The organism is Acinetobacter sp. ABJ_C4_1 (assembly GCF_044538495.1).
Lineage (GTDB): Bacteria > Pseudomonadota > Gammaproteobacteria > Pseudomonadales > Moraxellaceae > Acinetobacter > Acinetobacter nosocomialis_A.
This window is the reverse complement of the sequence record NZ_JBIUCQ010000001.1, coordinates 230,686-346,028: the sequence shown is the minus strand read 5'-3', so window position 1 is coordinate 346,028 and position 115,343 is coordinate 230,686. Positions and strand designations below refer to the sequence as shown.

Below are 115,343 nucleotides of genomic sequence, written 5' to 3'. Positions count from 1 at the left end.
AACATATTTGCAGCACATGCTCCTGCAACAGCCCGAACCGCTTTAGGTGAACCTATCTTTTGGGCTATATCAGAATAACTTGCCGTCTGCCCCGCAGGAATTTCTTTCAAGGCCTGCCATACTCTTTGTTGAAATGCAGTCCCTTGAATATCTAGTGGTAAATCTAATCCAATTTGTGGCGCTTCAATAAACCCAACAATATGCGCAATCAGTTGCTCAAACTCATCATCGCACCCAATCAAATCAGCTTCTGGAAATTTATCTTGTAAATCATTTAAAAGCTTTTCAGGGTCATCGCCTAGCAAAATTGCACAAATTCCTTTCTGACTTTGAGCAACTAAAATATCTCCTAAAGAGCACGCTCCTATGGCGAAAAAAATACGTACACCCTTACCACCAGATTTCCATTCTTTCGCGGTCATACCTAATAGCGAATTTGAATTTTCATAGAACTGACTATTTGAATTAAAGCCTGCATTAAATATTGCATCAGTCACACTGATATTTTCGTCTAAGTTTTCTCTTAACTTTTTACTTTTATGCGCATCGGCATAGCCTTTAGGTGTTAGGCCAGTAATTTGCTTAAAAACTCGATGAAAATGATATGCGCTCATTCCTACATGATCTGCCACATCGGATAGAGATAAGTTTTCTTCATGTAGTTCGATGTATCTACAAGCTTTCTCGATTTTTTCTACAAGCTTTGGATCGTGTGCATTCGAGAGTCTATTTTGTATTTTTTGGCTTGCTCGATAACCATTTTTTTCTGCTTGCGCGGCACTTTCAAAGAACACTACATTTTCTTTTTTAGGTAGCCTTTTTGTACTTGATGGCAGACAGTACATACCTGAGGTTTTCACACCATAAACAAAATATGTATCAGCTTCTGCATTACGATCTACAATTGCTTGCCATCTATCTTCGTCTGTTATCCACTGATTTTTCATTTTGCTCACCTCAATTGCAATTTAATCTTTGATGACTCATTTTCGCAACTTTGTTGATAAGCAAAACTCTTGGTATTGCTATTTTAATCTTTTCAACGCAAAAACATTCCAATGCAACTTTACTCCCAGCACACCCAATAAAATTAAACCTGCACCTAAAATTTGAGTACTAGTCAGCACATGATCAAAGAAGAAATAATCAATCACTATGGTCGATATAGGATAAATAAAAGATAAGATCGCAATGTTATTTAAAGGTATTTTCTTAAATGCCGAGTACATTAAATAGTAAAGAAATGCCGTATGTAAAACTCCAAGCCCGAGTACAAAGAGCCATTGTTGACCTATTGGTAGGTTTGCAAAAACTGATATAAATGGAGCCATAACAATAGCCCCACTTAAGGTCTGTATAAGCACAATTAATAACGGCGGTGTGTTAGTTAGTTTTTTAGTAATGAGAACAGATATTGAATACAGTGTTGTAGCAACTAAAACCAGCCCCAAACCGACTAACTGATTAGAGTTCACCGAGGCACTGCCCAAACCTATAATTACGATGAGTCCAATAAAAGCGACTATAGTCCATAGCACATCATTTTTATTTAGCTTTTCATGAAAGACTAAAGCCCCTAAAAATAAAATCACAAACGGGTTTACGTGATAAACAATCGTGGCTAAAGAAATAGAGGTTTTAGGGAAAGCAGCAAACAGCAGAACCCAGTTAAAAATAATAAGTAAGCCCGAAGTCACCATTAAAAATAGTTCTTTTTTGCCAAAGTATACTTTCTTAAAGTGGCCATAGAATAAACAGATGGGTATTAAGCATAGTGCTGATATAAGGCAGCGAAAGAATACGATGTTTATTGGTGATTGACCTGATTTAATCACAAATAGGCCAATACTCCCTGAAAGCAGCATAGCTACAACCATTTCAAGTGTGCCGACTTTTCTTTTTAACTTGTGATCGTCCACAACTTTCTCCAATACCTTTATATCGTTAATTAATTGACTTATTTATATTTATCTAGTCGGCCAGAGTTTCTTAAAATATACCTTTGAATCTCAATAGAAATAAAACCCAGTCTATTTGAATAAACTAGGTTTTTAATAACTTAAGCCCAAAAGTCTAATTTCTTGTAAAACATAGAATTGAGCGTTGTTACTAATGTTCATACACTCTTATTTTTCTAAACCAATTTGCTTCATGAATGCTTGGTTATCCCAAAATAAATATTCCTCATCCATCGTGCCATTCTTCCAATGGCCTACCGTCACCATTTTAAATTTAAATGCTTTACCCGTAGGTGGAATAGTTTTGCCATTACCAATTGGCATAGGGCGGCTAAAATTACCTTCTATCTCACCAATAACACTCGTCCACTCTCCAGAAGCAATGCGTATAGGGTGTGTTTTGATTTTGGTATTAGGGGCAAAAACGAACATTTTTTTTAGTTCAACGATATGATCTGGAATTCCAACCGTCGTACTTCCATCTGGGTAATGCACGCGAATATTAGCAGCATGGCTTTCTTTCAAACGATCCCATTTTTGATTGCTATAAACGTCAAAATCTAAGGTATCAAATTTAATGAGATGTTCCTTACCAATACGTTCTGCTTCTCTATATTGAGCTAGCTCTTTTGCATCTTTTTTTGACAATACCGAATCTGCTTGACTGGCAGTAGTACCCAATGTCATGACTAGGCCTAAAGCGATATGTGTAAATACACCTAATTTTTTCATCATATATTTTCCTGGCAACAATTTGAGTGGGTTTGTAGTTAAACAATTTTCACACTCTTTTAATTATCAATTTATTATTTACAAGCTTTACCAAACCTACTTATTAATGAATGGATAGCTTTTTAGAGTATGCTTGGGATGATTTATGCAGTCAAATACATAAAAACTTGTATGCCAGCTAAAGAGTGAAATAAAAAAATAATTTAATGTTTAAAAGCTTTTATCAAATAATTCAATTACATGATTGCTTTTTATTTAAGCTCATTTTTTAGATTAAAATAAACCCATTATGAACTTAAAGTAAAAAAACCACTAAAAATAAAGCCTTCCATTCTATTTTATTCAATATATTTTAAGTATTAATTAAAAATCAAATATCTAACCATTTTACAAATGTACTGTAAAAAGGATATATGAGGTTATACCCTTTTCAATCTGACAGGAGCTATGAATGATGTCTAAGTATATGTACTAAATGCTTATAATCCTTGCTACAAGCTTCTTCTATAACTTTATTAATGTCACTTTTAGACCAATTCTGTTTGGACGCAGCAAAAATAAAGACTGCTAATAAAACAAACTGATGTTCTCCAAAGCGAAAATAAACATTATTAACCTTTTTCGATGGTTTAAATAAATTCATAGCGGTGTTACATACATCATTCAAGGTTAATAAAATCAAATAATTTAATTATTTATTATATAGTTAATGCAAAATTCAGTATAAAACATATTATCTATGATATTTTTTAATTAAAATTTAGGCACTCTTATATTTATATTTATAAATCAATAATTTAATTACAATTAATTAGATAAACTTTATAAGAGTGAATTTTATTTAATATTTTTAATATATCAACAAAGTTAATTAATTCTCTATTTAATACTTAGTTTCAATGTCTTGAGTAAAATATGGACATGAGTTGGTAAACAGATCAGCTTTGTTGTCATAGCCTGATGAAGAAAAATTGCCCATCTATACATTTTCAAAAACTGATAATTCAGGGATGCATATAAAAATGGTTGTACAACGAATGATGCTAAGTACTCTAAATTTTGATCAATCTTATTAAATTAAACATTACATTTTTATAAATTAGATCATAATTCAACATATGCCATTAAATACATACAGTTCTGTCTTCCTTTTTGTTTAAATTTCATCCATTGCGACTAGTCTAACCGCCCTTCTATAAACTAAAATAACAAACCTAACACTTCCACAAATTGCAATAAACCCTTATGAATGCACAAGTAAAATTAAAAAAACCATCAAAACGAGAAATCATTCTAAGCACTGCAACTCAGCTCTTTATTCAGGAAAGTTATATCGCTGTCGGTATCGACCGTATTATTGCTGAATCGGATATCGCCAAAGCGACTTTTTATAAACATTTTCCATCTAAAGAAGAACTGGTGGTGGCTTGCTTAAAGCAGTTAAAACTCGATATTCAGACTGCTGTAGAAGAGCATATCTCGACACAATCAGTTCCTTTAGAAAAATTAGAACAACTGTATATGTGGTATATCAATTGGGTAAATCAAAATGGTGCCAGAGGGTGTCCATTTCATAAAGCACGTATGGATGTAGGAAGCTTATACCCATCTATTCAAGTTGTGCTAGATGAGTATCGAAATTGGTTATTTGACACCACTACTTCTATTGTTAAGGAATTAGAAATAAAGGACCCTATAACGCTAACTCACCTATTTCTCTCTCTTCTAGATGGCTTAATCAACGGTTCGGTTTGCGAAGACAATCCGATTGAACCAGAGAAAACATGGAATTATATCAATACATTAATTGAGCTAGAGACCATCTAAATCAGACACGATATTCTCTAATCTATTGAATTTATGTCATAGTTTAATCTTAGAGATATAAAATTTAAGCTATTTAGCTCTTTGATATGAAAATCAACTTTGATGTTAAATTCGTTTCTGGTTTAGTTGGATCCTTAAATATTCAAGTGATACCTTTGGATCTAGATAGAAATAAAGATTGTATAGACTCTATAGTTATTGATGAAATTGCTTTTTCACTCGTTGAAAATGTATTTAACCGAGATAAAGAAAAGTTTTTTCATTGGGGAGCTACTTTTATTAGCTCTGAAAAAATTGGAGAAATTATAAAAGATTTATATATGCTTCATTCATTTATAAATCAGTTAGATAAATACGATACAACCTTAAAACTCATTTTCGAAGAAGAAACAGAATGGTTTGCAAACCACTTCAATTTTTTCAAACCACAAGCACTTAACATGATCATAAAAATTACAAAATTTCTTGAGAAAGTCGAAAACGAATATGACGGCATTACCGTATTAGGCGTTTAGCAACCCAAGCCCAATAACTCGGGTTGCTCTGAGTTTTTTAGGCAACTCTCACCAAAAAGTAATCTAACAATTTAGTTTGCTCTTCAATTCTGTCTGAAGTTAAAAGGCCTAAAATTGCCCCATCTATCATAAATACCAAAATCTCTGCTTCTGCATAAGAAACCATTTTTTTAGTTTCGACCATAAGGCAGAACACTTCATTTTTTAGCCAACGCCTATAGCGTACAGCATTTTGGTAAGCGTGAGGATAAAGCGATTTAGTTTCAAAAATCGCTTTAAACAGTAGGTAATAAGCGCTATTTAAGTCGGCATGTAAAAGATAAATTTTTCTAAGTTTATCAGTCATAGTGGAATATTGTGTTGTTTCTAGCACTTCTCTTACTTTTTCCATGAGCGTGTCTTTTTGAAGTAAGAGGCATATTTCAATGAGGCCTGCTTTTGAGCGAAAGTAGTTGTACAGTGTGGCTTTCGGAACGTTGGACTCTTTGGCAATCAGGTCTACACCTGCGGTATGAAAGCCATAGGTTGTAAATAGACGTATAGCCGTTCGAATAACCTGTAATTTCTTGGAAGACGTTTCTAAATAATGTGGCATAGTTTTACCGATTAAAATAATTTTTTGTTGTATATAAAAGAGATAGAAATGCCGTCACTCTTAAATTGAGTGCAAAATACTGGCATGCAAAAGCTGCACAATAATGGTGTGCTCGCCTATCTCGGGTTTATTGTTGCTATGATTTTTAGTCGTAACGATTCTTAAGGCGTAGAAAACCTAGAGTCGATTAAACCGTTTTATAGACTTTTTAAGCGGTATGAGCAGAGAGAATTTGGCGAAAGCCAATAAAGAAGAATTAGTACGCATGTGCGAACTCCTTTGGGTAATAAAGAAGCTTCACCACATTACTGTCAAATAATGGTGGCGAAACGAGAGAAGGTTGACAGACTGATACCCAAAAGATCAGCACACCCGAAGGTGTCCCCCTCCCGTTCCGCCGCAGAGGGGGCACGCAGGGATGCCCACAAAAAAGAAAGTCTTTTTCGTGTGCTTTGGGTATCCGACCTGTCAAAGTCGACTGGCAATGTGGCCAGCAGGCAAAGAATAGTGCTCAACCCTATTACAGTCAAGCATACAAAATGACATTTGTTTTAAAATAGAGCATTAAAAAGTAAAGATAAATAATTAAAATTTATTGTTAAATTGGGGTTTATAAATCTCTTATATAAAGCTCAGTATATATACTTAGTAATAGTTTATTATTTGCTTTAGCTTGAGTCTGAATAATATATTTTGATAACAATTTAATTGATTTGTATAAGGATTATGATGAATTTAGATGATATAAAAATTTCCACTCAAAGGCTGAACTTAAAGCCATTTACAGCAAATGATGCAGATGAAACGTATAACTGTATTACCCCTACACTTACACGCTATTTGGCTTGGGACCCTCAAGCAAGGCATGAATTCGATCAAACTTGGAGTAAATGGCTAAAGAACTTTGCTCTTGGCACTGAAATTATTTTTGTTATTAGAGAGGTATCTTCTCAAGTATTTATAGGTCTTGTTGGTCTACATCGTATGCAAACCAGTAACCCAGAGTTAGGCATATGGATACGCGAAGACTATCACCATCATAGCTATGGTAGAGAAGCTGTAACAGCTGTAGCAAACTGGGCAATTGACTTTGTTAAGCCGGAATTATTTGTTTATCCCGTTGCCGAAGATAACTACCCAAGTCGAAAAATTGCTGAATCTTTAGGGGGCAAAGTAGTTTCAAAGTTTACTGGTCCCAAATACGAAGTTGTAACCTATGAGATTCCTATCAATTACTAAACCCATAGAATAGAAATGGCTGTAAAAATCTGAATACTTTTTAGAAGAAAACTTGCTTAAACAAAAAAGCCAATTCTTTCGAATTAGCTTAATTACAACAGACCAGCTTTACTTGAAAATTGCTTCTTGGTTTTATTGTTCGCAACAATCTTCATCTTTTCTTGTTATAGGCCTAACTTAACTTTTCATTGTGACATTTCGGTTAAAAAAACAGCTTACACTTATATAAAAACAAACTTGATACACAAAATAGTAGTTTTAGCCAACTGGATCACAATTTAAGCAACTTGTATATTTTAAATACATATTCCACTAAACATTTAAGTCTATTATGCTTGAGTTATCTAAGTGTTAAGTATGTATGATGGAACAGCAAACTTTATTACAAGAACTGAACTCTCTCATTGAATACTATTCAAAAAGAACCGATTGCCCACCTACTCGATTACGCATCGGCTATAGAGCGTATGCAAAGCTCATGCAATGCCCGCCTTTTGCAGATGAAGTAATAAACTCGGCGCTAGATCCAAATAAACGAAAATATAAAAAGATAAAGATTAAAATTACCAAAGATGATGATCAATTAGAGCTTGAGTAGTTATATGTTGTGAATATCTCAAATTAGTTTGTATTGACCTTAAAAATTTCTTTTTATAATTTCTATTTCTTCAGCTGCAATATTAGTTAACTGTATTGATGATAGTTCGTTATTAGAGTTAAAACCAAAATATAATTCTTCATTTTTAAAGTAATGTTTTGATTTTTCAATATTTAAAAAATTTAATGCTAAATAATTTAAACCTACAACTAATTGTAGTTCATAATTAAAATCATCTTTAAATATACTTGAATAATCTTCAGATATTATATTCCAACCTGAGACATCAAATTTAGGTAAGAAATTTTCCACAAGAAATGGAATTTCAAAGTTACTGTTGTTTTTCAAAATGTTATTATAATTTATTGATGTAAGAGTAATATTAATTACTTCGCCTGTGTTACTTAAACCTAGTTCAAATAAACAAGTTTTTCCATTTCCACATCGCCAGTATATGTCAGCTAATCTATTTTCAGAGAACTCAATAGAAAAAGGAATGTATGAATCTATGCTAGTCAACACATGTTTAGGCTGTTGCTTATCAGACATAACTAACATACTTGGTCCTTATTGATATAAAGTTAAATCTTGAATTAATTTTTTGATTGTAGACTATTTTCCAGGTCAAAAAGCCCATGAACTGAGCTTTTATCTTCTATATAAATCAGCTTTTAAAACTCGACTTGTACCGTAACCGTATCTTGATAGGTTCCCGCTGTTACTGTGTCTGCATTTTCATCGACAATTTTTGTGGTAAACACATAGCTCTGCTGCGTCACTCCGTTATGTACACCGGGGTTAAGGGTCGCATTTAAACTCGACCAACGCTCGTTACCACTACCCCATCGGTCATTCGATGAATTTTTGAAAATATCGTATTTTAAATATGTATTTCCCGTTTGCGACTTCATAGCACGCTGGTTGCCATTTTGCGGGGAAAGCCCATTATTTAAACTCACATAATATGGCGTATTTACAGAGCAACGTATTCCCATAGACGACTGCACAGGCTCAAGCTTAGAAGCAAAAGCGGCCGTACCAAAGTTTACGTCTTGCGTTAAAATTCGGCAGTCCGGAAGTACGGTAATAGAGAGCGAACCAAGCGAGTCGGCTCCACTTCCCCAGTTAAAGCCAATTCCTAATGCCCCACGTCTAAACCCTGGGCTTTCAAAGAAGACCCCGATTCCCACAATCGCAACTGCGGGTACAGAATAAAACCATTTTACTTTTAATGGTGAGTCAGCTTGATACACACCCGGTGATACACTTTGCCCAGCGGGAAGGCGGATATAGAAAGGCAAGTTGCCATCTGGCCCACTAAAAAGATTGACCAGCGTAAAGCTACTCATGTCCTTTTCTTGGCCTAAACTAATGATTTCATTGTTACTGTCTAAAATAACAGCATTGAGTTTTTCACCAGTTTGAGCATTGGTAAATGAATTCGACATTTGCTCAACCCGATATTTTAAATAGGTCATGTTCGCCAAAGCCAAGCTAAAACCCGTACACGACAAACCCGAATTAAACTGTGAAGAGTTTTCACCGTTTTCCGTTAAATAGATAGATGGAACCGAAATAGAAGATGAACCCGAAGCACTCACACTACATGCAGCATGAGCTAAATTTCCAGCCAGCATCAGTCCAGAAAATATGCCTAAATGGCGAAGTAATTTTTTTGTTTTTATATTCATGGTAAAGATACCTCATGACACGTAACAGGCTTAACCACCACAATCTGTTGCTTGGCTTGTTCTACATCTACAGAAAAATCTGCCTTACATACGCTCTGATCTGAACGTTGAACAGTCACGGTATTGTTCGGTTTTAAGTTTTCTAAATAGACAATGCCATCCATTCCCACATAAGACGACTCTTGGTCAGCTCTATGCACCACAGAGCCAACAGGCATAGGTTTGCCGTCTGCTTGAGTTAAATAAACGTTGGCAGTAATAGACTGATGAACTGGGAACTTAATCACAACACCCGAGCCGCGTTTAGCAGCAATACGTTGTTCAACTTGCGTGATGGTGAAGTTTGAAGGTAAATCGATTGGGTCGACGCTGTATTTACCCGAATAGTAAGGCGTCACCGATGGCACAAAAATATGTCCTTTTTTATTACTGCGGCCAATTAAACTGTTTTCGTATCTGACCAGAACATCCGGTACTTGGTTTGTATCGATCAATGCAAAAGAATCGCCTAAACGGTTTGAAGTAAATACCTCACCCGCCATATAAATAAGTGAACCTGATAGACCAAACCAATAGTTATAGTCATGGTTTCCAGACATACCAAAGTCAGTATTGATATAACCGTTGCGGTAATTGATGCGTGCCTGATTTAAATCTTCACTATTTTCATTATAGCGTCGGGTTAAATCGACACCGAAACCACCTTCAGATGGTACAGAACGGTTGAAATTAACATAACCCGTATCGCCCTGTTTATTAAATGCATAACCCGAGTTCACAGTCGCGTTGCGCTGGAACAGTGGTATCGAAAGCTGAAATGCAGCACTCCACTCTTTTTCGATAAAGTCACGGTTGGCACTGAGTGAAACGGTCACACCATTCATATAAGTCGGTAAAACAGGTGCCCATGACAAGTTTAAAAAGCGATTTTTAAAGTCATTTGCTTTGGTATTGATATAACCCACACCAAAGGTGCCTGAGTTTTTAGTCGCAAAGTACGTATTGGCCGTTAAGCTTTTATTACTATTGACCGAAATTAAATTGCTATATTGCAGCCGTGAAAGATCGGTATATTCATCATCACGCTGGTTATGGTTAATGCTAAAACCAAAGCGATTACGGTTATAGCTATACCCGACCGTATATTGCTTACCCTCTAAGTCTTTGGTGCGATCTTCAGACATAGACTTATCGGCCTTACTTTGGCTAAAAGAAGCACTCAGCACACCTAAGTTTGCAAGTTTGAGTACAGACCCAGCACCAAATAACTGTAAGTCTGAGGAAAGCTCAGTACGACCTTCTACAGTCAGCCAGTCATTTACCCCATAACGGGCGTCGGCTGCACTTGCAAACTTCCCATAAGAGAAATTTTTAAGTCCGTAGTCTTCACGGATTTTCCCTAAGGATAATGAATAGTCAAATAGGCCGGGCTTTAGCAAAGTATTAGAAATATAAAATGGGACCGATGTTGTGACTTGACGCCCGACTGCATCGGTCGTGACCACAACGGCTTCCCCTTTACCATTAACAAAGGGAACATTATTTAAAATAAACGGTCCAGACTGTACTTCTGTTGAGCTGGTCTTTTGCCCATTAATAATTAAATCGACTGTACTTGGTAAAGCGGCTTGCCCAATAAACTGTGGTAAGGGATAAGTAATTAAATCTGGTCGGGTTGAATAGTTTCTTTGTACCTGAAAACCACCCAGACGGACAGAACTTCCCCAAGTCGTTTTGCTACCGGTAATAATGTCACCCAGTACAAAAGACGTAGCATTCTTTTGGTTATCAAATTGCCAAGACGTGTCATAACGACGGTAGCCGTCATTGTCTAAAGACTCGGCATTACCTTCATTTTTATATTGGTTTTTGACATAGACACCAGAGTTTTTAATGACCCCTAACGGAGAGAACAGACGCTGCTCTGTAAATAAACTACTGGTTGATCCACCCTGATGCGGCCTATAAGTATAAAAATCATAGTTATTGAGCAGCCCTATGCCAGACTGAGCAACGACAGGTTTATACCATGAGTCTTTACCTAAAACTTGGGTCGGCATCCAAGCGGGTGGAAAGTTAAGCTTAAAATATTGGTTTGATGATTGATATTCATAGCTTACATCTTTCAGCTTATCTAAAGATATCCAGTCACTCGCATCACCACTAAACCCTAAAGTTAAGATATCTTGATTGGTTAAAGCATCGTGATTGTTTGTCAGTAGCTCCTGAGGAATTTGAATTTCTAACTCATCAATCAGCTTGTTTTTTTGTATGAAGTACTCATCATTTTTAACAATAACAGGTACAACCTGCTGCACTGAATATTGGTTTACAACCAAGTCTAGGTACAGCTTAAACAGTTGATTAATTTCGTTAATATCTTTTGGTGGTGGAGGCAAATCGCCAGCAAAAGCAATATTTGGAATATTTAAGCATCCACCCGACAACAAAATTAGCAAAATACTTTTGCATAAATTATTATGCCGAAGGATCATGTTGGATCCTCCATTTTGCTAATTTCGATCAACTCTTGTTTTATGCCAGAACTATCAACACCATAAATTTTAGAAGTTTTTAATAACTCATTTGCGGTCGATTTATCGATAGCAAACTTCACGGTGCTATTCGATAAAACATAGCCAAAAGCAGCTTTCCCTAAAGAAATATCATGGCCAGTTTTTGAAGTTTTAAGTGCTGAAAGGCGAGCAAATTTCTGTCCATTATTTTTTAAATATAGCTCAGACTGGCCTTGGCCATTGTTGCGGACTGACCATTGTAAAACCGGTTTGGCTAAAGGATTTTTTGCATTCGCTTTTTGGCTCTCTTCAGTTAAGCCACTGCCTATACCTTTTCCATAGGCAAACAACGGAATGGAGTAACGCATTTGGAAACTCACTTTAGAGGCGTCTTGCTCGTTTCCATCAGACAGGCGAATCGGTAACTCATCTACAATCAAACGATATGACTGTTCTTTGCCGTCTGGCAAATTGGCACTTTTGGTTAAACGAAGCATATGCTTCTCACCTGCTTTAATTTTGGCTACAGGTGGACTAGGTATAATTTCTGATTGCTCGCTATAGTTATCTTTTAAGCCTTCTTGATTCCATTTAAACACCCGAATTTGTACCATCGCGTCGGTTTTGCCAGTATTTTGGAGCCAAACCGCAGTTGCTTTTTCATTGGCTTCAATTTTTGGATAAATAGGCCAAATTAAAAAAGTTGCTTGTGCCATCACAGGTGTAACAAGTGATAATGTACTTGCAAATAAAAAAGATTTTAAAATGCCATTTTTAATAAATGCAGAATTGTTCATACAAATCACCATGTAATCATTATTGAAACAGTATCTTTATAAATTCCGGCCGTATGTGGTTCATTATTATTTTCTAAATCAACGACACCATATATTTCAAAATTTGCCAGACGGTTTGTAGGTGTTGTGGCAGGCAATAAATATTTATTACCAACAATATATTCAGTAGATAAACTGCTAGAGGTATATAATTTATAAGGTAAATAATTCGAAGATGAACCATTTTTCATACGTCTTACATTATTCTGTAGATTTTCACCACCATCTATGGAAATACTAACAGGCAAACTTTCCGTACAGCGGATATTCCAAGATTCTTTGCTATTTATAATATTGAAAATGACTTTATCTTTTGATAAAGCTGAATACTGACCAAAATCCATTTTTTGTTCTATATTATCTATTGAGCATCCATTTTCAATTTTAGCTTGAACTTTAAAACTAGAATTTAATTGAGGATCTACCGCATATACAAATGGACTTACAGATAGCAATAATATTGCTTTAAAATAAAAATATTTCATTTTCTTAAAACTCAATTGTAATTGGTACTATATCTGTATACTCACCCTTAGATATACGTCCACCATCGTGTATGGCTTGACCAAAAATATCGATATTCTTTTTAGTATTCATATCATTAAGAATAAAAGCATCGTTCGCTCTAATCACTTGTTTATTTAAACCATAGAGCAAGTTATAAGCAACAAAATCTCTACCATTACTTAATGCATGATAATAATTTTGTGAAAATGAAGTAGGAACTTTACTATCATTATTTCCAGAACCAAATATTATTTTTACAGTGGAAATACCAGCACACTGTATTTGTAAACCAGAGTTTCCATTATTTACCAAACTTGCATCGATCACCCCGTTAAAACCAGTCGAGGTTTCACCAAAATCAACAGTTCCGAAATTTAAATTTGTCGCATTATTTTCAACAACTTTATTATTAATAGAACAAGAAGGTAATAATTCAATTTGACTTGTTAATTTAGCTCCAATCCCACCCGCATTTAATGAAGAAATTAAAAAATAAGAAATTATAAATATAGAACCGCGATTGAATATCATCTTCCCTCCATTTAAAACAGGTTCACTCACTTTTAAGTAAACCTGCCACTCAATTAATTATTTCTTTTTATATTTAGAAATTTACAGTAACTAATAGAGTATCTTTATAATCACCTTGAGCTTTTGCTGTGCCAGTGTTTGGAGCGATTGCACCGAAAATTGGTACCGCTGTAGCTTGGCCACTCACTGTAGTGAACTGTTGTGGCTGGTTTACAACATAAAGGTTTGTACGAGCAGCATCGCGGTAAACGTTATATGCAACTACATCAGCAGAAGCAGTATTTTTTAAAGTGCGGTCTGTACGTTCACCACCATCAATTGCAACTGTAAAATCAACAGGATCCGTTCCGTCACAAGTCACAGAAATATTACCGCCTGTTGCTGCTGAAGCGACTTCAGCTGTTAATACGTTGTTCCAAGTACCGGAAGTTTTACCAAAATCTAAAGTACCAAACTTGTTCATATTCCCTTCAGTTTGACTACCACCTACAGTACAGCCTGTTGAGATATTTAATTTAACGTCAACCTGTCCAGTAACAGCCGCTTGAGTATTTACCGCATAACCAGCAACTATTAATGCTGCAAGAAGTGATTTCTGAATGTTTTTCATATTCATAACCTACATATATAATGATTAGTTTTGTAGAACAAAATGAATCAAACGTGATAAATAAAATATGTCCAATTTGTTTTATATATAAAACAAACTAGCTTTTACTATTGTGTGATTCTCTTCACAATTTAATAACAATTATTTAACTTGTATACACACATTACAAAAAGACTATGTTTACTTATTTAAATTTCTTTTTTTAATAGTCAAAAAAACACCTAACTAAATACCTACCCCTACTTTAAAAAAAAGACTAAAAAATAGAGAAAATAAATATCATCCATCAATTAAAAATTAGTCAATATTTATTCAAATACAATAATTTATAGATTTAACAAAATCAGAAGAAACTCATTATTATTTAAATAGGTAATACGACCTATTTTAACTATTACTTAAGAAACAAAAATAAGTCATTTGACCTATTTTTTAATTTTAGATTGGGTCGCCTGACCTAAATTAAAAAACTATAGGTCAAATGACCTAAATTTAGTTTAATAGAATTTAAATATTTTATTTATATTTTTCTAATTTCATGGTTTAAAATGCCTTTTTTTAAATAGTACTTACAGGCTGGATAATGATCAAAATTGATACCTTTGATACTATACAAATAAAGAAGTCCTTTACCACACTAAAAGGACAAGAAAGAATAAAGCAAATCTTAAGAAATGCTGAAATAGTTTTCCTTACGAAAGGTTATTCTGGTTTTAGTATGCGAGGAGTTGCAGCTCAATCAAATATTAGTTTAAGCACCTTACAGCATTATTTCAAAAATAAAGATATTTTATTAAAAGCGTTACTTAATAAATTAATTTGCGATTACATACAGCGAATTGAAATTTTAATCAACTTAAATGCAAATGAGCCACCTTTGCATCGGTTTATGAATATTATTACCAATATAATATATGAAATTGAACAACCGGTCATTACGCATACATTTAAAGAGGTGTTTTCTATTTCAGACCACTTACCCTATGTATATGATTCTTTGTCAATCATACAAAAGTATAATTTTGAACTTATATATAAAATCATCCTTCCTATTCATAATGAAATTTCATCAGAAGAATATAAAGAAAGAGCCATAATTATAATTACACAACTCAACGGTTATTTAGTTCAACATTCAAACAAAAATACAGATGAATGTTATAAAGAATTCCTAAGAAATATACTTTTAAAAAATATATCAAGATTAGTCAGTGAACCATAAGATTAAAAACATAGGAGCACTTCTCCTATGTTTTTAATATAAAATTAAAATAGACTTTTTCTATCCTATCCCTACATTACTGTTAAAAAATAACCATAAAAAATGATTACAAAATAAGCTCATCTTATTTTCTGTTGAAGAATAAATTAAATCAAAACATAATAGTCGCACTAATGAAAATTGAAATTTTGAACTTTTAGAGAATCTTAATAAACAATGCTAAATCATTAAAATTTATAAACTTTATTCTTGCTTTCTTATGGATTTATCAAGGACTCGTTCCTAAACTAATTTTTATTAACTCTGATGAAATATTTGTATGGCAAACCATCGGACTTTCTTTTGAGTATGCAAAACTTGCAGGGCGTGCGAGCGGTATAGCTGAAATTATTTTTGGTTTATTGTTTCTTTTTTCTACTCATAAATATATTCACTATTTAAGTATTTTAGGTTTATTCGGCTTACTGCTCTTAATTGGTGTTTTAAAACCATCTACACTTATCTCGCCTTATAACCCTATCGTAATGAATATTTCGATGATAAGTTTATCAATTATCTATTTGCTTTTATTAAAAGAGCAAACAACTCATTTTCATAAAGCTGCTCAATAGCATTAAGTTTTTAAAAAATTTATAGAGATTTCAATGAGTTTATCTAGTCGTGAAGTTGGCTGTGTAGTTATCACTGGAAGCACAAAAGGTATTGGTTTAGCACTCGCCCACGCTTTTTTAGATCTGGGATGTTCAGTTGTGATTGCTGGACGGAACACGGAGCATCTTCACCATGCTCTTTCTCATTTAGAAACTCATTTCAATAAAGAAAAATTTATAGGTCTATGCTGTGATGTGACACAAATTGCGGATGTACAAGCCTTATGGGATGGAGCAATTCAACATTTTGGACAAGTCAATGTGTGGATTAATAACGCAGGCAGCTGCCACCCAACGAAAGAGTTTATTAACCTTCAGCCAGATGAATTAAATGCAGCCATTTCGACGAATATTTTGGGCACAATGCTTGGTTCGCAAGTGGCTCTAAAAGGCATGCTTAAACAGGGGCATGGTCAAATTTTTAATATGGAAGGTTGGGGAAGCAACGGCGAATGGAGTGCTGGAATGACTCCTTACGCAACCACCAAACGAGCGGTTAGTTATTTTAGTAAAGCGCTTTATAAAGAGACTAAGTCGACCTCTATTTTAACTGGCACTCTTAGCCCTGGTATGGTGGCAACCGACTTGTTAGTTTCATCTTGGACCAATGGCAACATACAAAACTGGAAAAAGATGAAGCGCTTATTTTTCTTTGTAATTGACCCACCAGAAGTTGTTTGTGCGTATTTAGCAAAGCAAATTATGCAAAACACAAAAACCAACCGACGTATTGCATGGATCACACCGTGGAAGCTTTTTCTTAGATTTTTGCAACCTTATTACTGGCGCAGAAACCCAGTTAAAGGCACAGCATTAGAGCATCTCTAGGTTGGTTTAATATGATTAACAATCTAATTTCACTAAAGTAAGGCGGTTTGATTGATAGGCACCCGTATCAATATAAAAGCAGTTATTTCGCTTAACCATAGTTTCAACAACAGTATGGCCTAAATAAACTTCATCAATATTTTGAACGGTGCCGTAATCTTTACTATTTTTTATTCGGGACCTGCCCCACAGAACATCGGCATAAGTTAAAAATGTATGGGTTACGTCCGAATTTTTCGCTTCAACGCGAGCTTTCAGGGCATTCCAATCATCGAGTTGAATATCGCCATGAACAATGCCAATCTTTTTTCGGCGTGTATGCAGCTCAAGCATTATGGGGAGCTTTTTTAACTTCGCAACAATTTGGTTTCTTGCAGTATTCTCTAGTGCATAGAACCATTCACCGCCATATTTTTCATGAATTTTACGGAAGAAGGAATTATAGTTACCTTGAATACATAGTTCTTCATGGTTACCTCGAACCATCGTAAACCACTTATTTTCTATAAGCTCAAGGCATTGGTAACTCTGCGGCCCTTTATCGACTATATCACCGACACTAATTAATAAATCTTGCTCAAAATTAAAGTTAACTTTTGCAAGTTCTTTCATTAAAAGTGAATAACAACCATGTATATCACCCACTACATATATATTTTGATATTTTAAATCAGCATTTTGAATGACCATGCACATCTCATTCATGGTTTAAACTTTATTTTCACCATGTTGAGCAAAAGCTTTAATTTCACTTCGAATCAGAATATGTCGAGATGGAAAATAAAACCGATAAGCCAACTCATAAGTTTCAAATAAAGCTAGGTGAGATTGATGAGTTGCCCAATAGTAAGCAGTCATACCCTTCTCTTTCCTAAGACTTAAATAGTAAGGAACATCAAAGTTATTCGAAACAATCATAAAACTCATCGTATTTGGTCTATCTATTTAGTTCTTTTGGGTAGGGTCAGCTTTGATTACATCTAACGCGCGTAATATTGGAGCCAACATAGATTCAGCAATTTTCATGGCTTCTGTCTCAGATTTATTGGAAATGGCTTGAACGAGTTCGCTATGTATTTGCTGATTTGGATCAGGTAAGTTTTTATTGGTGACTAACTCTAAAGTGTATTGATAGCTTGAGTTTAAGAAATACTCATAGGTTGCTTGCAAGGCTTTATTATGAGTTGCCTTAGCAATTGCTAAATGCAGTTTTTTATCACTTAACATGAAGTTCGCAACATCTTCTTCATTTGTTCTAGCTCTATTTTCTAAGCACTCCATAACTTCACGCATGTCTTCAGGCGTACTGTGTCGAGCAGCCAATTTCGCAATCTCAATTTCTAATAAACATCTCACTTCTAGGTGTTCATATAAATCAGAATGATGAATGGAATTAATCACAATCGAAAAATCATTTTTTGTTCGTACAAAGGTACCCAGCCCCTGTTTGACCTCTAAAACACCTAAATATTCTAAAATTTTAATTGCTTCACGAATGGTGTTTCGGCCCACACCTAAACCTTGCACAAGCTCAGGTTCAGTTGGAATTTTCTCGTCTACTTTCCACATGTCATTTTTAATATTCTGACGTACAACATGAATCACTTCGTCTACGAGAGATCTTTTTTGAATTTGCTCAATCATTGAAATTGGTACTAGCAAGCTAAAACATACGGTGATACTATCATCCTATGTTTAATTGTTCAAATTCTCTTTCATGCATTTTTAAAGGTTGAGCTCATGGAATTAAGTCAGACAATTTCAAATCTTATTTTTGAAATCCAAAAGCTTACTCAGGCCGTCGAGAAGATTTCTAAAGGCCAAGAAATTTCGGTAGATGTACTAGATGAGGCGATTGCCTTTAGATGGGAAAGAGAAAATAACAAAGGTTCGCTCATTGCTATACGCAAGCCTCAGCTCATTTCGTTTAATCATCTATGCAATATCGACAACCAACTGACCAAAGTGAAGTTAAACACCGAAGCTTTTGCAAAAGGGTTATTGGCAAATAATGTACTCATGACTGGCTCACGTGGTACAGGTAAGTCATCTATTGTAAAAGCCTGTTTAAATGAATATCACCACTTGGGCCTTCGAGTGATTGAGCTTGAGAAAAAGTACTTAGAAGATTTACCAAAAATCATTAACTTGCTGCAAGATCGTGAAGAGCGTTTTATCATCTTTTGTGATGATTTGGCGTTTGAAGCTGGTGACACAAGTTATGCGACTTTAAAAACAGTGTTAGACGGTTCATTAGCCACTAGCTCAGACAACACTCTTATTTATGCAACATCAAATCGAAAGCATATGGTGGCCGAATACAATAAAGATAATACCGAGTTAAATGTAGGCGAAAACGGCGAGTTACGCCCAGGTGACAGCATTGAACAAAAAATTTCTTTAGCAGACAGATTTGGTCTACAAATTAATTTTTATGGTTTTAGCCAGCAAGAATATTTAAAAACAGTTCAATACTGGCTAAATGAATATGAATGGCAACAGCGCGAAAGCTGGGAAACAATCCAGTTAAAAGCTATTCAATATGCGACTCAACAAGGTAATCGTTCAGGAAGAATTGCCAATCAATTTGCCAAAATGATTGTAGGTCAAGAAATGCTGAGCGCAGCAGATTTAACCGTCTAAACTTTTCTGTCCATGAAATCATTCAGTAGAAGTTCTTCTAAAAAAGCTTCTACTGAACTTCATACATATCAAGAATCGTTATCTGAATTCTCTTCTTTATTTAAAATCCGCCCTTCCCGTTTTGGTCGAATCAATGGTGCTGTTGGTCGTGGATGCGTATGTGTATATTGCATCCCTACTCCTGCATTGACATCGTCCGCCGCAATTTCAGTTTCAAAACGCTCATTATCCAAATCACGAATTTCCTCGGTAATTCTTTCTACTTCGTCTTCATCTACACCCAGTTCTTGCAAAATCACGCCGCCAAACTTAATTGCAGATTCAAATGTTTCACGAATCATAAAGTCCACTTTTTGTTTGACTAAATGTAGTGAATGCTCACGGTCGTATGAACGGACTAATAATTTTGCTAAAGGAAATTCGTGAGTCACAAGTTCTACGATTCGATTGGTCGTTTCCTTGCTATCTACACACACCACAATCGCCTGTGCTGTTGCAGCACCGGAAGCATGCAGAATATCTAGACGGCAACCATCGCCATAATAAATTTTAAAACCAAATTTTTCTGCGTTTCGAATCATGTCGGTATTATTATCAATAATGGTGACATCGACACCTCTTGCTAATAATAATTGACTGGTGACCTGCCCAAACCGCCCGAAACCAATCATTAACACACTACCGCTTAAGCCCTCGGCAATATTAATATTTTCTAATGAAACCTTTGTTTTCGCTTGAGTAAAGCGTTTAAAAATAATACCGACAATTGGGGTCAACACCATTGAAAGCACAACAATCGCGGTTAAGTTAGATTTAACCGTACTATCAATAACTTGTGCACTTAATGCGGCAGAGAAAAGTACAAAAGCAAATTCTCCACCTTGAGCCATAAGTAAAGCGCGATCCAATGCTTCAGTATGAGAGCTTTTCGTTACTCGGGCGACTATATAAATCATGAGCGCTTTGGCAAGCATTAGCGCAATTACGCCACTTACAATCAGTTGCCAGTTTTGCGCAACCACTGATAAGTCCAGTGACATACCCACGCCAAGGAAAAAGAGACCCAGCAAGATTCCACGGAACGGTTCAATATCGGCTTCAATTTGATGTCTAAAGGTCGATTCAGATAAAAGCACACCCGCCAAGAAAGCACCCATCGCCATGGTCAAACCGCTGACTTGCATCAGTAACGCAGCACCTAATACAACCAGTAGAGCGGCAGCAGTCATAACTTCTCGGGCTTTAGCGGCAGCCAAAAGCCTAAATAATGGGTTCAGTAACCAATACCCTGCCGCAATCAGACCTGCAATTGCGAGTAAACCAATTCCTATATTTTCTAGACGTACCGCTGTGCTTTCGACCACATGATTTGGTGCCATAAAAGCGACAATAGCCAGCAAAGGCACAATCAATAAATCTTCAAAAAGTAAGATGGCTACAATTTTTTGCCCACGAGGTTGAGTTAAGTCACCGCGATCGCCCAATAACTGCATCACAATGGCAGTCGAGGTTAATACAAACCCTGCCGCACCAATAAAAGCGACTTGCCACGTAAAACCAAACAACAACCCGACGCCAGTCAAAGCCAGCGCACAAATGATAATTTGTAGCGTACCAAGGCCGAAAATTTCGCGCCTAAGACTCCATAAATGTGATGGCTGCATTTCCAAACCAATCACAAATAGGTACATCACAATTCCTAATTCGGCAATATGCAAAATTGCGGTGGAATCCTGAAAAAAGGCGAAACCGAATGGGCCAATAACCAGACCCGCAATTAAATAACCTAATACTGAACCTAAACCAATACGTTTAAAAATAGGGACTGCAATAACAGCCGCTGCCAATAAAACTACGGGGGCAACCAAGCTAATTGAATGTGCTTCTGAGCTCATACATTTCTCATTTTATTTATCTGCAATTCATTCTATGTGAAAGCATGTTTAAGGGCGATTATTAGTTTTGAGAAAAAGTGTCTTAAAAACAAAATCGCTTAAATCACCCAAAATTGAAAATTAAGCCTATACGAATGAAAAATATCTATTCATTTTAATATTCATAAACAAGCACCCATAAAAAAAAGCCCTGACGGGCTTTTTTTATTTTATTAAACAATGAACTTCAACATGAGCTGAATCACTGTCGCATTAATTAAATCGACGAAGAATGCACCACAAAGTGGAACAATTAAAAAGGCCTTATGCGATGGCCCATACATGTTGGTAATGGCTTGCATATTTGCAACGGCGGTTGGTGTTGCACCCATACCAAAACCACAGTGGCCTGCTGCTAACACTGCCGCATCGTAGTTTTTGCCCATAATGCGGAATGTCACAAATGCTGCATATAAAGCCATCGTAATGGTTTGAGCACCTAAAATCACTACAAGCGGACCAGCTAGGTCGGCAAGTTGCCAAAGTTTTAACGAAAGCAATGCCATAGCTAAATAAAGTGACAAAGATGCATTACCAAACACATCAATCGCACGGTCAAAAATATCAATTTTCAACACGCTTTCTAAAATATTTCTTAAGATTACACCGCCACCAAGTGCCCAAACAAAGGTTGGTAACTCAAACCAAGTTCCCTTACTAAAGCCCGTCATAAATTCAGCAAATGCTAAACACGCTGCAAACATCCCCAGCGTGGTAATTGCATTATCGGCTGTAATTAAACGAACTTGATGCGGGTTTTCAAACGGCGCAAGATCATCTGAATTTTGTTCAACATGCGTATCACGATGTTGGATTTCAGCATTAGTTTTAGGTTGAGCAAGGCTATAACGGTTAATGAGTAATTTGGCTAACGGGCCACCAATCACACCACCAATAATCAAGCCAAAGGTCGCACTCGCCATCCCTAATGCTAAAGCACCTTGAATGCCATGCTGACTTTCTAAGATTTCACCCCATGCACCTGCTGTACCATGACCACCCGTTAAAGTGATTGAACCTGCAATCAAACCAATCAGTGGGTCTAAACCCAATAAAGTCGCAAGGCTCATACCAACAGCATTTTGCACAACAATAAATGAGGCCACACAAATTAAGAAGATGACTAAAGCAGTACCACCTTCTTTAAGCTTCATAAAATTGGCACTTAAACCAATTGAAGCAAAGAACACGAGCATAAAGCTGGTTTGTAATTCGCTACTAAAAACAATGCTGTACCCCCACAAAGTGTGGACAAGTAAAGAAACTACAGCAGCAACCAAACCACCCGCTACAGGTTCAGGGATATTATAACGTTTTAAAAAATCAATCCGATTGACAAGAAAGCGGCCCAACAATAAAACAATGACCGCCGAAATTAGCGTATAAAAACCATTAAATACAAATTCCATATATATTACATAGACTACTTTCTGATTACATTCCTAATCGATTGTAAAATAATTATATTTTATTTTTGAATATTTAAAAAAAACACAAACAAACTTTACAAAATCCCTCTTTATTTAAGAATACCTAAATAAATCAAACTATTATTTTGAGTATTTAGTAAAAAATTATGATGTACTCTCTCTTAAATTTCGATATTGTTTCGGAGTCTGATTGGTCCAACGTTTAAATGCCCGCGTAAAATGTGTGACTTCGGAATAACCCAGTTTCTCAGAAATATAAGAAATACTATATTCATGATGATTCAATAATTTCTTCGCATATCTTTCTCTAACTTGGTCTACTAAAACCTGAAAAGTAACCCCTTCTTTTGCTAACTGGCGTTGTAATGTTCTTTCAGTTAAGTGCAACTTGTCGGCAACATCTTTCATTTTAAAGAAGCCTTCGACTTCATCAAAAAGTAACTCACGGACTAAAGCCGTAAGTGGGTGTTTTTCACCACGTTTAGCAGCTAACTTGTTTAAATCATGTTTACACTGTTCACGAGCTAAACGAGCGGCTAATGGGTCAGCCATAATTAATGGCAGAGCCAAGAAAGTTTCAGAAAAAACCAAACGGTTGAATGGCTGATTAAATTGAATTTCACATGGCAATAATTCTTGAACTTGTTCCAAGAAAGCGGGTTCTGGGTAATTTAGTTCGGCTTTTATTTCTAATTTTTGTCCCGTAATAGCATTCGACATTTGAGCAAAGCCCACCATTAAAAATGTCATCCCGACAATACCCATTTTAAAGTTTGTCATGGGTTGATCTAAATATAAAAAAGCTAAATCGTTTTCTATTTCAAGACGTGGTTTTAAAGCTGGACAACGTAGTCCAATGAACTGTTCCATGACATTTAAAGCTTCACCCAAATTTTGTGAAACCATTGCAGCAAGACCAACCGAACCATGACAAGACACGGTCATTTGCAAGCCAAGATAGATACCTAATGCAGGCTCATTGGTCAGTTCGACTGCTCTATTCAGTAGATCATTAAAGATATTGAAATCTAAATACCAAAAGGGTTCCAACAGTTGCTCAACAGAAACTCCGCTTCCTTCCAAGAGTTCTTCGGGAGATACATTTAGCTTTTGGACGACATCAGCCATAAGGCTGACATAGGTTCCAGGTAAAGACGGATTCACAATACGCTCTCTTTATTTTTCTCGATAAAATGTCGTGAAATGGTCAAAACTGTCATTTCAAGAACTATGACACATATTTCAGATTCGGCATAGTACCTCTTACTAAGTTGCCGCATTTTTATCCACTTTGTACAGGATAAAAATCTAATAAAGATTGGTGAAATATGAAAGCTCTGGTTACTGGTGGTGCTGGTTTTATTGGTTCCCACATTGTACGTACTTTACTCAATGAAAATTACGAAGTACGTGTACTGCATTTGCCTCAAGAAAAATTAACCAATTTAGAAGGGTTAGATGTTGAGTTAATTGCAGGCGACATTACCGACCCAGCAAAAATGGATGAAGCAGTCGCAGGTTGTGATTTGGTTTTTCATACTGCCGCAATTTATGCCTTATGGCTTCCGAAGCCTGAGCTTATGCGCAAAGTCAATGTTGAAGGAACACGAACCGTACTCAATGCTGCAAAAAAGGCTGGTGTTAAACGTGTTGTTTATACCAGTACAGGCGCATGTTTTGCAGGTCAACCCAAAGGCATTCAGGCCACCGAAACAAGTCCATTTGCTTTAGGCGCGACTGGAGATGCATACGTTTTAACAAAATTTGAAGCACATCAGGTTGCCTTACAGTTTGCCGCGGGCGGCTTAGATATTGTGATTGTCTGCCCGACAGGTCCAATTGGCCCTCAAGATATTGCCCCAACCCCAACAGGAAAACTTTTACTCACCATCGCTACCATGCCTGCCCTTGCTGTACCGGGTGCAATTAACAATATGGTTGATGTACGCGATGTAGCAAAAGGCCATGTCTTGGCTGCGCAAAAAGGTAGAAGTGGTGAAACCTATATTTTAGGTAATCGAGATCTTGACGGCGTAGCGATGGCAAAAACAGTTCATCAGCTCTTAGGCATCTGGCGCCCAGTAATGACCATTCCAAGTGTAGTTGAAGGCGTCTCATCTCAACTTGCGGGCCATGCAGCTTTGTGGGTAACAGAACATATTACTCATAAAGCTCCCCTTGTGACGCCTTCAGCAGCCAAAATCGGTCAGCTCGGCACCTCATTTAATTGTACAAAAGCCATTCAAGAGCTTGGACTTCCTCAAACGCCCGTTGAAATTGCAGTACGTGATGCATTGCAGTGGTTTGCAGCCAATGGTTACGTCAAATCTCGTAGCTTGATCAAAAAAATTGAGTCAATTTCGATCTGATTTAAGTAGGCAGGATTCTACTATGAGCACATTTATTGATCATCATATTGTTGCACGGAAAGTACAGTTTGATTTTTCTCAAACGCCTCGTCATTGGGTTCCAAACGATGTGTTAACGACACATGTACTGAACAGCATGCATGTTCTTTTACCTGCTGTTGAACACTGGTTTTGTCGCCTTGCAAACAAAACGTTGCCCTATGTTGAAGATAAAAACCTGAAAGCAGATATCCGTGGTTTTATTGCCCAAGAAGCGGCCCATGCCAATGCACATAAAGGTGCAGAGATTTATTTTCAGACTCACGGCATAGATCCCACACCCTTTAAAGATTTTTTAAACTGGTTCTTTAAAGATGGCTTTATGGGCGACACGCCGTTTGGAATTTATGGTCCTTTTAAGCGTTATCCAAAACAGTGGCTCGCTTTTCGTATGGGCATTATTGCAGGGCTTGAACACTATTTCTGTTTCTTTGGTACATGGGCTTTAGATGCAGAAGGCCTAGAAGGTGCGGATCCAGCCATGCTAGATATTGTGCGCTGGCATGGTGCCGAAGAAGTTGAGCATCGCACAGTTGGCTATGATGCTTATCGAGCTTTAGCTGGAGACGGCGTTAAAGGCTATTTAGGCAGACAGCTCAGCATGGGGTTTGCTTTTGCTGCAATGGTTGGTTTCTGGCTCGGTTCAACGGTCTATCTTTGTCATCTCGATGGAACCAAAGAAGCCCAAAAAATTGCTAAAAAAAATCCATTGGCTTTAGTTTGGCTATTTCAAAAAACTGCAAAGAAAAAGAAAAGCTTACCTGATCTCGGCATGATTTTGACTGCTTTAAAAGGATGGAGCAAATTGAGCTATCACCCTGAACATGATGGTGATGTTGAAAAAGCTTTAGCTTATTTAGCTCAGTCCCCAGCAGCTCAATTAGCCGCAGAGGCCTACGCCAAAGCGCTTTCTTCAAAATTGAAAAGCTGAGCAGTGCCATGATTCAAGTCGAGCAATTAACCTTAAGCCGTGATGGACTCACGTTGCATGGGACTCTATATGGTGAAGCTGATGTCCCTTTGGTAGTACTTATACATGGTTTTCCCGACACGCCACATAGCTGGGACCACGTATACCCTTTACTCGTAAAAGCAGGCTATCAAGTTTTTGTCCCTTGGTTGCGTGGTTACACCCAAGATTCTGTAAATCGGCAGGCACATTACGGTCTCGTCTCTGCTCTTGCAGATTTAGCAGCTTGGTTAGAACTTTTAAAAGCGAAAGGACGCTTAAAAAATAAAGCTCACTTCGTTGGACATGACTGGGGAGCTGCGATTGCAATGAGCTTTGCAAATGGGCAATCCGAAGCTTTGCATAGCATGAGTTTGTTGGCCGTTCCTCCTATTCCAAATCTTAAGGATATTTTTAAAGCCATACCTAATTTCCCACGTCAGCTCTACATGTCTTCTTATATGTTGCTCATGCAATCAAGATTTGCTGAACAGGTGCTATCTCGTAATAACGCAAGTTTTGTAGAAAAAATTTGGCGCAAATGGTCGCCTACATGGAAATTTACTGAGTCGGATTTTTCACCTACTCGCGCGGCTTTTCAAAATCCAGATATTGCTTGGGCGGCGACCCGCTATTACCACAACTTATTTGCAGTTTTAAATTCTGACAATCTCAGAGCAAATCGGCATTTATTAAGTCCAGTCACCACACCCACACTGGCTTTAGCGGGTTTAGACGATGGCTGTATGAATATACGGCTACATCAAGCTTTAGCCCAGACACATTATTTCCCACAAGGAATTGAGAGTGTCTACGTTCCCGGCTGCGGTCATTTTTTACAAGCTGAACAACCCAACACTATCGCTCAGTACTTAATTCAACATTTTCAAAAGACTGGACATCCCATTTAAGGCTGTACGCAACTCTATCAGCCAAGTCATTTATATTTTATTTCAGGATTTTTCTATGAATAAATTAGTCAAACCCTCTACTCCGACTCAACTTGTAGATGTACTTATTATCGGAGCTGGTCCCTCAGGTTTAAGTACTTGCATCAAGTTAAAAGAGCAAGGAATTAAAAACGTTGTCATTTTAGATATGGCTAGCCGTATTGGTGGCACATGGGCTTTAAATGATTACCCAGGCCTATTTTGTGACGTACCGAGTGAAATGTACTCTCTAGGCTATGCTCCAAATCCAAACTGGTCGCGAACCTATGCGCCTCAAGCCGAAATTCGACAATATTTAGAAGATGTGGCTTATAAGTTTGAGATTGTGAATCAGATTAAACTTAACACCGAAGTCACTCATGCCGAATGGAATAATGATCTAAATCGCTGGCTCGTTAGCACACGTGATGGTAAAAAATATAGTGCAAAAATCTTTGTACCTGCGACAGGTTTTATTGGTGAAGCAAAAATGCCGAGCTTCCCGGGTCAAGAAAAGTTTAAAGGCACTATGTTTCACTCAGGTAAGTGGAATCATGAGCATGATTTAACAGGTGAAAAAGTAGCTGTGATCGGTAGCGGCGCTTCAGCTATTCAGTTTTTACCAGCCATTCAGCCTAAAGTTGGTCATCTTTATAGTTTCCAACGTACGCCTTCATGGGTTTTACCAAAACCGGACTTTGCCGTTCCAAATATTGTAAAAGTTACCTTTAAAAAAGCGCCAATTTTAGAAAAAATTATTCGTGAAAGTGCGCTGTGGAGCCTAGAACCTTCACTTCCAATTTTCATGAATGAAAACATCATGAGAAAACTACATGCTCTAGGAAAGTTAAATATCTTTTTGGGTGTTAAAGACCCAGAAATGCGTAAGGCATTAACACCTACACATACCTTAGGTTGTAAGCGTCCAATGTTTTCTAATAACTGGTATAGCGCTTTAGCCAAACCGAATGTGACTGTCCTCTTTCAGGGCTTATCTCATATCACTGAAAATGGTGTAGTTGGTGAAGACGGCAAAGAAATTAAAGTAGATACCATTATTTTTGGTACTGGCTATGCGGTTGCAGAACCTGCGATTTATAAAATTATTAAAGGTGCAGACGGGCGCAGTTTAAGCGAGGTATGGCAGCGTCAACCGCGTGCATATATGGGGATGTCAATTCATGGTTTCCCTAACATGTTTATGATGCTAGGTCCAAACTCTCAAAACACCGTGGGTTCAGTGATGTGGACCGCTGAACAGCAATCCGTTTATATCGCAAAAATGGTGAAGTTAATACAGCAGCAACGTCTGGACCGTATTGAAGTCAAAGCAGATGTTCAAAAACGTTTTAATGACCGTATAGATAAACGATTGGCTAAAATGCCGGTCAGACCCGATGTTTGTAAAAGCTATTATCTAGATGATGCGGGTCGTAACCATATTATTTGGCCCGAGTTTGGTTTTGTGATTAAACATAAACTGCATCACGTCAATTTGAAAGACTACGATGCCACAACCAAAGTAATTAAAGTGGTCGCTTAATAAAATCATTCAATCTAAGTAAAAAAGATCAAGATACCGAAGTATCTTGATCTTTTAATAAGTACGAATTAAAAACCAAATAATGAAGCAAGCCAGTTAAAGAAACTAAAAACAACATTATCGGTAGTTTTAGGTTCAGTTGTCGGCTGTGAAGTTGTTGGAGGATTTGTCACTGGCGATTGAGTTGTTGGCTCTACTGACGGCGGTGTAGTTGGTGGTGTTACTGCTCCAGTTTGGTTTCCGGCAGCTGACCATTTCACCAATACATCATTGATTTGATGAGTATACTGACAGATTACGGCGCCATATTTGTCAGTACCCGCAATACCGTTATTAATACCAATTAAAGTATTATCATCCGACAGCCAAGGCCCACCTGAGTCCCCTGCATTCATAGAAGCGGTTGCCTTATAGTAAATCCCTCGTGCTAACGGTGAAGAGCCTACATCTCGAATATTGACATACGAAGTGCCATATAAATTTGCAGGTAAGGCCGCACCCGTACTACTACGACCTAAGTAAGCCGTTACATCACCGCGCCCAATATTTTGCCTTGCCTCAGTTTGACTACATGCGGCTGGAATTTTGGCTACAGTTGCACCGCTATTATTATCAATAGGATGAGATAGGCGTATTAAAGCGATATCTACATCGGGAATCTCAACCCAGCCTTCATCTTTCTTAAAAGATGCTGCTTGAACTTGAGATAAAAAGCTCGCCCCATATTTCACAGCCCCACCAAGTGTATAGCCTTGATTCGCACTATCACCCCAAACTGCCGCCGTACAATGTGCCGCTGTTAAAACTACATCATTGCGAATTAATACTCCTCCACAAGTATTACCTGATGTCTGTGAGAAAAAAAGGAAAGGTTTGGTGACGGTAAATTCTAGTTTTACAAAAGAACTTGAGTTATCTGCTGCCATGACTGAAGAACTGTATATAACTAATGCTAGAGCATTAATTAGTCCCCCAATATTCTTTTTATACATGTTTGTCTCCTTCAAATCTTTAGAAGTATTTAGGGTGTTATGACTGTTTTTTGATAAATATTTTCACGATACTGCGATGATTTATCAGCCAGAGATTAACTACTTAACTTCTTGAGGAGAACTTCATTTCACGACATAACTGACCATTTCACGACAATATAAAATCATTTTAATTTCTATTTATTTTTCATAAAGTTAATCTATAAAAAATAATCAAAATTTAAGTTTTTACTGCTTTTAATTTAGTTATCGATAACCTAACAGGTCTTTATCGAGTTGATTAAACTGCTCTTCTAAAAAATCCAGCAACCTTTTGATGGCAGGTAATAACCCTTTTCTAGAAGCATAAGCCGCATGGACAATACCGCTGGTAGGTTTCCATTCAGGTAAAACCACAATCAGTTCTTTACGCAAAATATATTCGTGAGCCATCATAATCGGTAAAGGAGCAATACCTAAGCCATGAATAACAGCCTGTAATACCCCGGTCATGTCATTCACAATTAAATCAGGGTCATGCTGGAAATGAGTTGTTCCATGCTCCTGATGATGAAGAACCCACACGCTTTGTTGTTCTGCATTACCAAGCCCAATAGTTCTAAACTGATGCAATTCATCTAAAGTTTGAGGTATTGGCTGCTTAGATAAAACCCGAGGGTGCGCGACTAAACACTGATCACTGGTCACAAATTTTTTCATGACCAAACCACTATCTTTGAGTGGCGGATAGCGAACACGAAAAGCAATATCAATTCCTTCATTTAAAACATCAACATTTCGGTTGGTCACATCAATATAGATTTTTATTTTTGGGAATTGCAGCATAAATTTGGTCAGAAACTCGCCCATGTGATGGTGCAATAACGCAGGTGGACAAGACAACCGAATCGTTCCACGCGGCTCTGACTGGTTTAAATCAATAAATTCTTGGGCATTTTCAGCATCAATCAAAATCGCGTGACAATATTGATAATATTGTTGGCCGAGTTCAGTCACACTAAATTGCCTCGTAGAACGATGCAATAAACGTACACCGAGTCTTTCTTCTAAAAGTGCAACTCTTCGGCTGAGTTTAGATTTTGGAATATCGAGCGCTCTAGCGGCAGCAGAATAACCACCATATTCAACAATTTTTGCAAAGTAATATAGATCGTTTAAATCCTGCATTTCCTACCTCTTATTGTTCAAATAATAGAACACTAAAATCAAATTTCGGCAGCTTCTAGGCTCATATTTTCGTTATATCTTAATTAAACAAGAAGTGAATAACTATACAAAAACAGCTATCCCCCTGTTTTATTTAGTCATCCTTCCGACTTTAAATTTATCGAAATAAAGTGGAGCATAAAATGAGTACACCAGCAAATTTTAACGGTCAAGCACCGGTTATCGACCCAAATAATGTCGCAATGTTACTAATCGATCATCAAAGTGGCTTATTTCAAACTGTAAAAGATCTTACTGTTCCTGAGTTACGTGCAAATGTGGTTACTCTGGCTAAAGTTGCAACGCTATGTAATGTGCCAGTGATTACCACTGCTTCTGTTCCTCAAGGTCCAAATGGTCCTTTAATTCCAGAAATTCACCAGTTTGCTCCTCATGCACAATATGTTGCCCGTAAAGGTCAAATTAATGCTTGGGATAACCCTGACTTTGTTGAAGCGGTCAAAGCAACAGGTAAAAAACAACTCATTATTGCCGGTACTATTACCAGCGTATGTATGGCTTTCCCAAGTATCAGCGCAGTTGCTGAAGGTTTCCAAGTCTTTGCAGTCATTGACGCATCTGGAACATATTCAAAAATGGCTCAAGAAATTACATTAGCTCGAGTTGTGCAAGCTGGCGTGGTGCCAATTGATACAGCGGGTGTTTGTTCGGAGCTACAAAAAACATGGCATCGTAGTGATGCAGCAGACTTTGCAGCAGCTTATAGTGCAATTTTCCCACCGTACCAATTGCTCATCGAAAGCTATCAAAAAGCGCAAGATGTTGTTAAAAACAATGAAATGCTAGATTCTGAAAGAACCTAATTCATCAGTTTTTCAGCTTAAATGTCCAATCTCTTACGATTGGACATTTAAAATAAATCTATTAAAACCCAAGCTGTGTTTTAGTGCGCTCTTCCAAAGCTTTTGAATCGTGTTGTTCTGGATGAAAATCTAATTTGTAATAGTCCAAATAATCTTTCCATAAAGTACTTAAAAAACCATTCCTTCCAAGAATTAATGCATTAAATTCTTTTAAGTGGAGTAACTTCCATGCGGAAAAGTGAGTTATGCCCAAATACACCGTACCCGCTGCCATTATTCCTGCCATATATAAAGTCACAAATGGCATCACAAGAAGCCGAATGAAATTGCCCCCAGAGACATCTTGATATAAATCGAAGGCCACACTTTTATGTTCGCTTTCTTCTACCGCATGCCATAACCAGATATTTTTTAAAGTTTCATTACTCGATAAACGCTCCTGCAAATCGGAACGTCTCATAATCTGCCGTGCAATAATGGCCGTAAAATGTTCAGCAGCCGAAGTAATTGCTAATTGCTGGGTTGGTGTAAAATATTTTTTCAGCCTAGCCATTAACCATTCCACATTGGCTGAAACAGGCTCGGTATCAAGTCCAGATGACTGTATAAGTTGGTTCAGATGTTCATGTTCTTTGGCATGCATCGCCTCTTGTCCAATAAAGGCTGCAATATCTTTTTGAAGTCTTTCTGTTTTAGCCTGATTTTGTAAGTTTCTTACGCTATGTACAAAAAATCGCTCACCCGCAGGAAACATAGCAGACAAGGTTGCCAGCCAGTACTCTCCCCAAGGGTTATCCTTAAATAAAGTAGCTTGAGACTGATTAAAATTAAAACTCATATGGCGCACAGGAAAGTGAGCACCTCGATCAAAGACTTTAGCTAGAATTCCCATTTTTTATTCCTTCATTCTTTCATTGAATACAATTCAATGGATTTATTTTTCTGAGATTTAATCAGTGATCTGACAGTTCATAGAAGTTTGTTTCTATTAAAAAAGATGCTTAAGCCATCTCACCTAAGCATCTTTTTTAAGTTAGTTAGCCACTTGTACTTCCTTCATTTAGACAAGGATCTGATGGTTGTCCCATAGAGTATTTAAAGTAGTGTTGACATTATTTAAGGTTAAAAATGAGGTACTGTTATAAGCAGTTCCTGCACCATCTCGGTCAATACTTAAAATACTGTTATTTCCATTGAGGTCTAATGAGAGATAAGAAAAAATAGAGTTTACAGTACTGCCATTAGCGTAATTGATGAGCAGTTCACTAATATCAATTTTGTCGGCTTCACTGTCGGTTAAGGTATTGCCTACTTTAAAGTCTTTCCAAACGTCAGCTCCGTTACCACCCGTTACATCGTTTGTATTTAATAGTTTATATAAAGCAGTGTCAGAGCCTAAACCACCAATCAAGGTATCGTTATCTTTTCCACCATTTAAAATGTCATTACCCGCACCACCATTTAAAACGTCATTATTGGTGCCACCGCTTAAGACATTATTGCCACTGTTCCCAACAATGGTATTACCATTTCCATTACCCGTTCCATCAATGTTGTCTGTCCCCAACAGATTCAAATTATTAAGTGCATTGCCGCTATCTAACGCATAACTCACAGTTGAGTTAACGGTCTCAAATCCTTCGTTAATCTTCTCGATAATGATGTCGCTAACATTATCAACATAATAGATGTCATCACCCAAACCTCCAATCAACGTATCTGCTCCGCTTCCACCATCTAAAGTGTCATTGCCAGCCCCACCATCTAAGGTGTCGTTTCCGGCTCCACCATTCAATGTGTCATTTCCGACATATCCATTTAAAATGTTATTACCTGCATTACCAGTGAGTATGTTATTCAGCGCATTTCCGTTGCCATTTAAATTATCCGCGCCATTTAAAGTGAGGTTTTCTAGGTTATCTCCTAAGGTATAATTTATATCCGAGATTACTTTATCGTTACCCTCAGCAACATTTTCTACAATGCTATCGCCTACATTATTTACATAATAAGTATCGTCACCCGTCCCACCAATCAGGCTATCCGCTCCTTTTCCACCATCAAGGATGTCATTTCCGGCACCGCCCAATAGCACATCGTCTCCCCAATTTCCTTTTAAAGTGTCGTTACCAGCACCACCTTCAAGTCGGTTAGATAAATTGTTCCCAACTAAAATATCATCGTAAGCACCACCAATTGCATTTTCAATCTGGGTTCCAAGGTTGATGCTTAGTTGGTTTGCACTCGATATATGAGAAGATTTTTCACCAATATAGCTCCAACCACCCTGATTAAGATCAATGGTTGCGGCTTGTGCAGCATTGCTCGCATTGATTGTGTCAACGCCTGCACCATCCCATACCAATACGCCTTTAGTGCCATCAAAGGTATAAGTATCATTACCTGCACGGGTTGAACTATTAACCCCGTATATCGCTTGCAAAGCTGCAATATCAAACGGTGCAAAAGATCCGTCATATGACATACCAGTACGGTCATATGACATCACTGACCATGCCCGTGTGTCTTCTTCTTTTGAGAAACTATCAATGGTGGAACCTTCAAAGGTATGACGTAAACCCAAAGCATGTCCCAACTCATGCGGATAGCTTGCAGTCACCCAAGTGCCCGCTGGGTCAAACCAAAAACCTGGTCCAAAAGCCACATCTGAACCAACAAAAGCTCCGCTTGGATACTGTGCATAAGCCGTGGCAGCAGTGCTATTACGGTAGGCAGCAATGGTATTAAGCTGTGATGCATTGTCCGTTAATGTAAAAGTTAAAGCTGAAAAGTCAGAAGCTTTTTGGTAGACCTGAGTCATAAAGTCCTGTTGAGCTTTACTAAAAGGACTCCACCATGAAGGTGCTTGACCACTTGCATCTAGTAGGTAATCAGGTGCAGTAGAAGGGAAAATATACTTAAAGTCCGCATTACTATTTGTTGTGGCAACGAGCGCCCGCACCCAGTAATTCACTCCAACTGTTGTGTCTAGTTGAGCACGATCAATCGTAACGCCATCGGCAAATTGAATACTAAAGTTTTTATTATTGTTAGCGAGATAGCCAGTTAGCTTAACAACATCACTATCGCTGTATTGAATATTTAAAGTGGTTTTATCAAAACTGTATTGGACATCGGTAGATTTAACGTCCGTAAACACAATCGTGTTGTTACCCGAATAGTCTCCATTAATTGTGTCTATTCCATCGCCTAAAGAAAAACGATAAGTATCGTCACCTTCGCGCCCATTTAACGTGTCATTACCTTTGCCTCCAGTAATCACATCATTTGGAAGAGTCCCTAAAAAGTTATCGGCGTTATCTGTCCCAGTCCAAGTTGCAGTTTTTCCTGTTAGAAACTGCTGATAGGTTTGGACCACACCATCTGAAAGAATGTAGTTATTAATGTAAGCTTTTAAAGTGATGCTATCCGTTGCTGAATAATTAATAACTAACTCATTATTAGCATTAGTTGTGAATGTAATGTCTTTTGAAGAAACATCAGTAATTTGGATGGTGTTTTTACCCGAATAATCGTTAATGGTATCGTTACCATCACCTTTACTAAATTGATAAGTATCGTCGCCACTTCCTGAAGCTAACCAATCATTTCCAGTTCCACCGACAGTTAAATCATTACCGGTTCCGCCATATAACTTATCATCGCCAGCCCCACCATATAACGTATCGTTCCCAGCATTACCATTTAAGGTGTCATTACCTTCAAGTCCATTAATAATGTCATTCGATGCAAAGCCATTAATCGTTTCATTGCCTTTGGTGCCAGTGAGTGTAATGGTTTTATTTGTGAGTAATTGATCGAGTGTCGTAGTCGTACCGTCAGAGAATTTAAAGTTACTTACATTCCCTTCAATTAATACGGCGTCATTGTCTGAGTATTTGACCTGTAAATTGCTTCCATTTCCTTGTATAGAAATATCGGCCAAATTGCTCGCCATGAACTGGATGGTGTTATTTCCACTATAGTCCGTGACCTTGTCTATACCATCCCCTTTACTGAATTGATAAATATCGTCTCCTACTCCACCAAAGAGACGGTCATTCCCAGCACCACTACTGATTTGATCAGCTGAGTTTGTACCAACAATCCACTCACTATTTGCCGTAGAAATATTTAAACCATTTCCAGCACTGGTAAATAAAACCTGCTTTTCTACCCCGTCACTAAAAATCATACGGGCTTTAGCAAGAGAGTTAAAATTTAGTGAATAATAAGTTCCTGAATAATTAGTGACGTATAAAACACTATTTATGTATTCAATTTGCCTAATATCATTTGAAGTAAAATTATCGAACTTTAGCCATAAACCATTTTGATCATTGCCATAAGTTACCATTGAGGTTTCCTTATTTTTGTTATTGATAGAGGAAATACTATTTAATTTCACTTAATAGAAGAACCTCTTTTGGCGACAAAAATTACCATTTAGCGACATATTTTTTATTTTTTTTAAATTTACTTAAAATAAAATTTAGATCTATTTTTTAAAAGTTTTATATTTTTAATATTAAATAACTATTTTATTAAATTAAGATAATTAGTTCGCAAACATGTTTATAAAAAATTCCTTTTGGTATTTTTAAAGCGAAATCCTGTCTTTTAAGTCACTGAACTCACCTTTTATTCCATTTAATATCCGCAAAAGACCAGCTCGTTATTTGCTCTGGGCAACATCTTTATAGGTTTTATATTCAATGAGTTTATTGCTTAAAGTTCGACAGAATGTTCCTCAAGTGAAGTCGATTAAAACATCTCTTAAAAAGCATGCTGGTCAGAAATTACCTCACATGCTGACCAATGCATCAGATCTGTTTTTTAGAGGTCCTCAAATTGCCTTGTCCGGAAAAACACCTTTTGATGTGATTTACAAGCATGAGATTATGAGCTTACGTCACTATAGAAATGAGACTGAAGCTCCTATACATAAACACCGCGTACCGTTAGTGATTGTTCCGCCATTGGCAGTGAACATGCTCATTTACGATTTATTCCCTACACGCAGCCTTATACGTTACTTTTTAGCTCAAGGTTTTGATGTCTATTTAATAGACTGGGGCGTGCCAACCCGACATCAGGCAAAATACAATTTTGGCACTTATATAAAAGTCTTTATGCCTGAAATGTTAAAACAGGTTCGTATACATAGTGGACAACAACAGCTCTCTTTACATGGCTGGAGTTTAGGTGGTGCTCTTTCACTCTGCTATACCGCGTTATTTAAAGATAAAGATATTAAAAATCTGATTATTCTTGCTTCACCTATCGACACCCATAAAGCGGGTTATATGGGTAAACTCTATGGCAGTCTGACTAAACCTGCACAGTGGGTTCGTAAGCATACCCCTTTCCGGATTCGCCAACATGTACCAAGTGAAGTGTTTCATATTCATGGCTGGCAAAACACGCTTGGCTTTAAGCTAACTGACCCGATTGGAAATTTAAAAACCTATTGGCAGCTTTTAAAAAATCTTGATAACCGAGAATTTATTGTTGACCACGCCACCTCTAGTTCATTTATAGACAATATGCTGGCGTATCCGGGTGGCGTTATGCGTGACATTATTTTACGGTTCTGGATTGATAATGAGCTATCAACAGGTGTCGTTAAGTTTGGCGAACTTACAGCTCATCTAAAAGATATTGATTGTTCAGTGTTAGCCGTGGGTGGCGATACCGACATTATTGTGACCGCCGACGCAGTGAAACCGCTTATGGATTTAATTAGTAGCCAAGATAAAACTTTTAAAGTGGTTCCAGGCGGCCATATGGGTGTTGTTTCTGGTAGCCAAGCTCCAAGTTCTGTTTGGCCTGAAATGAGTGATTGGCTGTCTACACGTTCAGATTAAATCTAGTCAAAAAAGTAAGCCAGCGCAGTCATCTCTACGCTGGTTAAAAATTCAAATTTTAACTCATTCTTCTATATCATTTTATTGATTGATAACATGTTCACTTGCTTATCACAATTTACAAGTTAGATTTAAAAAAAATATTACTCTCCTTCACTTATTTAATATATTTAATCCCTAAAAATATAAATTTTATTTATTAAAAAATATTTTCATAAAACAATTATTTATCAAACGTTAAAAAATTTTAAATCCAAACAACTCCTGACAAATAATTAATTTAACTTTTTAAAATTAACTTTCTAAAGCCGATGTTACTTTTTGTTATTTATGTAAAGCTCATCTCAACAATATTTTTAACTAACTAACTGTAATATAACAGTTTTAAATAAATTAATTTTGTAAAATTAGATTATTTTTTATACAAATGTAGGCAATCTCTCACAACCATGTAAGCCAAAGCTTACAACACAAATGATTGTTTTTCCTATAATTAATTTCAGTACATATAAGCAATCTTTACTATTAAATAGAAAGCTGAATATTAATAAAGAGATCTGGAGAAAATGATAAAGTCATCTTTATTAATATAAAAACTCTTAATAATAGAAAAAGAATCTCAAAAAATTAATATGTACTATCTTTCCTCTGGAAACAGAGGAAAGATACCTTTTAAAATATTCAGATAGGATATAGAAAATGTTTATCGCAAAAAATATATTTGTATATTTACTATCAATGTTAGCGTTGTGCTTACTAATTATTTTCTTTAATTATGTAGGAATGAACGAGACGCTTAATCTCTTAATTTCTTCGGCACTCTTCGGAATGTTTATTACGTGGTACTACAAAGGTAGTGGACTGTGTATAGCCCTTTTTAGTTTTTTTTACTGGGCAATGTTTGTGATTAGTCAAAGTTTAGAAGTGATATGGATGCTTTCGGTTTCAATGATTGTATATTTAGTCATGACTAAAATTGTACCTAAACTCAAGCACATCCATATCGGTATAGCTTCAAATAGCTAGAATGGGTTTACTCCCCGATTCACCATTCCAACTTTCTTAACCGTATTAATTTTAGTTTGCTCTGCAATTAATAGTTCATTTAAGAAAAATTTGAGATTTTGTTGATTCAGCAAAATCGGGTTAAAGGTATTCTCTCCCATGCCAAGAAAGAAAGCCTCAATATTTGTATTGCGTTGCACATATTTCATTGACCAACGTTGAAAAGAGTTTTCTTCAATGGAATATGTGCACAACCATTTAATATTGTAGTGCCTTTGATCTTTTTGAATCTTCTCAAATAGCTTTTCAACAATCTCTTTTTCGCCTTCTAAACATTGAAAAAATGCATTATCGGCATAATACAGCACCCCACATATCTCGTTTAAATCGTTGAAGTCACGAGCTTCAGTCAGGATATCACGCAAATCTTGTAGCAAATCTTCATTATTTTCATTTCGTTGGCTGGCATAACACAGTCGAACGTTCATAAGACTTCCGTGAAATCTAAAATTTCATAATTAATGGAATTTTCAACTTAACACACCTTTATTAGAAATACTTTATATTTCATTATTATAAAAAAATCGCAATCTTGCTGATTTCCATAAAAAAACCCGAAACTAATTCGGGCCTTTGCATTTTAAATTGTATTATTTAACACGTTCAATTTGTAAAACTTCAATATCGGTCGGTTTCATACGATGAGTATCAACCTCACCTACAATGCGAACTTTATCGCCTACTTTTAATTCCCAACCCTTTGCTAAATCATCATCTACCTCAATGATGATTGAGCCAGTTTTATCTTTAAACTCATAATGGTCACCAGCGATATGTTTAACAATCGTACCTGTTAGAGTGACACCAGTTTCATCAGCCAAAGTTTTTGCTTTTGAAACAGTGACTACATTTTTTGTAGCTTGATTCAGTATCGCCGGATCAGTTCTCGCAAATGCTGCACTACTACCTAATAAAACGAAGCTAGTAATCGTGGTGATTAGTATTTTGTTCATTAAAATTTCTCCTCTTCTTTTATTCATAGTTATCTAAACAATTTCTTGAAACTGTGAGTTTTAGCTTTTGTGATTTTTTGTGTAATCGTGTCAGATGTACCATATTCTTGTTGGGGAGTATTTTTACATTGACTCATTTTTTTAATCGTTATAATGAAAAAAAACCACATCGGGTGATGTGGCAAAAAGGTATAACTCAATGAATACTGAAACAAATGTATACCAGAGGATATAAGTTTAGAATATAAATCAATTATTAAAATAAACTTAAGAAAATAATATTAATTAAAGATTTTCTAAAAATTTTGATAAACCTTCGGGTGCTCTTCCTTCTAGTCGACTACTGGTGGTTACTCGAACTAAATTGCTCCATGTAATATTGCAGCACTGCCTGATCAATTTCTCAATCAGTGAAACATCTTCATGACAAGGAACCGGCTCAAAACCACCAACTTGCATATAAGCGGCAGCACTAAAGCTTAAATTTGCCCCATGAATATGATGATGATCCATACAGTCTTGATAATGTGACAAATACTTTTTTTGTTTCATAACCGATAAACGGCTCAGGTCATCTAAAGTCACAATACCGCAAATTGCATCGGTAGGTTGATGCAAAATTTGGCAACGTAACCAGTCTGGGCTAACCACACTATCGGCATCGGTACAGGCAAGCCAAGTTGCTCCATTTTGAATAAGTTGGCGAATACCTAAGTCCCGTGCCTTTCCGACACAAGCATAATTGCATTCAATCCAGCTTACTCCGTAGCGCTGTACAATTGAGCGCGACTGGTCTGTACAGCTATCAAGCACGACCATGACCTCGACTTGTTCATCTGGTACTTTCTTTATCGCATCCTGAATTGACTGCAAACAGGCTGGCAAATGTTGCTCTTCATTATGCGCTGGAATTACAACACCTATTTTCATCGTAATTGTTCCCGCTGAGCTGTTGATGAAGGATTAACCGTCCAAACATCGACCATAAAGTCCGGATCGTTCAGACTTAAATAGTGATGAAATGGAAAATATTGCTGAAAGCTTTGGTGGACTTGCTGGGCATTCAATTCAAAATCTTGAATATCATGTCGCCAATGGCAACATAAAATTTCGCCTTCGGAGTTTAGTGCATGCTTTAATTTTTTAATGAACTCACCTAACTCATCGAATGTGAGGTAATACGCCACTTCACTAATTACAATCAGGTCAAATTTTTGTTCATACAATTCTTCAGGTATTTTTCTATTTTCAACAGTTACATGCTCAAATGATTGTAATCGCTGAGTCGCCAAATGAACGGCATGCTCAGACACATCTATACATAAAAGATGAGCCGCACGCTTTGCCAAATGAACACTTAAATGCCCATTTGAACAGCCAATTTCTAAAACATTTTGATAGTGTGGTCGTGTTAATAATGCAAGGCAGATTTGTCTTTTACGGGCTTCGTACCAGTGATAATCATAGCCCCATGGATCATTATTACTACGATACAACTCCTCAAAATACATACGAGAATGAGTCACTCAGATATACCTCATAAGGCATTAAAAGACGGCTAATTGCACTTGAAGACAAAACTGCGGAATTTCCTGTGCTTTCATCGGCTTCAAGTTGTGTTTTAAATTGCATAACCGCCTGATGTTTTTTAATTAATTGGTTTTCAGTTAAGGCATAAGCTTTTGCTTTGGACCAATTAATACGTGGGTCTAAAGGCTCTGCCCAATGCCATGCCCAAATCAATACATGTAGACAGAGTAACTGATGAGCTTTTGCAAAGGCCTGTACCGTTTTTCCAACGGCTTCGTGGTCAGGATGGCCATCAAGTGCATAGCTACAAATTAAAATATCTTCAGGCTGAACGATTCTGCTGAGCGCTTGAGTCAACTGATGAGTCTGTAAATGAATCTGACCATCCGTTAGATTTAAAGCAATTCGTTCAGAAAAATCTGACACACCAAGACTGTCTAAAGCAGCTAAAGTTTCTTGTGGCCGTAAATCGTTTAATTCATCTGGGCTGTATTTTGTTGAGTGCGGGTGGCTTTGTGTTCCATTACTAACTGCCACAATAACAAGGTGACAATTTTCTTTGACTAGCTGCTGCATTAAACCGCCACAACCCAGCACTTCGTCATCGGGATGCGGAGCGACAATCACCACTCTTTTAGATTGAAATAACTGTAAATTCAGCCCGTCTAAAGGATGATTTTTAAATGCCTCTAGCCACCTGAACTTCGGTGTCCCTTCACCTGAAATCACACGGTCTTCGACCAAGGGATGCGTTAAAGTTCCCATAAGCTTTTCTCCGGCAAACAGAGCTCTGCAATAGACTCATAGTCAAAAGCTGCATGGCTCTGTCGAATAAAGACAGGCAAATCAGCAATGAGCTGTGAAAATGTAGCTTCTTCACAATAAGGCCGTGCACCTAAAGCTTTGCCAACGAGTTGAATAACACTCTGGCAGCATTGTTCTGTTTGGGCACGTAATATACGGATTTCACGCTCATGGCTGAGCATAGGTTCGTCATCTATAAGCTTGGCAACATATTGAAAATACTGCTTAGTTACAGAGAGCTGTTGAGCTAACTCTCCCAAATACATTTTTTTAAATGCATTTGGATGGGTTTGGCAGCTTTTCTGTAAAAAACTGACTAAGCGTACCGCCGCACCATACCAACAGGCCCCGACACCGGCTGCACCATGCCAAAATCCTGGACGTTCCAAATAGCGATTTGGCTGACCTATAGCAGTAACGGGAGTATTGTCAAAATATACTTGGGCTGTTTGGGTTCCTTGCATGCCCACTGCTTGCCAGTGACGTAGGTCAACTTGAACCGAAGGATGAGCCAATTCAACAATACAAAGCTGTGCTTGGCCTTGTTTGTCCTTATAGCTCATTAAGGCTTTTTGAATAAACTCAGCACCTGAGCACCAAGTTTTTATACCACTACACTGATTGTTCTCTACTTGTACGGGTACTGGTCCACCCTCTGCTGCCCATACGGCCCAAGTCTGATCGTCTATTTCATCTTGATAACCAAGTTCATTTAAAATACTTAAGGCATCACAATGTGATTCAAATAATTTAGCTAGACTTAAATCATACCCTGCCACTTGAGCAAACATTTGCCACCGCTGATAGGTTTGACCTGAAGCTGGATAGGGTAAATTTTTAGCTAATCTTACCAATTCGCGAAGCAAATCTTGGCGTAGCTGACTTTTGTTTTCAGGCTGAGCATGCTCGAATTCACTCAACATACTCAAGACTGTCATATTTATAGATATTTTAATATTCATTACAAATAATTATTCAAAAGTATTCACTTAAACATATCGAAATAATTCTGTTTAATTAAAGATATAAAATGTAATGAAAAGATATTTTCTATAACTTTATTAAATGAATATTTCTTTTTATTTCATTGTTATCTAAATATATCGCTTAAGTGAAATTATAAAATAATCATGTAAGGTTTATTAAAAAACAAAGATTTCTGCTGTTTTATCCAGTAATTTAGTTTCTACCGTTTTTCTATTTCCAAAGAAGAGGTCCAAAATGAGTACTTTAAATATTAATGATATTAAAAAACATGCAGACGTTATTGCTTCTTGTGGTACTAAAGTAGGGACTGTCGATCATCTAGAAGGTGAAAATCAGTTGAAACTCACTCGTGATGAAAATGATCAACATCACCTTATTCCTACTTCTTGGATTGGGGAGGTAAAAGATGATCAAGTCATTTTAAATAAAAACTCAAAAGAAGTTCAAGAAAACTGGCAAGCCATTTAAACTTCTTTGCACAGTGATTTTCTAACTGTGCAGCTTATTTAAAAATATAAACAACAATTAAAATAAAACAATTAGAATTAAAAAAGTAAAAAGCTCCTTTTCATTAAGGAGCTTTTTATTTATAGCATTAAATTTTTTATTTAATATTTTTATAAGTTACTCTGATTTATCGCAACCGAACGGGTTGCTTTACGCTTTCGGGTCACAAATAATCCGCAACCCACCACAGCTAAAGTCACACCTAATGATAAAGTGGTTTCATAACTATACGCTGGTGAGAAAAACATATAAGCCAATACACTTAAAATAATGATAATCACAAACCAAGTGAGCCACGGAAATAACCACATTTTAAATGGAATTTCCGCTCCAGCTGCCTCGAGCTTATGTCTTAAACGCAATTGTGAAAACGCAATAACCAAGTACACGAGTAAAGCAATGGAACCTGTACTTGAGAGCAATAAGCTAAAAACTTTTCCCGGAAATACATAGTTAATGACACAGCACACTAAACCAATAAAAGTTGAGGAAAACACCGCAATTGCCGGTACACCTGCATAATTCACTTTAGTCACTGCCTGTGGTGCTTCATGACGTGTTCCTAAGCGAAATAACATACGAGAAGACGTATAAATTGCCGCATTCATACAGCTCGCTACGGCGATAAACACGACCGTATCAATAATAAGTTTAGTGCCCGGTACGTTTAAGCTCATTAAAACATATTGGAATGTCCCGTACTTTTGTAAGTCCGGTGAACGCCAATCGACAAGTGAAACGGCAATAAACATTGAGACCACAAAGAAAAGAATAATACGGTACAACACAAGGTTCGTTGCACGTCTAATTTTCTGTTTAGGGTTAGATGACTCGGCTGCGGCAATCGAGACAATTTCCACCCCAAAGAATGAAAATGCCGTGATTAAAATGGCAGATAAAATGCCTCCCATACCGTGCGGCATAAAACCTGCGTTATTGTATAAATTGGCAACTCCACTGACATTTTTAGCTAAAGGCCAAACACCTGAAATTGCCAAAATACCAATAATGATAAACCCAATAATGGCGACTACTTTGACTAAAGAAAACCAGAACTCAAACTCACCAAAACTTTTGGTACTAAAAAAGTTGGCTAAGCTTAAGAACACAATAAAGCAAAATGCGTAAATAGAAACTGAAACGCTCGGAAACCACGAATGTAAAATTTCTGCGCCAGCAATGGCTTCTACCGGAATCGCAAGTACCCAAAACCACCAATACAACCAACCAATGGTAAAGCCTGCCCACGGGCCAATTGCTTTACGTGCATAGGTAGAAAATGAACCTGTGTCCGGCTCTAAAACGGCCATTTCACCTAACATGCGCATCACCAGAAATACCATAATGCTGGTAATCAGGTATGCAAGAATCACTGCCGGGCCTGCTTTGGCAATTGCAGAAGATGAACCGACAAATAAACCTGCGCCAATAACACCGCCAATACTAATCATTGTGATATGGCGATTTGAGAGTCCTTCGCCTAATTTTTTTGTTGTATCATTATTCATATTTCATTCCTTAAAAATATATCCATAAAAACAATCTATTACATGTCAAAATCCTACAGTCATGAAAAAAGGGAAAACTGCTGTTTTCCCTGATAGTAATAATTAATTTAAAGTCGGCATTGAGAACTGTTTTGCTTCACGGACTTGAGCAGATGGCCAGCGCTGTGTAATGGTTTTACGGCGTGTGTAGAAACGGACACCATCTGGACCATACGCATGTAAATCACCAAACAATGAACGTTTCCAGCCACCAAAGCTATGGTAAGCCACAGGTACCGGTAAAGGCACATTAATACCGACCATACCGACTTGAATGTGACTGCTAAAATAGCGAGCTGCCTCACCGTCACGGGTATAGATACAAGTACCGTTACCATATTCATGGTCATTAATGAGCTGCATCGCTTCTTGCATACTATTCACACGCATAACTTGCAACACAGGACCAAAAATCTCTTGGTGGTAACTAGTCATGTTTGGTGTGACTTGATCAATTAAAGTTGGCCCAACAAAGAAACCTTTTTCATAGCCTGCCGGTTTTGCATCACGGCCATCTACCACAATTTTTGCGCCTTGCTGCTCTGCACTTTGGATATAGGCTTGTACTTTGTCTTTATGTGCTTGGGTAATAAGCGGCCCAAAGTCGTTGCTTGCATCTGCATAGTTGCCGAACTTCAATTTTTTCATTTCTTGAGTGAGCTTATCAATCACAACATCGGCAACTTCATCTCCAATAGCAACCGCAACCGAAAGTGCCATACAACGTTCGCCCGAAGAGCCAAAAGCTGCGCCTAACAATGAAGTCACCACGTTATCAATATCGGCATCCGGCATAATAATAGCGTGGTTTTTTGCACCGCCTAATGCTTGGCATCGTTTACCTGTTGAAGTCGCTGTACGATAAATATATTCAGCAATTGGTGTTGAACCCACAAAACTGACTGCCTGAATACGAGGATGGTGCAATAAGGCATCTACCGCTTCTTTATCACCATTCACCACGTTAAACACGCCGTCGGGTAAACCCGCTTGTTTTAATAGTTCTGCAAGGTATAAAACCACAGAAGGCGCTTTTTCAGAAGGCTTTAAAATAAAGCAGTTACCGCAGACTAATGCCATTGGGAACATCCATAAAGCCACCATGGCAGGGAAGTTAAATGGAGTAATGCCAGCCACAACACCTAGCGGTTGGAACTCGCTCCATGAGTCGATATCTGGACCGACATTTTTTGAAAACTCCCCTTTTAAAAGCTCTGGTGCACCGCAAGCATATTCAACATTTTCAATACCACGTTGCAATTCGCCTTGAGCATCATGAGAAATTTTACCGTGCTCTTGCCCAATCAAAGCGCAAATCTTTTCGGCATTTTGTTCTAATAATTGTTTGAACTTAAACATAACACGCGCACGTTTAATAACTGGTGTATCTCGCCATGCAGGAAATGCTTGCTCGGCCGCCTGAACTGCTTCATTTACCGTTTGAGCATCTGCAATTTCGACTTCTTTACTAATTTCACCCGTCGCAGGATTGTAAACTGGCTGTTTTCTTGCCGTTTTAGATACAATTCTTCCTTGAATGAAATGCCCTAGCACTTTTTTGGCTTGTTCACTATGCGTACTATTTTCAGTTGAAACTTCTTCATAGCTAAAATCTTCTAGGCCATTTGTCATTGTTGTTACTCCTTACTACAATTAATTTTCAGATCAAACTATATTTTTCATTGGGTTTCTAAAGAGCATCTATTACCGTTATAGATGCCCATGAAATGTATCTAAGCCTTACTTCACTTGATAAAGCGCATCACCCACAGCATTCAATAAACGGTCAATATCTGCTTCTGTACTGTTAAACATTGGACCGAACTGAAGCGTGTCGCCTCCAAAGCGAACATAGAAACCTTCTTTCCAAAGTTTCATACCAAGTTCAAAGCCTCGGATGGTGGCATCGCCATCACGCGGAGCTAACTGCAAAGCACCAATCAAACCACAGTTGCGAATATCTAAAATGTGCGGTGCGCCTTTTAAGCCATGTAGCATTTTTTCAAAACTTGGTGCCAACGCCGCCGATTGAGCTAACAGGTTTTTCTTTTCTAAAACTTCAAGCGCAGCTAAAGCAGCCGCACAAGCAACCGGATGTGCCGAATAGGTATAGCCGTGAGTAAATTCAATGGCGTGTTCAGGTAAGTCCTGCTGCATAAAGGCAGAATAAATTTCATGGCTTGCCACCACACCACCTAAAGGAATGGCACCGTTGGTGACTTGTTTAGCAAAGTTCAAAATATCCGGTGTTACACCAAAATATTCGGCCCCCGTCCAAGTTCCTAGGCGACCAAAACCTGTAATCACCTCATCAAAAATTAACAAGATGTCATGCTGATCACAGATCTCTCTTAAACGTTGTAAATAGCCCGTTGGCGGCACAATACAACCCGCCGAACCAGAAATAGGTTCAACAATGACAGCTGCAATATTTGAAGCGTCGTGTAGTTCAATTAACTTAAGCATTTCATTAGCAAGTTCTACCCCACCTGTTTCTGCACAGCCTTTGGTAAAAGTTAAATTTGGCTGCAAGGTATGCGGTAAATGGTCTACATCCATAAGTTGACCAAACATTTTACGGTTGCCGCCAATCCCGCCTAAACTTGTCCCCGCAACGTTTACCCCATGGTAGCCACGAGCACGACCAATTAATTTGGTTTTGCTTGGTTTACCTTTAATACGCCAATACGCACGTGCCATTTTTATAGACGTATCTGCCGACTCCGAACCTGAGTTGGTAAAGAAAACGTGTTGTAGTTTTTCAGGCATATGCTGAACAATTTTATCTGCCAGCTTAAAAGACAATGGATGACCAAATTGAAAAGCTGGTGAGTAGTCGAGCTGACCTAATTGAGCACTCACCGCTTGTTGAATTTCGGGTAAGGTATGCCCTGCACCACACGTCCATAAGCCTGAAAGTGAGTCATAAATTTCACGGCCCGAATCATCAATTAGGTATGACCCTTTTGCGCCCACAATCATGCGCGGGTCTTTAGCAAAGTTTCGATTTGCAGAGAAAGGCATCCAGTGTGCCTGATAGTTTATGTGCATATTATTATTAGGTTGAACCGCATCCAAAGTATGCTCTGAGTCGCTAAATTTATCCGTATCAAACATAACCATTCCTGTTTATTTTCAAATTATGGTTTGAGTGTACATAGCGAGATAAGTTTGATAAATTCAAATTATCTTGAGTTTAGATTTAAAAAAACAAAACTAAATGAAACCTAAAAAATTAAATCAAGTCACTGATTTTGATATAAAACTTCTCAAAATATTTAAAACAGTTTGTGATTGTCACAGCTTCACATCTGCTGAAAGTATTCTAGGTATTAGCCGCTCTGCAATTAGTTTGCATATGAGTGATTTAGAAAATCGTTTGGGTATTCGACTATGTCAGCGAGGCCGTGCCGGATTTGCCCTCACCGATGAAGGACGGGAAATTTTAGAATATATTGAAGTACTCACAGCAGCCATTGAAGACTTCCGCTCTAAAGTCAATCAAATGCATAACCGCCTTAAGGGTGAGTTTAATATCGGCATTATTAACAACCTTGTGACTATGCCTAGAGGCTATATCACCAACACCTTGACTCAACTTGCCGAAGAACATGCCGAAGTTATTATTAATATTAGTATGAGCACCCTTTCAGATATTGAGTGCCGTGTGCTCGATAACCGTTTGCATGCAGGCGTTATTCCCCTTGTGACGCCTTTGTCTGGTTTAGACTATTTCGACTTATATAGTGAAAGTTCATTTTTATACTGCGGCAAAAATCATCCTTTATTTAACCAATGTAGTAGCATCAATTTAAATGAATTAAAAAAGTGGCAAGCCATTCTTCCTAATTATGCCATTACCTCGGAAGCAGCAAAGTTACATCAGCTTTTAGACTGTAAAGCGACGGCAAGTGACCGCGAAGGGATTGCCTTTCTGATTTTAACTGGCAAATTTTTAGGTTTTTTACCTGACCACTATGCAAAAAAATGGGTTGAAGATGGTATGATGCAACCTGTTTTAAAAGATAAAATGCACTACAGTACCCCGATATGCTTAATTACGCATAAGGGTAAAAATCACAATAATATTTTAAAAACATTTGTAGATATGCTTGAAAAAATAATCAGCAGTGATTAAAAATATTTAATAGATAGACATAAAAAATAGATAAATTCATAAAAATGAGCTTTTTTTATTTAACACAACTTGATAAAACTTATTAATCTTAAATTTAAGCCTTTCTTCATTAATATAAAAATACCGCTCAGAATAGAATTATTAATTATAAACATGTATTATGCGCGCCTAAACTTACTTTACTTAAAATTAAATAATAGTTTTCATTAACTTCAGAGGAAAATAATGAATAAAACAATTACAGTTTTATTAGGAACAATATTAGTGAGTTCTCTTTTAACTGCTTGTGGCGGAAGTGATGATAATGTTTCCTCATCTGGTGAAACAAAAAATAAGGATGAATCATTTCAGATGAGCACTAGTATAGGTTCTGTTGCGACAGGAATTAATGCAGTAGCTTCTAATGGTAACATTAAAATTGGAAATGGTACTAATCTTGGTAACAACTCAAACTCTCTACCTACGGATATAAATGTTATTAGTACACCACCGACTACTACTGTAGATCGCTCTAAAGATGATGCCGTGGTTATCAATGGTAGCATCTCTCACAAAGGTATTGATACGAGCGCAAATAGTGACAGTGTAGATACTGAATTTCTCGATGCAATCATTACTACAAACTGCTCTACCCCAGACAATGGAAAAACTTATCTTGTTACAGAAACTGGTTGTGTAATTAAAACTCTAACAAGTACCCAAACTGGGATATGTACTTCTTCAACCACTATGAAACTATTATCTGGTACAAACCTTTCAAAGAAATATCTTATTAATAACGGCAGCAGTTTTAACTCTAGTAACAATCTAAGCATCAATAATATTAGTTATAAGTGTATTTAAATGATGTCTTCTAAAGTAATTGTATTTGGTCTCGTCTGTTTTGGGCTAGGCTATGGTGTTGCTTTAATAAATATAGATGATAAGTCAGCACACTTATCATCTGTTTCGTCCGATAAACGCGTAATAGCTGATTTAAATACAACATCAAAAAATATAGTATCACAACAATTATTAGATTTTTCTTCTTCAAAAAATCATGTTATCCCTACTGAAAATATTGCACATATTCGGTCTTTTTTAAATGCTTTACCTGAAAAAGAATTAGATTATTACTTATCCAAAGCATTCCCTTTAAATGACTTAACTAAAATTCAAGACAAAAAAAAGTTCTCAGAACGCTTGCTCGAAGAACTATCAACAAGTTCAAAAAATTATGAGAATAACTTACCGGGCGAGATTGTGGTTTCTAGGAACTTGGCAAATAACACTCAGCCTGAAAATATGAATCAAATCTATAAAAATCAAAAAATTACTGCTCATTATGATACTTTTGGAAAAGTTACACAAACCAATCAAGTATTTGTAAAATGGACCAATCAAAATACTGGTGAAGTATTATTATTTTCACCTCAAAAAATTAATGAAAATAGTAATCAGAATTGGGTAAGTTATGCACCTTCTGAAGGATGGAAACCAGGTACATATGCAATAGAATATTATGAAATGAATGATCAATTGACCCCAATTGCTCAAACAAGCTATACAATCAATCAAGTGTTGAAGTGACATCAAAAGATGTCCACTTCACTATAAAATTATATTTAATCAATATATTACAATAAAAACTTAGATAAAAAAACTTCCCTTAATGCTGATCTGATTGTATCTATTTAAGTCTAAAACATCATAAATAATAAGCACTGTAATCGCCTATCTGTTTTCTTAATTTATTTTTAAGTCCATATAATTTTAGTTTTAGATAAAAAACAAACACTCAATTTATTTAAATCAATTTAATATTTAACAAATATAAATTAACAGTCTGTTTTTAATCAATAAAAAATATATAATCACCCCGCAAAGTAAACATAAATACTTAAGGTTTATTCATGAAAAAAATTTCAACTTTAGCAGTTTCTATTTCATTTATTATGTTAACGGGGTGCGGTGGAGGCAGTTCAAGCTCTAATAATACTGAAAATGTATCATCACAAGCTCAGGAACAATCTACTCAAAATGTATCATCGCAAGCTCAAGGGCAATCTACTCAGAATGTAAATAGTCTAAAGTGTGATAGAGGTATTCTCTTAAACTCTTCGCTTTCAACCAATACAATTTTTGATGAAACACTCTATTCTCTTACTTTTAGATCTAAGGAAATTTCTTCAGGAGATCTTCCAACTTCAATTCCACAACTTTATGCATATGAAATTAAAAGAAATGATCAAATGTTATATGCTTATCCAAAAGCACTTTACAATATAACTGCTGATGAAATTGAAACTACTTTAGCTGCAGATATTGTACAAAGTTACGACCTTAACTCTTTCGGTCTTTTCACTAAAAAGACATATCAAAAGCAAAATAATGGTTGGCCTTTAGGTTATGTCGTTGCATCCCAAGGCTCACAAATTACAACTGCTCGATTTAATGATAGTTGTAATTTAAATTCAGATAATGTGAGTTACGACTACGAAAAAATAGATGTTTCAGGTAAAAAAATATCTGACATATTCCCATCAAATATTTTAACAAGTCGACCAAAAAATATAGACTACTTATATATGAGTGATCTATTAACTCTAACCCTTAAAAATAATCAAACTGCTTTTACGAGCTTATTGAATAGTAATGAAACCTTCCCAAGTGGTTCTTTTGTTTATGTACCAAAGTCTGTAATTTATAACAATACAGAGTTTTATTTCTCTGACAACAATAGCACTAATTTCAAAACCGTAGCTGAATGGCAACAAACCCTTTATCCAAAAGCTAAATATAAATTTGATACCGTTGCTGGCTATAATGTGACTTACTCTGTAGACAGTGCAGGAAACCAAATTTATTCTGGCGGAAAAGACCCTGCTATTGAAATGAATGGCAAAATTTATGACGGCGAATGGCAAGTTAAAGGTAATGTTGTTTCTGAAACATACGGTGAATCAGCAACTATGTGGACCACTAACTATGAAACAAAAGGAAAATTTGCTTTATTCAATAAAGCGAGTTATGACTTTCTTGCTACCCAAATCCAAACTTACTATAAGTAAAATTTAAAACTTGTATATCCCAAAGTACCTTGCCAATGTACTTTGGGATATCTATCTAAACCAGTCCAACCTTTAATAAAAAATAATCTAGCGCCTTATCTGTTTCACCTATACTGCTGTTATCCACAAGTGGGATAATTGCACCCTCAATCACATATAAAAAGAGTCTGGCCTCATTAAATGATGCATCCGCTTTTAATGTTCTAAGTACGCTATAGATTTCATTGGTCAGCCATGTTCTGTACCTTACCGCGGTTTGATAGGCGTTTGGATAGCTATTTTTAGTTTCAAAAACAGCCTTAAATAATAAGTAATATGGCCCTTCTATATCGCTATGTAAAAAATAAAGTTTCTTGAGTTTATCTATTGCGGCTGTGTCATGGTCATACTCCACCAGTTCGGTCACTTGGTCTTGAAGTCGCTCTTTTTGCACGATTAAACAAATATCAATAAAACGTTGCTTAGAGTGAAAATAGTTATAAAACGTCATTTTTGTGACTTCGGTTTCCCTCACAATCTTGTCGACACCAACAGTGTGAAACCCACCGTGATGGAACAGATGAATCCCTTTTTTTACAACTTCAAAAGCACGTGTTGGGAGCGTTAAATTTGGCATAGTTTTACCGTTATAAAATAAATTTTTGTTGTATATAAAAGAGATATAAAAATCTGTGCCCTTTCTGGGAGAAAAAAAGGCACAGCAAAACCCATAAAGACTGTGCTTGGCACATCTCGAGTTTTATAGTTGCTAAGTTTTTGGTCGTGATGATTTAAAGCTTGATAAACCTAATGGCGATCAAACTCGTTAACAAACTAAGTTGTGTTGTTATAGCTTTTGGCAAAGGCTGCCAAGAAATAGTGAATGTGCAAAGCCAACTCCTTTTTATTGGGAGTTCTGCCAGACATTAAAATTATGGTGTATGTAGTACCTAATCAGAATAGATGAGAAAAATAAGCCTCGTACTCTCAGTTGGCTTGAGGCTTGGTAAATTCATTTCAATAGCACCCGTTTAAAGATGCTATATCAAATAATTAATGGTTCTTTTTAGAGAATTTATGACCTTTAGGAAGTGGAGCATCACATGGTTGATCCGTCTTTACATCGACCATTTTCACTGGCCCATCATTGTAGACCGTTACTTTACAGCCTTTTACAACATATTCCTGTTCAATACCACCGTACCTTTCATCATCAGAAACGGGAGCTACAGAAGTTACACCATAACAAGCTCCATCAGCACCACATTCAACCTCTACTCCACTAACATCAGCTCCACCCGCTTCTGCCACTTCTGCTCCAGCAGCTTCCATTGCATCAACCTCTTCAACCTGTGTCTTTGCTGCATATGTATTTGAAAGACTCATCATCAGAAAAACTGCAAGAAAGAACTTACTACTGCGTTTTATTGAATTCATGTTTTATCCATAGCTTTAATATTCATCAGGATCTGTATCCCACAAATTAGGATTTGGTTCCGCATATATAGAGTTCTCAATAACTTTACACCAGCCTATACCATTTAAAAACATACTTAAATCTAAAATCTTGAAATGATCTTTATCAATTCTTTCTAATGTAATTAAACTACGTTTATAGTACATATATTCACCTCCAGAGCCAGCAGGCACTCTTTTATTTAATTCGCTCCATGACCATTCTAAAACTTGTCCAGATATATGAGGAACAGTCTCAAAAAAATCAATATTAAATATACTATTTATCCTCACCAAACACGGAATATTTTCACACTCCAACATCATTTCAGAATGTAAATTATTTGGAAGTTTAAGATCTAAAATAAGCATTTATTTGTAATTCCGCAGAATAATACTTTCACATGTAAAGAATTTATTAAAATCTTCTATTGGACTTAGGTCATAAATCTTTCAACCAATCTGGCTCTTCTACTTTAGGTATAGCTGCATATTCTCTATGATCTATTATTTGTACCCAACCAATTCCTCTAGCAAACATTTCCAAAGTTTCTATTAAATAAATATTCTCTCGAATATGTATAAGAGTAATAAGGCCATATTTATGATGCAAATATTCTCCACCCACTGCTGCAGGTACTCGTTTATCAATATCTTCTAATTTCCAGTTTATAACTTGACCTGTTACTGGTGGAATAGTTTCTAAGAAATCAATATAAAATTTGTCTGAAATCCGACATAAACATGGAACACGTTTAGTTTCTAGCATCATCTCTGTGTATAAATTATTTTCAAACTTAACTTGAACTTCTAACACTATTTCTAATTCCTAAGTATTACTATTTCGCCAGTGAATGCCTTTTTAAAGCTTTCTATCGGAATATAACATGATCTATTGTATGGCTCCTGTATTGCTAATACAGTTACTAAAACCGATACTAGGTTTAGCTTCAAATAGTGAATACTTTTTATATCACTATAGTTTTGATACGCTTGTATACAGCCATCTGCTTCAAAATAAATTAAAAAAATATGTACTTAACGTAAAAAAAAACATTGCCCATGAGACATTTCTTAATGATTTCGGCCCATAAATGCCCATTATCACTAAAATAATTGGTTGTACGAAACTTTAGGATCTTTTATTTCTATTTCTCTCTGTTTAAATGCAATTAGCTCATTACCGTGTTCCCCAGAAATTCCATAAAACAATATATCGTTATTACTATGGTATATGCCGTATATATAAATAGTGTCACCATTCCACTCTTCACTTAAAGATATACCTAACACAGTTAACTCCTTTATTAAGCACCTAACAATGAACCAAAAATTTTCATGTCAAATTTTTAGTTTCACTATAAGACTACTCTTAAGTTAATAAAATCACTAAAATATAAAAAACTCTAATGCCCTTATATCTATGAACGAAAAAGCAATTAGCCAATATTTAAGTTTTATTCTAAGACACAAACCAGAAGAAATTGATCTAACATTAGATCGTGAAGGTTGGGCAAATATTGAAGACTTAATTTCCAAGTCACAACCAGTCAAAGATGTAACTTTAGACGAAGAAATTATTAAAAATATTGTGAGCAATAGTGATAAAAAGCGCTTCCAAATTTCTGACGATGGAAAATATATTCGTGCTGTACAAGGTCATTCAACCACAAGTGTCGATATCACACTTAAGACGCTCATACCTCCAACTTATCTTTATCATGGTACAGCTCAAAGATTTATAGACTCAATAAAAGAGCAAGGTTTAATCTCTAAAGATCGTCAATATGTACATCTAACAGAAAATAAAGAGACTGCTCAATCCGTGGGAGCACGTTATGGCAAACCTGAGATTTTAATTATTCATGCTTTAGAAATGCATAAGAATGGATTCGAATTTTTCCAAGCTGAAAATGGAGTCTGGTTGGTTAAACATGTACCAGTAGAATTTATTGTTTTTCAGTAGAATGAAAATTATGCTTTCACTCAGAGGTGGAAGCATTTTTTCAATAATTAAAAAAATTAAAATACAATAAGATAAATTATTTCAATCATATTAATAATATAATTAGATTCCGCTAATGCCGAACTTTAACCATTCATCAAAATTCTTTTTCTCATAGTAATTTTCTCTATTTCATAAGTCATATACAAGAACTTTAGGAGAACCACTATTAACTGTTGCATCAAAACAAACTGCCCAGTCACCATCTATACCTTCTATAAATCAACTACTTTTAACGACAATTGGTGAGCTTTTTTTTGAATCTCTAATTCGGATAGTTATGTAATGCAATTTTCAAAGTAAGAGAATCTAATTAAAATTATGCTAGAATATTTATCATATATATTTATTTAACTTCAAAATGACTATACCCAATAACCAAATTAGGGCTTACTATACTGATAAAACTATCCGTATATATCAAGCATACTCGGATATAATCGCTGACTCTGCTTTAGAACATGGTACTTTCGTTTCACCGCCGTTCAAAATTGATAGAATGACTTGGATAAAACCTTCTTTTTTATGGATGATGTACCGCTCAGGTTGGGCTCAAAAAGATGCTAATCAAAAAAGAATATTAGCTATTGATATTAAGAGAGAAGGTTTCGAATGGGCTTTGATGAATGGCTGTTTAAGTCATAAACCTGAACATTTAAATAATGAAGAATGGAAAATTCACAAGAGTAAATATCCTGTTAGAATTCAATGGGATCCTGAAAAAGATATATTTTCACAACCATTATCCTACAGAGCCATTCAAATAGGATTAAGTGAGGAAGCTGTTTTAAAATATATAAATGAATGGATTATTACCATTAACGATATTACTAATGATGTACTCACTATTAAACATTTAATAGATAAGGGCGATGTAGAAAACGCAAAAAAAATGCTTCCTATTGAAAAAATTTATCCTTATTCTTTTAATTAAACTTTATATCGGATAAATTAAAAACAATCTTTGAACTAATAAACACCCCAATCTTATTATAAAACTGGGGTGTTTAAAGAATATTTTAAAAATCAATTAAAACCACTAAAAATACCGTATACAACTTTACCATTTTTAATTTCATTTTCAAATTCTGATTGACTTAACATCTCACTTGATAGAGATTTATATTGCTCTTGAATATGCGATTGCCAACTAGTAACAGGCATTTCATAGATAGGAGATTCAATTTTATCCAAATATATTCCATCATTCGTAAACTGATTCAAAATTTTATTTACAGCTTCTTCATAGGAAGAAGCATTAATATAACAATTTACGAATGCTTTAGTCATCGTTGAAGGCATAATTGACTCAACCACAGCATGAACTTTGCATAATATTATAAAAACTTTCATTATTTACGTACTTTACAACTTTAAAAGAAATAAGGTTAGCATTTAAATATATTATATATATTTATTTTATTTAATTATATAGATGAAATTTAATAAATCACAAAATCCTCAGGTTCTGAGTTTAAATCAAGCAATCTTTTTGATTCCTTTAAATAGATATCCAATATTTCCTGTGAAACGAACACTCTTAATTTTGATTCATAATTATAATTCACGATATTGCTAGATAGAATATATAAAAATATATAAATCTCATTATTAGAAACGTCCTCTCCTTTGCTTACTATTTCAATTCTCAGTGAATCACTATTAATTAACTGATGTAAAAATTCAGTTAAACAATCTGAAAAACCATCTGGACTTGCACCAAAATAAGATGTATTTTCAGGTAAAATAGTATTTATATAACGGTATTGATTATATATTTCCTTACCAAAATAGGAATAAATTTCATAAATATTTTTTAGTGTGCTATCAACTTTCAAAACTAACTCATTACTACATTCATATTCTTCAGTACCCAAAAGGCTATATAATTTTATCCTACTCAATTTCCACTCCACTTTAAAAAATTTTATTATGCTAATAGTTTATCTAACCTGTATATAGGCTATATATTCAGTATGATGAACCGATTCAATTTACAAACTCAGCTAGATAAATTTATTGAAGTATCGCGTAATAATACATCCAATAAATCATAAACCTCATCTTTAGATAACTCAAATTCTTCGCCCATATCCATTGCGACTAAAATCATAATTTTTCAGATGCAAAAGTTGATAATTGCAAAGTATATTTACTATAAATTTCCATAGCCTTAACAGATATTTGTACTGGATCATAATTCTGAAATACAAAATCTTTCAATTTAGATAGTTCTCTCTTTAAATCGTTACTCAATTTATGTAAATCCCTTTTTTAGCTGAAAATCAAAAAAGAAATGCAAACTTTCATTTCTAAGAATTTGCATAAGTACTTGTCCAAATTGTGAACCAATGACATTTATCTAAAAAACACTAGTAAAATATTTAAATTACTAAAATGCAGAACATCCTAAAGCTTGCAACGTAGAGCTTACTGTTCCTTTCGGTAAAACAACTTCAGAATAGCTTTTTTCATAATCAAAAGTATAAAATAATCTTTCACTTTCTTTATTAAAACCTAGAACCATACCAAAGCCGAATTGAAATAGTTCGCCAGTATCTAACCACACTAGATCCTTACTATCAATTGAAGAAAAATCTATTTTTTCAATTGGTATATCACCTATATCACCATCAAGCGCTTTAATATCTTCAATATCACTGATTAAAACATGAAAAAGAGAGTTTAATGTAATATTTATTCCTTTTGCTGGATAACACGTATCATTTATCCAAAAATTAAACACTCCAAGATTTAAATCATTTTTTAATGGATAAACAACATCCCACTGTATAAAAAATCATCACTATATTTAACTATCATTTTAATTTGCAACCTATTATTCACAACTTTCCAATTTAATATTCAGTAGAGATTTGAGAACCCATGTATACCTTCTAATTAAAAGTTGCATGCTCAATTTTACAAACTATCTTTTCTAGTTCATTTTTCTTAATAAAGCACTCATTTATTTCATACTGTTTTAAATCTTTTAGAGAGAAATATGTATTAGCTATTTTATAAGAAATTAACCTTACCTCACCTTTATATCCAATACAAAATAAATCATATCTATCCTCCCCAAACAAACTACTTTCTAGATTAGCGCTATAAATAAATTCATTATAATCATAATAAATCCACTCTTTATCCATATACTCAGCTTCATTCTCTGCTATAAAATTCAAATATCGAATTGATAGCATTTCTTTAAAACACTTCTTTACGTCCATAAAGAAGTATTTTTCGGAATCAATGACATTACAAAGAGCTCCCAACTTTACTGACTCTTTTTGCGTATATAACATTTGAGTAGTCTCCGAACTATATTTATTCCCTTTTATATAAAACCCACAAAAACAATCATAATCTCGCATGCTTTCAATATATAAAATCGGCTCAATAAATAAAGCAAAGGTATCCTTATTTCCAAAAATCATTATTTCTCATCTTATTTCAGTTATTTATACAAGTAATTTATAGTTAATAAATACTTGTACACTTCTCATAGGCTAAGCCCCTATCCGAGACTCAGATAGATGCTTAACTTAAGCTGCTTACAGTAATTCCAGCAATCCAACCTGCACTTTCATTTTACTTTCTTCAATATGGTTCTGTTCAGCTGCTTTAATTTTGATAACTAGCAAATATTTTATAATTTTTATTAGTATCAGGCAGTATAAAATAATTGCATATCTTTCTCCTTTATAGATAAAGTTGTTATTGTTTCGCCTTTATCATTACAAAATTCTACTTCATATACAGCTACTGGTTCTTCTTGTAAAATTTCTACTATAGTACCTAAATCACCGGCTTTTAACTTTTCTTCAGGTATATCCCGCTTGAGTTTAATCACATCACCAATATTAAACATTTGTATTTCTTCTAATTCCTATAAATCATAGTATTGATAAATTAACTTTATTAATTTTTATATTATTCTTATATAATTTCATAAAAATCCTATCTAAAAATTGAGTTGGTAGCTCTACACCTGTAAATCTTAACTTGATTACATCACTTACAATAGCTCAGGCAACTTTTTATTCGTACATCTATATTAATGAAACCGGAGTTATACTGTTTTGGGAGTCATTTGTTTTAGACGTGAAATTACAACCGTATTCAGAAGATGATTCTTTTATCTCTAAATATGGCATATACTATCCATATAATTTCCAAAAATTCATTCCATTAATAATCCAATATTGATATCTATCTGGAATTAATGACCAAAATTGACTGGATGCCTTTCCTTTCCAATTGTCTGGCAATTGATTTTCAAACTCACGTTGCCAATCTGTATGGAAAAATAAATTCCTATCAAGATTTAAGTAAAATTTCGGTAATTTAGATTCCATTATAGCCCATAATTCATTTTTTATATCTCCCTCCCCAGACATAAGATAGTCTTCCACATAAATATATAATTTTTCCAAATCATCCATATTAGTTTTATATTTAAAAAAATTCTTCATCCAATCAAGCGTTTTAATATTCATTTCAGGCAAGTTTGACAAATATAGTGGTAAAGTTTCATTATTTAAAATTGATGCTCCCCCTCTAAATTCCTTTAAAGCAAAAGTGTAGCTATTTTCATCAAGTATACCTTTTTCTAAATATGAATCATAAAATGGTTTTATATCTATAACAAAGTTTTCTTTATCATCAACAATGAAATAATGCTTTCCTTGTGAAACAATAATAGCTATTTCACAACTACCTTCAAATATAGAATTTAATAAAAATTCATATTGATTATTATTTTCGATATTCATTTTCAAACTCCTTCTGCGTTAACACTCTTGCTTTAGAAGAACTTTCTTCTAATAATCTATCCCATACTTTAGGTAACTCTAAATTAATACTTGGTTGACCTTTAGATTCATCCACAATCTTTGGTGCATTAGGATTACGACTAATGCCTGGTATAGGTTTTTGCGGAATAGCTTCTGAAAGGATTTTTTGATGTAGAGCTTTATCTATCTCAAATACAACAACTTTCCCATCTGGACGTTTTTCTGAAAGATAGTATAAAGCATGTGATGGACCATTTGTACTAACACATAATTGACCAGAGCATCCAGAGTTAATTGAAATCGTTTGGTCAGAATTTACAGTGATTCTATTCAGACTACTTTTCGTTCCGACTCCTCCGCCTTCAACCCTAAAATATGTTTGAGTTTCAATTTTCTTAACAATATCTTTACCATATTGCTTTTCAATCGCAACCAATACCTCATCAGTTAATCGAGTAACCCCAGAAACAGATTTAGTAAATCCTAATCCCAATACAGAGGCTTTAGCTAACTGTCTTTCATTTGGTGTAATTTCCTCACCTGTCAAAGGATCATATTTTGCCCCCGCAACTGCGGCAAGTTGACGAAGCGTCATATCATTAATGGCATTTAAGGCTTTATCACTCAGGCTCTTTTCAGGTATTGGAATCATACAGCTTTGTCCTTTTGGACAACTCAACTTAGCTTGAGCTGCTTTTTCCTTTTTATTCTCAGCTAATTTCTTTTCGACTCCCTGAGTAATGATCGAAAATTCATTATTCTCAACAGCATTCTGCCCAATCACACCTGCCAACTGCGAGTTCGATGCCGAATCCCCTACTGTTCCACCAACAACAGCCCCAATCGCTGCCGTTAAGTCTCGAATACTCGATTTAACATTTTCTGGTAATAAGTTTGCATCGAACTTACCTGTATCAGGATTAATCGCTGTTTTGCCATCGTTGTATTGATTTGCGAAGTAATCTGCTGCCGCTTCACTTGCAACTGCTGCACTACCACCCGCTGCCGGATTACCTCCATTTAAGTAAGCTAGCGTTGCACCCAATATCGCATGACTTGCTAATTGTGCTGCCTTGTTCTTGTCCTCTCCATGTCCAAACTTCTCACCAATCTGCTGTGCTGCATAAGGTGCTAAGGCATTAGCAACAACTTGTAAATCTGTTTGTCCACCAAGGGCCCCCGTAATTGCTGTAGTTACCGCATTTAAAGCACGGCTCATGTCTCCGCCCATACCCCATTGCTGGGTTACTGCTTTTTCATTGGCAAGGGCTGCATCATAGACACCATATTGCGCTAAGTATTGATCCTTCTCTGTCGCAGACATTTTTTTAATTTCTGCCTGTTCTTCTGGACTTAATTGACTGGCAATCTGCTTTCCAATCGCTTCTTTTTCCGCTGCTGCATTCTTGATCTGGTCTTGGGCATAAGTACGAGAAGCAGCTGCAATTGTTGACGTCGCATCAGCTACTGTCTTTTGCTTATCTAAAATAGTTTGTAAGTTCGGTAAGGTCTCAACTACCCTGTTGGCTGTTGAAGCATCACTATGAATACCCAATTGCTCAACCGTAGTCGACTTACCACCTATCGTAATATTACCTGCACTTAAAGTGGCATAAGTGGTACTGCTGTCTTTATCAGACTCATGTTGCGGTAAGCTTGGGCTAAAGCTAGTTGCATTACGCCAGTTATCATTGTTAGTTGGTGTCGATGACTTACTATCTCCACTTGATTTACCTTTACCTAAACTTGTGCCTCCAGATAAGCTGACTGTCGTCGCATCGTACTGGCTTTGGTTTTCGATATTGCTAAAAGTTAAACGATTCGCAGTCAAATCATTATTGTCTTTAGATGCTGTCGAAACAATTGCGCCACCTTTTAAGTCAACACTATCTGCTTTCACATGGTATCCACCATCTCCGGCAAATAAACCAGACTGTTGATTAACGCTATTAGAATTACCGGAAGCCTGACTACTACTAAAGTTACCAGATGCCTGCCATGCTGTACCAAACGAAGCTTGGACGCGTCCTCCTACTCCCATTTGGTTACTGCTTTGCTCAACAGTGTCTTGCAAACTTTCAACTTTAAGCTGACCATCTACATTTGCATCAATACGGTTAGCATTCGCTTGTGCTCCTCGTAAAGTGGTGTCTCCTTTACTGGTTAAGCTAATATTCTTTGCATCCAACGTCGTATTATTTTGAGTGATGTTGTTTAAATGGTTGCTACTTTTACCATAGCCAGCCTCTCCATAGATGTAGACACCTGTTTGAGCTCCAACAGAAACGCCATAACCTACGCTTAATCCTGCATTGCTATTTGTGCCATCTGCTTTGTTTTGGCTTTGTCCAGATTCCAATACAATATTTTTTGCTGAATCGAGATTGATCTTATCTTCCGCTTTCACCTGTGTATTTTGGAAATGAATATCGCCATTGGTACTGGTTAAGTTGACATTACCACCAGCTTTCAGGTTGTTTTGTTGCGAAGTGGCATAGCTGCTAGCTTGCTGATTTTCACTGGTGCTAAAGCCAATACCTGCCTCTGCTTTAAATAATGCGCCACCTTTTACATCACTATAGCTTTGATAACCCTGAGCACCTGCTGCAACAGCTTGTAGCGCCTGTGTACGATCATCTGCTTTGCTATGCGCTGTACTATCCACTGCATTAATTAAGTCCAAAATCGGTGAACTGACTTTAGCAAATATGCCAATTTTTAAGTCATCTGCTGCACTAGATGAACTACCTCGCGTATGATCTTCTAAAACATTGATTTGTTGCGCTGTGATGTTTAAGTCTTTTTTCGCAACAATATCTGCGACTTGTTGTGTATATTGATTCCCCGCCTGTATGTTGACGTTACCCGTTAGGCTTCCGACCTGACTGCGTTGTTGTTCAATATCATTGCTATTACTTTGGCTATTGCCATTCATATAACCAAAGAATTTTTCAGTATCTGAAATCTGTGCACTACCAATGCCTTTGTTTGAACTCTGCTCACTTTGGCTTTGGCTGTTTTGTGTAGACTTGATATTGATGTCTCGAGCAGCATTGAGATTTACATCTTCCTGCGAGGCAATCGAACTACCCAAGATATTAATATCACCTTGTTCAGTTTGTAAGGTGGTTTTTCCGCCAACTGAAAGTTGTGTGCCTGTAACTTTATCTATAGTTGCGTTACCTTGATTCTTATTGTTATATACACCACCAGGTGCAGCCCAATCTCGGTTGTCTATGCTAAAGCCACTTTGCTTACTTTGTGCATTTTGTTCCTGATGGTTTTGTGCAAAGCCAAGATTTATATTTTCTTTGGCATATAATAATGCATCACCTTCCGCAGAAAGCTGTGCGCCTTGGCTATTGATGTTACCTTCTGTCGCAATAATATTTAAATTGCCTTTGGCTGTGGCTTGTGTAACAACGGCTTGGCGGCTAGAGGTATTCTTTGTTTGTTCTGTTTTGTGGCTTCCTCCAGAAATCACGATTGGGGTTTGTGCTGCCATGAGCCCTTTATCAATGCCATTGGCTTGCGACATGATTTTCCCGACAGCACTGTTAGAGTATTGGTTATCACCCATGCTCTTGTCATATGCAGATTTTGCCGCGTATGCTGGTGAATAAGTCACACCAACAGAAATACCCGATTGTTTGCTATGAACTTCTGAATGTTGCTCATCAGTTGTATAAGCTGTATTTAGATTAACATTTGCCCCTTTCAGATTAATGTCTTTACCTGCATCCAAAATAGCTGCTTCTGTCGTTAAATCCTTACCAGCACTAATCGTTGTATCACCCGTTTGACTACGGATCACACTTTGAGTCAGCGTGGTAGATTTTCCATCCTCTTTTGTGTTTACGTTCGATTTTGCATAACCTACACTTGCCACGCCATCAGAAAGGCTTGCAGAAAAACCAGAGTTTTTAACAACACTATTAGTTTGACTGTTGTATTGGTTCTGAGCTCCCTCAATATTTGCATTGTCTTTGGCTTGAATCTGCATCAACTCACCAGAAACAATATTACTGCCACGGACATTGATATTTCCTGCATCTAATAGCACTTTTTTGCCTTCAACAATGCTACCGACCGCAATATCTGAACTACGATGACTAAAGTCACTGGTCGTAGAGCTGCTCAGTTTACCTTTCTTACTAAAGCTTGACTGATCTTGTTGATCAAGTTTATTTCTGCCTTCTTCAATCTGTAGCTGCTCTTTAGCCTGTAACGCAGTTAGGCCTTCTGAACTACTGATTTGTGAACCATGAATTTGAATATTATTGCCTTGTAAGCTTAAATCACCTTGGCTCTTAATCTGGCTGCCAACTTCAACTTGTCGTGTATCTAAATGATAAGCTTTTGAGCTACCCACCACATTGTTAGTCACTTCCGTATTCAGGCTACCGACTTTAAGGTCACCGCCAGTACGAATAATACTTCGTCCACCGCTGTTATTCTGGATATTTGCAGCCAATATGCGAGTATCACCACCCACGTTCATCACCAAGGTTGGCTGATCGCTCAACGCTTGCTGTTGTGCTGAACCGACATAAAGACCAGCAATACGATCTATTCCTGTCCAGCTATAGTTACTTTGGCCTAATGCATTTTGGCTGCTCTGTGTGGTTGACTGAATATTCAGGTTACCTTTTACCTGCAAATTCATGGCTTGATCGGCCTGAATCATACCGCCAATATTATTTAAATCTTTTTCAGTACCAAGGCTAACTACACCACCACGGATGTTTCCAGCAAGGTTGTTTAAATTTTGGCTATTAATTTGAACAACTTGTCGTCCAGCAATTGTTCCCGCATTGGTCAAATCTTTACTTAAATTGAGCTGAATACTATCGGCACTAATTAAAGTTCCATCGCCTTTTAAGTCACCTACACGCGCTTTAACATAAACTTGCGGGACTAAAGCTTTGGTTTTTGTACCATCTGGTAGGGTAGTTTCTTTTTCTACTAACCAAACAATATCGCTGCTTAATTGCGCCATTTGTTCAGGAGTGAGTGCAATACCAGGGCGTAAGTTGTACTGTTTTGCATAGCTCAGCCCATTGTTCATGAGCGCTTTATATTGCTCCTCATCAGAACCATATCCTTGTAAGAAACGGTAACCGGTCAGTTGAGCAACTTGGTCCTGTACCATACGTTGTTCATAGTAACCATCACCCAATCTTTTTTGTTGAAGCGCTGGATCAAGTCCCAATGCATTCAGCATATAATCTGAAGATAACCAGTTGCGATAATTACTAAACGCTGGATCTGTTTCAACAAGATAGTTAGCACGGCTGTCTGGATTTTTACTATACAACGCATTATTTGGGACTTTAACGTTAGCGTTGTTGGTACGAATCTCGAAACCACTACCATCAATCTGTGTTGTTTGTCCCTGAACAGATGTCGCCTTAGTATCAGTGTTTTGAATTTGATCGACTGCGCTACTACTCATAGCTTTATGATCGGTAGTGTTTGCCCCAACTACGCCTTTAAGCTGTGCCTGACCTGTTTTAATTTCATTTGATTGAATACGATCTGTTTGAGCTGTAGTTTGTTGAACAGTTTCTGTTTGATTAACCTGTGTATTTTGCTGACCAATAATATTGGAGTCATGGTTTTGACTAAGTGCCTGTTCAGTCAAATTGCCTTTATTAATTTGCTGGGTTTGGTCTTGCACTTTAACAGGGGTCGCACTGGTTGGATTTTCATAGATAAATAAATCCACCCCTTTGGTAACATCTGCTGGGTTATAAGCTTGTTCTGCAGAAGCCCAAACTCTATCGTGCCCCTTGCCACCATAACTGCCATAACTCGGCGTTACCGTTCCTTCTTCATGTGTAATTTTAGGACCTTTAGCATCGACATTGTGAATTGCGTTTGCATCTCCGATCAGCTTTTGACCCACCATAATTTGGCTTTTGTCATTATTAATTGTGCCTGTGAAACTTAAATTACCCCCTGCACTGATCACAGCAGGTGCTGACTCATCAGCTACAGTCGTTGTCGTAGTTTGGGTACTTTTCACATTTTCATAATGGTCAGTACTATACAGTTGTCCGTTATAAACAACATAGCCTTTAAACATGTTGCCGGCTGAGCTATCGTCATAGTTATTTACAATGAAGAAATAACCATCAGGACGACTTAAATAATCCTGCATCGTTGCGTTGTCATAGGAAGTCACAAGCTGTTGTGCAGGCTTTAATTTAGTAAATAAATCTGGATTCTGGCTATAGATTTCCTGAGTAATTAAGGACTGAGGACCAGGGTTATACCATCCGGCACGCGAATCTGAAATATACATATTCCAGTAATCCAGTTGCTCTGTGGTCTGCTGTTGTTTGGTTGTAAAAAAGACATTCTGGTTATTAACAATATCAGCATTCAAGTCGATATTGCCATTCGCATTAATTACAGAACTTCGGTTATTGACTTGCTGAGCAGTTCCTTGAGCATGCCACTGTGAGTCAAGCGAACCTCCTATACGCAAGTCTCCCATGGCAATAATTTGCGAACCACTTTGATGATTTAGATTATTTTCCAGATTATTTAAAACCTGTACGCCCAGATCCAGATCACCTCTTGAGGCAATGACTGGCGCTAAACCCTTGAGGCTTTGGTTATTTAAAGTATTCGCCTGAATTGCAATATGGTCACCATAAATACGTCCGGCAATATTATTGAGTTGGCCTGCCTTAACATATGTATTTGAACCATTAATGAGTCCATAATTATTGAGCACGCCTACAGCTTCAAGTTGAGTTTGCTGGCTTTCCAAACTGCCATCTACAGCATTTTCAATTGTATTTGCTGAAATAGATAACTGTCCGTTGCTTTTGATTGCACCATGATTGGTAACTTTTCCCTTAGAGCTAAGGTTTAAATTTCCCTGTGCCTGCAACTGACCTTGAGCATCTTGTACATAATCATCATTGAGCTGAAGATTTAACTGTCCCTGACTTAAGACCTTACCGTCGCCTGTTAAACCTTTGGCCAGAATATTTAAACCTGCAGTTGATGAGCCTTCTTCTCCTGCAATAATAGTCCCTTGCTGATTGTTTACGATTAGACGGTTATTATCTTGCTGACCTTGTATCGTCAATTGATCAAGACTACTAATTAAGCCTTTGGTGTTATTTAAATTATCTAAAATATTTAAATTAAGTTGCTGCTCAGCAGAAATACGCCCAGCACTATTATTTAAAGTACTAGCAGCTATTTCTATTTGCCCTGCCTGAATACCCTGGTTCTGGTCATTGTTTGAATTATCAATATATTGACTAACAATTTTGACTTGCTTTGCAGCACTAATGAGGCCCTGCTGACTATTATCGAGTTGGCTTCCGCTCATTAGGCCTGTATTTAGACTAATGTTCTGATTAGCACTGATTTTGCCTTTCTGATTATTAATCGTACCTGCTTGTCCAACACTATCAATCAGTAAGTCTTGTCCACTGGCTAACAAGCCCGCATTACTGTTATTCACCTTAGGCGCTTGAATGGTTAATCCATTGCCAGCAATGACCTGACCTTGTTCATTATTTAATTCTGATGTTTGTAAAACGACTTGCCCTAAAGATTGAATACCTTGGGCCAACTCTGGCAAGGTAGCATTTAGATAGATTTTTCTGTTATCAATCAGTTGCACGGCGTTTATACCAAGATCACCCTGTGAAGTGATTAAACCTTGCTGATTGTTCAGACCATTGGTACTAATCTGTAATGTATTACCGCTATTAATCTGCCCATTTTGGTTATTCAGGTTCTGCTGGTGAGTATCAATCTGAATTTTGCTTTGATCACCTTTAGTACTACTAATCAAACCTTGTAGGCTATTATCAAGCCCCTGTACATCGAGGTTAATCGCTTGATTCGCCTGAATCTTACCACTCTGATTATTGAGTGCTTGCTGAGTCGTCTGGATATTTACGCCCGCATCTACCGACCCAATTTGACCCGCTTGGTTATTCAAGGCAGCACTTTGAATCACTAATTGTTGCTGTGCTGCAATTAATCCCGCTTGGTTACTTAAGGTGTTTTGGCTATTAAGCTGAGCATTTTTTGCAGCAAGAATTTGTCCCTGATCATTCAAAATGTCTTGTGCATTTACATTGAGATCACCACTAGAACGAATATTTCCAGACTGGTTATCGAGTCGTGATGTCGTGTTGAGATTAAGACCTGCTGCGCCTGCGGTCACAATACTACCCGCATTGTTTTTTAACGCATCAGCCTGAATTTCAAGATTATGATTTGTCTGAATCTTGCCATTACTATTATTTAGAAGGTTTTTAACAATTAATTGGTTAACAATATTGTCTTGTGTTCCAACCTCAACAATTTGACCCGCTTGATTGCTAAGCTGCTGTGTATTGATGTTAAAGCCATTAAAGCTAAGTAGCGTTCCAGCGTCATTGTTTAACTCAGAACTATTCGTTTGCAAACTACCAGCAGTTTTGATATTGCCCTGATTATTATTGAGCGTATTAGCTATAGCGAGTATAAGTTGGCTGTCTGCTGTACCAGATTGGATAAGACCATTCTGGTTATTTAAATTATTAGCATTTATTTGTAGTTTTTGGCCTAGACTGTCAATTTGCCCATTTTGATTGCTTAAATCACCCGTCAACAAAATTTGAGTATCATCTAAACCTGTTTGCTGGATATGTCCTGACTGGTTATTTAAATCTTTTGCATTAATCTGAACTTTATTCGCCTTTAAATTGGCTTGTTGGGTATCTAGCGTATCTGGAGTAACGATATTAAGTTGCTGAGCTGCCTGAATCGTACTTTGTTGAGCACTCAATTGACCAGATTTACTGTTGAGCGAAATATTTTTTGCTTGAACAAGGCTTTGGTTTAAGACATGACTCGCTGCCTGACTATTTAAATCACCGCCCGCGATGAGTTGCCCCTGCGCATTTATAGCGCCTGTAGCATCAATGTTAAGATTACCCTGATTTGCTAATGAACCATCTGATGTTAAACCAGCAATAATACTCCCTGCAGAAGTCTGGGTCAGTGTAGCCGTCTGTATATTTAAATTATTTTGAGCAGCTAACTGTCCAGCATTTTTAAGATTTTGAGCGACTTTCAGTTGCTGATTTTGACCAGCATAAATCAGACCACTATTGTCCAATAGCCCAGTCTGAACATCTATATTTTGTGCTGCCTGAATAATACCAGCTGGCTTAGCTTGCTCGACACGACCATTAATCAACTGATTATTAATATTGAGTGATACATCACCAGTTTTAGCAGCAATCACCCCTGAACTATTATCTAAGTTTGATGCAGATAACTTGATATCCTTAGCTTGTATCTGCCCAGACTGGTTATTAATTAACTGATCTGTTTTAAGCTCAAGCGCATTAGAACTAATTATATTTCCTTGTTGGTTGCTTATTCCTTTTCCAGTTTTCAATGAAAGTTGGCCTTCACTCACAATGTTACCCAGATCATTCTGAATATCGTTTTGGCTGACAATATTTAACTGTACTGGTTGTGAGGTTGCTTCATTTTGAGTGACTAAGATATTCCCACTTTGGTTACTAAGCGAACCTGTTTGAATGTCTAAGCTATGGTTACTTTGTAATACACTTCCTTGATGTTGGTAGTCACCATTTACACGAATTGAACTTTGACCATTTACCGCACTAAACAACATTTCACCATTACGGTCAGTAAATTGGTTGGCTTGAATATTGGCTTGAGTAGCAGACACTTTTGATTGGTCTAATAGTGCTTGATCGGTCGTAAGTTTAAGTGCGCCATTAGTTCTCAATTCAGCCTTTTGCGCATGGATATTTTGTATATCCATATTTAAGCCAGCTTGGCCCGAATGCAGGATCACACCAGAGTCACTATTGAGTCCCTGTGCTTGAATATTTAACTGATTTGCATTTGTGAGAATACGGCCTTGCTGGTTATTAATAATTCCCTGAACTGTTAAATTCAGGTCATCTGTCGCAGTGTGCTGAATCAAACCTTGTTGGTTATTAATATCTTTCCCAATGCTCAGATTCAATTTTTTAGCAAGAATCTGTCCGCTTTGATTAATTAAACTTTGTTGATTTTGTACTGCATTTAATTGAATAGAGTCAGTCTGTAACACACCAGACTGATTATTTATGTCTCCACTACGAGCTGTAATATTTATATTTTGAGCTGCTGCAGTTCCTTGCGATAAATCTACATTTGCCCCATCTAAATCAATATTACGGCTTGCCAGTAGTTTTCCGTGATGCTCAAGTGCCTGCTCTGTTTTAATATTTAAATCCGCTTGAACATTTTGATCTTGCTCACCTTGAGCATTGATACCGACCGCAATAACACTTTTTTCATCACCAACAAGACGCTGACTCGTTAAATCAATATTACCGTAGGCAGAAAGAACACCTCCTTGCTGTGTCATAACACCTGTATTATTGATTTTTAACTGTTGATCAGCACGAATATAGCCCTGATTGGTGAGTTGCTGGCTGTCAATTTGCAGGTTTTCATGACTAGATAACGTACCGTTGACTGCATTATTTAAAGATCCAGTTTGAATTTTTAAACTTTGATCAGCATAAATCGTTCCAGATCCGTTATTTAAAGCCTGATCTTTGTTTTGAATCGTAATATTTTTTGCAGAAATTTCACCTTGGTCGTTATCTAGACCAAAAAGCGAACTATCCAAGTTATTATTAGTGACTATTTTTCCTTTCTGGTTATTCAAATGACCTGAAAGATTAAGTTTTAATAATTGTTCAGCCTCCAGATCACCCCCACTGTTGTTTAGGCCCAATCCCTGTAGATAAAGTTCAGACGAACTCGCGATCTGCCCCGCTTGATTTAAAATGTTTCCGCTAGAGATCATACTAATATTATTCAAGGCATTAATTTTACCGCCTTGATTATCAATCGACTGGCTATTTACATCTAAAGAAGTGAGTGATTGCAGTAATCCTTGCTGGTTACTAAAACTTGAGGTTTGGATATCAGCACTTTTAACTGTGAGCTCACCTTGGTTGTTATTAAAGCTATTCCCTTTAATATGAATAGCACCCAAATTCAGTTGACCGCCTTGGTTATCTAGACCATTTTGGCTATCTAAATCTACACCACCATTGGCAATGATCGCCCCTTGGTCATTATTTAGTTGTTCCTTAACATGGATATAACCTTGGTCATAAGTTTTTGGGGTCGTATCTATTGGAGTGGCAACTTCTAAACTTCCGCCATCTTTGGATGGATCAGTTGGAACTGTCGGAACACTACCACCTGTCGATCCACCCGTACCGCCACCTGTCGTATTCTTGGCAATTCCGATTTTACCACCAAGGTTTGTCATTGAACCCGACTTTAAATCAAGTCCTTGCAAACCTGTTTGTTCGATAGAACCACTATTTTTTAGACTACCCGTATTAATAACAACACGCGCCGCATTCAATGTGCGACTATTATTTAAACTATTTTGTTGATTAAGTTGTAACTCATCTGCACTACTGATTAAACCAGAGTTATCTAGACTTTGACTCTCAATAGAAATTTGTGAAGTTGCGCTACTGACATTACCCGTATTTTGAATATTTTGAGCTTTCAGCTGTACCTGATCTTTATTCGCGATCAAGTTACCATTATTGACCAAATCACCATTTGCATTTAGCGTAAGCGTACTTTGAGTACTATTTATCGTACCTGCGTTACGTACACCTAGTCCTTGCTCTGTTCCCACCAAAAAGATTTTTCCGGCATACATCCCACCCAGTTGGCCTACATCTAAAGCAAAGTTTGGCGGAGGTGTGGTTGTAGGTCCTGTTGTTGCCGTGATTTGAGGAGCTACTTGATCTTTGACTTGAATATCATTTTGTCCAAGTACCGTATTAAGCTCATTTGCATATAAGCCTGCATTCACTTTTAAAGCACGCGCATAAATATCTGTATAGGGAGTTAAACTTCCATTTAAACCTTTACCTTCAATCGTGACTTGTCCCTCGCGGACGCGGAATGATTCAAGATAACCTTGGTTCATCACTGCTTGACCCGTGGTTAAAGTAAAACGGTCTGCGTTAATCACACCACAGCCATCACAGATCAAACCAGATGGATTCGCAATAACAACTTGTGCTTGTTTCCCAGCAACCTCAATATAGCCTTTGAGTTGACTTGGATTATTACTATTCACTTCATTCAAAATAACTTTGGCTTCGCCTTTTGCGAGCCATGGGTTACCTTGTACCCAGCCCCCTAATTGGGTTTGGGTGTTATTACGTGAGTTATTTAAAATGGCGCCTTCTTGCCCCACATCAAACTGAGTATAGGTATTACGTGACACACCACCTGCGCTCGGTGTTTGAATATTGACCTGAGTCGTGCCATTTGCGCTATTTAAAATAGTTGGTTGCTGCGATGTAGGCGCACCTTTATCAGCAATAATCTGAGTTTCAGCCACACTGCTCATTGGTAAGCTAATTACCAATGCTCCCAAACAACCAATTACAGCAAAATTAAGTAGATTTAGTTTTTTATAATGAATAGGTAGAACCGAATCTATAGTCGAATCTGTTCCCACTTGTCCCTGACTTTGCCCTGCTTGCTTGGTTTTACTTTTTACAATTTCGGCAACAGCAATAAACATCCCACGAGCATGGCTAAAAATAATACGATAACGATTCTTATTCACTTTAAAGTCTCACTAAATTTTTTATGTAATCAAATAAATATGTAATTGGGAGAGGATGGATTAGTAAGTCCAGTTCACACTAAATCCAGTCGTGTAATCATCCGTTTCAAAGTGATCTGGCTTTTTCAACGGTGCTCCGACAAAAGCGTCATAATTCAAACGTAAGGGAGCAATTTGACCACGCAACCCGATAACTGCACCTAATAAACTCGTGCCTGGTAAAGGATTCGGATAATGTGCAGTTTTTCCACCAACCTCTCCGTAATCAATACCTGCATACCAAGAGTGTGGCTTATTCATAATTGAGCCACTCAGTTCATTGCGAACTAAAAAACCATTATCTGCCAATAACGTTTGCTCACCATCAAAACCTCTTACGGTATAACGGTTTCCAATTGAAAATCTGTCTTGAGGAGTTAAAGGTTGATTGCTGTGCTGAGTACGCCATTCAGCTAAATATTGCAGATTTTGCTGACCCACTTTGAAAGGTACTTGTAAACTGGCATTGGCTTGTAGAATCCCGACATGCGTATAAGCTTCACCAAAGTCTTCTTCTGGTGCCCTCATTGCATTCAACCAACCTGTACCACGTTTATAAGTCACATTACCGCTTAAAGTGGCATTAGAAAAATATTCGGTATGATCAAGAGTTGCTTTCCAGCCTGCAGTCTTACGGCGCTGTACCTCAACTTCTACATCATTAATATAATTTTGTGATTCACGATACCATCCCCCAAAACCTATGGCTGTTTTACGGTGTGCATCTCGATAAATTACCCGAGATAAATCTGCATTAATGAGTTCACTTTTACCGCTATATTGATAAGTTTCACTACTTCCAGCGACTGTTTGCAGATAGTTAGAACGACTATAACTAGTTGAAAATAACCAATAATCAAATGGAATGGTATAGCTTGCATAAAAACCATCTGTGCCATGTTTACCAGAGTTTCCACCACCTAAATCATGGTTATAGCTGATATAAAACAGATCATTTAAAGTCAGCACATCATCAAGTGATAAAGTTGCTGTGCCTTGATATTTTCCAGTCGCCTCACTCCCCGAATCATCAATCCCTATATGCAAGCGATAAGGTTTAGCCTGTTGCCAAGCCAAAACTACATCACTATAGCCTGGTTCTTTTTTTTGTTCTGCTGGTTGGATCTTAAAATCAGCCTCAACCGTTGGTACTCGTTTAAAGTTTTCTAAACCTTGCTCCATATCACGAATATTTAACAGCTCACCCGACTTCATCGGTAAAGCATTCCATAAATGTGCACGTTTAGAAGTACCATCAGCGAACTTAATCTGATCCACTCGTCCTGGAATAACACGAACACGCACCGTACCAGATGCAATATTTTGCTGAGGAAGCAAAACACGTGTGGTCACATAACCATTTGCTATAATTTTATTTTGTACAAGATCAAGCGCTTGGTTTAGTCCATTTACCCCTAAACATCTTCCAATAATATTGTTCTTGCCAGTAGTAATCACATTAAAATCTGATATGAATTGATGGGCTTCTTCACCTTCTAAAAGTATTTTCTTAATTTCAAAACAAGGGGTTTCACTGTTAGAACGTAAATATTGTAATTGCTGAGCTGAAATCTTATTTTGTTCTTGCCCTAGATTGACGTTTACATCTGGTTGAATTTGTTTTTCTAAAGCACTATCACGTTGCTGTTGTCGGATAGTTTGGTCAGCCTGAATTCTCTGACGAATAGGATCATCCGAGTCCGCAGCAAAACTTAGGCCCCCCGTTAGTGATAAGCAGATGAATAAGACACTTTTATTAAATTTGTTATAGTTCAACATATAAAATTAAACCGTGATTAATATCAACTTAATTTTATTTTAACAAAACCTTAACAAAGTGGAAGCATTTTTATACAGATTTGTCTGTATGTAAAATAAATCTTATATTTTTTAAATACTATTTTATAAAATGCCAAATTAAAAACAGAAATTATCTTTAAAAATCAAAAACAAATAAAAAAGCTCCCGTAACAGGAGCTTTTTTGAATCTTGGCAGAGGATCAAGGATTCGAACCTTGACGAACGGTTTTGGAGACCGTCATGCTACCATTACACCAATCCTCTATATGTACAATTAAACCCTTTAGATTTAATCATAAAAAAAGCAAGATCATCGTCTTGCTTCTTTCAATGGTGGGGGCGAAGAGACTCGAACTCTTACACCTTGCGGCGCTGGAACCTAAATCCAGTGCGTCTACCAATTTCGCCACGCCCCCATCTGGGACATTTATTTAAAATAAATGTGGCAGAGGATCAAGGATTCGAACCTTGACGAACGGTTTTGGAGACCGTCATGCTACCATTACACCAATCCTCTTCCAAGATTTAAATGACTTAACATTCAAATCAACTTTAAGACTTAACTTAAAGTGGTGGGGGCGAAGAGACTCGAACTCTTACACCTTGCGGCGCTGGAACCTAAATCCAGTGCGTCTACCAATTTCGCCACGCCCCCGATGGCTGTGTATATTAGCGATAAGATCTAACAGTGACAAGTGTTTTTTTTCTAAAAAAAACTGACCGTGTAAATTGTATACAGATACTAGATCAATGATTTTTATAAGTTTGAGAGCACATTTAAACAATTGATTGCTTCAAATGCATTTGAAAAACGGTTTTTCTGTTGTTTTTGCAATAACCCTACAAGTAAAGGATAAAAAAATTGAACTGAATCAAGCAACTGAATGTTTAAATTTTGGCAATGCAATACTGCCCAATCATGATAAGTATTTGCTTGTAAACGTATTTGGCTTAACCATTCATACAACACAATTCCAAAAGCATATAAATCGCTTTGTATACTCTTACTCGTTCCATGAAACAGTTCAGGTGCCATATATCTTGGTGTAACATCAATGATTGAATCAGGACTCGATATAAGCCTTGTTTTTTCAAAATCAATTAAATAGAGCCCTTGCTCAAAATTTCGAAAGTGCTCTTTTTTAATATCGCCATGAATCCACCCCAGCTCATGAAACTCTGCTAAAGCTATAAGCGAGGTATAGATCATCTCACGAATATCTTTTAAATTTTGCTTTTGATCTAAATTGCCAAACCAACAATCGGTGTCTGGCAAAATTAATACTTTCCCTTCAAACTCATCTAATTCGGAAATAGCACCGACATCAACTATTTTAAATGGCAAAAGCCAGTTCACTTTTTTATACTGAATATCTTCATAGAATTGCAATTCATGCAAAAAATCTTGCTCACTTTGAGCATGTACATGCGGCAAATGGTATTTTAGCCAGTAGTGATGGGCATCTACAGTACATGTCCATAGATGCCGCCCTAAAGCTGCACTTTTAGGTTTTGTTACGCATTTTAGGTTTTCTATATGAGAAGCAAAATCATGCTTCAGCATAATAAGACTCTGGTTGTTGTCTCTTTTCTTCAAAACGTAGAACTTCCAAACAATGCTGAATTGTTTTACCAATACGCGCATGAGTTTCTATAGAAGAGATTTTCGGCCAAGTCGCCCGCTCACCTTCTCGTTGTAAACGCTTAAATAAATGCGGACGAGGGTTTTGTAGCGTATAGGCATAATGTTTTAGACCATATTTGGCAATAATATTGACATCGCCATAATAGCGCTGCCCTATTACCCCATACCCATGATCAAGCAATCTTCTTACTGGAGAAATAGCACCGAGTCTTTGACGGGTAAAGTCCATTACCCCCATCGACAGGACTTTACCTTGGCGTCTTAAAATTCGTTCTGGCCAACTTAAAAGGTCTTTACGGAAACGGTGTGCATCATCTTGCATAAATGGCACAACATGCGGATTCACTTGGCTGGCAATGGTGTAGTTTAAATTATAAAGCCTTGCCATTCTTTCTTGTGGGAAGTCACTGCGCACACTACCATCTACCCATTTAGTGTTTGCCATATAAGGTGTATGTTCACCATCATAACGCTTACTGGTTAAACGCACAGGTGGAAATAAAACTGGCACAGCACAAGAAGCCAATACAGCACTCCAAACTAAAACGTTGGGTGTCATAATTGCATTCATAATTCGTGGGTTTTCTGTTGCATCGTATGGCGCAACTGCGACATTAATATTTAAACCCGATTTTTTAAATGCTTCTTCAAAAGTCAAATCACCTAAGTTTTCGATAAGGAATTTTTTCAAATAATGGACATCCGCAATGCCCCCATTCCCTTTTATGAGTTCACGAAGCTTTCTAAAGTGAAACGCATCACTAAAAAATTGCTCGCCATTTAATAAGTTTTGAACGTCTTCACTCGCAGAAGTCCCCAACATACCTGTCATAATGGCGCCAGCACTTGAGCCAGACAGGACTTTGGGCATTAAGTCTTGTTCAATTAAAGCTTTACATACGCCTGTATGAAAAAGACCTAAAGTTGCACCACCCGAAAACATAAGCGCGGGCTGTCCATATGCTTTTTCACAATTTTCAAAAAACTCGATTTTTTCTTTTCTTTGAAAGGTAATACATTCACTAGAAGCAATATAAGCCAAGCTTTGGCTGACTTCTTCAATATAATCTTCAATTAATTTCTTTGTACCTACATGGGTTGCAGCAAACAACATAGGGTGGCCAATGTTTGCAATATCGTAGGTCAACCCTTCTTTTAAAAGATAAATCAAATCTAAAGTACGATGTTGCTGACGATATCTTTTCAGTAAAGTGTAACGATAAGAAATAAGCTCAGCATCAAAATAAGGTGAACTATTATCGAACTTCCACTCTTGCGCACCTGTTTCTTCATCTAGCTTTAATGCAAAAGAATTCCACTCTTCATAAGATTCAGCCATGTCTAACTGACGTTGTAATTTTTTGATACGGTAAGCCTGATGCGGATTCATATCACTTCGTATTTTTTCAAACATATTTCGTCCTCATCTTCACAGATGATTTTACTGAATAGACATGACAACACTATGCGCGGTCTGAACATTTCAATCAATTGCAAAACCGATAAACTGCATTGCTAGTATCTTTTTTGTCAGCGTGCAAATTTCGGTGTTAGTATCCTAGTAAATTACTGTTTAACATGATTGATTAACCATGGCTACCATTGATTTACCCGACAATTTAGTTCAAACCTTATCACTTGTATTAAATCAGTTACAGCAAGTCTTACCCGAACCTAAACAAGAAACTGATTTTACTGCCCCCGCTTTTAGATGGGAAAACCAGCAACTTAAAGCCATTTATACACCTAAGAATATTTATCTTGATGACTTAAAAGGCATCGAACGTCAAAAAGAAAAAATCATTCAAAATACTTTGCAGTTTTTAAATGGCCTACCTGCAAATGATATACTTCTAACGGGTTCACGTGGTACAGGTAAATCTTCTATTGTGCGTGCTTTACTCACTGAGTATGCAACTCAAGGATTACGTTTAATTGAAATTGAGCGTGATGATTTGGCAGACTTACCTAAAATCCAGAAAATCATTCAGAACCGACCGGAAAAATATATCGTCTATTGTGATGACTTAGCTTTTAATGCCGAAGATGAAAATTATCGTAGTTTAAAAAGTGTATTAGATGGCTCATTACAGTCAGGTTCAACAAATTTTATTATTTATGCGACCAGTAACCGCCGTCACTTATTACCCGAGTTCATGCATGAAAATACACCTGTAACTAAGGTGGATGTTCCCCAATATACCGAGCTACATCCGCAAGAAGCGATTGAAGAAAAGATCTCTTTGTCTGACCGTTTTGGCTTATGGTTATCTTTTTATCCAATGGATCAAAATTTATATTTAGAAATCGTAGAGCATTATCTTGATAAAGCAAATATGCCTTTTACCGATGAAGTTCGTGCTGAAAGCTTGCGTTGGTGTCAAATGCGTGGACAACGTTCTGGTCGTGCTGCATATCAGTTTTCTAAGCATTGGATTGGTTTAAATGCTTTAAAAGAGTTGTCTAACAGTTAAATAAAATGTCCCACAAAGCCTTAGCTTTGGCCTGCAAACCGCTTAGCTTTGGCAGTTGTTTTTCATAACCTAAAACCAAGATAGTCCTATCCTCATTTAGGTTTATATATGAAAAAACAATTGCCAAAAATTTCTACAACAAGTAAAGCGCTTGGTAAAATTTTATTACTTGCACAAAGTGTTATAGATAAAGTAGAAAAATACTCAACCCTTCCTTTTCCTCAGCCTCATATTATCCAGCCCCGAATTGATGAAAAATATTATAGCTGGACCCACTACGGAATCTTTTTCCCACTTTTGCCAGAGCCGCATCGCTATTTAAATATTATGATTTTATTAGGCACACCTGGTGCTCTTGCATTTGATCATGATGACATAATCCATGGAAATCCTCGAAAAACAGCGATTTTCTTTTCAAGTACAGCCGCTCTTGAACAAGCATTATTGAAAGCCTATATCATTCCCAAAGATACAAAAATTAATACAGATGGAAGTTTGATAGAACTTGGTCAGGAAATTTCAATTCAAGGAAAATTCCCACACATTCATATTAATGGACATTATGAAGGTCTAGATTTCGACTTTGATATTGATATCACTACACATGTTTCATGGTTTATAAAAACACCAATCTATGATCATTTTAGCTTATTGGCAAAGTTTAGAGGTTTTTTAAAATATCAGGAAAAACGCTTTGAAAGCGAAGGGCTTTGCACTTACGAATATGCTCGAGCAGTTGGAGCTCACTCCATTACAAATAAACTTCTTCCTGATGCATATAAACTGCCACTTGATTTTTTTACTTATCAAATTATCAATTTAAATGAGACCACTCAACTTCTTCTTACTAAAGCTGATATTGCAGGACAAACAGCTACATACACCCTGCATATTAGACATCTGGACCAGCCAGCTGAAATTTACACTGATGTCAGTTTTGATATTATTTCGCATCAAGTTGATGATTACATCTCACCGACTGGGCAAAAGATGCGACTTCCTAAATTCTTTTCGTGGATTGCTAGAAATGATGCAAAGCAAATTATCTTAAACATTCAGGCAGAAATTGACAGCCCATTCCGCTATGGTCATGGGCGAGGTTATGCAAGTGGCTATAGATTTACGGGTAATTATTTCGGTAAGGAAGTGCAAGGCCGTGGTTATATCGAATATATAGATATTGAAAACCAACAAGCCTTTGCAGATAAATAATTTTATTCAGGAATAGATAATTCAGTCATTGGCCAACGTGGTGTAGTCGTGACAGCCAAGCCATCATGTTGGCCTGCTTTTAAACGCTGATAACCTGCAAATGCAATCATTGCACCATTATCAGTACATAAAGCAGGTTCTGCATAGTAAACCTGAGCTTTTATTTTCACCAATGAAGTTTCTAACTGTTCACGTAGTCGTAAATTTGCACTTACCCCACCAGCAATCACTAAACGCTTAAGTCCAGTTTGCTTTAAAGCTTTCACTGATTTTTTTACTAATGTGTCTACAATGGCTTCTTGGAATGAAGCAGCAATATCTGCGTCACGGTTTTCACCATTCAACTTTTTCAATTGAACAGAAACTGCCGTTTTTAAACCACTAAAAGAAAAATCTAGGCCTTGATGAAGCATTGGTCGTGGAAATTCAAATGCTAGCGGATCACCAGATAGCGCCAGTTTTGCGATATTTGGCCCACCCGGATATGGCAAGCTCATCATTTTCGCAACTTTATCGAAAGCTTCACCTGCAGCATCATCAATAGACTCACCTAAGAGCTCATATTGACCAATTGCATGAGCTGCCATCAATTGTGTATGACCACCTGAAACAAGCAATGCTACAAATGGAAATTCGGGTGGCTGACTTGAAAGTAATGGAGCCAACATATGCCCTTCCATATGGTGAACACCAATCGCAGGCTTATTTAAAGAAAAAGCTAGAGTTCTTCCAAACAATGCACCTGTCATTAATGCTCCCATTAAACCTGGGCCACGCGTATAAGCGACTGCATCAATTTCTTGTTTTGTTACACCACTTTGTTCAAGCAATTGATTCATTAAAGGAATGAGCTTACGAACATGGTCACGAGAAGCAAGTTCAGGTACTACCCCACCATATTCAGCATGAAGTTTTATCTGGCTATAAAGAACCTGTCCCCGTAAGCCGAGTTCGCTATCATAAAGTGCCAACCCTGTTTCATCACAAGAAGTTTCCAAGCCTAAAACAATCATCAAAACTGCCTTTTATATGAGTCAAAATATTGCAATCGCTATTATAGACTTGTGATATGAGTTGTAAATGAGTAAAATACTGACCTTCACTTGTGATCCGGCGCAATGGTGTGCCTGATCTTATCCATAATCTAGAGGATTTTACATGCCACAAGTTAAGTTGAAAGAAGGCGAACCAGTTGACGTAGCTATCCGTCGTTTCAAACGTTCATGCGAAAAAGCTGGTGTTTTAGCTGACGTTCGTAAGCGTGAATTTTACGAAAAACCAACTCAAGAACGTAAGCGCAAAAAAGCTGCTGCAGTTAAACGCTACCAAAAGAAATTGGCTCGCGAATCTGTACGTACTACTCGCCTTTACTAATTAATTTGTGATTGACTGCTAACATTATGACTACTTTAAAAAACCAAATTACTGATGCATTAAAAACTTCTATGCGTGCCAAAGATATGGCAACAGTGACGGTTTTGCGTAGTCTACAAGCAGCAATTAAGCAAATCGAAGTTGATGAGCGCATAGAGCTTGGCGACGCTCAGGTTCTTGCGGTCATTGAAAAGCAAATTAAACAACGTAAAGAATCGATCAAAGCCTTTGAAGGTGCTGGTCGTGATGATTTAGCTAGTAAAGAACAAGCCGAAGCTGAGATTATTTCCCAGTTTCTACCAGAAGCTATGACTGAGGAAGAGCTTGATTCTATCATTGAGCAAACGATTGCTGCTCAAGAAGCAACTAGCATGAAAGATATGGGTAAGGTGATGAATTCTCTACGTCCGATCATAGCCGGGCGTGCCGATCCTGCTCAAGTTTCAGCAAAAATTAAAGCTAAGTTAGCTTAATTCCCTCCTCTTTCCTTATACATTCTTAAACTAAACTTTCATTTACTTGTTAGTTTAAGTATATCTGTGTCTACGAAAATCCTAAGTCAAACTAAATCTATTAAATTTTCATTCGTCGCTCATCTTGCATTTGCTTTAATCGACTATCTATTTTAGCCGACATAGCTTGGTTGCCCTTCGCTAGTCTTTGCGCGTGCAACATAGATTTAATCGCATTTTCTTCACTGCCAGACCAATACTGTGCTTCTGCACGATATCGCAATACATTCACCGCTCTTAATGGCGATTGTTTATCTAAATTAGCAGCCTGCTGTAATAGTTGCCAGCCCTGAATATCTCGAGCATTTTTATTAATAAAACGCTGCACGAGCGTCTGTACTTGCGCATATTTTCCCTGACGCAATAACACCTCAGCCAACTTATAGCTAAACGCCTTATTTTCAGGTATGGTCATTTGCAATGGAGCAATCGAATTATAGGCCTGATCAAGCTTATTTTGACCCAAATAAATATCTGTTTGAATAAGAGTAACTAGTGGCTTACCACTAGATTTCACTTGATCTAATGTTGTTTGAGCTTGTGAGTAATCTCCTTGTTTAAGATAAAATGCCGACAAAGCCAATATCCCTGCCAGATTTTTTTGTGAAGCTAAACTCTGCAGCTGATTTTCTGTAGCTTCTCCAGCAACCACCATGGTGTACCATTTTAAAATTTCAAAATCGACATCATATATTCGGCTTTTAACCTTAGGCATTTGATTGGCTCTTAAACGAGCTTCACTCATACGTTCAGTCGTTAAGGGGTGCGTAAGCCAAAAATCCGGCAGGAAACTTACATGGCTAGTTGCTCTGTGCATTGTTTCAAAATAATCTGCCATACTTTGTGGGTTATAACCTGCAGCATACATATACTGCATTCCAATCCGGTCAGCTTCACGCTCTTGATTACGACTATAAGTGAGCTGTTTATCAAGAAGTGCAGCTTGCGTACCCAACATGACCGCAGCTCCAGCATCTCCACCTGCCTGAGCAGCTAGAGCCACCCCTGCCAGCAAACCAGCCAAACTTAAAAGCGCCTGTCCTTTAAAAGCCTCTTCTGAACGACTAAAGTGCCTCTGAGAAACGTGAGCAATTTCGTGTGCCATCACACCAGCAATCTCATCAATATTTCGAGCTGATGAAATAAGGCCAGTATTTAGTGCAAATAGCCCACCTGGGACAGCAAATGCGTTAATTTGTGGATCTTTAATTACAACAAGCCCAATTGGTTGTCCAAGTTGTGTTTCACCCAAAATATTAGAGAAGACTTGGAAAAACTGATCTTCCAGCCACACATCTTGTATGACTGGCATTTGCTTATGAACCTCACGGAAAACTTTTTCACCAATAAATTTTTCTTTCTGTTGGTCAAGCAATCCAATTCCACTACCAATATTGGGAATTTCGACTTGTCCAGAAGCTGGTTTTGGATCAAAAGGATCTGCATAAGAGGCATTTGTTATAAAAGCCAAACTTAAAATAACTGGCAAAAATTTCAAAAGTTCTTCTCTATTAAAATTAAACTAACAAAAAAGCCCATTCATAGAATGCTTGAGTTTGCTGCATCATATGAACAGGCTTTCACTATAACATTGAAAATAGACTATATTTGCAATGAAGTGTTATTCAATATTTACACGAAATTAGGATTCACCAAATATCTTGGTGTTTTATCTTCCAATGCTTCTACCAAATTTTTATATGCTAAGTTTGCCATTTTTTTGCGTGTTTCAGCTGTAGCAGAACCTACATGAGGCAAAGTAACCACATTTGGTAATTTGAAAAGTTCAGAATCTTGCAAAGGCTCTTTTTCATATACATCTAAACCTGCAGCAAAAATAACTTCCTGCTGTAAAGCTTCAATAAGTGCCTGCTCATCAACCACTGAACCACGCGCAATATTAATAAAAATAGCATGTTTTTGCATAAGTTCAAATTGAGCTTTACCCATTAAGGCTTTAGATTCTGCATTTAAATCAACTGCTGTGACTACAAAATCAGACTGTTGTAACAACTCATCCAAACCTAGATATTGAGCATTCAATGGCTCAGCCAATTCAGGCTTTTCACATCGATTATGGTAAACAATATTCATGTTAAAACCATAAAAACCACGACGTGCAATTGCAGCACCAATATTACCAAGCCCAATAATTCCTAGTGTTTTCCCAAAAACATCCAGACCAAACTGCTGTGGCCCAACTGTTCTTTTCCATTCACCTTGTTTAGTCCAATGGTCTAGAAATGGTACTTTTCTAGCTGCACTTAACAATAGAGTAAAGGCAAGATCTGCTGTAGTTTCAGTCAAAACATGTGGTGTATTTGATAACCAGATTTTCTTTTGGTTTAAATAAGCAACATCATAATTATCGTAGCCGACTGTCACAGATGAAATAATTTTTAATTTTTGTGCTGGAGCAAGGTTACTTTCATTAAGCAAGCGGCCCGCCCCAATCATTCCATCAGCATCTACCACTTCTTGTCGTATCTGTTCATTAATATCACCCAATTTAGGGTTTAATACGACAACATGATAGTCCTGCTGCAACCGTGACAAAATTTCTTTATCGATTTGGCTAAAAACCACAACCTTTTTCATGTATATCCCTACTACTCATTGTTATCTTGCATAAGTTGCCACAACCTTTTTTTAAGGAGAGGCTTATCTAACATTTCTTTTAAACTAGCTAAATGAATAATATTTGTATGTTGAATATAGGCACACTTACCTAAATATAAAATCTTTTTTTCTGCCGCCACAGCATCTAAAAAACCTTGAATATATGAACCTACCCCTCGTTGATCCTGATAAGCAGCTAATGGGAAAGGCCATTTTAATTCAGCATAGTGCCCGACTTTGGCCTTTTGTATATTTGCCCAAAGTTGTTTTTCTTCTTTTTCTAATGCAGTTACATCAACAAAGATTACACACTTTTCAAGGCAATAAGCTTGCATCTCAAATGGAGCAATTGTCTCTTGCTCAACAACAATTATAGGTTTTTCTACAACTACTTCAGACTGCGGAATATCTACAATTGCTATTGAAGGCTCCTCTACGACTTTAGGAACTTCAGGCAGCACAGGCTTAGATGGCTTTTGTTCAAAAGCAGGAACATCTATTGTAGTTGGGATAATTGGTGTTTGAGATTCAACAACCTGATCTCGCCATACAGTATGGGCATTATTTTTTTGGCACACTTGTGTTCTAGGAATCCATACATCGATTCCTAAGGTTGCCAGTATATTTCTTTGCTGCCCAATCATGTTTAAATCAGTACCTCTAATCTACACACATTCTAACGGGCTTCTGATTTTTTTTCAGCGTTTTCTTTGAATGATCCCTATTAGAAACCACATATGTTTCTTAAATAATCATAACGCTATTTTTCTTCTGCATTTGTTCTACAATTTCATCGGACTCGAAACCAAATCGCCAGTAAAGCAACTCAAGCACATCCAGTTCATCTTGCGTAATAATTCGGTCACTCCACAAGCACATCTCAGCAATGGCCAAAATACTTAAACGATCACGAAGCAAAAGCCCAGCAATATCATTTAAAATTTCAGCCAAGTCTAAAGGCTCATCCGAAATTTCATCATAAATATGCATTTCATCTGGGTTAAGCAAAGAGCGCAAAATACGTTCGCGAACTTCCAACTGATTTGGACTATTAATTTGCTGCACATGAAGCAATGCATCAATTAAACGAACTATTTGAGGCTTTACTTCTTCAAATGCTGTTGGCAAATGAAGTGGCATCAAATTCAATTCATACTTGACCCGCTCTAGTAATAGCGCATCAAGCAGTCCTATTTCGCCATCTTCCTGAATAATCAGTGCCAGTTTTGTCAAAAATTGACGCGCAATACTTGCAGGCATATGGCCAATATTTTTACATGCATCGTGAAATATCTGAATATGAATACGACCATCCAGATTAAGCAAAGCATCGACAATAGAATGGCTTACCGGAGCTTCTTGCGGAATAAATTCTCGATATTGACGAATCATTAAAATTGCAACCATCACCTCACGCGAACCAGTAGCTGTCTGCAATGCACGCTGAATAAGTTCTGGGCGCTTTTTATTACGTCGGATATCGCTGCTCAAAGGCTTGATCGCATCATTTAATGCAAAACTAATTGGAGAAAGACGCAATAATGGCAGAGGTTGTGGTGATGACCACGGAATATAGATTTCAGTCTCAGATTCTTCTAATGAACGAAAAAGGCTAAATAAAGGTCTATTACGAAGTTTCTTTAAATTTTCTAATTGTAAATCTTGCAGTAAAGTTGGGTTAAGTTCGTAAATACGCTCACGAATACTTGGGTGAATATTCATCCAGCTCTGAGGGCTAAGTGAGTTTGCAAAACACATATGTGCAATAGATTCAGAATAAGCACTATGAATTTGTGATCCTGAATGGTGAACATAAATACGTAATAATGTCTGGGTATTCGTACTATTTTTTAATAATCGCATGGTTTTTTGATCATTGCGAAATGTACGGCCACTTAATGTTAAATATTTAATAAAACGAGTGATTAATACACCCAAGCTTCCCGCCAACCAGATTACCCCACCAACAGCAACAAATACCGTTTCAAATTTATGCTTATAGCCTGGACTATAACGTTTGAAACCCTGCTTGGCGAGTTTACTACCCCATTGACTGAACGTCGTTAAACCGCTGTATAAAATTTTTAATTTAGTATTTTCTACAGCTTCACCCGATAAAATTTGGTTAAACTCATGGCCCAATAAACCATACAACTCTAGTTCATCTAGATTCTGTAAAGCCCCCCAAGTCAAAATAATGACAATATCATTTGAGTGAAAACCTGCAGTTAATGCATTTACACCTACTTCATCAGGTAAAACATAGAGAGTTGGAACGTTAAGAGAAAATGTTTGCGCCAAATGTTCTGTAATTTTTAATGCCGCATGTTCTTCTGGCGTACTCTCACCTTTTACCAAACGACGCGCTTTAAGCTGTTTAGCAAGGGAATGCCCACCTTTACGCAAAATATAAAGCTCGGTCACTACAGACCAAACCATAATAAAAAGCAAAAGAGCAACAAAATATGGACTTAAAGCGTGCCACCAAATTGGCTGGCTATAATCAAAAAAATGAACGAGTAAACCTAAAATGAGATTTAAAATAAAAATAGTTAAAAGCACAGCGACCAAACACATAGTGATGGACCATGCCATATTTTTATTTTCGATTAAATAGTGGCTTACTTCTTTCAATGTAAATAATCCCAATTACATTGTTAAGTTTCATCATAAAAGAAAAAAGCGGGAAACACCCGCTTTTTTCGGCTATTTCTATTCTTCTTTAATACCCGTCAAATCTACTGACGCTGCATCAATATTGACATCAATATAACCATCTTTTTTCTTTTTCGCAGAATCATTACGTTTCTGCTCTAAATTATTCAGATAGTCTGCATCGATTCCACCAGTTACATAGATACCATCAAAAACAGAGCAATCAAACTCAGTTAATGTAGGCACCTTACTTGTACGTACGGCGTTCTTCAAATCTTCCAAATCTTGGAATACTAAACGATCAGCGCCAATAATTTCCTGGATTTCCTCTACGCTGCGTTCTGAAGCGATAAGCTCAGTCTTAGCAGGCATATCGATACCATAAACGTTTGGATACATCACTTTTGGTGCTGCTGAAGCAAAGTATACTTTTTTCGCACCAGAGTCACGTGCCATTTGAATGATCTCATTACACGTAGTACCACGTACAATAGAGTCATCAACCAATAGAACGTTTTTGCCTTTAAACTCTAACTCAACAGGGTTCAATTTCTGACGTACAGATTTTTTACGCTGTTGTTGACCGGGCATAATGAAGGTACGACCGATATAACGGTTTTTCATAAAGCCTTCGCGGAACTTCACACCAAGAATATTTGCAAGTTCTAATGCTGAAGTACGGCTTGTATCTGGAATTGGGATAACCACATCAATATCATGGTCTTCACCCCAATCACGCAAAATCTTATGCGCTAATTTTTCACCCATTTTTAAACGAGCTTTATAAACTGAAATGCCATCAATAATTGCATCTGGACGAGCAAAATAAACATATTCAAAAATACATGGGCGGTATTTTGGTTCTGCCGCACACTGTTTAGTGAATAACTGGCCTTCAGAATCAATGAAAATTGCTTCACCTGGTGCAATATCACGCTCGATTTTAAAACCAAGTGCAGTAATCGCTACAGACTCTGATGCAATAATATATTCCATCTCGCCTTGTTCAGTTTCACGCGAACCGTAAATAAGTGGACGAATACCATTTGGATCACGGAAACCAACCAAACCATGACCAGTGATCATAGCCACTACGCCATAAGCACCTTGACAACGTTCATGAACACGAGAAACCGTATGAAAGATATCTTCAGCTGTAGGGTTTAGTGTTCCCTTCTTTTGCAACTCATGTGCAAAAACGTTTAAAAGAACTTCTGAGTCAGAATCAGTGTTCATGTGACGTAAATCTGTTTTAAACAGGTCATCATGAATTTCTTCTGCATTGGTCAAGTTACCATTATGTGCAAGTGTAATCCCGTAAGGTGAGTTCACATAAAATGGTTGAGCTTCCGCACTGCTAGCAGAACCCGCAGTTGGGTAGCGCACATGACCAATACCGTAATTACCCAGTAATGCTCTCATATGACGAGTATGAAAGACATCACGCACCATACCGTTATCCTTACGAAGGAAAAGACGGCCTTCATGGCAGGTTACTATTCCAGCTGCATCTTGCCCACGATGCTGCAACATCGTTAATGCATCAAACAACATTTGGTTCACTGGCGATTTACCGGCTATACCAACAACTCCACACATAGCAACCTCGCAGACAAGCTAGGAATTAATAAAAAGGATTCTTTGTTGAATGGTCGGGCCGGATTTCTGATTCTTCCGACTCGTCCATTGTTTTTGGAGAAGTGCGAGATACACCGCCTCCAGATGTTATCTGATGATATGCCTCACTTGCTGCGTCTTTAGAAAGCTCTGTAGCTAAAGGCGCATAGGGCAGTAAAAATTGTATAAGTATGGACTGTTTCCAGTTTGCTGAACCTTCAACCCAAGGTCCTACGCCTTGCATGGTAATAAGAACGACCAGTAAACCTTTCAACGAACCAAAAGCACCACCTGCTAAACGATTTAATGGTCCCAATTTCAAACTTTTCAAGAGGCCATTTAAAAGTGCAGTGACGATCCAAGTTAAAACAACAATAATAAGTGCAATAAATGCAAAAGCCGCAATCTTTTGAACCACCGGATCCTGACTTAAACCCGACATTGACGGAGCTAGAAGAACAGCATATTTTGCACCCATAATTAATGCAAAAATCCATCCTACCAAGTTCGCAAAGGCTTTTATAAATCCTTGTCGCAAACCGTTTAGCCCCCCAATGAGCAAAAGTATTAGAATGATGATATCAATAGTGTTCATGTTCAATTAGGTCATAGCTTCAACACATTGCTTTACAAGTGTTGGTCCTGTGTAGATTAGACCACTATAAATTTGAACAAGTGTTGCTCCAGCTTGTTGTTTCGCTAAAGCTTGCTCACCAGACAAAATACCACCCACACCGATTAAAGGAATTTGTCCTTTTAATGATTGAGCAAATAAACGTAAACATTCTGTACTTTTTTCAAATACAGGAGCGCCAGACAAACCACCTGACTCATTACCGTAAGGCAGGTTTTCCACCCCTTCTCTCGATAAAGTCGTATTGGTCACAATAAGACCGTCAATTTTAAAATCTAATAATTGAGCAGAGATAAACTCAACATCTTCAGCTGTTAGGTCCGGAGCGACTTTCAAAACTAAAGGAACATAATGATTATATTGCTCAGCCAACTCAAGTTGACGCGCTTTTAAAGTTTGCAGTAATTCAGTTAACGCATCGCCACTTTGTAAACTACGCAAGTTTTTAGTGTTTGGAGATGAAATATTGACTGTAATGTATGACGCGTAGTTATAAACTTTCTCAAGACAAATCAAGTAATCATCGACTGCTTTTTCGACAGGCGTATCAGCATTTTTACCAATATTGATCCCTAAAATGCCTCTAAACTTTGAAGCTTTAACATTTTCAATAAGCTTATCAACACCATCATTATTAAAACCCATGCGGTTAATAATGGCTTTAGCTTCAGGAATACGAAATAAGCGTGGTTTTGGATTACCCGATTGTGGGCGAGGTGTAATTGTGCCAATTTCAATAAAACCGAAACCTAATCCAGCTAAGGCATCAATATGAGCACCATTTTTATCTAGGCCTGCTGCCAAACCTACAGGGTTAGGAAACTCGATTCCCATACATGTAGTAGGCTTTGCTTCTACAGCCTGACGCATCATGCCTAGCTTATGCGCTTTATCAAGCATGGATAATGTTAATTCATGGGCACGCTCTGGTGCTAAACTAAACAACATCGGGCGAGCAAGTGAATATAACATACCAATCACAGTCTACTGATTTTAGGTATGCATATTATAGGCACAGGCAGCACAAAACACCATGCCTGACATAAGCATATTTTAATATGTTATTGAACTGTCGCTGTTAATTTAATCTGACCTTCGCTTGAAACCATTTCCATCTTCTGAATACTAAGGCCCATCTGTGCAAGTTGTGTTAAAAAGTTAGCTAAAACTGCATAATTCTGATGTGTTACAACAATTTGTAACTGTTCTCCATTTTGCTGAGAAGTCACAGTTAAACCTTGCTGTTGAGCCACCCTTTGTATTTTTCCAGACTTATCAAGTTCAAGCTCATTTGCGGGTTTCATAGTAACCGCATTACTCTGCATCCACACCATCAAATCTTTTAAATCATTTAAGCGTTTTTGCTGTTGTTCTGCCAAGGAATGCATTTTCCAAAGTGAAGATCCAACAATAGCGACTACAACAAAAATTGTAGTAAAGACCACCATAATGCGTTCACGGACAGTTAAACGATCTAGGTATTGAACAACTTGTTCAATCCACTGATCAAAACGATTCTGCAATTGAGCTAACATTTTCATTATTGTATTTTCACCACCCCAATTGCCCCACCACCATTTGCTTGAACATTACCTAGCTCAGCTTTAAATCCTTGCTGATTTAATTGTTGTGTCAAAGCTTGTAAATCATCTGCCGATTTTGCTTTTAATGCCATCGTTAAGATTGAAGCATCATAATTAAGTTGCTGAGCCAAAATCTGTCTTTGCATTAAAATTGGTCCAACACGGCTCAACAAAGAAAGTGCTTGTGTATCACCTTGTTGACTCATTCTTAAATGGCTTTCAAATTGGCCTTTAATGTTTTGTTCAGTTACACGACTAGATGGCCCAAACCAATATTTATATTGTTCAATCGTTTGCTCAGCAGTTTGATTCGCCACTTTTTTCAATTTGACCCAACGCAATAAATCATAGCTAAACTGCACCACAATAATTGCTAAAACAACAGCAGCGCAAGCTTTCCAATAACCAGAGAAAGTACGCTCCTGACCTTTTGATTTTGGCAAAACATTAAAAGGATGCTGCTTAGTTTTATCTAGAGACTGAAATTGATAAACAAACTCAGAACGTTGCTCTGCACTTGAAGCGGCTTCTAAACTCTCTAGTTGCTCTGCTGTTAAACCACTATATTGATAATGTGTTTCGGCTGGCTGAAATTCTAAAAAAAGCCCCAAATCATCAATTGAATTACCTAACCACTTATTTTCACGCACCAAAAGTTGATGGTTAATATTACACAGAATAACTTGCTCAGTTTGTGGTTCAGGCAAAATCAGAAAATCAGGTAACAAAGCAACAAGTTTGGTTGGCAGTAAAGCCAAGGAATGTTGCCATGTCTCAACCATACCTTGAGCAACACCTAAGACAGTTAACTGATCCGCATGAAAATGGTGGACCACTTTCATGTGATCAATAGGTAAAGTTACAAACTCTTCAAGTAGATATTTAACCCCATCAGCCCCCAGCTGTTTATAGTGGGACTTCGCCATAGATTGCTGAAGCATTTGAGCATGACGACTCGGAAAAAAGACCGTAGCTTCTTTTCCTTGATGTATTTGCAAGTCTTGTATTAATTGATCGAGACTCGCAGCCTGCAACCAGCTTTCTCCGTTAGACCAATGCCATGTTCCATTGGTTTCAGGCATCCATATATACAGCATGTCGGCTAAATAACCTTTTTAATTATATTGTGGGTATAAAACTATTTTTTTGTGTTGATAAACCATTTGCAATCACAGCTTGATCATAAATTCTAGCTTCGGCAAGCGCAAATGGATTGAAATTTTCATGAGTAAGCAACTCTGCAATATGACCTACAACATTCATATGGCAAACCACCACAATCGACTCATAAGGAATTTGAGACAACCACTCAATTGCTTCTTTTGCATCATCATCAGGCTTAATTTTATCGCACAACAATACAGGCACATCTTTAAAATATGTCTGAATATATGCCAAGGTTTCTTGAGCACGCAACAAAGGACTAACTACAAAAATATCAGGTTTTACAATATCTTTTAAAAATGTTGCCGTTTGTTCAGCCTGTGCATGTCCACGCGCAGTAAGTGGACGTTTAATATCATTACCATTTACTGGTGGAGCAGCTTCCCCATGACGAACTAATGTCAGTTGCATAAAATTTCCTTGTTAATAATTCCTGCATTATAACCACAATTTATGACATTTATTCGTCAGACTTCATGATGAGGTAAAACAAACTCGACATCACTACGGTGACCATTTTTCATAAGAGAAAGTGCAATATTTAATGGCGGAGCGCCTTCAAAAATCACTTCATATAAAGCATTGGTAATTGGCATATATACGTCCAGTTCTTGTGCCTTACCACGTACCTGAACAATTGTATTAATACCTTCAGCAGTTTGTCCCAACTCTTTACTTGCTTGATCCAGTGTCTTACCAGAACCTAACGCATATCCAATTTGGTAATTACGACTTAATGGACTATTACAAGTCGCAAATAAATCGCCTACACCAGATAAACCTAAGAACGTAAGTGGATTCGCCCCCTGCTTTACCGCGAAACGGCTCATTTCGGCCAAAGCACGCGTTAAAATCATACTCTTGGTATTTTCACCAATTTTATATGCTGCACCAATTCCCATTGCGACTGCATAAATATTTTTAAGCGCCCCGCCCAACTCAACTCCGTGCACATCATCACTACCAAAAACGCGGAATAACGCACTATGAAGCGCATGCTGCACAGCATAACGAACAAGCTCGGAATCACTAGCAATCACTGTACCCGATGGCATGCCTGCCATAATTTCTTTGGCAAGATTTGGACCTGACAATACGCCATATGGAACTTCTGGTAGTTCTTCACGAATAATATCACTCATGAAACTAAACGTTTTAGCTTCAACGCCTTTAGTTAAAGAAACAACCGCTTGTGCAGTAATATAAGGAGCAATTTGTTTTAAGACATCCCGGAAAGAGTGACTAGGAATTGCAACCAAAATAATATCTCGATCACATACAGCTTGTTCCAAATCAGAAACTGCACGTAATGAAGATTCTAAAGTGAAGTCTGGTAAATAACGTTTATTAATATGGGTTTTATTAATTTCTTCTGCTGTTTCGGCATCACGAATCCAGATCATGGTATCGCAGCCATTACGAGCAGCTAAATTCGCCATGGCTGTACCAAAGCTACCGCCCCCTAAAACGGTAATACGTAATGCCGTTTTTTTATCGACCGCAACAGGTTCCACCAAATCTGTAAACTTAAATTCAGCCATGCTTTATTATCCTATTTCTTACTTTTACAGACGTTTAAGCCTGCCAAACTTTTACGAATTCTTTACTTTCAATATCTGCACGAGGTGCAATTGCTTTGGCTGCAGTGCCAACGTAAATAATACCTGAAATTAAATCATATGGTTGCAGACCTAAATACTGTTTTAACCAATTTGATTCAACAACAGCTCCACTACGCCACATGGTTGAAAAACCTTGAGCTTGCAAAGATAACAAAAGATTTTGTACTGCCGCACCTGTACTTAAGATTTGCTCAAAATGTGGTACTTTTGGGTGATCTTGTAACTGAGTCAGCGCTAAAATAAGTAGCGGAGCGCGAAAAGGATGTTGCTTAACACGTTCAAGTTGAGCGGGATCAGTTTCACCTAAATCTGCCAAAGCTTTTGTTAGAACCTCACCGAAAGCACCGCGTTGCTCACCTGAAATAACTACAAAACGCGTTGGCTTAAGTCTATGATGATCTGGAGCCGTTAAAGCAGCCTGAAAAGCCAACTCTAGTTGCTCTGAGTTTGGAGCTGGTTCAATTAATTGGCCAATAGACTGACGCTGATGAATATTTTGGTGAATTATTTGTATTGCTGAATCCGTCATTAATATTGATCTAACTCAAAAATTCGAAATAGATTAGCATAATCTACCGTTAATCCACCATTGAATCTAGCTTATAAACCTAGTGAACTTATAATTTGACATTTTTTAATACAAAACTTCAAAACTCATACAACGTCTTCAAAATCAATTAGAAGACTTATGTTCAAATAGCTATGTCTTTTGGCGATTAACTTAGGTGAATCATGAAAAAAATAATTTTAGCGAGCGCAATGAGCGGCGTTGTTTTATTACTAGGTGCTTGTGCAACCACCCCTAAAAATACTCTAGCAATTCAAAAAGAAAATAATCAGTTTGAAGTGACTGGTATTGGTAAAACCAATTTAATTGCAAAGAATAATGCAGTTACTGCGGCACAAAAAACGTGCTCTAAAAGTACAAGCCCAGTTATTGTAGATGAAAAAACCACTTATCACGGCGTGTTAAAAGATGTGGTCAGTGAAAAGACTGGTCAAATGGTAGAAGCTGCTGCGGGTGTCATTGGTACTTTAACCGGTAAAAATGCGTCTTTGGCTAAAGATGATGACTATCAGACTACCCTCACCTTTTACTGCAAAATTAATTAAGTAAAAAAATCCCAATCAATTGATTGGGATTTTTTATTAGCAGTAACCATCTAATCGGGTAAGCGGTAATTTTTTACCAATTGCTTTTTCAATTTCTGGTAAATAGAAAGCATCATCTTCAGATAAGAAACTAATACTTACACCCTGTGCCCCAGCACGGCCTGTACGCCCAATACGATGAACATAATCATCAGATTGTTCAGGTAAAGTAAAGTTGACTACATGAGATACGCCATCTACATGAATACCACGACCAGCGACATCCGTTGCAATCATGATGTTATGCTTACCTTGCTTGAACTGCTCCAACATTTTCATGCGTTTATCTTGAGCAATCTCACCAGATAGCATCCCTACTTTATACCCATCTTTTTTCAAATGGTCGTAAAGACGGCGCACCTGATCACGACGGTTAGCAAAGATCATGACTTTATCAATTGGCTCTTCACGTAAAATATCTTGTAAAAGACGATATTTATCTTGTTTAGCCACAACGTAAACACGTTGTTCGACATCATTATTGGTCTTTTGTTCAGGCTCAATTTCAACTGTTACAGGTTCAAATAACCACTGTCTTGCCAAATTTAAGACATCGTAACTAAATGTCGCCGAGAACATTAGAGTTTGGCGCTGTTCCTTACGCGGTGAATAACGAACAATACGTTTTACCGAAGGAATAAAGCCCATATCTAATAAACGGTCAGCTTCATCAATCACTAAAAATTCAATTTGATCGAGCCAAACTTCTTTTTGTTCTACAAAATCAATTAAACGCCCAGGTGTAGCGACAATAATATCAACAAAATTAGCATCAAGTTGCTTCTTCTGCTTATCAAAATCAACACCACCCAATAGGGTCACGACATGTAAATTAGAGAATTTTGTGAGGAATTTTGCATCACTTTCAATTTGCAATGCCAACTCACGAGTAGGCGCCAAGATTAAAGCACGAGGCTCGCCACGGAAGCGTTGCTCTTGAACCGGATTATTGAGTAAATCATTAATTACACTAATCAGAAAGGCAGCTGTCTTACCTGTTCCTGTCTGTGCTCGCCCAATTGCATCATGCCCGGCTAATGTATATTTTAAAACCTTTTGCTGAATTGGGGTCATTTGAGTAAACCCTAAAGCATCAATCGCCTTTTTAAGTTGCGGATGTAAATTCAAGGTTTCAAAACCAGATGTCATAAATACGCGCTCTAACAAACAATCTCTCGAATGAGAAGATCATTATAAACAAAAACGCCCCAATTCAAAAATTGGAGCGTCCATCATTCATCAAAAAGATGAATTAGTCTTAGTCTAAAGGCTGAACGTTTTCAGCTTGAAAACCTTTTTGACCTTGTACAACGCTAAACTCTACGCGTTGACCGTCACGTAGAGAACGGTGACCGTCACCTACGATTGCACGGAAGTGAACGAATACATCGTCGCCGCCGTTACGTTGAATAAAACCAAAGCCTTTAGTGTCATTAAACCACTTTACTACGCCTTGTTCACGAGCTGTCATAAGTCAATCCTCAGATGATGAAAAAAGGACCTTCCGGTGTTGCAAACAGCAGAGTAAACAAGTATTTAAAATTTTTATAATCTTAAAGCTTGTAATCATTCTGTAAAACTATCAACAATTTCCGGTTACATCCATTTGTTATAGGTTATTAAAACAATTTAACTGTGTGGTAATCCCTAAAACGGTTCGAGCTTAACACGGGTTTATGACAATTAATAGAATTTTTTTCAAATATTTCCCCTATTTTTAGCTCTTTTTTTAAACAGCTTATTACAATAATTTTTATATAATCCTTTACCTTTTAATTTTTATAAAACACCTAGAGTTCGTCAAAAAATTTGTTAGAATATTTTTTTTAGTTGTTTTTATAATGAATGAGCACTACCTCTTCTACTGTAACGCCTATTGAAATTAATGCCCTTGGTCAACCATGCCCAATGCCTTTATTAATGTTGAAACGTGAACTTAAGAAAGTATCAGGAAAGCAGCTATTTTTATTGAAATCATCTGACCCTCATAGTGAAATTGATGTAACGCGTTACTGCAATTTACATCATTTTATGTGTCAAACCATGCAAATTTCAGAAAGAGAATTTCACTATTTAATTGAAACTCAATGATTCTTTGTTAAAATCTAAGATTAGTAACTGCATAAAATTTTACATTTTTCTACCCAATTTTCCTTAATTATGAAAGCAATTCAAATTAAGATGAATTTATTGGTTAATCCATCCTATCCTATAAGGAGAACTCATGAGTGACAGCAGCAATCAATTGATGCCCCTGTCATTGTCTGCGCCCGGTGTAAACCTTGGTGCATATATCAGTACTGTCAATCAGATTCCTATTTTAACGGCCGAGCAAGAAAAAGAACTTGCTGAACGTTATTATTATGACCAAGATCTTGATGCCGCAAAAATGCTGGTAATGTCGCATTTACGTTTTGTCGTTCATATTGCGCGCAGCTATGCAGGTTATGGCCTACCACAAGGCGACCTTATTCAAGAAGGTAATTTAGGCTTAATGAAAGCCGTAAAACGTTTCGACCCAAATATGGGTGTACGTCTTGTATCTTTTGCCGTCCACTGGATTAAGGCAGAAATTCATGAATACGTTATTCGTAACTGGCGTATCGTAAAAATTGCCACAACTAAAGCTCAGCGTAAACTTTTCTTCAACTTACGTAGTTTAAAAAAATCGAGTAAAAAATTAACGCTCGAAGAAGCACAATCTATTGCTAACGACTTAAATGTAACTCCAGAACAAGTTCTGGAAATGGAAGGTCGTTTAACTGCTTATGATGCTGCTTTTGAAGCGCAAGGTGATGATGACGATGATACGCCACATACTGCCCCTGCGTTGTATCTTGAAGATAACCGTTATGACCCGGCTCGTTTAGTTGAAAATGAAGACTGGGAAGAGCAAAGTACATCTGCTTTACATGATGCCATGGACCAGTTAGATGATCGTTCGCGTAATATTTTGCAGCGCCGTTGGTTAGATGATGATAAATCTACCTTACACGAGCTTGCTGCTGAATATAATGTTTCGGCAGAACGTATTCGTCAGCTTGAAAAAAATGCGATGGAAAAAATTAAAGTCGCTATGTCGGCAAGCTAAAGTAAATGAAAAAAATAAAAGGGCGATAAGCCCTTTTGTTTTATCTGGCTATGTTTAGCCAACCTATTCTATGGTAACGTTGCCTTTCATTATTCAGTTGCGTTTTTGTTATGTGGATTGCCATTTCAGCCCTTAATCTTGCTTTTGCAGTCATATTGGGTGCTTTTGGAGCACATGGTCTTAAAGCTCACGCGAGTCCCGAGCAACTTGCTTGGTGGCAGACTGCAACCGACTACTTTTTTTATCATGCTCTAGGCCTATTAGCGCTTGGTATTTTAAGTAAGGTTCTTCCCCATTTCCCAATCAAGTTATCTTTCTTATTTATCCAGATTGGTATTCTATTTTTTTGTGGTTCGCTTTATATCATGGCGCTGGGATTACCAAGAATATTAGGTGCAATTACGCCAATCGGTGGAGCTTTAATGATTGCTGGATGGCTGATCTTGGCTTGGAATGCTTTCAAATACGCAAAATAATCGGAATGTGATCATGCAAATTTATTTAAATGGCGAATTAACGGACACGCCTAGCCAAAACCTGTTGCAACTCATTCAGGAGTTGGCACTTGAAGGAAAACGTTTTGCTGTTGAACACAATCAGCAAATCGTTTCTAAAAGCAAATTAGAGCAAATTACGATTGCTCAACATGACCGTATCGAAATTATTCACGCTGTTGGCGGCGGCTAAGTCGGAGTTATCCATGCAAGACACCCCTCTCATTATTGGTTCACGTTCTTTTCAATCTCGTTTATTGGTAGGAACTGGCAAATATAAAGACTTAAATGAAACGGATTTAGCTATTCAAGCCAGTGGTGCAGAAATTGTAACTGTCGCAATTCGCCGTGTGAATATTGGACAAAATCCAGATCAACCGAATTTACTCTCAGTTATTCCACCAGAAAAATATACTATCTTGCCAAATACTGCAGGTTGTTTTGATGCTGACAGCGCAGTACGTACATGCATGTTAGCGCGTGAGTTACTGGATGGTCATAACCTAGTAAAGCTTGAAGTGTTGGGTGATGAAAAAACCTTATATCCAAATGTAACTGAAACTTTAAAAGCCGCTCGTACTTTGATTGATGATGGTTTTGAGATTATGGTCTACACCTCGGATGACCCAATCATTGCGCAAGAACTTGAAAGTATGGGTTGTGTTGCGATTATGCCATTAGGCAGTCTGATCGGTTCAGGTTTAGGTATTTTAAACCCGCACACCATTTCAATTATTAAAGAAAATGCGAAAGTACCAGTTTTAGTAGATGCAGGTGTTGGTACAGCAAGTGATGCAGCTATTGCGATGGAACTTGGTTGTGATGGTGTACTGATGAATACAGCAATTGCTGCTGCTCAAAATCCTATTTTGATGGCTTCTGCAATGAAAAAAGCTGTTGAAGCTGGACGTGAAGCATTTTTAGCGGGTCGTATGCCACGCAAACGTATGGCAAATGCAAGCTCACCAGAAACAGGGTATTTCTTTAAATAATCTATTTCTTGCAAGAACACAGCCTTTAATTGCCGTTTTAACTTTAATGCGACTTGTATAGGCATGTTACTTTTCAAAGATGAAAAGTAATAAAAATCTTTTGTTTCGCTGATATTACATCCATGTAATACAGCGAATCGATAGCATCCATGCCACTTCACGATAGTTACCGCTTACGAGAGTTTAACTTGAGTAAGGCTAAGCCACTTGCTCATCACGTTTAAACACCAACTCTTTTGCCGATGAATTATCAGCATCAAAGTAGTAACCTTCGGTATTAAACGCTTTGATGTCTTCAGCTTTATTTAATTGGTTTTCAATAATAAAACGAGCCATTAAACCGCGTGCTTTTTTCGCATAGAAACTAATGACTTTATATTTGCCATTTTTCTGGTCAAGAAAAACAGGCTTAACAATTTCAGCCTTAATTTTCTTTTCATTGACAGACTTGTAATATTCATCCGAAGCTAGATTTACCAGCAATTCAGATTTAATTGCTGCCAAGTCTTCATTAATTTGGTTAGTGATGATATCACCCCAGAATTCATACAAATTATGACCGCGAGTATTTTTTAATTTAGTACCCATCTCTAAACGATAAGGCATCATTAAATCTAAAGGACGCAATAAACCATATAGACCAGAGAGCATACGCAAATGCTGCTGTGCAAAATCAATATCTTTATCTTTTAAATGATAAGCATCTAAACCAGTGTAAACATCCCCTTTAAATGCATAGATTGCTTGGCGAGCATTTGAAAAATTAAATTCGGGATTCCAGTCTCTGAATCGATCTGCATTTAGTGTGGCAATTTTCTCACTCACACTCATTAAACTCGCAATTTCCGAAGCAGAAAGTTTGCGACAAACATCAATTAATTGTGCTGAGTTTTCTAACAAGCGCGGCTGAGTAAACTCATCTGTAGGTAACGCTGTTTCATAATCTAAAGTTTTTGCAGGAGAAATTAAAGCAAGCATAGACAACCTGAAAAAATTATTCTTAATACCAACTATAACAGTAGATATTTTTTAATGCTAACTCGTGTTTTCAATGACGACTATCGGTAAAATAGGGATACGTATTGTTATTTATCGATTCTTATATGTCTGAGCAAATTTTCATTCAGGGTCCAGTTGGGAAAATTGAACTTTTTGTAGACCGCCCTGAAGGTGAAATCAAAGGCTTTGCGGTTGTTTGCCATCCGCATCCATTGCAAGGTGGAACTCCTCAACATAAAGTCCCTGCTCTTTTAACTCAAATCTTTAATGAATATGGTTGTATTGTTTACCGTCCTAGTTTCCGTGGTTTAGGTGGTAGTGAAGGCGTCCATGATGAAGGTCATGGTGAAACTGAAGATATCTTAGCTGTAATTGAACATGTTCGTAAGCTTCATGAAGGCCTACCATTTTATGCAGGCGGTTTTAGCTTCGGCTCACATGTTTTAGCGAAATGTCATGCGCAGCTTAGTCCAGAATTACAACCAGTACAGTTAATTTTATGCGGCTTACCAACAGCTACTGTAGTAGGTTTACGCCACTATAAAACTCCTGAAATTCAAGGTGATATTCTACTCATTCATGGTGAGCAAGATGACATTACCTTACTTTCAGATGCAATTGCATGGGCAAAACCGCAGAAGCACCCAATTACGATTTTACCGGGGGCTAATCACTTCTTTACAGGCTATTTAAAACAGCTTCGTCAAATCATTACACGCTTTATTATTATGAAATAAAGTGTATTTGATGGGCATAGATTGTGTCTATGTCCATCATCTTATGAGCACTGTAACTTCTAAAAATTATTCCAACTTAACCCAAAACGGGCTAAATATTTTTTCACTCGGTCGCTATCATTTGTTGTATTACGTTGTTGACGAGATACTGAAAAGAGTTGTCTTCCAGCTTCTGCCATTGATTTTGAATTTTCACAGACTTTGAGCACACCTCGTAATTGAATCTGATCAAATTCATCTATTTGTTCTATTTGTTCAGAAGCCAAATAATTCAACAAAATATCTGTATTTTTATCATTGTAAGATTCATCCTGAGTAAGCCAAAGTTGCTTTAGGCGTTGAATTTCTTTTTCTACAGCTTCACGACGAATTAACTCACCGTGAGATAAAGTTGCCAAACGAGTTACGCTCGCTGCTAAATCTCTAAAATTTCCTTGCCAGGATGCATCTACTGATTTAGCAAACTTTAAATATGTTTCTAAAGCATCACGTTGAAAACGCAGTTGCCTTTGATGCATTGCAGCAAAACGCTGTAGCTCAAAATCAATATTGGGTGCAATATCTTCTACACGATCTTTTAAATTGGGTAAAAAGAACGTCCACGTATTCAAACGAGCCCATAAATCTTCACGAAAACGGCCAGCTTGAACCTCATTACGCAAATCACGGTTAGTACCCGCTATTAATTGAAAATCGGCCTGAATTTCCTTATCACTCCCAACAGGAAAAAAACTTTTATCCTCTAGCGCTTTCAGCAGCATTGCTTGTTCATCAAGCCCCAATTCACCGATTTCATCTAAAAATAAAATGCCTTGGTCAGCACTTTTTAATAAACCAGCACGAGATGCAGCTGCTCCTGTAAATGCACCTTTTATGTGACCAAATAAAGTCGACATGGCACTATCACCACGTAAGGTTGCACAGTTAACATCGATAAAACGACCGCTTAATTGAAATTTATCTTTCTTTAATTGAAAAATCTGTTTTGCCAAATGAGACTTACCAACACCTGTTGCACCCATAATTAAAATAGGCGCACTAGAGCGGGTTGCAACTAATTCAACTTCCTCAATAAGCTGATTAAACGCTTTATTATGAGTAGAAATATTTGCTTTAAGTTGTTGCCAATTTTGCTTTTGCTCATCATCAAAGCGCTGTTTTAAAACATCATATCGAGATAAGTCCAGATCAATAATTCTATATTCACCTTCTGGGGTCTTTGGTTGATTAGGTGAACTTTGAATGAGTTGAGCTGGTAAATAATGTGCATCTACTAATAAATACCAACAAATTTGGGCAACATGTGTTCCCGTTGTGATATGCAATAAATAGTTATTTTTTTCAACATCAAACGGATAGGTTTTTACAAAATCATAAAGTGCCCCATAAACTTCAGCAAAATCCCAAGGGTCTCTAATACTCACCTTATGTCCAGAAACCTGAGTTTGTGGAGAAATTTCTTTCGCGTCTGCTGCTATAGATTTAACTAAATTATGATGTTGTCGATCATGTAAAAGCACCAATTCATCTACAAGCAAATCTTCATGCATTAACAAGCTAATCGTAGGACGCCAACGTTGCCATCGATCTAGCTTTCTTCCCTGATCAAGTGTAGAACCGACAAAGCCAATAACGACTGTTTTCTTTGCATCCGCCATAATTTCTATAAAATTTTATAAGTGTCTATAATATACAATACGCATTTGACCAAAAAATTCCAAGAATATGCTTCATTTTACTTTTTTAGGCACATCTTCGGGTGTACCGACCTTAACACGTAATGTTTCAGGATTAGCAGTTCGTAATAACAAGAATAAGGACTGGATTTTAATTGATGCGGGCGAAGGTACACAGCACCGCGTTCAACAAGCCAGACTTTCTCTACAAAACTTAGTTGCCATTTGTATTACACACGTTCACGGCGACCATTGTTATGGTCTAGTTGGTTTACTAGCAAGTGCAGGCATGAATGCCCGTAGCAAACCATTAATCGTGATTGCACCGAAAGAAATTCAGCAATGGTTTGAAATCACGGCCCAGCTTACTGACTTACACTTACCTTACTCACTGCAATTTATTGATGTAAATGAAGTAATAAAGCCACAACAGATCACTGATGAATTCATTGTTCAAGCACACCCACTAAGCCATCGTGTTCCAAGTTTTGCTTTTAGCATTTACATCAAATCGATTCAGAAGAAATTAGATACCCAAGCTCTAACTCAGCTTGGCGTACCTCAAGGCGATATGTGGGGCCATTTAAAACGAGGCTACAATATTGAATTTGAAGGACAAACCTTAAAAGCTCAAGACTTTATCAAAATTCAAAATCAACAAGTTCATGCAATTATAGGTGGTGATAATGACCAACCAGAACTATTAGCTGACGCTTGCAAAGATGCCCAACTCCTTATTCATGAGTCCACATACTTACAAACGGTTTTAGATAAAGTCGGCAAAGGTCCAATGCATAGCTCAGCAAAAATGGTGGCTGAATTTGCAGAACAGCAATCTTTAAGCAATTTAATTCTGACGCACTTTAGCCCCCGACATCAGGATAAAGTCGGGCAACAAGCTATTACTGACGAAGTTCTCCAGTTTTATAAAGGTCATTTTTATTTAGCAAATGATTTTGATGAATTTACTTTAAATGAAGCTGGACAGCTTTTAAAAGTCGATAGAAATCATAAATCCCATTAAATACATATATCCAAAAAAATATTTAAATATATTTTTAGATATATTTTCAAAATTAAAAACCACCAATAAAATTTACTTGATATAGATTAAAATTATTTTTATTTATTATTTTCAATATCTTGTATTTTAATTAACTGTTTTTAAAAAAAGTTGGCACACTCAGTGCAATAGTACAAAGCACACAACATCATTCGGATATTGTGAATAACACCTGCCTGCAAACGCTTGGCAGGCAGGCTTTGAAAGGAAAAGAAAATGTCTGTCATTGAAGAAATTAACCAACAAGCTCAGTTTGAACAAAAGCAGCAACAACGTTCTTATGAAGTTCTGCAAAATGAAAAAAGTATGCCAGTCAAAATGTGGACTAAAGGCGTGCTTGTTAATGACAACTCAAAACAACAATTATTACAAACTGCTCAAATGCCTTTTATTTATAAATGGATGGCTGTCATGCCAGATGTACACTTCGGTTTAGGAGCAACTATTGGTAGCGTAATTCCAACTAAAGGGGCAATTATTCCTGCTGCTGTGGGTGTAGATATTGGTTGTGGAATGATGGCAACCCGTACAAGCTTAACGGCTTCAGATTTACCAGATAACTTACATGCTCTACGTACTGAACTTGAACGTTTAATCCCACACGGAATGACTAAGCGCGGACGTGATCGTGGGTCATGGGAAACTCCACCAGAAATGGTAGATCAAGCTTGGTCCGATCTAGTGGCAGATTTTGAATACATTTGTGCCAAACATCCACGTTTAAAAAACACCAACAACCGCAAGCATTTAGGAACTTTAGGTACTGGAAACCACTTTGTCGAGATCTGTTTAGATGAGCATGATCATGTTTGGATTATGTTGCACTCGGGTTCTCGTGGTGTAGGAAATGCTATCGGTAATCATTTTATCGAACTTGCCCGTAAAGACATGCAGAAGCATTTTATTAATTTACCAAATAAAGATTTAGCATATTTAGTCGAAGGCACTGAATACTTTGATGATTACTGGTTTGCTGTAGGTTGGGCTCAACGCTTTGCGATGAAGAACCGAGAAATCATGATGCAATCTGCGATTAAAGCCTTGGCAACTATTGTACCAAAGCCTTTTCAGGCACGTTTGGAAGCAGTGAATTGTCACCATAACTATGTGGAAAAGGAAGAACATTACGGTGAAGAAGTAATGGTCACTCGTAAAGGTGCAGTCCGTGCGCGTCTAGGTGAATACGGAATTATTCCAGGTTCAATGGGTGCGAAGTCGTTTATTGTCCGTGGACTTGGAAATCAGGAATCTTTCTGTTCATGTTCGCATGGTGCAGGCCGTGTTATGAGCCGTACTGAAGCAAAGCGACGTTTTACTGTGGAAGATCAGATTGCACAAACTGAAGGTGTGGAATGCCGTAAAGATGCTACTGTTATTGATGAAATTCCATCGGCATATAAACCGATTGAAGATGTAATGAAAGCCCAAAGCGATTTGGTTGAAGTAGTCTATACCTTAAGACAAGTGGTGTGTGTAAAGGGTTAATCATGGAAAAAGATTGTTTAGATATTCGAAGTCATAGAATCAGCGCAAATGAAGAAAAGCATCTGATTCTACCTGAGCAGCCCTATTACATCATCTTAGTGGTGGAAAGTACTCAAATTCTGCCTGAATGGCGTAATTGGATTTGTGAACAGATTGTCTATTCCAAACATTGTATTCAAGCGATGGTTACAGGATATGAGTGTTCTATTTGGGATGATGTCCTAGATGAAAACTATCTAGTTCTTTATAACTATCAACCACCAATCGATCATTGTTTTATGACAACTTGGCATGAAGATGAAACGTTAGAAGACATTACTGAATGTGCAAAAATTACTATGCAATTAGAAGATATTTCGAACTTAGTAATTGTACATATTGAATAAAAGGTAAATAAAATGAAACTCGCAGAAGCACTTTTACTTCGAAGCGATCAACAAAAAAAACTTGCTTCGTTAAAACAACGAATTAATGCCAATGTATTGGTACAAGAAGGTGATGAACCTAGTGAAGATCCAAATGAGCTCATCAAACAAGTATTCGCTTTAACTCAGGAAAGCAATCAATTGATTTGTCGTATTCACTTGACCAATGCACAAGCAAAACTGGAAGATGGCAAAGTATTGTTGTCCCTATTAAGCTTGCGCGATAGTTATGCTGAACAGCATAAGATTTTAATAGATGCGATTGCCAATACACATCGAGAACCTGATCGTTATAGCTCACGTGAAATTAAGTGGAAGAAAGTCATTCCTGTTTCTAGCTTACAAAAGCAGGCGGATGATATCAGTGCGAAACTCCGTGACTTAAACGTTAAAATTCAGGCTGCTAATTGGCAAATTGATCTAATCGATTAAACAATAGATTTTGTGAAATCATTTTCACAATCAAAGTTTGGACATACTGGGCGAGTACAAGATCCTGCGTTACTCCGATCTGAGGGATTGAAAATAATTCAGGCGGCTATGGCAGCATGTGGGCCGTGCATCGATATTCACTTATCAGGCTCAGCACTATGCACCTAGTAAACCTTTGTCAAAAGCAAAGTCACGCGTTACTTCGCATTACCATGTACTGACAGTATGTTCATTAAATTAGAAAATAAGGAAAACAGAAGTGAACACAGTTTTGGCAAATATGCCAAAAGCCATTCAAATTGATGGCTCACAAGGTGAAGGTGGTGGACAGATTTTAAGAACCGCCCTTACCCTTTCAATGATTACAGGTCAGGCATTTGAATTAATTAATATACGTGCAGGACGTAAAAAACCAGGGTTAATGCGTCAACATTTGGTTTGTGTACAAGCATCTCAACAAATTAGCCAAGCTTATGTAGAGGGTGCTGAATTACATAGCCAACGTTTATATTTCGCACCTCAGCATGTTCAAAGTGGTAAATATCAATTTCAAATCGGTTCAGCGGGTAGTACAACACTGGTTTTACAAACGCTTCTACCTGTTTTGTTATTACAAAATGAAGCTACCGAACTCACCATTTCAGGGGGTACACATAACCCACTTGCACCAACAGCAGATTTTATTGAACACTGCTTTTTACCTGCTCTAACAAAGATTGGAATTAACGTCGATTTTAGATTAAATAAAGCTGGCTTTTTTCCAATTGGTGCAGGTGAAATTCAGATTATCGTTCAACCATGGCGAGATCGAATCAGCTTAAATTTATTAGATCGTGGTGCTTTGCAATGCAATGAAGCTTTTGCAGCAGTATTAAATCTTTCAGAAGAAGCACAGATAGCACAACGTGAATTAACCACATTAAGTAAAAAACTAAACTTAAGCTCTCAGCAACAATTTCATTTAAATGGAATTAGCCAAGGCAATACAATGTATGTGAAAGTTGCTCATCAATATCACACTCAACTGTTTACAGCTTTAGGTGAGATGCGCAAAAGTGCAGAGCAAATAGCTGATCATTTAGCAAAAGATGTAAATCTATATTTATCTTCGCAGGCTGTTGTAGATGAGTATTTGGCAGATCAATTACTTCTACCTTTAGCTCTAGGTCAAGGTGGTGAATTCACCGCACAATGTATTAGCGAACACACTCGTACTCAAGCAGCCATGATTGAAAAATTTATTGATTGTGAAATCGAGTTTATCGAGTTAAATCCGCATCATTTTCATGTAAAAGTTAAAGTTTAAGAAGCTCACAATTGAGCTTCTTATTTGTAAAAACTACTCTACAGATGCTAAAGCTGTTACCAACAGCTTCCAGCATTTCTCTACAGTATCAACTTTGACTCGTTCACCTGGTGCATGCGCACCTTGAATATCCGGTCCAAAAGAAACCATTTGTAGATGTGGATAATGCTCGGCAATAATCCCACACTCTAAGCCTGCATGAATTACTTTTAGATTTGGCTCAATATTAAATGCATTTTGATAGGCCTGCTGTAAGCACTTTAGAGCAGCCGAGTCAGGATTTGGTGTCCAACCTGAAACTAATGGTGTGAGTATAGAGGCGATATTAAATTGACTGAAATGTTTTTGAATTTTTTCTGCAAAGTCTTGAGCTTCTTGGTTCACCATTGAACGGACCATTAAGACAGCTTTTCCGCCTTCTCTATTTAGTCTCACCACTCCAATATTATTTGAAGTCTCAACTACATCTGATAGAACCTGACTCATACTTGCAACGCCATAAGGACTTGTTGCTAAAGCTTGCAACCATTCATTTTGCTGTTGTTGAGCAATCACTTCGGTCACTTCAGCACTATTAGGCTGAATAGTTAATTGCAGGTTGTCATCAATACCCTGTAATTGGTTTTTCCATGTCGTTTGATATTCAGCGAGTAATTTTTCTAATTCAGGCAATTGGTTAGATGAAATGGCAATGGTTGCTACAGCTTCGCGAGGTAAAGCATTACGAGCTGTACCACCTATAAACTCAACAAGTCGTCCACCAAGCTTCGCTAAATGCTGATTTAAAAAACGGGCCAGAATAACGTTGGCATTACCACGTCCTAAATGGATATCTACTCCAGAGTGGCCACCTTTAAGACCAGCCACCTGAATATTAACAATATTCAAATTTTCAGGAATTGGTTCATAATTAAGCGGTTGCTCAACTTCAACATCAATACTACCAGCACATCCGAGATATAGCTCGCCCCACTCTTCTGTATCAATATTAAATAGCCACTTCCCTTTTAGTACACCTGCCTGTAAAAGTCGCGCACCACTCATCCCTGCTTCTTCATCAACTGTTAAAAGAACTTCAATTGGCCCATGAGCAATATCATTTGAGTCTAAAACTGCCAAAGCTAATGCTACCCCAATGCCATTATCAGCACCTAAAGTAGTATCTTTAGCAATTAACCAGCCATCTTCGAGGACTGGCTGGATCGGGTCTTTAAAGAAGTCATGTACTGTGCCAGTATTGGCTTGAGTGACCATATCTAGATGGCCTTGCAGAATAACACCAGATACATGTTCTTTACCCAGAGTTGCATTCTTACGAATAATCAAATTCCCCACTTTATCTACGTAAGTTTCTAAATTCCGACTTTCAGCCCAGTTTCTTAAAAACTCACGAAGTTGCTGTTCATGCTTCGATGGGCGAGGAATAGTGCAAAGTGTTTGAAAATGCTGCCAAACCACTTGAGGAGATAACGCTGCAATATCAACTTGTGTCATGAAAACCACACTCTAATTATGTAAATATCGTAATAATTTCAATATACACAATGCATTAAAGATAGGTAGCGATTTAGGGAAAGATTTTGTATTTTTATCTTTAATCTAAAGAGATAGTACGACTTTTCTAAAAAGCCGTACTTCATGAATAAGTCTTAACAATCGTGTGCTTAGTTTTTCCATTCAAATGCTGAAAAGCTGTGATCGGCCTTTAAACTATTTTCAACGGCCTGTGCAAGCTGACGAATAATGCTTTGTGTTTCGATTTTCTCAAACCAGTCTTGTTCTTCATCAGGATTGGCAGAGATTTCACACATCAAATGCCCTTCATGGTCTGTTTTCTGGCAAGTAATCGATAATGGCAAAAGATGATTATCAATACTCACTTCTACTTTTTCATGTTCATGCACAATGTGCTGCGCATCAAAACCATAATGCCCCAATTGCTTAAACAGTAAAGCCGCTACATATTCTTGAGTGATATGGCATTCATTTGGTGGATGATCAAGCACACCATGCTGTGGGCAACTGGCAATAAATTGTAATTTTTTCATCCTTTGTCCTAACACTTTTATCATTATCTGCGCTTAGCATAAGCAATAAACAAACAGCAGCCAAGCCTTTAGCCTGCTGCTGCCGTTGCTATTGTGTTAGCAATTATAAAATGTGTTAGGTCAAAAGTTATTGGCTAACTTCGATTGTTAAGCCTGCACGATTCGCCAACTCCGTGAAAGTCGGAAAGCTTGTCGCCACAGTTTCAGTACCATGAATTGTAATCGGACCAGAATTACGAAGACCTGCCATACTAAAACTCATGGCAATACGATGGTCATGATGTGACTCGATTTCACCGCCAGCAAAGATTGGTGACCAATCGCCAGATTTGCCTTTACCTTCGATAATGATGCCATCATCAGTTGGCGTACAGTCAATACCCATGATTTTTAAGCCATCAGCCATGACCTGAATACGGTCAGACTCTTTCACTCGAAGCTCTGCTGCACCAGTTAATACAGTTTGACCTTCAGCACAAGCTGCTGCAATAAATAAAGCCGGGAATTCATCAATTGCTAAAGGAACTTGGTCTTCCGGCATATGAATGCCTTTAAGTGTGCGTGAACCTTTAATATGAATATCAGCAATCGGTTCGCCACCAGCAATACGTTCATTTTCAACAGTCAGGTCAGCACCCATCTGTTTTAAAATTTCAATTACGCCAGTACGTGTTGGATTAATACCTACAGCTTCCAGAACAACATCGGAACCTTCTGTAATTGCAGCACCCACCATAAAGAAAGCAGCAGATGAAATATCAGAGGGAACCTGAATATCAGTACCAACTAATTTCCCGCCACCAACGAGTGAGATTTTGTTGCCTTCGGTTTTAACATCATAACCAAATGCACGAAGCATGCGCTCTGTGTGGTCACGAGTTGGTTCCGGCTCAGTTACCGAAGTTTCACCTTCAGCCCATAGGCCCGCAAGTAAAATACCCGACTTCACCTGAGCAGATGCCATTGGCAAGTCGTATTGAATGCCTTTTAATTGCTGAGCACCAGTAATACTTACAGGTGGTGTACCTTTCTCACCTGTTGTCTGGATTTGCGCACCCATTAAACGTAATGGCTTAGCAATACGCTCCATTGGACGTTTAGAAAGTGATGCATCACCTGTCATCACTGAATCAAATTTTTGTGCTGACAACATGCCTGAAAGCAAACGCATGCTCGTTCCAGAGTTACCCATATACAAGGCACTCGCTGGTGCTTTTAAACCATGCATACCTACGCCATGAATGGTCACTTCCCCATTCTTAGGGCCTTCAATGCTTACACCCATATCACGGAAAGCTTGTAAAGTTGCTAAAGCATCTTCACCTTCAAGGAAGCCAGTTACATGCGTAGTGCCTTCGGCAATAGCACCAAACATAATGGAGCGATGTGACACAGATTTGTCACCCGGTACGGTAAATTTACCTCTAAATGCCTTATTTCCCGGTAAGATACTGAATTGCTGTGTCACCTTATTTTTCTCCATTAAAGGTTTTTTGGCTAACATATGATTGAAATGCTGACGTGCTGCCTGAGCATGGCCGAGTAAACCCATTAATGCATGAGAGTCTTCTTTTTCAATCAATTTTCTAAGTACGGTAAGTTGCTTTTCGAAGCCATCTACAGCATTTAATATGGCTGTTTTATTGGCAAAGAAAATGTCATGCCACATTTGTGGATCACTAGCTGCAATCCGTGAAAAGTCACGAAAGCCACCTGCTGCATAGCGGAAAATATCAAGGTTATCTTCACGGTTTGCAAGTTGCTCAACCAAATTAAATGCCATCAAGTGCGGTAAATGACTTGTATGTGCTAAAACTTCATCATGCTTGGCAACGTCCATACAAATGACTTCAGCTTTAGCAGCAGACCAAAGTTGAATTAGTTTATCAACAGCCCATTCTGCACTTGTTGGTAACGGCGTTAAAATAACTTTGTGATTTGCAAATAAATCGACCTTACCTGCATGAACGCCCGTATGCTCACTACCAGCAATAGGATGTCCTGGTACAAAACCTGCTGGTAAATCTTCACCAAATACAGCTTTTGCTGCATCGACGACATTACCTTTTGTACTTCCCACATCAGTTACAATCGTGGTTTCTGTCAAATAAGGTTTAATTAGCTCAAGCACTTTTTGTGTTGCACGTACTGGCAAGGCCAAAACAACTAAATCTGCCCCTTTCACAGCCTCTACAGGATCAGAAAATCCTTGTTGTATTAAGCCAAGTGACTTTGCATCTTCTAAAGTTTTTTGTGAGCGTGTAGAAGCCACAATAGTTGTCGCCAACTTTTCAGCAACAATAACCCGTGCCAAACTCGACCCGATGAGTCCTAAACCAATAAATGCAACTTTTTTAAATAGGGGTTGTGACATAACTTCAACTTTGCTTTTGCTCAAAGTGATTTAAACCTTTGAGCAATTTGTTTTTAAGCATAATGACATGCCCATCTTGATGCATGTCATTATTCCAACATGAGTAATTAGAGAACAGCAGCAGGATAAGAACCTAAAATACGAAGCTCTTTTACCATTGGACGAATATCATTAATTGCTGCTGCAACATTTTCTTGATCGATATGTCCTTCTAAATCGATAAAGAATACATATGCCCATTTTTCAGGTAATGCTGGACGGGTCTCAATACTTGTTAAGCTAATATTATGTTTTGCAAACGGCGCTAAAATTTCTAATAAAGCACCAGCACGGTCATGTGCTGAAATTAATAATGAAGTTTTGTCATTGCCACTTTGTGGAATTTTTTCACGGCCAATGACTAAGAAACGAGTGGTATTTTCCGGATTATCTTCAATATTGCTATGTAAAATTTCAAGGTTATACATACCTGCTGCAATATCTGATGCAATCGCTGCTGAATGCCATTCGTTGCGAATACGACGTGCAGCTTCTGCATTTGAGTTTAAAGCAACACGTTCAACACCCGGATAATGCGCGTCTAACCATTGACGACATTGAGCCAAAGTTTGTTGGTGTGCATAAATCTGTTTAATACTGTCTTTACGTGTATTTTCAGAGACTAGAAATTGATGATGAATACGTAATTCAACTTCACCAATCACATTTAAATTCGATGTTTTAAAACAATCTAAAGTATGGTTTACAATACCTTCAGATGAGTTTTCAACCGGAACTACACCATAATGAGCGCTACCCGCTTCCACTTCACGGAACACTTCATCAATTGTTGGTAGTGGACGAACAACTGCATCTTTACCAAAATGTTTAAGTACAGCAGATTGAGTAAAAGTACCTTCTGGTCCTAAAAATGCAATGCTTTGCGGCGCTTCTAAAGCAAGGCAAGCAGACATAATTTCACGGAACAGACGCGCCATGGTGACATCAGATAGAGGCCCCTGATTGCGCTCCATAACTTTACGTAAAACTTGTGCTTCACGTTCAGGACGATAAAACAAAGGATTCTCTTCAGAAGCAAATTTAGCTTTCGCAACAGCTTCAGCAAGGCTTGCGCGGCGATTTAATAATTCTTGAATCTGTTGATCTACGCTATCAATATCTTCGCGAATTTGTTCTAAACTAAGAGAAGTCGTTTTGTTTTGATCATCGTTGATCATTGGAATGCAGCCTCAGCAAAATCATCTTTTAAACGAGAGTATAACAATAGTCGGCTTTGATTTGTTAGGCAATATCGGTGTATTGGCTTTTTTCGTTAATCGCTCTCGAACCTGTCTATAAGATTACTTTATTTGATAATGATTTTCATTTATTATTTTACTTACTCTATTTCTTATCGGTATTTTTAGAACTCTAACTCAGCAATACATGACAAATCTGTATCCGCTCTTCCCATAAGCACTTATGTTTGCTTCATGTCAAAACCTAGAAAGCTATAAATCTTTAATTGATGAGTAGAAGCACAAGACTACTGAATACAAAATTACTCAACTTTTAAAACGATTATTTCGTTGTTCTTAAAGATAGACCTCTTAATGCATAGATTGGTTATACTGACCCAATATGTCATAACAACAGTAAAATAGAATGAATAAAATTATTGTTTTAGGCTTACTGGGTATTACAAGTTTTAGTTTAACGGCTTGTGGCGGTTGTCCAATAATCGCAGGATGCAATGGTAGAGATAATTCTCCGTACTATATGACGACTATCAACAATCAAGTTCGTGGTATTCCAATCCCAGCTCAAACTAAGCTGACCTATCAGTCGCAACACTTCAGGCAGAAATTTGAGCAAACACATGCTTTAAAAGAGAAAAATTTATCCGGCATTACTTTACCAACAGATACTGCAATCATTTGGGGTGGTATGCCAGTAGACATGTTTATACAGTTTTCTAATCCCGAAATGAAAGGCTTCTCGGTCTATCCAGCACGAGGATTTAATACTGAGTTATCAAATGAGTTTTTACGTTTATGGAAAAGCTGTGAAAGTGATTTAAACATTAACTTAAAGAATCCAAATGACTGGTCATTTAATCCTGAAAATATGAAAATAACGGGTTGTGGTGTCGTCTTTCAAGAACGTAGTGAATACACCGAAGATTCATTTCATCAAGATGAAGCCGATGAGTTTTTAAGAAAGATCAATCATGCATTACAGCAATTACCGAAACAACAAGACTATCCTGTCATTCATCGAACTAATAAATAGGTAATATAAAAAAGCCTACTCAAAGGTAGGCTTTTTTATATTACCTATTTAATTAGGCTTTGCCAATTAATCCACGCGCTACGATTTCTTTCATAATTTCATTTGTACCACCGTAAATACGCTGAATACGAGCATCTACAAAGAAACGTGAAATCGGATATTCAGTCATATAGCCATAACCACCAAAAAGTTGTAGCAAGTTGTCAGCCACTTTCATTTGCATATCTGTACTGAAGCTTTTAAGCGCCGCTGCAGTTTCAACATCAAGTTTACCTTCTTGATATAGAGCAACGTTTCTCTCATAAAAAGCAGCTGTAGCAAGCTCATCAATTTTTGCTTGTGCCAGAACAAAACGCGTATTTTGGAACTGTGAAATAGGTTGCCCAAATGCATGACGCTCTTTTACATAAGCAGTTGCCAAATCAATTGCACCACGAATAGCGCCAATTGCGGTAGATGCAATAGCGGTACGCTCACGTGGTAACTCTTGCATTAAATAAGCAAAACCTTGTCCAGCTTGACCGAGTAACTGGTTTTTAGGAACCTTAACATTGTCAAAAAATAGCTCAGAAGTATCTTGAGAATGCAGACCGATTTTGTCTAGGTTGGTACCTTTCTTAAAGCCTTCCAGATGAGTATCTGCCAATAATAACGACACCCCTTTCGCACGCGCTTGAGGATCAGTTTTTACTGCAAGCACCACAAGGTCAGCATGTTGCCCATTTGAAATAAATGTTTTAGAACCATTTAGCAAATAATGGTCATCTTGCAAAATGGCA

Annotated in this window: 105 protein-coding genes, 4 tRNA genes and 1 pseudogene (2 of these 110 only partly in view); 40 read left to right on the top strand and 70 right to left on the bottom strand. The window is 37.2% G+C overall.

Annotated elements, in window-relative coordinates:
* From ada to ACIF8R_RS01570, 3 genes are all read right to left on the bottom strand, one after another.
* Window positions 1–947, bottom strand: partial view of a bifunctional DNA-binding transcriptional regulator/O6-methylguanine-DNA methyltransferase Ada gene (ada, locus tag ACIF8R_RS01580; protein ID WP_396478629.1) — the 5' portion only. It extends 121 nt beyond the left edge of the window; 947 of the gene's 1,068 nt are visible here — the first part of the coding sequence; its start codon is at window positions 945–947; the stop codon falls past the left edge of the window.
* Window positions 948–1,025: 78 nt separating this feature from the next.
* A complete protein-coding gene (locus ACIF8R_RS01575; protein WP_396478627.1) occupies window positions 1,026–1,919 on the bottom strand; it encodes a DMT family transporter in 894 nt (297 codons plus the stop codon).
* 207 nt (window positions 1,920–2,126) lie between these two features.
* A complete protein-coding gene (locus ACIF8R_RS01570) occupies window positions 2,127–2,693 on the bottom strand; it encodes an ester cyclase (protein ID WP_396478625.1) in 567 nt (188 codons plus the stop codon).
* A 1,242-nt stretch (window positions 2,694–3,935) separates the two neighbouring features.
* On the opposite strand from ACIF8R_RS01570, the gene ACIF8R_RS01565 reads away from it, so the two are divergent.
* Window positions 3,936–4,517, top strand: a complete 582-nt coding sequence (locus ACIF8R_RS01565; RefSeq protein WP_396478623.1) for a TetR/AcrR family transcriptional regulator — start codon at window positions 3,936–3,938, stop codon at window positions 4,515–4,517.
* A gap of 86 nt (window positions 4,518–4,603) precedes the next feature.
* Window positions 4,604–5,032: a hypothetical protein gene (locus ACIF8R_RS01560; protein ID WP_396478621.1), complete on the top strand. Its 429-nt coding sequence runs from the start codon at window positions 4,604–4,606 to the stop codon at window positions 5,030–5,032.
* A 37-nt stretch (window positions 5,033–5,069) separates the two neighbouring features.
* Here the strand turns inward: ACIF8R_RS01560 and ACIF8R_RS01555 are convergent, their stop codons facing one another.
* The gene (locus ACIF8R_RS01555) at window positions 5,070–5,627 is read right to left on the bottom strand and encodes a TetR/AcrR family transcriptional regulator (RefSeq protein WP_396478619.1); all 558 of its coding nucleotides are present in this window, start codon (window positions 5,625–5,627) and stop codon (window positions 5,070–5,072) included.
* A 729-nt stretch (window positions 5,628–6,356) separates the two neighbouring features.
* On the opposite strand from ACIF8R_RS01555, the gene ACIF8R_RS01550 reads away from it, so the two are divergent.
* On the top strand, window positions 6,357–6,866 hold the full coding sequence (locus tag ACIF8R_RS01550) for a GNAT family N-acetyltransferase (protein WP_396478969.1): 510 nt from the start codon (window positions 6,357–6,359) through the stop codon (window positions 6,864–6,866).
* 364 nt (window positions 6,867–7,230) lie between these two features.
* Entirely contained in the window at window positions 7,231–7,464 is a 234-nt protein-coding gene (locus tag ACIF8R_RS01545; protein ID WP_396478967.1) for a hypothetical protein, read from the top strand.
* A gap of 39 nt (window positions 7,465–7,503) precedes the next feature.
* Here ACIF8R_RS01545 and ACIF8R_RS01540 read toward each other — a convergent pair whose 3' ends face one another.
* The 7 genes from ACIF8R_RS01540 to csuAB all read right to left on the bottom strand — a co-directional run bounded on the left by ACIF8R_RS01540 (window position 7,504) and on the right by csuAB (window position 14,155).
* Window positions 7,504–8,022, bottom strand: a complete 519-nt coding sequence (locus ACIF8R_RS01540; protein WP_331423189.1) for an acetyltransferase — start codon at window positions 8,020–8,022, stop codon at window positions 7,504–7,506.
* A gap of 113 nt (window positions 8,023–8,135) precedes the next feature.
* Window positions 8,136–9,155, bottom strand: coding sequence for a Csu fimbrial tip adhesin CsuE (gene csuE, locus ACIF8R_RS01535; protein ID WP_396478617.1), 1,020 nt, complete (start codon window positions 9,153–9,155; stop codon window positions 8,136–8,138).
* Complete coding sequence (gene csuD / locus ACIF8R_RS01530) at window positions 9,152–11,650, bottom strand: Csu fimbrial usher CsuD (protein WP_396478615.1); 2,499 nt, start codon at window positions 11,648–11,650, stop codon at window positions 9,152–9,154. The genes csuE and csuD overlap by 4 nt, the downstream gene beginning before the upstream one ends.
* Window positions 11,647–12,480, bottom strand: a complete 834-nt coding sequence (gene csuC / locus ACIF8R_RS01525) for a Csu fimbrial biogenesis chaperone CsuC (protein WP_396478613.1) — start codon at window positions 12,478–12,480, stop codon at window positions 11,647–11,649. Before csuC ends, csuD begins: the two co-directional genes overlap by 4 nt.
* Window positions 12,474–12,992, bottom strand: a complete 519-nt coding sequence (locus tag ACIF8R_RS01520; protein WP_396478611.1) for a spore coat U domain-containing protein — start codon at window positions 12,990–12,992, stop codon at window positions 12,474–12,476. Before ACIF8R_RS01520 ends, csuC begins: the two co-directional genes overlap by 7 nt.
* Before the next feature lie 4 nt (window positions 12,993–12,996).
* Window positions 12,997–13,545: a spore coat protein U domain-containing protein gene (locus ACIF8R_RS01515; protein WP_396478965.1), complete on the bottom strand. Its 549-nt coding sequence runs from the start codon at window positions 13,543–13,545 to the stop codon at window positions 12,997–12,999.
* Window positions 13,546–13,618: 73 nt separating this feature from the next.
* A complete protein-coding gene (csuAB, locus tag ACIF8R_RS01510; protein WP_002049140.1) occupies window positions 13,619–14,155 on the bottom strand; it encodes a Csu fimbrial major subunit CsuAB in 537 nt (178 codons plus the stop codon).
* 583 nt (window positions 14,156–14,738) lie between these two features.
* On the opposite strand from csuAB, the gene ACIF8R_RS01505 reads away from it, so the two are divergent.
* From ACIF8R_RS01505 to ACIF8R_RS01495, 3 genes are all read left to right on the top strand, one after another.
* The gene (locus ACIF8R_RS01505; RefSeq protein ID WP_396478609.1) at window positions 14,739–15,377 is read left to right on the top strand and encodes a TetR/AcrR family transcriptional regulator; all 639 of its coding nucleotides are present in this window, start codon (window positions 14,739–14,741) and stop codon (window positions 15,375–15,377) included.
* Window positions 15,378–15,586: 209 nt separating this feature from the next.
* Window positions 15,587–15,988 (top strand): DoxX-like family protein, encoded by a 402-nt coding sequence (locus tag ACIF8R_RS01500; RefSeq protein WP_396478963.1) that lies wholly within the window; start codon window positions 15,587–15,589, stop codon window positions 15,986–15,988.
* A gap of 33 nt (window positions 15,989–16,021) precedes the next feature.
* Window positions 16,022–16,855 carry an SDR family NAD(P)-dependent oxidoreductase gene (locus tag ACIF8R_RS01495; protein ID WP_396478608.1) on the top strand — a complete coding sequence of 278 codons (834 nt, stop codon included), beginning with the start codon at window positions 16,022–16,024 and terminating at the stop codon, window positions 16,853–16,855.
* Between the two features lie 15 nt (window positions 16,856–16,870).
* Here ACIF8R_RS01495 and ACIF8R_RS01490 read toward each other — a convergent pair whose 3' ends face one another.
* The 3 genes from ACIF8R_RS01490 to ACIF8R_RS01480 are packed head-to-tail and all read right to left on the bottom strand — an operon-like array spanning window position 16,871 to window position 18,499.
* On the bottom strand, window positions 16,871–17,545 hold the full coding sequence (locus ACIF8R_RS01490; protein ID WP_396478606.1) for a metallophosphoesterase: 675 nt from the start codon (window positions 17,543–17,545) through the stop codon (window positions 16,871–16,873).
* Window positions 17,546–17,563: 18 nt separating this feature from the next.
* Entirely contained in the window at window positions 17,564–17,773 is a 210-nt protein-coding gene (locus ACIF8R_RS01485; protein WP_396478984.1) for a hypothetical protein, read from the bottom strand.
* Between the two features lie 27 nt (window positions 17,774–17,800).
* Window positions 17,801–18,499 carry a FadR/GntR family transcriptional regulator gene (locus tag ACIF8R_RS01480; RefSeq protein ID WP_396478604.1) on the bottom strand — a complete coding sequence of 233 codons (699 nt, stop codon included), beginning with the start codon at window positions 18,497–18,499 and terminating at the stop codon, window positions 17,801–17,803.
* A gap of 96 nt (window positions 18,500–18,595) precedes the next feature.
* On the opposite strand from ACIF8R_RS01480, the gene ACIF8R_RS01475 reads away from it, so the two are divergent.
* Entirely contained in the window at window positions 18,596–19,498 is a 903-nt protein-coding gene (locus ACIF8R_RS01475; RefSeq protein WP_396478602.1) for an ATP-binding protein, read from the top strand.
* A gap of 68 nt (window positions 19,499–19,566) precedes the next feature.
* On the opposite strand, the gene ACIF8R_RS01470 is transcribed toward ACIF8R_RS01475, so the two are convergent.
* The 3 genes from ACIF8R_RS01470 to ACIF8R_RS01460 all read right to left on the bottom strand — a co-directional run bounded on the left by ACIF8R_RS01470 (window position 19,567) and on the right by ACIF8R_RS01460 (window position 24,026).
* Complete coding sequence (locus ACIF8R_RS01470; protein WP_396478601.1) at window positions 19,567–21,393, bottom strand: monovalent cation:proton antiporter-2 (CPA2) family protein; 1,827 nt, start codon at window positions 21,391–21,393, stop codon at window positions 19,567–19,569.
* Between the two features lie 212 nt (window positions 21,394–21,605).
* A complete protein-coding gene (gene gltS / locus ACIF8R_RS01465; protein WP_002049330.1) occupies window positions 21,606–22,841 on the bottom strand; it encodes a sodium/glutamate symporter in 1,236 nt (411 codons plus the stop codon).
* Between the two features lie 165 nt (window positions 22,842–23,006).
* A complete protein-coding gene (locus ACIF8R_RS01460) occupies window positions 23,007–24,026 on the bottom strand; it encodes an AraC family transcriptional regulator (RefSeq protein ID WP_396478599.1) in 1,020 nt (339 codons plus the stop codon).
* 164 nt (window positions 24,027–24,190) lie between these two features.
* Between ACIF8R_RS01460 and ACIF8R_RS01455 the strand changes: the two genes are divergently transcribed.
* From ACIF8R_RS01455 to ACIF8R_RS01440, 4 genes are read left to right on the top strand one after another with little or no spacing between them, the layout of a single operon-like run.
* Window positions 24,191–25,231, top strand: coding sequence for an NAD-dependent epimerase/dehydratase family protein (locus tag ACIF8R_RS01455; RefSeq protein WP_396478597.1), 1,041 nt, complete (start codon window positions 24,191–24,193; stop codon window positions 25,229–25,231).
* Between the two features lie 22 nt (window positions 25,232–25,253).
* Complete coding sequence (locus ACIF8R_RS01450) at window positions 25,254–26,201, top strand: metal-dependent hydrolase (RefSeq protein WP_002049195.1); 948 nt, start codon at window positions 25,254–25,256, stop codon at window positions 26,199–26,201.
* Window positions 26,202–26,209: 8 nt separating this feature from the next.
* Window positions 26,210–27,130, top strand: coding sequence for an alpha/beta fold hydrolase (locus tag ACIF8R_RS01445; RefSeq protein WP_396478595.1), 921 nt, complete (start codon window positions 26,210–26,212; stop codon window positions 27,128–27,130).
* A 55-nt stretch (window positions 27,131–27,185) separates the two neighbouring features.
* Entirely contained in the window at window positions 27,186–28,691 is a 1,506-nt protein-coding gene (locus ACIF8R_RS01440; RefSeq protein WP_396478593.1) for a flavin-containing monooxygenase, read from the top strand.
* A 68-nt stretch (window positions 28,692–28,759) separates the two neighbouring features.
* On the opposite strand, the gene ACIF8R_RS01435 is transcribed toward ACIF8R_RS01440, so the two are convergent.
* A complete protein-coding gene (locus ACIF8R_RS01435) occupies window positions 28,760–29,683 on the bottom strand; it encodes a S1 family peptidase (protein ID WP_396478591.1) in 924 nt (307 codons plus the stop codon).
* Between the two features lie 246 nt (window positions 29,684–29,929).
* Window positions 29,930–30,850: a LysR substrate-binding domain-containing protein gene (locus tag ACIF8R_RS01430; RefSeq protein WP_396478589.1), complete on the bottom strand. Its 921-nt coding sequence runs from the start codon at window positions 30,848–30,850 to the stop codon at window positions 29,930–29,932.
* Window positions 30,851–31,032: 182 nt separating this feature from the next.
* Between ACIF8R_RS01430 and ACIF8R_RS01425 the strand changes: the two genes are divergently transcribed.
* The gene (locus ACIF8R_RS01425; protein ID WP_000106451.1) at window positions 31,033–31,713 is read left to right on the top strand and encodes a hydrolase; all 681 of its coding nucleotides are present in this window, start codon (window positions 31,033–31,035) and stop codon (window positions 31,711–31,713) included.
* A 61-nt stretch (window positions 31,714–31,774) separates the two neighbouring features.
* On the opposite strand, the gene ACIF8R_RS01420 is transcribed toward ACIF8R_RS01425, so the two are convergent.
* Together ACIF8R_RS01420 and ACIF8R_RS01415 are read right to left on the bottom strand one after the other, a co-directional pair.
* Entirely contained in the window at window positions 31,775–32,605 is an 831-nt protein-coding gene (locus ACIF8R_RS01420) for a metal-dependent hydrolase (RefSeq protein ID WP_396478587.1), read from the bottom strand.
* A 168-nt stretch (window positions 32,606–32,773) separates the two neighbouring features.
* On the bottom strand, window positions 32,774–36,070 hold the full coding sequence (locus ACIF8R_RS01415; RefSeq protein ID WP_396478585.1) for a M10 family metallopeptidase C-terminal domain-containing protein: 3,297 nt from the start codon (window positions 36,068–36,070) through the stop codon (window positions 32,774–32,776).
* Window positions 36,071–36,428: 358 nt separating this feature from the next.
* On the opposite strand from ACIF8R_RS01415, the gene ACIF8R_RS01410 reads away from it, so the two are divergent.
* Window positions 36,429–37,580, top strand: coding sequence for an alpha/beta fold hydrolase (locus ACIF8R_RS01410; RefSeq protein WP_396478583.1), 1,152 nt, complete (start codon window positions 36,429–36,431; stop codon window positions 37,578–37,580).
* Window positions 37,581–38,279: 699 nt separating this feature from the next.
* Entirely contained in the window at window positions 38,280–38,606 is a 327-nt protein-coding gene (locus ACIF8R_RS01405; protein ID WP_263614116.1) for a hypothetical protein, read from the top strand.
* Here the strand turns inward: ACIF8R_RS01405 and ACIF8R_RS01400 are convergent.
* The 6 genes from ACIF8R_RS01400 to ACIF8R_RS01375 all read right to left on the bottom strand — a co-directional run bounded on the left by ACIF8R_RS01400 (window position 38,603) and on the right by ACIF8R_RS01375 (window position 42,855).
* Window positions 38,603–39,073, bottom strand: coding sequence for an AnBLUF65 family BLUF photoreceptors (locus ACIF8R_RS01400; protein WP_263614117.1), 471 nt, complete (start codon window positions 39,071–39,073; stop codon window positions 38,603–38,605). The two genes, ACIF8R_RS01405 and ACIF8R_RS01400, sit on opposite strands and share 4 nt — an antisense overlap.
* A gap of 162 nt (window positions 39,074–39,235) precedes the next feature.
* Window positions 39,236–39,598, bottom strand: a complete 363-nt coding sequence (locus ACIF8R_RS01395; protein WP_396478581.1) for a NirD/YgiW/YdeI family stress tolerance protein — start codon at window positions 39,596–39,598, stop codon at window positions 39,236–39,238.
* 285 nt (window positions 39,599–39,883) lie between these two features.
* Window positions 39,884–40,528 (bottom strand): glycosyltransferase, encoded by a 645-nt coding sequence (locus tag ACIF8R_RS01390; protein ID WP_396478579.1) that lies wholly within the window; start codon window positions 40,526–40,528, stop codon window positions 39,884–39,886.
* On the bottom strand, window positions 40,525–41,124 hold the full coding sequence (locus ACIF8R_RS01385) for a class I SAM-dependent methyltransferase (protein ID WP_396478577.1): 600 nt from the start codon (window positions 41,122–41,124) through the stop codon (window positions 40,525–40,527). The genes ACIF8R_RS01390 and ACIF8R_RS01385 overlap by 4 nt, the downstream gene beginning before the upstream one ends.
* A complete protein-coding gene (locus ACIF8R_RS01380; RefSeq protein ID WP_263614120.1) occupies window positions 41,099–41,893 on the bottom strand; it encodes a PIG-L deacetylase family protein in 795 nt (264 codons plus the stop codon). Before ACIF8R_RS01380 ends, ACIF8R_RS01385 begins: the two co-directional genes overlap by 26 nt.
* Window positions 41,881–42,855, bottom strand: coding sequence for an acyl-CoA dehydrogenase (locus ACIF8R_RS01375; RefSeq protein WP_396478575.1), 975 nt, complete (start codon window positions 42,853–42,855; stop codon window positions 41,881–41,883). Before ACIF8R_RS01375 ends, ACIF8R_RS01380 begins: the two co-directional genes overlap by 13 nt.
* Before the next feature lie 298 nt (window positions 42,856–43,153).
* Between ACIF8R_RS01375 and ACIF8R_RS01370 the strand changes: the two genes are divergently transcribed.
* A complete protein-coding gene (locus ACIF8R_RS01370) occupies window positions 43,154–43,387 on the top strand; it encodes a DUF2171 domain-containing protein (protein WP_024439164.1) in 234 nt (77 codons plus the stop codon).
* 149 nt (window positions 43,388–43,536) lie between these two features.
* Here the strand turns inward: ACIF8R_RS01370 and ACIF8R_RS01365 are convergent, their stop codons facing one another.
* The 3 genes from ACIF8R_RS01365 to ACIF8R_RS01355 all read right to left on the bottom strand — a co-directional run bounded on the left by ACIF8R_RS01365 (window position 43,537) and on the right by ACIF8R_RS01355 (window position 48,096).
* Window positions 43,537–44,934 (bottom strand): amino acid permease, encoded by a 1,398-nt coding sequence (locus tag ACIF8R_RS01365; protein ID WP_396478573.1) that lies wholly within the window; start codon window positions 44,932–44,934, stop codon window positions 43,537–43,539.
* Window positions 44,935–45,036: 102 nt separating this feature from the next.
* The gene (locus ACIF8R_RS01360) at window positions 45,037–46,605 is read right to left on the bottom strand and encodes a CoA-acylating methylmalonate-semialdehyde dehydrogenase (protein WP_396478571.1); all 1,569 of its coding nucleotides are present in this window, start codon (window positions 46,603–46,605) and stop codon (window positions 45,037–45,039) included.
* 108 nt (window positions 46,606–46,713) lie between these two features.
* Entirely contained in the window at window positions 46,714–48,096 is a 1,383-nt protein-coding gene (locus ACIF8R_RS01355; protein ID WP_151750396.1) for an aspartate aminotransferase family protein, read from the bottom strand.
* Window positions 48,097–48,193: 97 nt separating this feature from the next.
* Between ACIF8R_RS01355 and ACIF8R_RS01350 the strand changes: the two genes are divergently transcribed.
* From ACIF8R_RS01350 to ACIF8R_RS01335, 4 genes are all read left to right on the top strand, one after another.
* Window positions 48,194–49,111 carry a LysR family transcriptional regulator gene (locus tag ACIF8R_RS01350; protein ID WP_396478569.1) on the top strand — a complete coding sequence of 306 codons (918 nt, stop codon included), beginning with the start codon at window positions 48,194–48,196 and terminating at the stop codon, window positions 49,109–49,111.
* Window positions 49,112–49,336: 225 nt separating this feature from the next.
* Complete coding sequence (locus ACIF8R_RS01345; protein ID WP_396478567.1) at window positions 49,337–49,954, top strand: hypothetical protein; 618 nt, start codon at window positions 49,337–49,339, stop codon at window positions 49,952–49,954.
* Entirely contained in the window at window positions 49,955–50,680 is a 726-nt protein-coding gene (locus tag ACIF8R_RS01340) for a hypothetical protein (RefSeq protein ID WP_396478565.1), read from the top strand.
* Window positions 50,681–51,003: 323 nt separating this feature from the next.
* Entirely contained in the window at window positions 51,004–52,161 is a 1,158-nt protein-coding gene (locus tag ACIF8R_RS01335) for a hypothetical protein (protein ID WP_396478563.1), read from the top strand.
* A 55-nt stretch (window positions 52,162–52,216) separates the two neighbouring features.
* On the opposite strand, the gene ACIF8R_RS01330 is transcribed toward ACIF8R_RS01335, so the two are convergent.
* The 4 genes from ACIF8R_RS01330 to ACIF8R_RS01315 form a co-directional block, all read right to left on the bottom strand.
* Window positions 52,217–52,777, bottom strand: coding sequence for a TetR/AcrR family transcriptional regulator (locus ACIF8R_RS01330; protein ID WP_396478561.1), 561 nt, complete (start codon window positions 52,775–52,777; stop codon window positions 52,217–52,219).
* A 416-nt stretch (window positions 52,778–53,193) separates the two neighbouring features.
* Window positions 53,194–53,577 carry a hypothetical protein gene (locus ACIF8R_RS01325; protein ID WP_396478559.1) on the bottom strand — a complete coding sequence of 128 codons (384 nt, stop codon included), beginning with the start codon at window positions 53,575–53,577 and terminating at the stop codon, window positions 53,194–53,196.
* Window positions 53,578–53,592: 15 nt separating this feature from the next.
* Window positions 53,593–53,967, bottom strand: a complete 375-nt coding sequence (locus ACIF8R_RS01320; RefSeq protein ID WP_396478557.1) for a hypothetical protein — start codon at window positions 53,965–53,967, stop codon at window positions 53,593–53,595.
* 70 nt (window positions 53,968–54,037) lie between these two features.
* Window positions 54,038–54,412: a hypothetical protein gene (locus ACIF8R_RS01315; RefSeq protein ID WP_396478555.1), complete on the bottom strand. Its 375-nt coding sequence runs from the start codon at window positions 54,410–54,412 to the stop codon at window positions 54,038–54,040.
* A gap of 606 nt (window positions 54,413–55,018) precedes the next feature.
* Between ACIF8R_RS01315 and ACIF8R_RS01310 the strand changes: the two genes are divergently transcribed.
* Together ACIF8R_RS01310 and ACIF8R_RS01305 are read left to right on the top strand one after the other, a co-directional pair.
* Window positions 55,019–55,561 carry an RNA 2'-phosphotransferase gene (locus tag ACIF8R_RS01310; RefSeq protein ID WP_396478553.1) on the top strand — a complete coding sequence of 181 codons (543 nt, stop codon included), beginning with the start codon at window positions 55,019–55,021 and terminating at the stop codon, window positions 55,559–55,561.
* Window positions 55,562–55,961: 400 nt separating this feature from the next.
* Window positions 55,962–56,534, top strand: coding sequence for a DUF4291 domain-containing protein (locus ACIF8R_RS01305; protein ID WP_288100893.1), 573 nt, complete (start codon window positions 55,962–55,964; stop codon window positions 56,532–56,534).
* Window positions 56,535–56,626: 92 nt separating this feature from the next.
* On the opposite strand, the gene ACIF8R_RS01300 is transcribed toward ACIF8R_RS01305, so the two are convergent.
* From ACIF8R_RS01300 to ACIF8R_RS01235, 14 genes are all read right to left on the bottom strand, one after another.
* Window positions 56,627–56,902 carry a hypothetical protein gene (locus ACIF8R_RS01300; RefSeq protein ID WP_396478551.1) on the bottom strand — a complete coding sequence of 92 codons (276 nt, stop codon included), beginning with the start codon at window positions 56,900–56,902 and terminating at the stop codon, window positions 56,627–56,629.
* 140 nt (window positions 56,903–57,042) lie between these two features.
* Window positions 57,043–57,504, bottom strand: a complete 462-nt coding sequence (locus ACIF8R_RS01295; RefSeq protein WP_396478549.1) for a hypothetical protein — start codon at window positions 57,502–57,504, stop codon at window positions 57,043–57,045.
* Window positions 57,505–57,992: 488 nt separating this feature from the next.
* The gene (locus ACIF8R_RS01290) at window positions 57,993–58,346 is read right to left on the bottom strand and encodes a hypothetical protein (protein WP_396478547.1); all 354 of its coding nucleotides are present in this window, start codon (window positions 58,344–58,346) and stop codon (window positions 57,993–57,995) included.
* Window positions 58,347–58,497: 151 nt separating this feature from the next.
* Window positions 58,498–59,040, bottom strand: coding sequence for an Imm42 family immunity protein (locus ACIF8R_RS01285; RefSeq protein ID WP_396478545.1), 543 nt, complete (start codon window positions 59,038–59,040; stop codon window positions 58,498–58,500).
* A gap of 230 nt (window positions 59,041–59,270) precedes the next feature.
* Complete coding sequence (locus ACIF8R_RS01280) at window positions 59,271–59,474, bottom strand: DUF4926 domain-containing protein (protein ID WP_396478543.1); 204 nt, start codon at window positions 59,472–59,474, stop codon at window positions 59,271–59,273.
* A gap of 289 nt (window positions 59,475–59,763) precedes the next feature.
* Window positions 59,764–60,378 (bottom strand): hypothetical protein, encoded by a 615-nt coding sequence (locus ACIF8R_RS01275; protein WP_396478541.1) that lies wholly within the window; start codon window positions 60,376–60,378, stop codon window positions 59,764–59,766.
* Window positions 60,362–73,069, bottom strand: coding sequence for a hemagglutinin repeat-containing protein (locus ACIF8R_RS01270; RefSeq protein ID WP_396478539.1), 12,708 nt, complete (start codon window positions 73,067–73,069; stop codon window positions 60,362–60,364). The genes ACIF8R_RS01275 and ACIF8R_RS01270 overlap by 17 nt, the downstream gene beginning before the upstream one ends.
* Window positions 73,070–73,129: 60 nt before the next feature.
* Window positions 73,130–74,887, bottom strand: a complete 1,758-nt coding sequence (locus ACIF8R_RS01265) for a ShlB/FhaC/HecB family hemolysin secretion/activation protein (protein ID WP_396478537.1) — start codon at window positions 74,885–74,887, stop codon at window positions 73,130–73,132.
* 211 nt (window positions 74,888–75,098) lie between these two features.
* A tRNA-Trp gene (locus tag ACIF8R_RS01260) sits at window positions 75,099–75,172 on the bottom strand.
* A gap of 67 nt (window positions 75,173–75,239) precedes the next feature.
* Window positions 75,240–75,324, bottom strand: a tRNA-Leu gene (locus ACIF8R_RS01255).
* 27 nt (window positions 75,325–75,351) lie between these two features.
* Window positions 75,352–75,425 (bottom strand) — tRNA-Trp (locus tag ACIF8R_RS01250).
* Between the two features lie 53 nt (window positions 75,426–75,478).
* Window positions 75,479–75,563: transfer RNA gene (locus tag ACIF8R_RS01245), tRNA-Leu, on the bottom strand.
* Between the two features lie 102 nt (window positions 75,564–75,665).
* A complete protein-coding gene (locus tag ACIF8R_RS01240) occupies window positions 75,666–76,472 on the bottom strand; it encodes a protein kinase (protein ID WP_396478535.1) in 807 nt (268 codons plus the stop codon).
* On the bottom strand, window positions 76,459–77,967 hold the full coding sequence (locus ACIF8R_RS01235; RefSeq protein WP_396478533.1) for a DUF3336 domain-containing protein: 1,509 nt from the start codon (window positions 77,965–77,967) through the stop codon (window positions 76,459–76,461). Before ACIF8R_RS01235 ends, ACIF8R_RS01240 begins: the two co-directional genes overlap by 14 nt.
* 178 nt (window positions 77,968–78,145) lie before the next feature.
* Here ACIF8R_RS01235 and ACIF8R_RS01230 point away from each other — a divergent pair, with 178 nt between their 5' ends.
* Together ACIF8R_RS01230 and ACIF8R_RS01225 are read left to right on the top strand one after the other, a co-directional pair.
* Window positions 78,146–79,027, top strand: coding sequence for an ATP-binding protein (locus ACIF8R_RS01230; protein ID WP_396478531.1), 882 nt, complete (start codon window positions 78,146–78,148; stop codon window positions 79,025–79,027).
* A gap of 108 nt (window positions 79,028–79,135) precedes the next feature.
* Window positions 79,136–80,239: a DUF6670 family protein gene (locus ACIF8R_RS01225; protein WP_396478529.1), complete on the top strand. Its 1,104-nt coding sequence runs from the start codon at window positions 79,136–79,138 to the stop codon at window positions 80,237–80,239.
* Between the two features lie 2 nt (window positions 80,240–80,241).
* On the opposite strand, the gene tsaD is transcribed toward ACIF8R_RS01225, so the two are convergent.
* Window positions 80,242–81,252, bottom strand: a complete 1,011-nt coding sequence (tsaD, locus tag ACIF8R_RS01220) for a tRNA (adenosine(37)-N6)-threonylcarbamoyltransferase complex transferase subunit TsaD (RefSeq protein WP_396478527.1) — start codon at window positions 81,250–81,252, stop codon at window positions 80,242–80,244.
* Between the two features lie 145 nt (window positions 81,253–81,397).
* On the opposite strand from tsaD, the gene rpsU reads away from it, so the two are divergent.
* Complete coding sequence (rpsU, locus tag ACIF8R_RS01215) at window positions 81,398–81,613, top strand: 30S ribosomal protein S21 (protein ID WP_001136722.1); 216 nt, start codon at window positions 81,398–81,400, stop codon at window positions 81,611–81,613.
* Between the two features lie 26 nt (window positions 81,614–81,639).
* Complete coding sequence (locus tag ACIF8R_RS01210; RefSeq protein ID WP_096640785.1) at window positions 81,640–82,086, top strand: GatB/YqeY domain-containing protein; 447 nt, start codon at window positions 81,640–81,642, stop codon at window positions 82,084–82,086.
* A gap of 100 nt (window positions 82,087–82,186) precedes the next feature.
* Here ACIF8R_RS01210 and ACIF8R_RS01205 read toward each other — a convergent pair whose 3' ends face one another.
* From ACIF8R_RS01205 to ACIF8R_RS01150, 12 genes are all read right to left on the bottom strand, one after another.
* Window positions 82,187–83,614, bottom strand: coding sequence for a M48 family metalloprotease (locus ACIF8R_RS01205; protein ID WP_396478961.1), 1,428 nt, complete (start codon window positions 83,612–83,614; stop codon window positions 82,187–82,189).
* Window positions 83,615–83,757: 143 nt separating this feature from the next.
* Window positions 83,758–84,723, bottom strand: coding sequence for a 2-hydroxyacid dehydrogenase (locus ACIF8R_RS01200; RefSeq protein WP_396478525.1), 966 nt, complete (start codon window positions 84,721–84,723; stop codon window positions 83,758–83,760).
* An 11-nt stretch (window positions 84,724–84,734) separates the two neighbouring features.
* The gene (locus tag ACIF8R_RS01195) at window positions 84,735–85,388 is read right to left on the bottom strand and encodes a hypothetical protein (RefSeq protein ID WP_396478523.1); all 654 of its coding nucleotides are present in this window, start codon (window positions 85,386–85,388) and stop codon (window positions 84,735–84,737) included.
* Window positions 85,389–85,488: 100 nt separating this feature from the next.
* The gene (locus tag ACIF8R_RS01190; protein WP_031971918.1) at window positions 85,489–87,378 is read right to left on the bottom strand and encodes a M48 family metalloprotease; all 1,890 of its coding nucleotides are present in this window, start codon (window positions 87,376–87,378) and stop codon (window positions 85,489–85,491) included.
* A 78-nt stretch (window positions 87,379–87,456) separates the two neighbouring features.
* Window positions 87,457–88,998: an amidophosphoribosyltransferase gene (purF, locus tag ACIF8R_RS01185; protein WP_019457102.1), complete on the bottom strand. Its 1,542-nt coding sequence runs from the start codon at window positions 88,996–88,998 to the stop codon at window positions 87,457–87,459.
* 25 nt (window positions 88,999–89,023) lie between these two features.
* Complete coding sequence (locus ACIF8R_RS01180) at window positions 89,024–89,611, bottom strand: CvpA family protein (RefSeq protein ID WP_343568333.1); 588 nt, start codon at window positions 89,609–89,611, stop codon at window positions 89,024–89,026.
* A gap of 6 nt (window positions 89,612–89,617) precedes the next feature.
* A complete protein-coding gene (locus ACIF8R_RS01175; RefSeq protein ID WP_004707879.1) occupies window positions 89,618–90,622 on the bottom strand; it encodes a quinone-dependent dihydroorotate dehydrogenase in 1,005 nt (334 codons plus the stop codon).
* 89 nt (window positions 90,623–90,711) lie between these two features.
* Window positions 90,712–91,191 carry a type II secretion system protein GspM gene (gspM, locus tag ACIF8R_RS01170; protein ID WP_396478520.1) on the bottom strand — a complete coding sequence of 160 codons (480 nt, stop codon included), beginning with the start codon at window positions 91,189–91,191 and terminating at the stop codon, window positions 90,712–90,714.
* Window positions 91,191–92,330: a type II secretion system protein GspL gene (gspL, locus tag ACIF8R_RS01165; RefSeq protein ID WP_396478518.1), complete on the bottom strand. Its 1,140-nt coding sequence runs from the start codon at window positions 92,328–92,330 to the stop codon at window positions 91,191–91,193. Before gspL ends, gspM begins: the two co-directional genes overlap by 1 nt.
* 22 nt (window positions 92,331–92,352) lie before the next feature.
* Window positions 92,353–92,808, bottom strand: a complete 456-nt coding sequence (locus ACIF8R_RS01160) for a SixA phosphatase family protein (RefSeq protein WP_396478516.1) — start codon at window positions 92,806–92,808, stop codon at window positions 92,353–92,355.
* A 56-nt stretch (window positions 92,809–92,864) separates the two neighbouring features.
* Window positions 92,865–93,938, bottom strand: coding sequence for an NAD(P)H-dependent glycerol-3-phosphate dehydrogenase (locus ACIF8R_RS01155; protein WP_002049214.1), 1,074 nt, complete (start codon window positions 93,936–93,938; stop codon window positions 92,865–92,867).
* A gap of 34 nt (window positions 93,939–93,972) precedes the next feature.
* Window positions 93,973–94,548 carry a nitroreductase gene (locus tag ACIF8R_RS01150; RefSeq protein WP_396478514.1) on the bottom strand — a complete coding sequence of 192 codons (576 nt, stop codon included), beginning with the start codon at window positions 94,546–94,548 and terminating at the stop codon, window positions 93,973–93,975.
* 203 nt (window positions 94,549–94,751) lie between these two features.
* Here ACIF8R_RS01150 and ACIF8R_RS01145 point away from each other — a divergent pair, with 203 nt between their 5' ends.
* A complete protein-coding gene (locus tag ACIF8R_RS01145; protein WP_263614150.1) occupies window positions 94,752–95,132 on the top strand; it encodes a hypothetical protein in 381 nt (126 codons plus the stop codon).
* 36 nt (window positions 95,133–95,168) lie between these two features.
* On the opposite strand, the gene rhlB is transcribed toward ACIF8R_RS01145, so the two are convergent.
* Both rhlB and ACIF8R_RS01135 read right to left on the bottom strand, forming a co-directional pair.
* Window positions 95,169–96,320: an ATP-dependent RNA helicase RhlB gene (rhlB, locus tag ACIF8R_RS01140; RefSeq protein ID WP_042077024.1), complete on the bottom strand. Its 1,152-nt coding sequence runs from the start codon at window positions 96,318–96,320 to the stop codon at window positions 95,169–95,171.
* A 109-nt stretch (window positions 96,321–96,429) separates the two neighbouring features.
* The gene (locus ACIF8R_RS01135) at window positions 96,430–96,642 is read right to left on the bottom strand and encodes a cold-shock protein (RefSeq protein WP_000126912.1); all 213 of its coding nucleotides are present in this window, start codon (window positions 96,640–96,642) and stop codon (window positions 96,430–96,432) included.
* Between the two features lie 374 nt (window positions 96,643–97,016).
* On the opposite strand from ACIF8R_RS01135, the gene ACIF8R_RS01130 reads away from it, so the two are divergent.
* The 5 genes from ACIF8R_RS01130 (at window position 97,017) to ACIF8R_RS01110 (ending at window position 99,748) form a co-directional block, all read left to right on the top strand.
* Window positions 97,017–97,262 carry a sulfurtransferase TusA family protein gene (locus ACIF8R_RS01130; RefSeq protein ID WP_042077021.1) on the top strand — a complete coding sequence of 82 codons (246 nt, stop codon included), beginning with the start codon at window positions 97,017–97,019 and terminating at the stop codon, window positions 97,260–97,262.
* Window positions 97,263–97,395: 133 nt separating this feature from the next.
* Window positions 97,396–98,262, top strand: coding sequence for an RNA polymerase sigma factor RpoH (rpoH, locus tag ACIF8R_RS01125; RefSeq protein WP_002049311.1), 867 nt, complete (start codon window positions 97,396–97,398; stop codon window positions 98,260–98,262).
* Between the two features lie 110 nt (window positions 98,263–98,372).
* Window positions 98,373–98,738, top strand: a complete 366-nt coding sequence (locus ACIF8R_RS01120; protein WP_396478512.1) for a DUF423 domain-containing protein — start codon at window positions 98,373–98,375, stop codon at window positions 98,736–98,738.
* Between the two features lie 13 nt (window positions 98,739–98,751).
* Window positions 98,752–98,949: a sulfur carrier protein ThiS gene (thiS, locus tag ACIF8R_RS01115; RefSeq protein ID WP_004700562.1), complete on the top strand. Its 198-nt coding sequence runs from the start codon at window positions 98,752–98,754 to the stop codon at window positions 98,947–98,949.
* A gap of 13 nt (window positions 98,950–98,962) precedes the next feature.
* A complete protein-coding gene (locus ACIF8R_RS01110) occupies window positions 98,963–99,748 on the top strand; it encodes a thiazole synthase (RefSeq protein ID WP_001154366.1) in 786 nt (261 codons plus the stop codon).
* A gap of 198 nt (window positions 99,749–99,946) precedes the next feature.
* On the opposite strand, the gene yaaA is transcribed toward ACIF8R_RS01110, so the two are convergent.
* The gene (yaaA, locus tag ACIF8R_RS01105) at window positions 99,947–100,726 is read right to left on the bottom strand and encodes a peroxide stress protein YaaA (RefSeq protein ID WP_396478510.1); all 780 of its coding nucleotides are present in this window, start codon (window positions 100,724–100,726) and stop codon (window positions 99,947–99,949) included.
* Window positions 100,727–100,851: 125 nt separating this feature from the next.
* Between yaaA and ACIF8R_RS01100 the strand changes: the two genes are divergently transcribed.
* A complete protein-coding gene (locus tag ACIF8R_RS01100; RefSeq protein WP_016805219.1) occupies window positions 100,852–101,484 on the top strand; it encodes an alpha/beta hydrolase in 633 nt (210 codons plus the stop codon).
* 59 nt (window positions 101,485–101,543) lie between these two features.
* Here the strand turns inward: ACIF8R_RS01100 and rtcR are convergent, their stop codons facing one another.
* The gene (rtcR, locus tag ACIF8R_RS01095; protein WP_396478508.1) at window positions 101,544–103,142 is read right to left on the bottom strand and encodes an RNA repair transcriptional activator RtcR; all 1,599 of its coding nucleotides are present in this window, start codon (window positions 103,140–103,142) and stop codon (window positions 101,544–101,546) included.
* 67 nt (window positions 103,143–103,209) lie between these two features.
* Here rtcR and ACIF8R_RS01090 point away from each other — a divergent pair, with 67 nt between their 5' ends.
* The 5 genes from ACIF8R_RS01090 to rtcA all read left to right on the top strand — a co-directional run bounded on the left by ACIF8R_RS01090 (window position 103,210) and on the right by rtcA (window position 107,871).
* Window positions 103,210–104,184: a ribonuclease Z gene (locus tag ACIF8R_RS01090; RefSeq protein ID WP_396478506.1), complete on the top strand. Its 975-nt coding sequence runs from the start codon at window positions 103,210–103,212 to the stop codon at window positions 104,182–104,184.
* 255 nt (window positions 104,185–104,439) lie between these two features.
* Entirely contained in the window at window positions 104,440–105,708 is a 1,269-nt protein-coding gene (locus ACIF8R_RS01085) for an RtcB family protein (protein WP_396478504.1), read from the top strand.
* 2 nt (window positions 105,709–105,710) lie between these two features.
* Window positions 105,711–106,094: a hypothetical protein gene (locus ACIF8R_RS01080; protein ID WP_396478959.1), complete on the top strand. Its 384-nt coding sequence runs from the start codon at window positions 105,711–105,713 to the stop codon at window positions 106,092–106,094.
* Window positions 106,095–106,106: 12 nt separating this feature from the next.
* Window positions 106,107–106,565, top strand: a complete 459-nt coding sequence (locus ACIF8R_RS01075; RefSeq protein ID WP_005073494.1) for a DIP1984 family protein — start codon at window positions 106,107–106,109, stop codon at window positions 106,563–106,565.
* A 259-nt stretch (window positions 106,566–106,824) separates the two neighbouring features.
* Window positions 106,825–107,871 (top strand): RNA 3'-terminal phosphate cyclase, encoded by a 1,047-nt coding sequence (gene rtcA / locus ACIF8R_RS01070; RefSeq protein WP_396478502.1) that lies wholly within the window; start codon window positions 106,825–106,827, stop codon window positions 107,869–107,871.
* A gap of 33 nt (window positions 107,872–107,904) precedes the next feature.
* Here rtcA and ACIF8R_RS01065 read toward each other — a convergent pair whose 3' ends face one another.
* From ACIF8R_RS01065 to pheA, 4 genes are all read right to left on the bottom strand, one after another.
* The gene (locus ACIF8R_RS01065) at window positions 107,905–109,365 is read right to left on the bottom strand and encodes an aminoacyl-histidine dipeptidase (protein ID WP_396478500.1); all 1,461 of its coding nucleotides are present in this window, start codon (window positions 109,363–109,365) and stop codon (window positions 107,905–107,907) included.
* A 170-nt stretch (window positions 109,366–109,535) separates the two neighbouring features.
* A complete protein-coding gene (locus tag ACIF8R_RS01060; RefSeq protein ID WP_005068294.1) occupies window positions 109,536–109,919 on the bottom strand; it encodes a hypothetical protein in 384 nt (127 codons plus the stop codon).
* Window positions 109,920–110,046: 127 nt separating this feature from the next.
* The gene (locus tag ACIF8R_RS01055) at window positions 110,047–112,293 is read right to left on the bottom strand and encodes a bifunctional prephenate dehydrogenase/3-phosphoshikimate 1-carboxyvinyltransferase (RefSeq protein ID WP_396478498.1); all 2,247 of its coding nucleotides are present in this window, start codon (window positions 112,291–112,293) and stop codon (window positions 110,047–110,049) included.
* 107 nt (window positions 112,294–112,400) lie between these two features.
* On the bottom strand, window positions 112,401–113,510 hold the full coding sequence (pheA, locus tag ACIF8R_RS01050) for a prephenate dehydratase (RefSeq protein ID WP_002049199.1): 1,110 nt from the start codon (window positions 113,508–113,510) through the stop codon (window positions 112,401–112,403).
* A gap of 202 nt (window positions 113,511–113,712) precedes the next feature.
* Here pheA and ACIF8R_RS01045 point away from each other — a divergent pair.
* Window positions 113,713–113,808, top strand: a pseudogene (locus tag ACIF8R_RS01045) (alpha/beta hydrolase); the annotation flags it as partial.
* Window positions 113,809–113,937: 129 nt separating this feature from the next.
* Complete coding sequence (locus ACIF8R_RS01040; RefSeq protein WP_396478496.1) at window positions 113,938–114,564, top strand: hypothetical protein; 627 nt, start codon at window positions 113,938–113,940, stop codon at window positions 114,562–114,564.
* A 52-nt stretch (window positions 114,565–114,616) separates the two neighbouring features.
* Here ACIF8R_RS01040 and ACIF8R_RS01035 read toward each other — a convergent pair whose 3' ends face one another.
* On the bottom strand, window positions 114,617–115,343 hold the 3' portion of the coding sequence (locus ACIF8R_RS01035; protein WP_017386519.1) for an acyl-CoA dehydrogenase family protein. Its footprint extends 419 nt past the window's final position; only the last 727 of its 1,146 coding nucleotides appear in the window; its start codon lies beyond the right edge, outside the window — the gene reads right to left on this strand; its stop codon occupies window positions 114,617–114,619.

Coding starts and splice junctions, on each gene's coding strand:
- ACIF8R_RS01300 (WP_396478551.1), bottom strand. CDS start 56,902: ATGCCTTCAACGATGACTAAAGCATTCGTAAATTGTTATATTAATGCT.
- tsaD (WP_396478527.1), bottom strand. CDS start 81,252: ATGATTGTTTTAGGCTTGGAAACTTCTTGTGATGAAACAGGGTTGGCA.
- ACIF8R_RS01090 (WP_396478506.1), top strand. CDS start 103,210: ATGCTTCATTTTACTTTTTTAGGCACATCTTCGGGTGTACCGACCTTA.
- ACIF8R_RS01200 (WP_396478525.1), bottom strand. CDS start 84,723: ATGAAAAAGGTTGTGGTTTTTAGCCAAATCGATAAAGAAATTTTGTCA.
- ACIF8R_RS01360 (WP_396478571.1), bottom strand. CDS start 46,605: ATGACAAATGGCCTAGAAGATTTTAGCTATGAAGAAGTTTCAACTGAA.
- gspM (WP_396478520.1), bottom strand. CDS start 91,191: ATGAAAATGTTAGCTCAATTGCAGAATCGTTTTGATCAGTGGATTGAA.
- ACIF8R_RS01085 (WP_396478504.1), top strand. CDS start 104,440: ATGTCTGTCATTGAAGAAATTAACCAACAAGCTCAGTTTGAACAAAAG.
- ACIF8R_RS01395 (WP_396478581.1), bottom strand. CDS start 39,598: ATGAACAAAATACTAATCACCACGATTACTAGCTTCGTTTTATTAGGT.
- csuAB (WP_002049140.1), bottom strand. CDS start 14,155: ATGAAAAACATTCAGAAATCACTTCTTGCAGCATTAATAGTTGCTGGT.
- ACIF8R_RS01470 (WP_396478601.1), bottom strand. CDS start 21,393: ATGAGCTCAGAAGCACATTCAATTAGCTTGGTTGCCCCCGTAGTTTTA.
- ACIF8R_RS01310 (WP_396478553.1), top strand. CDS start 55,019: ATGAACGAAAAAGCAATTAGCCAATATTTAAGTTTTATTCTAAGACAC.
- ACIF8R_RS01405 (WP_263614116.1), top strand. CDS start 38,280: ATGTTTATCGCAAAAAATATATTTGTATATTTACTATCAATGTTAGCG.
- csuD (WP_396478615.1), bottom strand. CDS start 11,650: ATGATCCTTCGGCATAATAATTTATGCAAAAGTATTTTGCTAATTTTG.
- ACIF8R_RS01230 (WP_396478531.1), top strand. CDS start 78,146: ATGGCTACCATTGATTTACCCGACAATTTAGTTCAAACCTTATCACTT.
- ACIF8R_RS01225 (WP_396478529.1), top strand. CDS start 79,136: ATGAAAAAACAATTGCCAAAAATTTCTACAACAAGTAAAGCGCTTGGT.
- ACIF8R_RS01550 (WP_396478969.1), top strand. CDS start 6,357: ATGAATTTAGATGATATAAAAATTTCCACTCAAAGGCTGAACTTAAAG.
- gltS (WP_002049330.1), bottom strand. CDS start 22,841: ATGGAATTTGTATTTAATGGTTTTTATACGCTAATTTCGGCGGTCATT.
- ACIF8R_RS01515 (WP_396478965.1), bottom strand. CDS start 13,545: ATGATATTCAATCGCGGTTCTATATTTATAATTTCTTATTTTTTAATT.
- ACIF8R_RS01065 (WP_396478500.1), bottom strand. CDS start 109,365: ATGACACAAGTTGATATTGCAGCGTTATCTCCTCAAGTGGTTTGGCAG.
- ACIF8R_RS01560 (WP_396478621.1), top strand. CDS start 4,604: ATGAAAATCAACTTTGATGTTAAATTCGTTTCTGGTTTAGTTGGATCC.
- ACIF8R_RS01175 (WP_004707879.1), bottom strand. CDS start 90,622: ATGTTATATTCACTTGCTCGCCCGATGTTGTTTAGTTTAGCACCAGAG.
- ACIF8R_RS01335 (WP_396478563.1), top strand. CDS start 51,004: ATGAAAAAAATTTCAACTTTAGCAGTTTCTATTTCATTTATTATGTTA.
- ACIF8R_RS01320 (WP_396478557.1), bottom strand. CDS start 53,967: ATGCTTATTTTAGATCTTAAACTTCCAAATAATTTACATTCTGAAATG.
- ACIF8R_RS01180 (WP_343568333.1), bottom strand. CDS start 89,611: ATGAACACTATTGATATCATCATTCTAATACTTTTGCTCATTGGGGGG.
- ACIF8R_RS01545 (WP_396478967.1), top strand. CDS start 7,231: ATGGAACAGCAAACTTTATTACAAGAACTGAACTCTCTCATTGAATAC.
- ACIF8R_RS01435 (WP_396478591.1), bottom strand. CDS start 29,683: ATGTATAAAAAGAATATTGGGGGACTAATTAATGCTCTAGCATTAGTT.
- ACIF8R_RS01505 (WP_396478609.1), top strand. CDS start 14,739: ATGATCAAAATTGATACCTTTGATACTATACAAATAAAGAAGTCCTTT.
- ACIF8R_RS01440 (WP_396478593.1), top strand. CDS start 27,186: ATGAATAAATTAGTCAAACCCTCTACTCCGACTCAACTTGTAGATGTA.
- csuC (WP_396478613.1), bottom strand. CDS start 12,480: ATGGTGATTTGTATGAACAATTCTGCATTTATTAAAAATGGCATTTTA.
- ACIF8R_RS01210 (WP_096640785.1), top strand. CDS start 81,640: ATGACTACTTTAAAAAACCAAATTACTGATGCATTAAAAACTTCTATG.
- ACIF8R_RS01445 (WP_396478595.1), top strand. CDS start 26,210: ATGATTCAAGTCGAGCAATTAACCTTAAGCCGTGATGGACTCACGTTG.
- ACIF8R_RS01110 (WP_001154366.1), top strand. CDS start 98,963: ATGCAAGACACCCCTCTCATTATTGGTTCACGTTCTTTTCAATCTCGT.
- ACIF8R_RS01120 (WP_396478512.1), top strand. CDS start 98,373: ATGTGGATTGCCATTTCAGCCCTTAATCTTGCTTTTGCAGTCATATTG.
- ACIF8R_RS01495 (WP_396478608.1), top strand. CDS start 16,022: ATGAGTTTATCTAGTCGTGAAGTTGGCTGTGTAGTTATCACTGGAAGC.
- ACIF8R_RS01145 (WP_263614150.1), top strand. CDS start 94,752: ATGAAAAAAATAATTTTAGCGAGCGCAATGAGCGGCGTTGTTTTATTA.
- ACIF8R_RS01450 (WP_002049195.1), top strand. CDS start 25,254: ATGAGCACATTTATTGATCATCATATTGTTGCACGGAAAGTACAGTTT.
- ACIF8R_RS01080 (WP_396478959.1), top strand. CDS start 105,711: ATGGAAAAAGATTGTTTAGATATTCGAAGTCATAGAATCAGCGCAAAT.
- ACIF8R_RS01350 (WP_396478569.1), top strand. CDS start 48,194: ATGAAACCTAAAAAATTAAATCAAGTCACTGATTTTGATATAAAACTT.
- ACIF8R_RS01480 (WP_396478604.1), bottom strand. CDS start 18,499: ATGATTGAGCAAATTCAAAAAAGATCTCTCGTAGACGAAGTGATTCAT.
- ACIF8R_RS01380 (WP_263614120.1), bottom strand. CDS start 41,893: ATGGGAACTTTAACGCATCCCTTGGTCGAAGACCGTGTGATTTCAGGT.
- ACIF8R_RS01075 (WP_005073494.1), top strand. CDS start 106,107: ATGAAACTCGCAGAAGCACTTTTACTTCGAAGCGATCAACAAAAAAAA.
- rhlB (WP_042077024.1), bottom strand. CDS start 96,320: ATGACATCTGGTTTTGAAACCTTGAATTTACATCCGCAACTTAAAAAG.
- pheA (WP_002049199.1), bottom strand. CDS start 113,510: ATGATCAACGATGATCAAAACAAAACGACTTCTCTTAGTTTAGAACAA.
- ACIF8R_RS01375 (WP_396478575.1), bottom strand. CDS start 42,855: ATGTTGAGTGAATTCGAGCATGCTCAGCCTGAAAACAAAAGTCAGCTA.
- ACIF8R_RS01410 (WP_396478583.1), top strand. CDS start 36,429: ATGAGTTTATTGCTTAAAGTTCGACAGAATGTTCCTCAAGTGAAGTCG.
- ACIF8R_RS01325 (WP_396478559.1), bottom strand. CDS start 53,577: ATGAATTCAATAAAACGCAGTAGTAAGTTCTTTCTTGCAGTTTTTCTG.
- ACIF8R_RS01555 (WP_396478619.1), bottom strand. CDS start 5,627: ATGCCACATTATTTAGAAACGTCTTCCAAGAAATTACAGGTTATTCGA.
- ACIF8R_RS01365 (WP_396478573.1), bottom strand. CDS start 44,934: ATGAATAATGATACAACAAAAAAATTAGGCGAAGGACTCTCAAATCGC.
- ACIF8R_RS01345 (WP_396478567.1), top strand. CDS start 49,337: ATGAATAAAACAATTACAGTTTTATTAGGAACAATATTAGTGAGTTCT.
- ACIF8R_RS01330 (WP_396478561.1), bottom strand. CDS start 52,777: ATGCCAAATTTAACGCTCCCAACACGTGCTTTTGAAGTTGTAAAAAAA.
- ACIF8R_RS01420 (WP_396478587.1), bottom strand. CDS start 32,605: ATGGGAATTCTAGCTAAAGTCTTTGATCGAGGTGCTCACTTTCCTGTG.
- ACIF8R_RS01355 (WP_151750396.1), bottom strand. CDS start 48,096: ATGGTTATGTTTGATACGGATAAATTTAGCGACTCAGAGCATACTTTG.
- ACIF8R_RS01455 (WP_396478597.1), top strand. CDS start 24,191: ATGAAAGCTCTGGTTACTGGTGGTGCTGGTTTTATTGGTTCCCACATT.
- ACIF8R_RS01135 (WP_000126912.1), bottom strand. CDS start 96,642: ATGACAGCTCGTGAACAAGGCGTAGTAAAGTGGTTTAATGACACTAAA.
- ACIF8R_RS01160 (WP_396478516.1), bottom strand. CDS start 92,808: ATGCAACTGACATTAGTTCGTCATGGGGAAGCTGCTCCACCAGTAAAT.
- thiS (WP_004700562.1), top strand. CDS start 98,752: ATGCAAATTTATTTAAATGGCGAATTAACGGACACGCCTAGCCAAAAC.
- ACIF8R_RS01565 (WP_396478623.1), top strand. CDS start 3,936: ATGAATGCACAAGTAAAATTAAAAAAACCATCAAAACGAGAAATCATT.
- ACIF8R_RS01275 (WP_396478541.1), bottom strand. CDS start 60,378: ATGAATATCGAAAATAATAATCAATATGAATTTTTATTAAATTCTATA.
- ACIF8R_RS01370 (WP_024439164.1), top strand. CDS start 43,154: ATGAGTACTTTAAATATTAATGATATTAAAAAACATGCAGACGTTATT.
- rtcR (WP_396478508.1), bottom strand. CDS start 103,142: ATGGCGGATGCAAAGAAAACAGTCGTTATTGGCTTTGTCGGTTCTACA.
- ACIF8R_RS01390 (WP_396478579.1), bottom strand. CDS start 40,528: ATGAAAATAGGTGTTGTAATTCCAGCGCATAATGAAGAGCAACATTTG.
- ACIF8R_RS01305 (WP_288100893.1), top strand. CDS start 55,962: ATGACTATACCCAATAACCAAATTAGGGCTTACTATACTGATAAAACT.
- ACIF8R_RS01520 (WP_396478611.1), bottom strand. CDS start 12,992: ATGAAATATTTTTATTTTAAAGCAATATTATTGCTATCTGTAAGTCCA.
- ACIF8R_RS01540 (WP_331423189.1), bottom strand. CDS start 8,022: ATGTTAGTTATGTCTGATAAGCAACAGCCTAAACATGTGTTGACTAGC.
- ACIF8R_RS01195 (WP_396478523.1), bottom strand. CDS start 85,388: ATGATTGGGCAGCAAAGAAATATACTGGCAACCTTAGGAATCGATGTA.
- ACIF8R_RS01240 (WP_396478535.1), bottom strand. CDS start 76,472: ATGCTGAAGCATGATTTTGCTTCTCATATAGAAAACCTAAAATGCGTA.
- ACIF8R_RS01150 (WP_396478514.1), bottom strand. CDS start 94,548: ATGACGGATTCAGCAATACAAATAATTCACCAAAATATTCATCAGCGT.
- ACIF8R_RS01130 (WP_042077021.1), top strand. CDS start 97,017: ATGAGCACTACCTCTTCTACTGTAACGCCTATTGAAATTAATGCCCTT.
- ACIF8R_RS01100 (WP_016805219.1), top strand. CDS start 100,852: ATGTCTGAGCAAATTTTCATTCAGGGTCCAGTTGGGAAAATTGAACTT.
- ACIF8R_RS01340 (WP_396478565.1), top strand. CDS start 49,955: ATGATGTCTTCTAAAGTAATTGTATTTGGTCTCGTCTGTTTTGGGCTA.
- yaaA (WP_396478510.1), bottom strand. CDS start 100,726: ATGCTTGCTTTAATTTCTCCTGCAAAAACTTTAGATTATGAAACAGCG.
- ACIF8R_RS01155 (WP_002049214.1), bottom strand. CDS start 93,938: ATGGCTGAATTTAAGTTTACAGATTTGGTGGAACCTGTTGCGGTCGAT.
- ACIF8R_RS01400 (WP_263614117.1), bottom strand. CDS start 39,073: ATGAACGTTCGACTGTGTTATGCCAGCCAACGAAATGAAAATAATGAA.
- ACIF8R_RS01415 (WP_396478585.1), bottom strand. CDS start 36,070: ATGGTAACTTATGGCAATGATCAAAATGGTTTATGGCTAAAGTTCGAT.
- ACIF8R_RS01490 (WP_396478606.1), bottom strand. CDS start 17,545: ATGGTCATTCAAAATGCTGATTTAAAATATCAAAATATATATGTAGTG.
- ACIF8R_RS01485 (WP_396478984.1), bottom strand. CDS start 17,773: ATGATTGTTTCGAATAACTTTGATGTTCCTTACTATTTAAGTCTTAGG.
- ACIF8R_RS01285 (WP_396478545.1), bottom strand. CDS start 59,040: ATGATTTTTGGAAATAAGGATACCTTTGCTTTATTTATTGAGCCGATT.
- ACIF8R_RS01425 (WP_000106451.1), top strand. CDS start 31,033: ATGAGTACACCAGCAAATTTTAACGGTCAAGCACCGGTTATCGACCCA.
- ACIF8R_RS01475 (WP_396478602.1), top strand. CDS start 18,596: ATGGAATTAAGTCAGACAATTTCAAATCTTATTTTTGAAATCCAAAAG.
- ACIF8R_RS01055 (WP_396478498.1), bottom strand. CDS start 112,293: ATGTCACAACCCCTATTTAAAAAAGTTGCATTTATTGGTTTAGGACTC.
- ACIF8R_RS01235 (WP_396478533.1), bottom strand. CDS start 77,967: ATGTTTGAAAAAATACGAAGTGATATGAATCCGCATCAGGCTTACCGT.
- ACIF8R_RS01060 (WP_005068294.1), bottom strand. CDS start 109,919: ATGAAAAAATTACAATTTATTGCCAGTTGCCCACAGCATGGTGTGCTT.
- ACIF8R_RS01265 (WP_396478537.1), bottom strand. CDS start 74,887: ATGTTGAACTATAACAAATTTAATAAAAGTGTCTTATTCATCTGCTTA.
- rpoH (WP_002049311.1), top strand. CDS start 97,396: ATGAGTGACAGCAGCAATCAATTGATGCCCCTGTCATTGTCTGCGCCC.
- csuE (WP_396478617.1), bottom strand. CDS start 9,155: ATGAATATAAAAACAAAAAAATTACTTCGCCATTTAGGCATATTTTCT.
- purF (WP_019457102.1), bottom strand. CDS start 88,998: ATGTGTGGAGTTGTTGGTATAGCCGGTAAATCGCCAGTGAACCAAATG.
- ACIF8R_RS01280 (WP_396478543.1), bottom strand. CDS start 59,474: ATGTTTAATATTGGTGATGTGATTAAACTCAAGCGGGATATACCTGAA.
- ACIF8R_RS01430 (WP_396478589.1), bottom strand. CDS start 30,850: ATGCAGGATTTAAACGATCTATATTACTTTGCAAAAATTGTTGAATAT.
- ACIF8R_RS01040 (WP_396478496.1), top strand. CDS start 113,938: ATGAATAAAATTATTGTTTTAGGCTTACTGGGTATTACAAGTTTTAGT.
- ACIF8R_RS01570 (WP_396478625.1), bottom strand. CDS start 2,693: ATGATGAAAAAATTAGGTGTATTTACACATATCGCTTTAGGCCTAGTC.
- gspL (WP_396478518.1), bottom strand. CDS start 92,330: ATGCTGTATATATGGATGCCTGAAACCAATGGAACATGGCATTGGTCT.
- rpsU (WP_001136722.1), top strand. CDS start 81,398: ATGCCACAAGTTAAGTTGAAAGAAGGCGAACCAGTTGACGTAGCTATC.